The 115,343-nt window shown below is 45.7% G+C and carries 81 protein-coding genes, 1 tRNA gene, 1 other RNA gene and 4 pseudogenes (1 of these 87 running past the window's edge); 54 read left to right on the top strand and 33 right to left on the bottom strand.

Annotated elements, in window-relative coordinates:
- Nucleotides 1–94: 94 nt before the first annotated feature.
- A complete protein-coding gene (locus tag GJV44_RS03775; protein WP_226806402.1) occupies nucleotides 95–1,225 on the bottom strand; it encodes an AI-2E family transporter in 1,131 nt (376 codons plus the stop codon).
- A gap of 1,431 nt (nucleotides 1,226–2,656) precedes the next feature.
- Between GJV44_RS03775 and GJV44_RS03770 the strand changes: the two genes are divergently transcribed.
- Nucleotides 2,657–2,872 carry a hypothetical protein gene (locus tag GJV44_RS03770; protein WP_226806401.1) on the top strand — a complete coding sequence of 72 codons (216 nt, stop codon included), beginning with the start codon at nucleotides 2,657–2,659 and terminating at the stop codon, nucleotides 2,870–2,872.
- A gap of 977 nt (nucleotides 2,873–3,849) precedes the next feature.
- On the top strand, nucleotides 3,850–4,353 hold the full coding sequence (locus GJV44_RS03765) for a single-stranded DNA-binding protein (RefSeq protein ID WP_226806914.1): 504 nt from the start codon (nucleotides 3,850–3,852) through the stop codon (nucleotides 4,351–4,353).
- A 1,152-nt stretch (nucleotides 4,354–5,505) separates the two neighbouring features.
- Here the strand turns inward: GJV44_RS03765 and queF are convergent.
- The gene (gene queF, locus GJV44_RS03760; protein WP_226806400.1) at nucleotides 5,506–6,330 is read right to left on the bottom strand and encodes an NADPH-dependent 7-cyano-7-deazaguanine reductase QueF; all 825 of its coding nucleotides are present in this window, start codon (nucleotides 6,328–6,330) and stop codon (nucleotides 5,506–5,508) included.
- A 1,422-nt stretch (nucleotides 6,331–7,752) separates the two neighbouring features.
- On the opposite strand from queF, the pseudogene GJV44_RS04575 reads away from it, so the two are divergent.
- The 15 genes and pseudogenes from GJV44_RS04575 to tyrS form a co-directional block, all read left to right on the top strand.
- Nucleotides 7,753–7,857: pseudogene (locus GJV44_RS04575) on the top strand (class I SAM-dependent methyltransferase); the annotation flags it as partial.
- Between the two features lie 124 nt (nucleotides 7,858–7,981).
- Nucleotides 7,982–8,116, top strand: coding sequence for a hypothetical protein (locus GJV44_RS04570; protein ID WP_420885756.1), 135 nt, complete (start codon nucleotides 7,982–7,984; stop codon nucleotides 8,114–8,116).
- Nucleotides 8,113–8,433: pseudogene (locus GJV44_RS04565) on the top strand (class I SAM-dependent methyltransferase). The gene GJV44_RS04570 and the pseudogene GJV44_RS04565 overlap by 4 nt, the downstream one beginning before the upstream one ends.
- On the top strand, nucleotides 8,411–9,481 hold the full coding sequence (locus tag GJV44_RS03750; RefSeq protein ID WP_226806399.1) for a Tim44 domain-containing protein: 1,071 nt from the start codon (nucleotides 8,411–8,413) through the stop codon (nucleotides 9,479–9,481). Before GJV44_RS04565 ends, GJV44_RS03750 begins: the two are co-directional and overlap by 23 nt.
- 47 nt (nucleotides 9,482–9,528) lie before the next feature.
- Entirely contained in the window at nucleotides 9,529–10,299 is a 771-nt protein-coding gene (locus tag GJV44_RS03745; protein ID WP_226806398.1) for a sterol-binding protein, read from the top strand.
- 13 nt (nucleotides 10,300–10,312) lie between these two features.
- Nucleotides 10,313–11,911: a ubiquinone biosynthesis regulatory protein kinase UbiB gene (gene ubiB, locus GJV44_RS03740; protein ID WP_226806397.1), complete on the top strand. Its 1,599-nt coding sequence runs from the start codon at nucleotides 10,313–10,315 to the stop codon at nucleotides 11,909–11,911.
- Nucleotides 11,912–12,501: 590 nt separating this feature from the next.
- Nucleotides 12,502–12,711 carry an FmdB family zinc ribbon protein gene (locus tag GJV44_RS04560; RefSeq protein WP_420885743.1) on the top strand — a complete coding sequence of 70 codons (210 nt, stop codon included), beginning with the start codon at nucleotides 12,502–12,504 and terminating at the stop codon, nucleotides 12,709–12,711.
- A 541-nt stretch (nucleotides 12,712–13,252) separates the two neighbouring features.
- Nucleotides 13,253–15,049: an aspartate--tRNA ligase gene (aspS, locus tag GJV44_RS03730; protein WP_226806913.1), complete on the top strand. Its 1,797-nt coding sequence runs from the start codon at nucleotides 13,253–13,255 to the stop codon at nucleotides 15,047–15,049.
- Nucleotides 15,050–16,857: 1,808 nt separating this feature from the next.
- Nucleotides 16,858–18,177, top strand: a complete 1,320-nt coding sequence (locus GJV44_RS03725) for a Glu/Leu/Phe/Val family dehydrogenase (protein WP_226806396.1) — start codon at nucleotides 16,858–16,860, stop codon at nucleotides 18,175–18,177.
- A 648-nt stretch (nucleotides 18,178–18,825) separates the two neighbouring features.
- Nucleotides 18,826–19,923: a dihydroorotase gene (pyrC, locus tag GJV44_RS03720; protein ID WP_226806395.1), complete on the top strand. Its 1,098-nt coding sequence runs from the start codon at nucleotides 18,826–18,828 to the stop codon at nucleotides 19,921–19,923.
- 465 nt (nucleotides 19,924–20,388) lie between these two features.
- Nucleotides 20,389–20,803: RNase P RNA component class A (rnpB, locus tag GJV44_RS03715), an RNA gene on the top strand.
- 826 nt (nucleotides 20,804–21,629) lie between these two features.
- Entirely contained in the window at nucleotides 21,630–22,058 is a 429-nt protein-coding gene (rplM, locus tag GJV44_RS03710) for a 50S ribosomal protein L13 (protein WP_226806394.1), read from the top strand.
- Between the two features lie 12 nt (nucleotides 22,059–22,070).
- A complete protein-coding gene (gene rpsI, locus GJV44_RS03705) occupies nucleotides 22,071–22,463 on the top strand; it encodes a 30S ribosomal protein S9 (protein WP_226806393.1) in 393 nt (130 codons plus the stop codon).
- 192 nt (nucleotides 22,464–22,655) lie between these two features.
- Complete coding sequence (gene erpA, locus GJV44_RS03700) at nucleotides 22,656–23,021, top strand: iron-sulfur cluster insertion protein ErpA (protein ID WP_226806392.1); 366 nt, start codon at nucleotides 22,656–22,658, stop codon at nucleotides 23,019–23,021.
- Nucleotides 23,022–24,257: 1,236 nt separating this feature from the next.
- Nucleotides 24,258–25,502 (top strand): tyrosine--tRNA ligase, encoded by a 1,245-nt coding sequence (gene tyrS, locus GJV44_RS03695; RefSeq protein ID WP_226806391.1) that lies wholly within the window; start codon nucleotides 24,258–24,260, stop codon nucleotides 25,500–25,502.
- Between the two features lie 162 nt (nucleotides 25,503–25,664).
- On the opposite strand, the gene ruvB is transcribed toward tyrS, so the two are convergent.
- From ruvB to GJV44_RS03670, 5 genes are all read right to left on the bottom strand, one after another.
- On the bottom strand, nucleotides 25,665–26,708 hold the full coding sequence (gene ruvB / locus GJV44_RS03690) for a Holliday junction branch migration DNA helicase RuvB (RefSeq protein ID WP_226806390.1): 1,044 nt from the start codon (nucleotides 26,706–26,708) through the stop codon (nucleotides 25,665–25,667).
- A gap of 77 nt (nucleotides 26,709–26,785) precedes the next feature.
- The gene (gene ruvA, locus GJV44_RS03685) at nucleotides 26,786–27,358 is read right to left on the bottom strand and encodes a Holliday junction branch migration protein RuvA (RefSeq protein ID WP_226806389.1); all 573 of its coding nucleotides are present in this window, start codon (nucleotides 27,356–27,358) and stop codon (nucleotides 26,786–26,788) included.
- Nucleotides 27,359–27,419: 61 nt separating this feature from the next.
- Nucleotides 27,420–27,965 carry a crossover junction endodeoxyribonuclease RuvC gene (gene ruvC / locus GJV44_RS03680; protein WP_226806388.1) on the bottom strand — a complete coding sequence of 182 codons (546 nt, stop codon included), beginning with the start codon at nucleotides 27,963–27,965 and terminating at the stop codon, nucleotides 27,420–27,422.
- A gap of 58 nt (nucleotides 27,966–28,023) precedes the next feature.
- A complete protein-coding gene (gene purH / locus GJV44_RS03675; protein WP_226806387.1) occupies nucleotides 28,024–29,589 on the bottom strand; it encodes a bifunctional phosphoribosylaminoimidazolecarboxamide formyltransferase/IMP cyclohydrolase in 1,566 nt (521 codons plus the stop codon).
- A 67-nt stretch (nucleotides 29,590–29,656) separates the two neighbouring features.
- Nucleotides 29,657–29,890 (bottom strand): Fis family transcriptional regulator, encoded by a 234-nt coding sequence (locus tag GJV44_RS03670; RefSeq protein ID WP_226806386.1) that lies wholly within the window; start codon nucleotides 29,888–29,890, stop codon nucleotides 29,657–29,659.
- A 1,184-nt stretch (nucleotides 29,891–31,074) separates the two neighbouring features.
- On the opposite strand from GJV44_RS03670, the gene GJV44_RS04500 reads away from it, so the two are divergent.
- Complete coding sequence (locus tag GJV44_RS04500) at nucleotides 31,075–31,209, top strand: hypothetical protein (RefSeq protein WP_276310869.1); 135 nt, start codon at nucleotides 31,075–31,077, stop codon at nucleotides 31,207–31,209.
- A gap of 66 nt (nucleotides 31,210–31,275) precedes the next feature.
- On the opposite strand, the gene GJV44_RS04495 is transcribed toward GJV44_RS04500, so the two are convergent.
- Nucleotides 31,276–31,407: a hypothetical protein gene (locus GJV44_RS04495; protein ID WP_276310868.1), complete on the bottom strand. Its 132-nt coding sequence runs from the start codon at nucleotides 31,405–31,407 to the stop codon at nucleotides 31,276–31,278.
- Nucleotides 31,408–33,409: 2,002 nt separating this feature from the next.
- Between GJV44_RS04495 and GJV44_RS03665 the strand changes: the two genes are divergently transcribed.
- From GJV44_RS03665 to rsmA, 3 genes and pseudogenes are all read left to right on the top strand, one after another.
- Complete coding sequence (locus tag GJV44_RS03665; RefSeq protein WP_420885755.1) at nucleotides 33,410–35,788, top strand: LPS-assembly protein LptD; 2,379 nt, start codon at nucleotides 33,410–33,412, stop codon at nucleotides 35,786–35,788.
- A gap of 328 nt (nucleotides 35,789–36,116) precedes the next feature.
- Nucleotides 36,117–36,306: pseudogene (locus GJV44_RS03660) on the top strand (4-hydroxythreonine-4-phosphate dehydrogenase PdxA); the annotation flags it as partial.
- A complete protein-coding gene (rsmA, locus tag GJV44_RS03655; protein ID WP_226806384.1) occupies nucleotides 36,303–37,133 on the top strand; it encodes a 16S rRNA (adenine(1518)-N(6)/adenine(1519)-N(6))-dimethyltransferase RsmA in 831 nt (276 codons plus the stop codon). The pseudogene GJV44_RS03660 and the gene rsmA, both read left to right, overlap by 4 nt.
- 1,085 nt (nucleotides 37,134–38,218) lie before the next feature.
- On the opposite strand, the gene GJV44_RS03650 is transcribed toward rsmA, so the two are convergent.
- From GJV44_RS03650 to GJV44_RS03615, 8 genes are all read right to left on the bottom strand, one after another.
- Nucleotides 38,219–38,971 (bottom strand): lysophospholipid acyltransferase family protein, encoded by a 753-nt coding sequence (locus GJV44_RS03650; RefSeq protein WP_226806912.1) that lies wholly within the window; start codon nucleotides 38,969–38,971, stop codon nucleotides 38,219–38,221.
- Between the two features lie 42 nt (nucleotides 38,972–39,013).
- Nucleotides 39,014–39,610, bottom strand: a complete 597-nt coding sequence (gene gmhB / locus GJV44_RS03645; protein WP_226806383.1) for a D-glycero-beta-D-manno-heptose 1,7-bisphosphate 7-phosphatase — start codon at nucleotides 39,608–39,610, stop codon at nucleotides 39,014–39,016.
- Complete coding sequence (glyS, locus tag GJV44_RS03640; RefSeq protein ID WP_226806382.1) at nucleotides 39,607–41,709, bottom strand: glycine--tRNA ligase subunit beta; 2,103 nt, start codon at nucleotides 41,707–41,709, stop codon at nucleotides 39,607–39,609. Before glyS ends, gmhB begins: the two co-directional genes overlap by 4 nt.
- 129 nt (nucleotides 41,710–41,838) lie before the next feature.
- Nucleotides 41,839–42,765 carry a glycine--tRNA ligase subunit alpha gene (gene glyQ / locus GJV44_RS03635; protein WP_226806381.1) on the bottom strand — a complete coding sequence of 309 codons (927 nt, stop codon included), beginning with the start codon at nucleotides 42,763–42,765 and terminating at the stop codon, nucleotides 41,839–41,841.
- 1,779 nt (nucleotides 42,766–44,544) lie between these two features.
- Entirely contained in the window at nucleotides 44,545–46,119 is a 1,575-nt protein-coding gene (gene lnt, locus GJV44_RS03630) for an apolipoprotein N-acyltransferase (protein ID WP_226806380.1), read from the bottom strand.
- Nucleotides 46,120–46,275: 156 nt separating this feature from the next.
- Nucleotides 46,276–47,154, bottom strand: coding sequence for an HlyC/CorC family transporter (locus GJV44_RS03625; protein ID WP_226806379.1), 879 nt, complete (start codon nucleotides 47,152–47,154; stop codon nucleotides 46,276–46,278).
- A 471-nt stretch (nucleotides 47,155–47,625) separates the two neighbouring features.
- Complete coding sequence (gene ybeY / locus GJV44_RS03620) at nucleotides 47,626–48,093, bottom strand: rRNA maturation RNase YbeY (RefSeq protein WP_226806378.1); 468 nt, start codon at nucleotides 48,091–48,093, stop codon at nucleotides 47,626–47,628.
- 1,847 nt (nucleotides 48,094–49,940) lie between these two features.
- Nucleotides 49,941–50,090, bottom strand: a complete 150-nt coding sequence (locus tag GJV44_RS03615; RefSeq protein WP_226806377.1) for a hypothetical protein — start codon at nucleotides 50,088–50,090, stop codon at nucleotides 49,941–49,943.
- Nucleotides 50,091–51,062: 972 nt separating this feature from the next.
- Between GJV44_RS03615 and GJV44_RS03610 the strand changes: the two genes are divergently transcribed.
- Both GJV44_RS03610 and GJV44_RS03605 read left to right on the top strand, forming a co-directional pair.
- The gene (locus tag GJV44_RS03610; RefSeq protein WP_226806376.1) at nucleotides 51,063–51,890 is read left to right on the top strand and encodes a ferritin-like domain-containing protein; all 828 of its coding nucleotides are present in this window, start codon (nucleotides 51,063–51,065) and stop codon (nucleotides 51,888–51,890) included.
- A gap of 250 nt (nucleotides 51,891–52,140) precedes the next feature.
- A complete protein-coding gene (locus tag GJV44_RS03605) occupies nucleotides 52,141–52,317 on the top strand; it encodes a hypothetical protein (protein ID WP_226806375.1) in 177 nt (58 codons plus the stop codon).
- A gap of 494 nt (nucleotides 52,318–52,811) precedes the next feature.
- Here the strand turns inward: GJV44_RS03605 and GJV44_RS03600 are convergent.
- Nucleotides 52,812–54,002: pseudogene (locus GJV44_RS03600) on the bottom strand (DEAD/DEAH box helicase); the annotation flags it as partial.
- 2,975 nt (nucleotides 54,003–56,977) lie between these two features.
- A tRNA-Met gene (locus GJV44_RS03595) sits at nucleotides 56,978–57,054 on the bottom strand.
- 1,815 nt (nucleotides 57,055–58,869) lie between these two features.
- Here GJV44_RS03595 and recA point away from each other — a divergent pair.
- From recA to sucD, 3 genes are all read left to right on the top strand, one after another.
- Nucleotides 58,870–59,931, top strand: a complete 1,062-nt coding sequence (gene recA / locus GJV44_RS03590) for a recombinase RecA (RefSeq protein ID WP_226806911.1) — start codon at nucleotides 58,870–58,872, stop codon at nucleotides 59,929–59,931.
- Nucleotides 59,932–60,977: 1,046 nt separating this feature from the next.
- On the top strand, nucleotides 60,978–62,144 hold the full coding sequence (sucC, locus tag GJV44_RS03585; RefSeq protein ID WP_226806374.1) for an ADP-forming succinate--CoA ligase subunit beta: 1,167 nt from the start codon (nucleotides 60,978–60,980) through the stop codon (nucleotides 62,142–62,144).
- A gap of 87 nt (nucleotides 62,145–62,231) precedes the next feature.
- Nucleotides 62,232–63,113 (top strand): succinate--CoA ligase subunit alpha, encoded by an 882-nt coding sequence (gene sucD / locus GJV44_RS03580; protein ID WP_226806373.1) that lies wholly within the window; start codon nucleotides 62,232–62,234, stop codon nucleotides 63,111–63,113.
- 2,126 nt (nucleotides 63,114–65,239) lie between these two features.
- Here sucD and GJV44_RS03575 read toward each other — a convergent pair.
- The 4 genes from GJV44_RS03575 to GJV44_RS03560 form a co-directional block, all read right to left on the bottom strand.
- Nucleotides 65,240–65,686 (bottom strand): nuclear transport factor 2 family protein, encoded by a 447-nt coding sequence (locus tag GJV44_RS03575; protein ID WP_226806372.1) that lies wholly within the window; start codon nucleotides 65,684–65,686, stop codon nucleotides 65,240–65,242.
- 67 nt (nucleotides 65,687–65,753) lie between these two features.
- Nucleotides 65,754–66,779, bottom strand: coding sequence for a lipopolysaccharide heptosyltransferase II (gene waaF, locus GJV44_RS03570; protein ID WP_226806910.1), 1,026 nt, complete (start codon nucleotides 66,777–66,779; stop codon nucleotides 65,754–65,756).
- A gap of 125 nt (nucleotides 66,780–66,904) precedes the next feature.
- On the bottom strand, nucleotides 66,905–67,099 hold the full coding sequence (locus GJV44_RS03565) for a zinc-finger domain-containing protein (protein WP_226806371.1): 195 nt from the start codon (nucleotides 67,097–67,099) through the stop codon (nucleotides 66,905–66,907).
- 37 nt (nucleotides 67,100–67,136) lie between these two features.
- Complete coding sequence (locus tag GJV44_RS03560) at nucleotides 67,137–68,057, bottom strand: branched-chain amino acid transaminase (RefSeq protein ID WP_226806909.1); 921 nt, start codon at nucleotides 68,055–68,057, stop codon at nucleotides 67,137–67,139.
- Nucleotides 68,058–68,341: 284 nt separating this feature from the next.
- Between GJV44_RS03560 and GJV44_RS03555 the strand changes: the two genes are divergently transcribed.
- The 9 genes from GJV44_RS03555 to GJV44_RS03515 all read left to right on the top strand — a co-directional run bounded on the left by GJV44_RS03555 (nucleotide 68,342) and on the right by GJV44_RS03515 (nucleotide 77,659).
- A complete protein-coding gene (locus GJV44_RS03555; protein WP_226806370.1) occupies nucleotides 68,342–69,097 on the top strand; it encodes an AzlC family ABC transporter permease in 756 nt (251 codons plus the stop codon).
- On the top strand, nucleotides 69,094–69,414 hold the full coding sequence (locus tag GJV44_RS03550; protein WP_226806369.1) for an AzlD domain-containing protein: 321 nt from the start codon (nucleotides 69,094–69,096) through the stop codon (nucleotides 69,412–69,414). The genes GJV44_RS03555 and GJV44_RS03550 overlap by 4 nt, the downstream gene beginning before the upstream one ends.
- A 273-nt stretch (nucleotides 69,415–69,687) precedes the next feature.
- Nucleotides 69,688–70,899, top strand: coding sequence for a phosphoglycerate kinase (locus GJV44_RS03545; protein ID WP_226806368.1), 1,212 nt, complete (start codon nucleotides 69,688–69,690; stop codon nucleotides 70,897–70,899).
- A 165-nt stretch (nucleotides 70,900–71,064) separates the two neighbouring features.
- On the top strand, nucleotides 71,065–72,501 hold the full coding sequence (gene pyk / locus GJV44_RS03540; protein ID WP_226806367.1) for a pyruvate kinase: 1,437 nt from the start codon (nucleotides 71,065–71,067) through the stop codon (nucleotides 72,499–72,501).
- 144 nt (nucleotides 72,502–72,645) lie between these two features.
- Entirely contained in the window at nucleotides 72,646–73,710 is a 1,065-nt protein-coding gene (gene fba / locus GJV44_RS03535) for a class II fructose-bisphosphate aldolase (RefSeq protein ID WP_226806366.1), read from the top strand.
- Nucleotides 73,711–73,818: 108 nt separating this feature from the next.
- On the top strand, nucleotides 73,819–74,733 hold the full coding sequence (locus GJV44_RS03530; protein WP_226806365.1) for a phosphoribosylaminoimidazolesuccinocarboxamide synthase: 915 nt from the start codon (nucleotides 73,819–73,821) through the stop codon (nucleotides 74,731–74,733).
- A gap of 16 nt (nucleotides 74,734–74,749) precedes the next feature.
- Nucleotides 74,750–75,310, top strand: coding sequence for a 5-(carboxyamino)imidazole ribonucleotide mutase (gene purE, locus GJV44_RS03525; RefSeq protein ID WP_226806364.1), 561 nt, complete (start codon nucleotides 74,750–74,752; stop codon nucleotides 75,308–75,310).
- 145 nt (nucleotides 75,311–75,455) lie between these two features.
- Complete coding sequence (locus GJV44_RS03520; protein WP_226806363.1) at nucleotides 75,456–76,610, top strand: 5-(carboxyamino)imidazole ribonucleotide synthase; 1,155 nt, start codon at nucleotides 75,456–75,458, stop codon at nucleotides 76,608–76,610.
- Nucleotides 76,607–77,659, top strand: a complete 1,053-nt coding sequence (locus GJV44_RS03515) for an L-threonylcarbamoyladenylate synthase (RefSeq protein WP_226806362.1) — start codon at nucleotides 76,607–76,609, stop codon at nucleotides 77,657–77,659. The genes GJV44_RS03520 and GJV44_RS03515 overlap by 4 nt, the downstream gene beginning before the upstream one ends.
- A 193-nt stretch (nucleotides 77,660–77,852) precedes the next feature.
- Here the strand turns inward: GJV44_RS03515 and GJV44_RS03510 are convergent, their stop codons facing one another.
- The 5 genes from GJV44_RS03510 to GJV44_RS03490 form a co-directional block, all read right to left on the bottom strand.
- Nucleotides 77,853–78,059 carry a D-alanyl-D-alanine carboxypeptidase gene (locus tag GJV44_RS03510; RefSeq protein WP_239025379.1) on the bottom strand — a complete coding sequence of 69 codons (207 nt, stop codon included), beginning with the start codon at nucleotides 78,057–78,059 and terminating at the stop codon, nucleotides 77,853–77,855.
- A gap of 488 nt (nucleotides 78,060–78,547) precedes the next feature.
- On the bottom strand, nucleotides 78,548–78,853 hold the full coding sequence (locus GJV44_RS03505) for a D-alanyl-D-alanine carboxypeptidase (RefSeq protein WP_239025378.1): 306 nt from the start codon (nucleotides 78,851–78,853) through the stop codon (nucleotides 78,548–78,550).
- A 774-nt stretch (nucleotides 78,854–79,627) separates the two neighbouring features.
- Nucleotides 79,628–80,422 (bottom strand): metal ABC transporter permease, encoded by a 795-nt coding sequence (locus GJV44_RS03500; protein ID WP_226806361.1) that lies wholly within the window; start codon nucleotides 80,420–80,422, stop codon nucleotides 79,628–79,630.
- Between the two features lie 96 nt (nucleotides 80,423–80,518).
- Nucleotides 80,519–81,331: a metal ABC transporter ATP-binding protein gene (locus GJV44_RS03495; protein ID WP_226806360.1), complete on the bottom strand. Its 813-nt coding sequence runs from the start codon at nucleotides 81,329–81,331 to the stop codon at nucleotides 80,519–80,521.
- Nucleotides 81,328–82,227: a metal ABC transporter solute-binding protein, Zn/Mn family gene (locus GJV44_RS03490; RefSeq protein WP_226806359.1), complete on the bottom strand. Its 900-nt coding sequence runs from the start codon at nucleotides 82,225–82,227 to the stop codon at nucleotides 81,328–81,330. The genes GJV44_RS03495 and GJV44_RS03490 overlap by 4 nt, the downstream gene beginning before the upstream one ends.
- Nucleotides 82,228–82,438: 211 nt before the next feature.
- Between GJV44_RS03490 and GJV44_RS03485 the strand changes: the two genes are divergently transcribed.
- Together GJV44_RS03485 and GJV44_RS03480 are read left to right on the top strand one after the other, a co-directional pair.
- A complete protein-coding gene (locus GJV44_RS03485) occupies nucleotides 82,439–83,392 on the top strand; it encodes an ABC transporter ATP-binding protein (RefSeq protein ID WP_226806358.1) in 954 nt (317 codons plus the stop codon).
- A complete protein-coding gene (locus tag GJV44_RS03480; RefSeq protein WP_226806357.1) occupies nucleotides 83,389–84,150 on the top strand; it encodes an ABC transporter permease in 762 nt (253 codons plus the stop codon). Before GJV44_RS03485 ends, GJV44_RS03480 begins: the two co-directional genes overlap by 4 nt.
- A gap of 298 nt (nucleotides 84,151–84,448) precedes the next feature.
- Here GJV44_RS03480 and GJV44_RS03475 read toward each other — a convergent pair whose 3' ends face one another.
- Both GJV44_RS03475 and GJV44_RS03470 read right to left on the bottom strand, forming a co-directional pair.
- On the bottom strand, nucleotides 84,449–86,284 hold the full coding sequence (locus GJV44_RS03475; protein WP_226806356.1) for a glycoside hydrolase family 15 protein: 1,836 nt from the start codon (nucleotides 86,282–86,284) through the stop codon (nucleotides 84,449–84,451).
- 1,254 nt (nucleotides 86,285–87,538) lie between these two features.
- Entirely contained in the window at nucleotides 87,539–88,699 is a 1,161-nt protein-coding gene (locus GJV44_RS03470; protein ID WP_226806355.1) for an MFS transporter, read from the bottom strand.
- A 1,710-nt stretch (nucleotides 88,700–90,409) separates the two neighbouring features.
- Between GJV44_RS03470 and GJV44_RS03465 the strand changes: the two genes are divergently transcribed.
- The 8 genes from GJV44_RS03465 (at nucleotide 90,410) to GJV44_RS03430 (ending at nucleotide 98,416) form a co-directional block, all read left to right on the top strand.
- Nucleotides 90,410–90,700, top strand: a complete 291-nt coding sequence (locus tag GJV44_RS03465; RefSeq protein ID WP_226806354.1) for a co-chaperone GroES — start codon at nucleotides 90,410–90,412, stop codon at nucleotides 90,698–90,700.
- Nucleotides 90,701–90,746: 46 nt separating this feature from the next.
- Nucleotides 90,747–92,378, top strand: coding sequence for a chaperonin GroEL (groL, locus tag GJV44_RS03460; protein WP_226806353.1), 1,632 nt, complete (start codon nucleotides 90,747–90,749; stop codon nucleotides 92,376–92,378).
- Nucleotides 92,379–93,230: 852 nt separating this feature from the next.
- Entirely contained in the window at nucleotides 93,231–93,401 is a 171-nt protein-coding gene (locus GJV44_RS03455) for a rubredoxin (protein ID WP_226806352.1), read from the top strand.
- 1,017 nt (nucleotides 93,402–94,418) lie between these two features.
- Nucleotides 94,419–94,997: a YqgE/AlgH family protein gene (locus tag GJV44_RS03450; RefSeq protein ID WP_226806351.1), complete on the top strand. Its 579-nt coding sequence runs from the start codon at nucleotides 94,419–94,421 to the stop codon at nucleotides 94,995–94,997.
- Complete coding sequence (ruvX, locus tag GJV44_RS03445; RefSeq protein WP_226806350.1) at nucleotides 94,994–95,434, top strand: Holliday junction resolvase RuvX; 441 nt, start codon at nucleotides 94,994–94,996, stop codon at nucleotides 95,432–95,434. The genes GJV44_RS03450 and ruvX overlap by 4 nt, the downstream gene beginning before the upstream one ends.
- Nucleotides 95,421–95,933, top strand: a complete 513-nt coding sequence (gene pyrR / locus GJV44_RS03440; protein WP_226806906.1) for a bifunctional pyr operon transcriptional regulator/uracil phosphoribosyltransferase PyrR — start codon at nucleotides 95,421–95,423, stop codon at nucleotides 95,931–95,933. The genes ruvX and pyrR overlap by 14 nt, the downstream gene beginning before the upstream one ends.
- Before the next feature lie 111 nt (nucleotides 95,934–96,044).
- On the top strand, nucleotides 96,045–97,088 hold the full coding sequence (locus GJV44_RS03435; protein WP_226806349.1) for an aspartate carbamoyltransferase catalytic subunit: 1,044 nt from the start codon (nucleotides 96,045–96,047) through the stop codon (nucleotides 97,086–97,088).
- Between the two features lie 32 nt (nucleotides 97,089–97,120).
- Nucleotides 97,121–98,416: a dihydroorotase gene (locus GJV44_RS03430; RefSeq protein WP_226806348.1), complete on the top strand. Its 1,296-nt coding sequence runs from the start codon at nucleotides 97,121–97,123 to the stop codon at nucleotides 98,414–98,416.
- 419 nt (nucleotides 98,417–98,835) lie between these two features.
- On the opposite strand, the gene GJV44_RS03425 is transcribed toward GJV44_RS03430, so the two are convergent.
- A complete protein-coding gene (locus tag GJV44_RS03425) occupies nucleotides 98,836–99,720 on the bottom strand; it encodes a symmetrical bis(5'-nucleosyl)-tetraphosphatase (protein WP_226806347.1) in 885 nt (294 codons plus the stop codon).
- A gap of 930 nt (nucleotides 99,721–100,650) precedes the next feature.
- Between GJV44_RS03425 and rfbB the strand changes: the two genes are divergently transcribed.
- From rfbB to GJV44_RS03385, 8 genes are all read left to right on the top strand, one after another.
- Entirely contained in the window at nucleotides 100,651–101,712 is a 1,062-nt protein-coding gene (rfbB, locus tag GJV44_RS03420) for a dTDP-glucose 4,6-dehydratase (protein WP_226806346.1), read from the top strand.
- Nucleotides 101,713–101,742: 30 nt separating this feature from the next.
- The gene (gene rfbA, locus GJV44_RS03415; RefSeq protein ID WP_226806905.1) at nucleotides 101,743–102,627 is read left to right on the top strand and encodes a glucose-1-phosphate thymidylyltransferase RfbA; all 885 of its coding nucleotides are present in this window, start codon (nucleotides 101,743–101,745) and stop codon (nucleotides 102,625–102,627) included.
- Nucleotides 102,621–103,172: a dTDP-4-dehydrorhamnose 3,5-epimerase gene (gene rfbC, locus GJV44_RS03410; protein WP_226806345.1), complete on the top strand. Its 552-nt coding sequence runs from the start codon at nucleotides 102,621–102,623 to the stop codon at nucleotides 103,170–103,172. The genes rfbA and rfbC overlap by 7 nt, the downstream gene beginning before the upstream one ends.
- Complete coding sequence (gene rfbD, locus GJV44_RS03405) at nucleotides 103,169–104,080, top strand: dTDP-4-dehydrorhamnose reductase (protein WP_226806344.1); 912 nt, start codon at nucleotides 103,169–103,171, stop codon at nucleotides 104,078–104,080. The genes rfbC and rfbD overlap by 4 nt, the downstream gene beginning before the upstream one ends.
- A gap of 980 nt (nucleotides 104,081–105,060) precedes the next feature.
- On the top strand, nucleotides 105,061–105,885 hold the full coding sequence (locus tag GJV44_RS03400) for a glycosyltransferase family 2 protein (protein ID WP_226806343.1): 825 nt from the start codon (nucleotides 105,061–105,063) through the stop codon (nucleotides 105,883–105,885).
- The gene (locus tag GJV44_RS03395) at nucleotides 105,882–106,859 is read left to right on the top strand and encodes an NAD-dependent epimerase/dehydratase family protein (protein WP_226806342.1); all 978 of its coding nucleotides are present in this window, start codon (nucleotides 105,882–105,884) and stop codon (nucleotides 106,857–106,859) included. Before GJV44_RS03400 ends, GJV44_RS03395 begins: the two co-directional genes overlap by 4 nt.
- Nucleotides 106,853–107,866 (top strand): MraY family glycosyltransferase, encoded by a 1,014-nt coding sequence (locus GJV44_RS03390; RefSeq protein ID WP_226806341.1) that lies wholly within the window; start codon nucleotides 106,853–106,855, stop codon nucleotides 107,864–107,866. Before GJV44_RS03395 ends, GJV44_RS03390 begins: the two co-directional genes overlap by 7 nt.
- A 13-nt stretch (nucleotides 107,867–107,879) precedes the next feature.
- Nucleotides 107,880–109,766, top strand: coding sequence for a polysaccharide biosynthesis protein (locus GJV44_RS03385; RefSeq protein WP_226806340.1), 1,887 nt, complete (start codon nucleotides 107,880–107,882; stop codon nucleotides 109,764–109,766).
- Nucleotides 109,767–110,025: 259 nt separating this feature from the next.
- Here GJV44_RS03385 and GJV44_RS03380 read toward each other — a convergent pair whose 3' ends face one another.
- The 3 genes from GJV44_RS03380 to GJV44_RS03370 form a co-directional block, all read right to left on the bottom strand.
- Complete coding sequence (locus GJV44_RS03380; protein ID WP_226806339.1) at nucleotides 110,026–111,330, bottom strand: O-antigen ligase family protein; 1,305 nt, start codon at nucleotides 111,328–111,330, stop codon at nucleotides 110,026–110,028.
- A gap of 645 nt (nucleotides 111,331–111,975) precedes the next feature.
- Nucleotides 111,976–112,995: a UDP-glucose 4-epimerase GalE gene (gene galE, locus GJV44_RS03375; RefSeq protein ID WP_226806338.1), complete on the bottom strand. Its 1,020-nt coding sequence runs from the start codon at nucleotides 112,993–112,995 to the stop codon at nucleotides 111,976–111,978.
- A 671-nt stretch (nucleotides 112,996–113,666) separates the two neighbouring features.
- Nucleotides 113,667–114,956, bottom strand: coding sequence for an oligosaccharide flippase family protein (locus GJV44_RS03370; RefSeq protein WP_420885742.1), 1,290 nt, complete (start codon nucleotides 114,954–114,956; stop codon nucleotides 113,667–113,669).
- Nucleotides 114,957–115,157: 201 nt separating this feature from the next.
- On the opposite strand from GJV44_RS03370, the gene GJV44_RS03365 reads away from it, so the two are divergent.
- Nucleotides 115,158–115,343 carry the beginning of a phosphomannomutase/phosphoglucomutase gene (locus GJV44_RS03365; protein ID WP_226806337.1) on the top strand. It continues 1,206 nt past the right edge of the window, so only the first 186 of its 1,392 coding nucleotides appear in the window; the start codon lies at nucleotides 115,158–115,160; its stop codon lies beyond the right edge, outside the window.

Below are 115,343 nucleotides of genomic sequence, written 5' to 3'. Positions count from 1 at the left end.
TTGACTAACGGCTAAATCTGTCGAATGTGTATGCCTTTCGCATAGGTAGTGAGTAAAAGATAGTGTGTCTTTTTGCCAGCTGCACCCCCCGATCTTAGATTAATTTTGAAAGTGTTAACTCACGCTTGATGTAGGCATAAAAAATTGGCGCTGCGATGATACCAAGCAGCCCGAACGCTGCTTCCATAACTACCATTGCGATTATTGGTTCCCATGCTTGAGCGTCGATCTCGCTACCAACGATACGTGCGTTTAAGAGGTACTCCATCTTGTGGATTATTATTAAGAACGCGAGTGATGATATTGCAACGCCGATCCCAGAGGCCAGCGAGATCGTCACAATTATAGTATTTGAGACTAGATTTCCAATCACCGGCAACAGTCCGACTACAAATGTGAAAATTACCAGCGTCTTAGACAGCGGCAGCTGAAAATGGAAAATCGGCAGTGCGATCAGCAGATATATGCTAGTGAGGAGTGTATTGACTGCTGAAATCTTGACTTGGGCAAACACGATCCGTTGAAACGCTTCTGCAAATCTTGATATCCGAGTAGCTAGTGCTGCAGCTAGCGGCGCACGTTTCGAACAATGTTTCGCGCTGATAGTCACGACTGCGCCAAGGATGATGCCGAGTAGCACATGCGCGATGCTATGTATCACAGTCTTTCCACCTGCCCGAATCTGCGGCGCGTGAGAGTGCAGTAAGGCGGTTATCTTTGCCTCGATCTCAGCGGCGTTATTCGGAATATACGTTAATAACCAAGCTGGAATTCGAGCGTGCTCATGTTCGAAGCGCTGTATTATCTTCTCAAAAATCACTTGTATTCCAGAAATATTCTTTTTCAGATGGTATATGATGCTCATCGAGATACCAGTGAGAACGGCTACTGCTGTGCAGGAGAAGGATATAACTGCCAATAACCGAGCACGCTGGCTGGGTAGATAATTCTCCAGCAGTGGAAAAATCTGGCGAATAATCTGATGGACGAGCAGTCCTGTAAGAAGCGCACTCAGTAGTTTTAGCTTCATGACCAGTACCATCGCAATAATCATAAACAGATAACTCGCGATATCTACTGCCGAAAGCCGGAGTAACGACAGAGGTCCGGACGAATTATTGACGTGACTACATGCCGGAGTCGGCTGCGCTGAATGCTGTTTGTACACCGCATTGCTTTCTGAGTCGCCATTACTCTGGCGAACTACTTCGTATTCTGTTGCCATCACAATCCTTGTTACTTCTCTTGACTCACAAGCGTATAGGGCGCTGCGTAATGTATATATGAGTTCTATAGAACCTACCGTGCGTTGATCGGGGGGGCTCTAGGAACTGTCTACTAAAGTTTTGCTTAGATGATTGCCATATTTTCGGGCGCGTCCTGCGCAATAGCACGACCACTGCTAGTGCGTCTGACTATTCGGTACGAGAGTGACAAGATTATTACCCATCTTGACTACATCTAGATTGTCTTCGATAAGGACAATCGTATTTCTATAATCCAGCATGCGGTAAACACCTGCTAGTAGCAGTGCGATGTTGTGCAAGTACAGACTGGGTTATTGGCTTATCTAAGATATTAAGCGTGAGATCACGTTTACTCAGTTCCAGAGAAAGTTTAATTTGTTATGATTCTCCGAGAGATTATGAAGTCGCGGACTGGTTAATCTAGATATATCCAGTCCAATATTCAGCAGCATCTTAAGCTTGCGTGTTACTGCTACTACTAAGCGTTGCGAAGAGCTTACACGTATATTTTATAGCTTGTCGACACCGTGCTAATGCTGCAGCCCTTATACTAATTTCTAGCGTCTCCAGATTGTACCGCTTACTCTGATAATCATATAGAACATAAGCATCGGTTAAAAAGTGCATCTCTACTTTTAGTTCACCGTCGCCTTGACGCAAATGGTAGCGGTTTACTTGTGACCTGTAATGTCAAACAAAAACCGTCTCAGATTATAGACGCGTTTCTCGGCCACCGGTACACTAGTGAATCACTCGCGTATTAACGCAAACTAAGACGGTGGGTGTAGATAGCTGGGTTTGAGCGTGGCGTATGCCGATCGGCGACTAGCCAATGTCGCTCACATTTGATCCAAATGCTGCTTCCAGCGTGACACCACACATAGTGGCTTTAGTCACTACGCTATACAAATAGTATGCGGTCGCATAGTACATGCGTATCGTTAATTAGCATAGACTTTCCCAAACTTGACTTACTAGCTACGCAGGTGAGTACATCCATCAGAAAATCTATCTCACATACTTTAAATTGTTTCCGTAGTCTTATAGGATGTTCGGCTAATGTTGATCCAGTACATACTACTGCAGTAAAAATACTAGCCACAACAATGATTAAGTTACCTAGATCGCGCAGGCATTTCAATGCCTTGATTAATCTAGCGCATTGTTGCGCTAATACAGACTTGATCGACAGCTTATCTAGAAGATGAAGGCCACCGAGCAGCCTCAGCCAATCTATTCTGAAAGACGAATGCACTGTGTTTCGCTTCCCGACAGCGAATGTCTGTGCTGCGCTTTGGTAATAGGTAATCACGTCCGAGACGTTATTTAGGAAATAAGTGTACGACGATTTCTTTTCTAATCATGTCAGCTGTTTCTTGATTCGTGCCATCCAGTCTTAATGTTTAGAAGTGCAATCTAGCATTGCACAGCAGGCTTTTCGCTCACCTGAAGATCTCTTTCGCAAATATGCACGAGGCGGCTGTGTGCAACCGTCTCGCTTGCGTCAGTTTTCGTTATACATGCTCGATTTCGTGCTAGGTATCTGCGTTGTGATGCGGGCATTATTGTATATTTTTACGGGCAATGATGCGACTAATGCGACTGAATCGGGTGCAAAGCGTTAATCAACGTTAGGTTGGCAACCCTTTCAACTTAGGGCCTACGGTGCCGCGTTTGTGGATAATATTCACTAGATTATCGCCCGCTTTCTACACTGTAAGGCACAAATGCAATTTCCTCAGCCGTACTCGCACCGATCACTGACCTAATAAGCGATTACCGCTGTATAAAGACAGTAACATGAGTTATTGACGCGCCGGTGCTGTATGCGACAATTAGTATAAAAGACCTGTTTACAACAATATTCGTACTGTCTATGTTTTCGATGGTAGTAGTTCTGTAAATCGCGCCTGATCCAGCGTCACATCTGATTCCAGGTTATAAGCGTGCTACCTAAAAAGTGCTGCATCACAGTGCACTTCTAAGGAGACACTACAGCGTGTTTATAATACGCGCAGACAAGCCTGTACTGTTTGTCGCCATGCCGCAGATCCTAGTAGGATCCAGAAGCTGCCGGTTATGTGGCATTAGAAAGTGTATTTTTTCGATTGTGCCACTCTTTGTATAGTAAAAGTGCCCGCAGTTATCATAGCCAAGAGGCGCTGTTAGATGAAAGCCGAGATGCTTTCGGGAATCGTCACTTGTCTAATCAAAAACTTGCGCTTTCCAGGGCAGAACATATGTCGATAGCAATATCTACTATTTTATTTATCGACTTGACTGGGCTCAATATGATAAAGCATCGCAGTCGTCATTGTTAACTAGGCTCTGTACCTGAAATATATAAAAACACTACAATTGGTGTCTATAATATAATGCAGGCGTCTAGTCTTGCGGCGAGTAGCAACATTCAGTGAGTTTCTCGATCCGAATATCGATGCTTCAGTACGTGCAGCTTATTCTGTGCTAGTGTTCTCACATAGCTTATCATTGCCGAACCCGATGAAGGTGCTACCGCCCACCTAGATGCGGGAGTGACGCATTGACCATGCATCTGACTCTTCGTGTAACGCATATCGAAAAACTGGAGAACAGTACAAATATGGCATCGGTCAATAAAGTAATTCTCGTTGGAAATCTCGGCGCCGACCCTGAAACGCGCTATCTGCCAAGCGGAGATGCGGTAACTAATATTCGTCTGGCAACAACAGACCGGTATAAAGACAAAGCATCGGGTGCATTCAAGGAGCTAACTGAGTGGCACCGTGTTGTATTCTTCGGTCGTTTAGCGGAGATCGCTGCTGAATTTTTAAAGAAAGGCTCGCCTGTATACCTTGAGGGACGTCTTCGAACGAGGAAATGGCAAGATCAGAGCGGCCAGGACCGTTACTCGACTGAAATCGTTGTGGACAACATGCAGCTGTTAGGTGGACGGAGTGGCTCAGCTGGCAATGACCTTGGTAGCAGCAGTGCTCTCAGTGGGTCTCTGCAGGGCAAAGGCGGTGGTTCCGGGGGGGCTCGCCAGAGTACAGTTGCCAGCCCGAACGCTCCAGGAGCACCCACTAGTAGTGGATTCGACGATATGGATGATGATATTCCATTCTGAATAATGACTTTTCTCCTATATAAACAAAAAAACCTGAAACCCTGATGGTTTTAGGTTTTTGATTACTGGTGTGTAGCACAGCCTTGTTTTAATTGACTGATGATTAGTAACTTGATGCAATAGGGAATATCCATGATTCCTACCAATCATGGAGAGGTGATATAGGATCGTAGCTAATTGACCGGTTTCAATCATTCAAAAAATATAATAGCGCTACTTTTATAGGTGATACTGTTCCTCTCGGATAGATCTACATTTATAGTATTTGCCTTCGAAAAACAGGGCAGTTCTCGTGTATTTAGCGTCCGATTTTTAATAGATGTAGGAAAGAAATTGGTTTAAACCTTAATTTATATCGTATCGTTTTTCAGAGACCGTCACCAAAGATAGCTTTGCTCAGCGTTGCTGAGCTCTAATGTCGAGCATACTGATACTGTGATCTTTAGGGCGATCCTTAGAAATTAGTGAGGTATTGACGAAAACAGGGTAGGGATACGACATGCCCCGAAGGGCATGGGAGACCCCATCATGATTTCCAACATAGAATACCGATGACATTGACCTTTCGGATTTAGTGGCCTCCAGATCTTCTAGGGGATCTGTACGAGTCTAGTTAGAATCACAGCATATAGGTACTAATCGACAGCAATTCGCTAGCTAGCTCAATGTATAAGCATGCGGGGTGACAGACATTTAAATAATCGGATGGCTTATGTGTTTGAGTTGCATCTCAGTTTAGCATTGCCTCATAGCAAATCCTGCTAGCACCCTAAAACTACATATAGCTTATCAAGCAGAAATGAGTAGTAATAATATTGTGAACGGCGAACCGAGACTGTCGCAAAATCTGCTCGTGGAGCGGTTAAGCTCCAATCGATCTATGTTAGCTGGTAGCTAAAGTGTCTCGGAAATTTCACGCAGTTCGCCTGCCGTACAGACACAAGACAAGATGCGAGTACTTTAGTCATCTCATTAGTAAGGTTTGATTATAGGTTGATATGATACAATCACTTGACCTTTCTTAAGTGGCGCCTCGTATGCTGGTACGCCTATATTAGGCAGGCTATTTTTACAGGTCTAGTTAATGAATGAGTCCATTGCAACACGGTATGCATACGATAACTTGTTATATAAAGTAACTTCCATACAAGTTTATTGGCGCACGGTTCGCGTGTTGTCCGGAAAAGGTAGATGGAAATTAGTGCGGAATGGGTTAATATCCAGGCCACCGCGACGTGTATAGCGCGCATAAACAGCTAGTTTAATCGGTTTGCATACGCGCTGGATATCAATAAAGATATGTTCTACGCATTGCTCATGAAACGCGGTGTGATCGCGGTATGACACTATGTAGCGCAATAAGCTAGCGTGGTCGATCGGCGGGCCAACATACTGGATTTGTATACTGCCCCAGTCCGGTTGCCCGGTTACCGGGCAATTAGACTTCAATAGATCTGAGAACACTGTTTCATTAATAGGCGCCTGACAGGAATTCACACTTAGCAGTGATGGGTCAGGCATATAAATATCGGTATCTAGATCCAACCGGTCCAGCGACGTACGCGCCCGCTGGTTTATCACTGGCGTCACGAACTCGTCCGGCGGTATAATCTGTACTGACACGTTTGCATTCACGCTTGCGCAGACGTCACGGTGGATTGTCTCACGCAATACATCAATTGATGCAATACGTGTTTTAGCAAACGACCCTAGATATAACTTAAACGATTTAGATTCAATAATGTTGGGTGATTCTGCTGGTATGTGGAACGTCGCCAGAGCGATTTGTGGCTTACCGCGCTTGTTTAGCCAAGAAAGCTCGTACGCATTCCAGATATCTGTGCCAAAGAATGGCAGAATTACTGGAATGCCAATGGCGTTGCGACTATGTCGGCGCTCGATCGGGAACAACAGCTTGCGGTTATACGACTGGGAATAGCCTACTTTTTTTCCTAAAATGAATTGGTTGGATGTCATATTATTTCTTGGACTAAATTAAAGAACAGTTCTGCGCTGAATTGGTCATTTCATCTGAATCAGAATATCCTGAGCGCTGTAAGTAACCACTGAAATCGAGTCTCTTCAGTCACTGCTTGCTATTACAGCAATAGAATTGGCTATACTCTATCTAGTTTGTCGTCGTTAATAGTAGAACTACCGCAATACACCAACATGCTCCGGCAACTCGAATGAGTATAGGCAGAGGCGCTCATCACGAGCCAGCAGCGAACAGATGGCACCTCTACAATCGAGCGTAGTACCTTGCCAGTCCGTCGCTAGTGAGCGTGATAACAGGATAGCTGTGTTTAACAAAAATCTATGGATTTTCTATGACTCATCGCAATGTTAGGTCTGAATATCGATGAAGATGTGCGCTTGTTCGTCACGTGCTCACCATCAGCGATTCAAGAGTTAGCGATTCCAGGGTTGAACTTCAGTAATATTATGTGCCGTAGATCAACGACTCAGAATTGTCTAAAGGTGTTGCATGGCTGTATACTGTCTCGATATTAACACGTGCCGATTAGTGTGCTAGATATGTGACTAGAATGTTATATCAGATATTTAGCAACATCTAAGTTGAACTCCGCACTATAAAGATTATTAAAACGAGGTTTTGGTAGATTGTTGCACTGTAATACCACCTAATACGTAAGTGATGATACTAGAAAAAAAGATGTATCCGCTTTGATAAGCTTTTTCCGTATATTGTCCGTAACTGATATAACTAATTAGCGCGTTGTATGTCTGTTCGTCGTAGTGGCGTGACGCTTAGACGGGTATAAAATTAAGTACTGCATATCCCCGTGCGTCCGCTAAACTGAGCGTAGATTACAGAATCTATAGCGAATCTTTTAGTAAGCTCGAGCAGCTATAAGCCTCTGTAGGAAGCGCGTACCGTAGTGGTTCAGCCATGGCTACCGCTGAAGCGCAGCACTCAACAGTACAAAAGCTGAGAATATTGGCATGAACAACTATGTCTGTATATCAAAACAGCTCCCACCTTATGCGTGATCTACCATGAGTAGCTAGCTGATCATAGATCTAATTAGATATTTCTAAGCTACCGTATTATTGATATGTATAGGTTTTATTAGAGCAATACACCGCGGTATGGTGGACGTGCAAATCGTGTCTATTGTGCCAGTTTAACCACAATACGATACAACCCGATAACTTCAGTAGGGCTGCGTGTTTAAGTGGGCAACCATCTGATAAATGTCGGGATGAACCGCAAGGTGCTAATGGAGTAAAGTGGAATGCAATAATCATACCACCGGATACCCTTATATAAATGTATTACTGCGGCGTATGCCGCGCGCTTTCACGCAAGGAACTATCATCATGACATAAACTCACTTCAGGTATCGGACTGTTGATAAAGGCAAGAAGGCACATAAGGTCGCTGGAGTGTTCTATGCTGTAGCCTTACACTATGAACTGATGAATAATCTGATATCCGGCCAACTCTATCATATATGGAAAGCTTTTGCTATCGCCTAGGTTGGGGTGCGTCCTAGATACAGTATGTTAGATCTAGTTAGTGGTACAGGCAACTTAGCTAAAGCATTTGCCAAGTAGGAAGAAGGGTCTGGGGCAGGTATGGTACGCTGACATAAACGAGTCAATGCTCCAGATCGGACGTGACCGATTGCTCGATGAAGGTGTCATCACACCAACGCTATTCTGCAACGCAGAAAACATTCCGTTTACTGATGATTACTTTGATATAGAGAGTATCTATTCAGTTTGCATAACATGACGCATAAAGAGGGTGCGCTTGCGGAAATTCACAGTGTCCTTAAGTTTGGAGGCCAGCTACTAGCGCTAGAGTTCTCTAAAGTGTGGAAACCGCTGAAAAACTTCTACAGCCTATATTTATTCAAGTACTGCCGTGACTGGGCGAAAAGTGGCACGTAATCCAGACGGTTATCGATACTTAGCCGAGTCGATTCAGATGCACCCGGAAATCCGGACACGATAAAAATAATAATGGAAAAAGCCGGACTAGACGGAGTCAGATATTACAATCTAACAGATGGCGTTGTTACACTGCATGTCGCCACTAAATACTCGTGACCGTCCAGGAGATCCGATGTCTGCCCAGTCCTACTTTAGTTATCCCGCCAATTTTCTTGCTATGGTTGCACCGCGCAAGAGCATGCGAATCTGTCACTGTTTCTATGCAATAGTAACAGCTGGCTTATTGATGATTGGCTTATTCAGTGCATTTGATGCCAATGCAAAGCGCATAGCCGGAGGTCGCTCGATCGGTAGGCAGTCGCATATCACACAGCAGTTAACACAGCCCGTGAAAACGCATACTCCTCGGCTGGGTGCTCTGTTAGAGGGTGCGCAACCGAGCCACGGGCAAATTCCACCAACGGCAGCCCAGCCTAAGCGTAATTGGCTTGGGCCGCTTGTAGGATTAGCTTCTGGTCTTGGATTGGCAGCGTTATTATCCCATTTTGGATTTAGCGGTATATTAGCCAGCATGCTCAACGTGCTGCTAATTGCCGTGATTGCGCTTGTCGGTCTATGGCTGTTTCGCAAGTTTTCAAATCGCAACGCGCGTCCTATTACTCCTTATGCATATAAGGGTTTTGAGCTTTCTTCTAGGACGTTGCCACACCCATATAATTCGGGAGTGCGTTCGCCTACGACAGGCGAAATTGGCCAGGTCAGCATTGCGCCTGATAGTCAGGAGACTTGCATTTCCCCGAATCTTGGGGTGCTAAACGCTACTACGGTGCCAGCTGGCTTCGACGCTGATGCGTTTATGCACCAGACAAAGATAGCGTTTGTGCGGCTGCAGGCAGCCTGGGACGCTGGAAATATTGCCGATATTTGCGCGTTAACGACACCTGAAATGCTTGCTGAGATTAAGATAGATCTCGATTCTCGAAATGGTGAAAACCACACCGATATAGTGCACTTAAATGCTGATCTAGTCAGCGTTGAGAGTCGTGGCAGCAACGAGTATGTGGCGTCAGTGCGATTTCATGGTCTAATACGCGAGGCTCGAGGTGCTGCGGCCGAACCATTTGTGGAAATATGGAACTTGAGCCGAAACGTCCAAAGCGGTGAGGGTTGGATGCTGGCTGGCATCCAACAACCGTCTTGTTAATCCGGCTAAAAAACCTAGCAGAGCAGTTAAAGTACCGTAAGAGACTTATGATAACAGCCTGCACGAGCGTCGTTTACTCGGGCTTTTTTTCTGTGACAACAACCATTGTTGCTAAGTCTTTCATTGCTATCGTTAATTATTTATTGATCCACACATCGTGGGCACGTGAATTTTTACTTCCGTACGCGGAAAAAGTATGGATTTTGTTGCCTACAGCCGTCCTAGAGTGGGTTGTACAGGAAAATAGCACAGTCTCTGTGCTGCAGAGACTGCCTGCTGGGATGGCTACTGTGCTAGCATCAGCTTCATCCAGCGAATCGCGTGATGAGGAAGGGAGCGAAATGCCGAACGCACTTATCCTCTCAACAGCCCACACAACAATCACGATACCGTTGAAGGCATTGTCTGCGGTCGCTGCTGGTAAGCAGGCGGCGCTCTACGTGCAGAGTCATAGTGATGTGGAATTCATAGCGCTAATTGCGTTGTTCGCGAAGTATTTTCGCTGGGATTCGGAGGCAAATCTCGCACGTTTAGTGGGCGATATAATCGCATATCTCATATTGTCCGTAGTGCGGGTTTTCTCGGATCACACGTATCGCGATAGACGAAACTTAATCGGTTTGTTGTCAAAATACTTATTTGACGAGAATCTACAGCTAGTCTATCTCCAGAAATGCAAGAAATTTGGCAATGAACTAGTGTGCGATACGCTCTCTCAAATCGAGAGAGGCATTAAATGCGGTATTGCAATACATGTTAGCACTGCCCTGTTATTTACGGGGATACATTCTTCTTCGGCCGATGATCTGCAGCACTGATCTGTGCTTGCCCATGAGAATCCTGCGCTTATTTAAAATATTATTTACGGTGTATCACTTCGGACTTGACGAAGTGATACTGGGGCATATTACAGATTGGCGCGTAAAGTTTCTGGTACGTGTAATGATGCTTGGGCGTCCGATCCTGATTCCTCGAAATCAGCGGCTACGCTTAGCTCTGGAAAGCCTCGGCCCGATCTTCGTGAAGTTTGGGCAGGTTCTATCTACTCGGCGCGATCTATTGCCAATAGATATCACAACCGAACTCGCGAAGCTACAGAACCAAGTTCCACCATTCGATTCTGCGGTAGCTATTGCATTGATTGAGAAGGCGTTGGGCAAACCAATCGATGTACTATTCGATGCGTTTGAACTAGTGCCAGTAGCTAGCGCTTCGATTTCACAAGTGCACTTCGCGCGCTTAAAAAGCGGCATCCACGTTGGTAAACCTGTGGCGATCAAGGTGCTACGCCCCGGCATGCTGCCGATTATTGACTCCGATCTTGCGCTATTGCGTGACATTGCGCGTTGGACGGAGCGACTATGGGTTGATGGAAAGCGTCTACGGCCCCGTGAGGTTGTAGAGGAGTTTGACAAGTATCTACATGATGAGTTAGATCTAATGCGAGAAGCAGCGAACGCGAGCCAGCTACGCCGCAACTTTTCTGCACCAGATCTTCTGATGGTCCCAGAGATATACTGGGAGTATTGTACATCAACGGTGATGGTAATGGAGTGGATGACCGGTGTGCCAATCAACCAGGTAGATAGGTTACGCTCCGCCGGCATTGATATCACGAAACTTGCACGGCAAGGTGTAGAGATCTTCTTTACGCAGGTGTTTCGGGATGGGTTCTTTCATGCAGATATGCACCCCGGCAATATCCAGGTTAGCCTTGACCCGGACCACTTAGGCTATTATATTGCACTCGACTTCGGTATCATCGGCGTGCTGTCAGATTTCGATAAAAACTATCTAGCGCAGAATCTCCTTGCGTTTTTTAAGCGCGATTATCACCGGGTTGCGACATTGCACCTGGAATCTGGGTGGGTGCCTTCGCGAACACGGGTCGAAGAACTAGAGAGCGCGATTCGCTCAGTATGCGAACCCTATTTCGACCGGGCACTAAGAGATATTTCTCTTGGGCAAGTACTGATGCGCCTATTCTCGACATCAAGACGTTTTAACGTCGAGATCCAACCGCAATTAGTACTGCTACAAAAAACGATGCTCAACGTCGAGGGTCTGGGCCGTGATCTTGACCCAGAGCTCGATTTGTGGGGGACAGCTAAGCCGTATCTCGAACGTTGGATGAACGATCAAATAGGTTGGCGTGGCTGGGTAGAGCGGCTAAAGATCGAATCTCCCCAATGGAGCAAAACTCTGCCACAAGTACCACGCTTGATCCATCATGTGTTGTCCGCAGATTATAATCATCCTCCACGTACGATTGAGTATTTAATACGGCGGATATTAGCTGGGCAGCGACGAACAAACTATTTACTACAAGGTCTAATGATATTCGGGGGGGCAGTTGGCGCGGGCGCACTAATGGCTTATTTTGGGTTGTCTTCTCTGGGTAATATCAAATCTTGTATCGGAGTAGTCTAATAAAATTACTTAGCGGCAGTTCTTCATAAGAAGGTGGGCTTTTCCTAAAATAAGAAATGCCGAAGTGTTAAATTATTTATGTGATACGCCGAGTGCTAGATCAGAGCCTGACTGCATCGATTTCGACTTCTCAGTGATAGCAGTCTCCGATGCGCCTGACAAACTTGATCGTCCGGCGGCTGCAAGCATGTTTTGTGCAGCGGGGGACTACCTCGAGTTTTGCGCTTCATTTAAAGCCGTATTAAGTACATAAACGCTTTCTGCTGTGCTTAATATCAAACTAATTTTCGGTTAAATAGCAGCATGCATACGGCTTGGCGCATTATCTCGCTAATTTTTTCTATTGGTTTGACGCTCAAAGGGCTCCGCCGACGCGCTACTTGTGATATCGGCGTTCGCCAACATAAGTGTTGTATAAACCATACGATAGTGTATACAAACAAATATTCCTGCTTGTCATTTAAGGCTTTAAAAGATTTTTTATATACCGGCCGGTTTATACATATCGTTGTGAGTCCTTCGTTTTTTAGAAAGAGGGGGGGGTTGCAAAAACTCAGCGATGCACCGTTGAACCAGTGTTCTGAGTGCGGATGCGAGGCGTTGCGAAAGCAGCAGGGCATCGGCGAAAGCAGGTCATCGTAGCCCCGGGATTCCTGCTAAAAGGCTCTGGCTGGTACACGCTTGATTTCCGCGACAGTAACCCGGAACATAATAATAAGTCTGAGAATGACGAGAAGGAAGTAGGCGATGCTGGCGCATCTACTGTGCTGGACTTGTCCAGCGTAGGCGCGTCTACCTGAGCTGTGATCTAATAAAGCCACAGCAACGAAGAAGACAGAGAAGGTCGTATTCCTGATAGGGCTGCTAGTCCCAATATTTGTGCCGATAGAATTGTTTTATGAGTTAAGCATGCCGAAGTCGACATGATGAACTAATTACGCTCCTATTGCTGCTAGCAAGATGGCAGCTATGGCGCGTCTTCGGACTCTTCGGACTTTGCCTGATTGGCTTGTGGGTGTGCCTCTAATTGCTGGCGTTTGTATGTAATCTTTTTTAGCTCGGTACTTGATGAGACAGACCGTCTTTGACTACTGTTTAACTCTATTTTTAACGGGCGATGTTGCTAACTACTTGAACTGTGGGTAGTAAATGTCTAGATAGTAATCATACTGAACTTTAACCACACACTATCTTGGATATTACTACTCATAATACCAAGAAACAGGGATAGTGTAGCCTTGACGTGGCAGCAGACGCCGCTATTGAATTATATTGTGTTGATGGGCATAGTAATTCCGGTTGGATGCTGGTGCATATTTTGACTAATAAAAAATGAACATCATATCGATGAGATCTGAATATTGTGGTTTGGTGAGTGAGAAGCTGCTCAATCAATCAGTGTCCTTGTGTGGCTGGGTACATCAGCGTCGCGACCATGGAGGCATTATCTTTATCGATCTACGTGACCGAGAAGGATTGGTGCAAGTGGTATGTGATCCGGACCGGCCGGATATGTTTAAGACCGCTGAAGAGGTGCGGCATGAGTTCTGCGTACGTGTAGTTGGCATTGTACGGATGCGCCCGGAGGGCGCTTATAACGCACATATTACTAGTGGTTGGATTGAGGTATCATGTCATGAGCTGATAATACTTAATAAATCGATAACGCCGCCGTTTCAACTAGATGACGAAAACTTGTCTGAGACTACACGTCTGATACATCGTGTACTAGACCTGCGCCGACCACAGATGCAATACAATCTGCGTCTGCGCTACCATGTCGCCATGGAGTCTCGTAAGTACCTAGACAAGCAGGGGTTCATCGATATTGAGACGCCAGTACTCACGAAGAGTACGCCGGAAGGCGCACGCGATTATCTAGTACCGTCACGCATAAACGCAGAGATGTTTTTCGCGTTGCCGCAATCGCCGCAGCTATTTAAGCAGCTACTAATGGTGGCTAACTTTGATCGATATTATCAAATAACTAAGTGCTTTCGTGACGAGGATCTGCGCGCTGACCGGCAGCCAGAGTTTACGCAGATCGACTGCGAGACATCATTCCTAAATGAGCAGGAGATCCGAAACCTGTTCGAAGAGATGATTCGTCATGTGTTTAAGGCGACGATTAACGTCCAGCTTGTAAATCCATTTCCGATTATGCGGCATGCCGAAGTGATGCACCGATTCGGCTCAGACAAGCCCGATTTGCGCGTGAAGTTAGAGTTCACTGAACTAACCGACGTTATGAAGGGAGTGAATTTTAAGGTTTTTAGCGTGCCAGCGAATTCGAGAGACGGCCGTGTTGCCGCGCTGCGTGTGCCCGATGGAGCAAAGTTGACGCGTAACGATATCGATAATTATACACGCTTCGTACACATCTATGGCGCAAAAGGGCTTGCGTGGATTAAGGTTAACGAAGTCTCTAAAGGACGATCCGGCCTGCAAAGTCCTATCACAAAAAATTTAGATAATTCGTCTATTTCAGCGATCCTCGATCGTACTGGCGCACAGAATGGTGACATCATTTTTTTTGGCGCAGACCGTTCTAAAATAGTCAACGACAGCCTCGGAGCTCTCCGGCTAAAAATTGGCTACTCAGAACTCGGTCGTAGTGCCGGGGTATTCGAAGAAGGGTGGAAGCCGATATGGATTATTGATTTCCCAATGTTTGAGTACAATGACGAGGAAAATCGTTGGGTTTCCGCACATCATCCTTTTACTAGTCCAAAGGACGAACATCTTGAGTATCTAGAGGTTGATCCGGGTCGCTGTCTTGCTAAGGCGTACGACATGGTATGCAACGGCTGGGAAATCGGCGGAGGCTCAGTTCGCATCTATCGTGAAGATGTGCAGAGACGGGTGTTCCGTGTTATGAGGATTAGTTCTGAAGAGGTGCGCGCAAAGTTTGGTTTCCTACTTGATGCGTTGCAATATGGCGCGCCGCCACACGGTGGTATTGCCTTTGGCTTGGACCGGATTGTTACCATGATGGCTGGCTCGGATTCGATTCGTGATGTAATCGCGTTCCCGAAAACCCAACGTGCACAGTGTTTACTCACGAAAGCGCCTAGCGAGGTCGATCAGCGTCAATTGTGCGACCTGCACATTCGGGTTGCAAAACCCCGGACCGGGTAACATGTAGTACAACGTGTAGTGCAGGGGTTGTCCTTGTCTGGGTTATTTAAGACCGAAATCAGTTTTAGTATAGCGATTTATTCTAGTCATAAAACGTGCTGATCATCCCTATTGGTAGTAACCATTATTGGTTCGATAGATATTTTCGCTGAGCCGCTAGCGCTAACAGCGGGCACGTGAAGTGTGCGAGGAAACCGGTATTGCGGTCGGAACAGTGCAGATGCCGGCGCCGACGCGCTGTTGAATTAGTCACTATGCTGTCACATATAAGATCTATCCGCAATAGCGACATCATTATTACGTCCGGCGTGAAGCTCAATCTTCACTACTGGTTTAGCCTCTGCATACCAAAAATCATGCGTATCATTCAATCACTAGACAAGCATGTTGAACATACGTAGCTACCCTATCGAGACGCCGTATCGCTTTGTTTCTCATCATTCAATCGCGATGCGATCCGACAGTTGCCGGGGCGACTCGATGTCAACATAGCACGGTAATTATTGGCTCACACTATCGGAATTTAATGCAAGTCTATAACGATGCTGGCTAGTGGCCACTACAAGCTTAGTTGCGCGTTGCTATTAGAGATAATATACATAGAATCTATGGATCTGTTATCGCCCTATGAGGGCTGGTCAGGCCGAATGTGCAGTTCGCGCCTGAAACATATATATTCTGTGTCGATCACAGATCATGTGTGCTAGTGATATTACTTATCGCGTTAGCGCGTCGCGCAGAGAATGGTGATTTGTAGATAGCAAAATCTAGCCATCGCACCCTCAGCTGAGGGTAGGTAGCAATCAAGCATGAGAAATAGTGATTCTCAGTATAAAGCGACTCACCATGTTGTATGGTGCCGCTCAAGGGTCTTAGCTCGCTGTGCTTATGTGCGTCAGCGTTGCTGACGCACTACTCAGGGTGGTTAAATACTAACTTTAGTGATGACTGCAACGTCGATCGCAGTCCGTGCGGAGATAGTTTCTTACATTGGCACACTAACAGCATAAGAATTTTTCTATTAGTTTATAGATGACTGCACTGCATAAGAAGATAAAACCATCGAATGCATCTTCACAGGGAAGTGTAGATATTTGATGAGCACATTTAGTGCTATTGTATCTTCCAGCGCTATCTAACACCCAGCAGAGCGTGCTATAGACACCGCATGATACTTTCTGTTCTATTCTTCGGCGATGTAAATGGCAATGGCATCTTGATGAGTGGTAGGATTCAGCCTATTAATAGGATCTAATCGTATATTATTATATTGATATAATAGATCTTGTCTCATGAAGACGAAACTCTTTCAGTCAACTTTATGTTGACTGAAAGTCAAACCACGTTTTTCGGCGATGTGTATCATTACAGCATATAAAATCTCATGAAATATTAGAGCTACCGGTATTTCGTCAGCATTAATATGCTGACCTGCCCACGAGATCGCCTTCTACTATGAAGGTACCGTGAGGTATATTCAAGAAAGCCAATGACGCAGGGCAAGGCTGCGGATCGGTTGATACTTAAAATGGAGGTCCAATTGTATCGTGACAAACTAGCAGCATATAGAGATGAAGCACATGGCAAGCTAGTAGACACAGTGTGGCACCTGGCCACTAGGTTAACTGCCGGCGCTTAACTAGCACGAGGCCGATTCCGAAGACGGCGATGCCATAGCGAGTACTCAACTTGCCGCTTTCGCCGCGCGCACTTTATGCAAAAAAAGCATAAAGCATGATAATTCGGCATTGGATTTAGTTTTGCCGCTTTCTCACAATGGCGGCCTTCTTGACCGAAGAGGACCATTCATGTCCGCGCAGCAAACCGCTTTGAATGATACACCAATGCCTTCCCAACACGCCTTGCCTTCCTACTTACATGCCGATTTACTCGGTCCGTGGGACTCATACTTACAGCAAATCGATCGTGTTGCGCCGTACCTAGGCTCGCTTTCACGCTGGATCGAGACGCTTAAGCGCCCTAAGCGCATCTTGGTTGTCGACGTACCAATTGAGATGGACAACGGCACGACCGCTCATTTTGAGGGCTACCGGGTTCAGCACAACACATCGCGAGGACCTGGAAAGGGCGGTGTACGGTATCACCAAGACGTAACGCTCTCTGAGGTGATGGCGCTATCCGCATGGATGTCGATAAAAAATGCGGCGGTTAATGTGCCATATGGTGGAGCGAAAGGCGGAATTCGCGTTGACCCGCGCAAGCTATCGCACAGTGAGCTCGAGCGAATCACGCGCCGGTATACGAGCGAAATTAGTATTATTATTGGACCAAATACCGATATTCCAGCAACCGATGTTAACACGAATGAGCAGGTGATGGCATGGATGATGGACACGTACTCGATGAACATTGGTCACACAGCAACGGGCGTGGTAACAGGAAAGCCTATCTCACTAGGTGGCTCTCTAGGTCGACGTGAAGCAACTGGGCGCGGGGTGTTCACAGTCGGTTGCGAGGCGGCGCAGCGCATTCGATTAGATATCGCATCAGCCCGAGTCGCTGTTCAGGGTTTTGGCAACGTTGGAGGAGTTGCCGCGAGGTTGTTTGCCGAGGCGGGCGCGAAATTAATTGCGGTCCAAGACCATACTGGTACGATCTACAGGCCCTCTAGTATCGATGTGCATGCATTAATCGAGCATGTTGCAATACAGGGCGGTATAGCTGGTTTCGCCGGTGCGGAGCCGCTTAGAAACGATGATTTCTGGGATATCGAGAGCGACATTCTTATTCCTGCTGCCCTTGAAGGCCAAATTAACGAGCAGAACGCATCGCGAATTCAAACAAAGATTGTAGTTGAAGGGGCAAATGGTCCAACCACACCAATTGCTGATGATATTCTACGCGAAAACAACGTGCTAGTAATCCCCGACGTAGTCGCTAATGCTGGTGGTGTCACAGTGTCCTACTTTGAATGGGTGCAGGACTTTTCCAGCTTTTTCTGGACTGAAGACGAGATCAATCATCGGCTGGAGCGCGTAATGCGCGAAGCGTTTGCTAGCGTCTGGCAGGTTGCTCAAGAGAATAACCTGTCCGTACGCACCGCAGCTTATTGCATTGCATGCAAGCGCATCCTAATGGCGCGCGAGATGCGAGGCTTATATCCGTGATCCATGCCTACTCTTCGACTCACCTAGCAGTTATCAGCTACCAATGAGCTGAAGACAGTAGGCGGCATATATGTTAGCCGACATATTGTGTGCCAACGGTTGTTGCGCAAGAGCAGGACTGGAGAAATACGTATAAATATCTTCGGCAAAAAAATATAGCGAGCCATTCTTGATACGGTTAACCGGACTATGCTATCAAATTTATGATGGATGATGTTTCGCTTGCTGACTAACTAAGCTTGTATTTTTTAATACGAGCGCATCTATTCTTCAATAGCTTGGTCCATGAAAGAGTGGCTAGCGCTAGGTAATCAATGAACGCCGACAGGATTTATTATCGAGAAATACTATCCCAATTTTATTGATAGAGTAGTCAGTGATGCTCCACAAAAAATCCATACATTAGAGGTCGCATCCGTGATGCATCACATAATTTAGACTAGTAGTCTACAGATAATGTGAACGCGCAATGTTTCGCGAAATTACTTATAGTCTGTTGCAATGATGTCTCTAAAAAGTAGTCTCACTAAGCTCGAGGAGGAAATAAATCCCGAATCGCCGATACATATATTTACTACTGCACGTTCAATAATGTGGACGTGTGTAAGCCCCTAAACGCATGAGGTATGCGTTTAACCGTTGATCGATATGGATGCATTTCAGTCCCATTCTGCTGAATTCTGTGCTAATTCGTCGAGAACTGCACTGACTATAACCCGCCCTGATGATTGGCATTTGCACGTGCGTGACGGAGCGATACTTAAGGCTGTTCTGCCATATACTGCCCGGCAGTTCGGCCGAGCTATCATAATGCCGAATCTGAAGCTACCAGTTACCACAACCGCACAGGCCGGCACTTATCGGCATCGGATCCTTGCCGCACGCCCCGTGTGCGGTCCTGGCTCTGCGTTCGAGCCACTAATGACACTATACTTAACCGATAATATGTCACCAGACGAAGTCCTGCGGGCTCGAGAAAGCGGCTTTGTATATGGCGTGAAGCTTTATCTAACTGGTGTAACAACCCATTCAAAAGCCGGTGTGACAGATTTATATCACTGCACAGCTGCGCTAGAGGCAATGCAAAAAAATGGCTTACCGTTGCTGATGCACGGCGAAGTGACGGATCCGTCGATTGATATATTTGATCGGGAAAAAGTATTTATCGACCGCGTGCTCGAGCCATTAAGGCGCGATTTCCCCTCGCTTAAGGTAGTGTTCGAGCACATCACGACGCTCAGCGCGGCGCAGTATGTTCGGGATGCAGATGCGGCGCCAGGCACACTTGGTGCAACGATTACCGCTCATCATTTACTCCTAAATCGCAACGCGATTCTAGTGGGTGGTATCCGCCCACATTATTATTGTTTGCCAGTTCTTAAGCGTGAAGAGCATCGCTTGGCACTAGTCGAGGCAGCTACCTCGGGTCATCCGCGCTTTTTCCTCGGTACTGATAGCGCACCGCATCCGAAGAACCTCAAAGAGCACGCATGTGGCTGCGCCGGTTGTTATACGGCGCCGTATGCGCTGGAGTTATACGCGCAGGCTTTTGATCAGGCCGGTGCTCTAGGCAGGTTAGAAGGTTTTGCGAGCTTTCATGGTGCTGACTTTTATGAATTGCCACGCGCTACTGACACGGTGACGCTCGAGCGTGTGACTTGGGTGTCGCCCGAGGACATCGACGCAGACAGTACCACTATAGTGTCATTTAAGGTCGGTGAATTACTCCATTGGAAGCTGCATTGATAGCTATTAATACCCATGATATCGCTACATGGGGGCTGTATGTAGATCAATTTTTTCGTCACGACTGTGACTTGTGAGCTGCTCTATATCCACGGGATACGCTTACAATAGATGCTAGATATTCGTGCATCTAACGCCTGACCTAACAAAATGAGAATTGTCTAGTTGAGTTGAGCTGATGTAATGCACCCATAATACAGCGCTACACCGACATAGATATATGTCGTTGCCACAGCACTTATCGATCACAACATTAGCGATAGCCCACTATAGTTCGTACCATTGAAGCATATAAAAGAGTGTGGAACTTTCTAAGTTATATAGTTAATCCACCTTTTCAAGGTGAACTATATATGGCACACTAGCCTAGTAGGCTATCAACGTAGATCCGTATATTTTATTTATATTTTGGTCTCCCGAAGAGACCAGGGCGGATTAGCTAGTCATGATATAATAAAAGTCTACAAAGTAGACTAGACAGCCGCGAATTCCGCAGATAATGCGGGAAGCGAGGAAAGTCCGGACTCCACAGGGCAGGGTGATGGCTAACAGCCATCCGTGGCAACACGCGGAATAGGGCAACAGAAAAAAACCGCCGATGGCTCGGCAAAAAGCCGAGATCAGGTAAGGGTGAAACGGTGCGGTAAGAGCGCACCGCGGCTGCGGTGACGCAGACCTGGCACTGTAACCTCCACCTGGAGCAATTCCGAGTAGGCAAGCATGCGCTAGCAGCAAGGCGCAAGGACGGGCCCCGTCCTGACTTGCGGGTAGGAAGCTTGAGCGCGTCAGTAATGACGCGCCTAGAGGAATGGCTGTCACGCATGCAGGGCAAAACCCCCCGGTATGCGCACAGAATCCGGCTTATCAGCCTACTTTGTCTTACTTCTTGCTATGTGCTTTTATAAACTTATATAAATACCAATGCTCTACGGTGGCTTAGCTTAAATCTAAGCCACCCACCATGTAGTGTGATATTACAGGCGCTAATGCTCTGATAATTTTTGAGAACCCTACCACGTTGTACGTTGTAGGGTATCAGTTCCGCCACGCGGTATCATTCTGCTGAATATAATGCCAATTTTATTTGGGTCTTCTAAAGTGCTATACAGTCGATATCTATCTTAGTTAGAAGGCGACTGTATCTTTTCTGAGTAAGCGGGCTTTGCATGGTATTTGCATTTTCGAGTTTAAAACATGCTCCTACACTCTAACGAACACATGTATGAGTGCTATCGCTAAGCTTTGCATTAGACAATATAAAACAAACAGCATTCCGTTGGAATTAATTAGGCTAATCGTGAACCATCGTGAAATTATTACGGCTATCTAATGTTGTTAAGCAAAGCAATTTTTTAGGTCGCAGTGACTAATAAATAATAAAAGTCATTAACCTATTAATTTCTTCAGATACTATTTTTTATTTTTCTTGCAGCTTGTTAGCGAAAGTTGTATGGTATAATGACTTTTTTAGTCAGTTCATAATTTTTTCTCTTATTTGTATAAATAACACGCAAATATTACTCTGAGTAAGATGATAATGTGGCCTAAATTAAAGCCGGGTTAGCATTCTTCTTAAAACTTTCTTTATAATTTTAAGATTTTCCGAAAATGCTCGAAGAAAAAATTAGTAGAGGGCTTGCGCTGTGCCGTAATTCGCATATACCGGCAAGACCCCAGACAGGCCAAGCATCTCATTTGGATCAAGCATGAAAACGTTTTCCGCCAAAGCCCAAGAGGTACAGCGCAAATGGTACGTAATTGACGCAACGGACAAAATACTTGGCCGTGTTGCTAGCAAAGTAGCACAACGCCTTCGCGGTAAGCACAAGCCAGAATTCACTCCGCATGTCGATACCGGCGATTTCATCATCGTTGTTAATGCCGGCAAAATAAAGGTAACCGGCAGAAAGACAACTGATAAAAAGTATTATTATCATTCGGGATACCCTGGTGGGATATATAAAACTATCTTTGGCAAGATGCAGGAGCGTTTTCCGGGTCGTCCGCTTGAGAAAGCCGTTAAAGGCATGCTGCCAAAAGGTCCGCTCGGCTACGCGATGATCAAGAAGCTGAAGGTCTATGCGGATGCAACACATCCGCATACCGCGCAACAACCTAAAGCGCTTGAAATCTAAGGAGCTAGTCAGATGATAGGAAATTGGAACTACGGTACTGGCCGCCGCAAGAGTGCAGTTGCACGTGTATTTATTAAAGCCGGTAGTGGCAATATCATTGTCAACAACAAACCTATTGCTCATTACTTTGTGCGTGAGACGTCGCTAATGATTGTGCGTCAGTCATTAGATTTAGTAGATCACTCAAATACGTTTGATATCAAAGTTAATGTGATCGGCGGTGGCGAAACCGGCCAGGCTGGAGCCGTACGTCACGGTATAACCCGTGCGCTGATTGACTATGATAAAACCCTAAAACCAAGACTATCAAATGCGGGATTTGTGACACGCGATGCGCGTACAGTCGAACGTAAGAAGGTAGGTTTACACAAGGCACGTCGTCGTAAGCAATTCTCAAAGCGCTAAGCAAGCGGTGCGTAGTTCAGATCAACTAATTAAAAGCGCGTGCTGTTATACAAAAAACTGCAGGATTGTTTAGTCCACAGTTTTTTGTGCAAAACTTGCTTAGTTGCATAAATTTTATGATTTGAAGATATGCTGCAGTGTGATGTTCAGAAAAGTTCTTGAATAATATTTGAGGCATTCCTGGAAAACCAGATGAATTTTTTAGTCGATACTAATATAACTGAAATACCGACCTCGCTCATTTTCACGGACACAGCCGCTGATAAAGTCAAACAACTCATCGATGAAGAGGGAAATCTAAATCTGAAGCTACGAGTTTTTGTACAGGGTGGAGGTTGCTCTGGATTTCAGTATGGTTTTATGTTTGATGAGGTAATTAATGAAGATGACACTATAGTAGAAAAGAGCGGCGTCCAATTATTAATCGATCCAATGAGCTATCAGTATTTAGTAGGTGCAGAAATCGACTATAAAGACGATTTAAATGGTGCGCAATTCGTGATCAAGAACCCCAATGCAACTACTACCTGCGGTTGCGGCTCTTCATTTTCGGTGTAAATAAATAAACGTATTAAAATCAATTAATCAATGTAAATTAATCAACTCTATACCTCATGGCTTTTAAATTCGTTTTATATTAAGTCGATTTAATCATTAACTGCTACAGTTGTTCTAATAACATAAGTCAGCCGTAAATCCTACTCAAACAGGCATGGTTTTCTGTTGTAGATACGTTCGTTAAATATTTCGCAACTAACAGAACACGAGTAAAAAAGTAAGTTGTGCGATATATATTCGATAATTACATCACTAGCTATGTCAGTGTCAGCGATGCGATTTTTTTGGTAATGCTGAGTAAAAAGCTCGTAAAGATATCAACTTAAATCTAAGATCGTTTTTTTAAAAGAGATGATCATCCGTCGATAGTATCTATTCGTTTAAATTTGCTAAAATTATAGGCAGTATCAATAAATGTTCGCTTTCTGTTATGATAAAGTGTGCACTAGTGTTCTGCGTCGCAGAGTATGGTATAAGCAAATAAACTAAGATGGTCCCGCTAATATAATTGATTATGGCGCCGTGCACGATTTTCTTATCAGTCAGTCCTCAGTTTTGATATGTTTAATAGTATAAATAGTTTGATTTTGATGGCATGAGTGCATAAATAAAGATGCATCGAATTTCAAATAACTTCTCTCAGAAGAGACTGAGAGCATTACTTATGCAAAAGTTCCTGGTCGCGCGTGCATAATTAGAGGCGCATTAGATACTAATCGATCTAGCCACTTAACATGCTGGCGCACTGTATGGCTTTAGCAAACCGGCTCTCGAGTACGCCAGAGAATGCAAGCCCGCATGGGATCATCAGTACGGATACGGCTGTTCACTGTAGTACGGCACGGCTGCAGACGCGAAAGCTGCTAATAAGCCACTATATATTCGCTATACAAATCACGCGCTATACTATGAGTACGTAATTGTGCATCATGATTTTCTTTCCGATGAGCGCCATTGACTTGTATAGCGAATATACCGGTATTGTGAGCGCAGATATTGCTGCTGAAGTACACAAGATAATAGGTGAGATTATTATGTTCAAGCCTATAAATTTAGTATAAAAATAAATAATCACTGTATGCTACCAAGCAGTGATCACATAACATCTAGTTTTTTGCACAAGAAAAAGTAAATGTCTTGAACGTTATTAGAGGTGGGGTTGTGAGGTGCGGCGAGTCAAGAGCATGGACGTGCCGCTCGTCATTTGATAGTAATTTCGTAAAAAGTTTTTACCTAATGAGTACCAAGTCCAGCATTGCTGTGCCGTGCTTGCCTATTACCGATGAAGTCCACGCCGCGCTGACGATAGTACGTCATGGCTGCAGCGAGTTGCTAACCGAGCATGAATTTGCACAAAAACTGGCAAGAAGTGTGCGCACCGGAAAACCATTGCGCATTAAACTCGGACTTGACCCAACTGCGCCGGACATCCATATTGGACATACCGTAGTGCTCAACAAGATGCGCCAGCTGCAAAATCTAGGTCATACCGTTATTTTCCTGATTGGTGACTTTACATCGTTGATCGGCGATCCGTCCGGACGTAATCAGACGCGTCCACCGCTGACCCGCGAGCAAATTGAGGTAAATTCAAAAACGTACTTTGAACAAGCTGCACTAGTGCTTGATTGTGAAAAAACCGAGATTCGCTACAATAGCGAATGGTCTATACCGTTAGGCGCTGACGGTATTATCAAGCTCGCGTCTTGTCATACAGTAGCGAGGATGCTTGAGCGTGATGACTTCACCAAGCGGTTTAAGGGTGGCATTCCGATCTCTATTCATGAATTCTTATATCCACTGATACAAGGATATGACTCGGTCGCTCTTCAATCAGATCTTGAATTAGGTGGTACCGATCAGAAGTTTAATCTTTTAATGGGCCGCGAACTGCAGAAACAATATGGTCAAGAGCCACAGTGCATCTTAACGATGCCCCTACTTGAAGGGCTAAACGGCGTCGATAAGATGTCTAAGTCTAAAAACAACTATGTCGGTATTAGCGAAAAGACGTCCGATATGTTCGGCAAGCTAATGAGTATCTCGGACACGCTAATGTGGCATTACTTTGAGCTGCTTTCGTTCCGCAATATTGAGGAGATTGCAGATTTCAGGAGGAAGGTACAAGCCGGCCAAAACCCGCGCAAGTTCAAGGCCTTGCTCGCGCAAGAAATCGTCGCTCGTTTTCACTCGCAGGCTGATGCGCAGCGTGCGCTAGAGGATTTCAATCATCGTGCGAAGGGGGGGGTGCCTGACAATATTTTAGAGATTACGTTGAGTGGTGCGCCACTACTAATTGGACTATTACTAAAACAAACGGGCCTGGTTTCCTCCACCAGTGAGGCACTGCGTAATATCAAACAGTTTGGCGTAAAGATTGATGGAACGACGATTACCAACAAGGGATTAAAGCTCGAAGAAGGCGTATATATCGTTCAGGTTGGCAAGAGACGATTTGCGCGCGTAACTATAAGCGTTTAGTGGTACTAGCAACTCGGCAATAGCCGCGCTCTGAAAATTTTATGCTGCGATATTTTAAAAAAAGTATCCTCATTATGAATCACGATAGTTTATTGCGATATAGCCAGCTATAGATGCATGCTAAGGCTATGCTGAACTAGGGCAATGCTAACTTTTAACGCCTTACAGATCGCGGATAAGTCTTATATCTGGCGTTGCAAGGCCGAAGTGGCGGTAAGCGAGCAGTGTTGCAACGCGTCCGCGTGGTGTGCGATGAAGGTAGCCTTGCTGGATTAGATAAGGTTCAATCACGTCTTCAATTGTATCACGCTCCTCGCCGATCGCAGCAGCCAAGCTATCTAGCCCAACGGGACCGCCATCAAACTTATGCAGAATCGACTCCAGCAGCTTGCGATCTATCAAATCGAAACCAATCGGATCGACATCGAGCATCGCCAGCGCTGCATCTGCTGTTATCGATGTGATATAGCCGTCAGCCTTGACATCAGCATAATCTCGCACGCGCCGCATCAGCCTGTTCGCGATCCGTGGCGTGCCTCGCGAACGCTGTGCAATCTCTAATGCACCTCCTGAGTCGATCTTTGTACCGAGCAGGTGAGCTGAGCGCTCTATGATTTGCGCTAGCTCACGCACAGTATAGAATTCGAGGCGCGCAACAATGCCAAATCGATCCCGCAACGGGTTAGTAAGCATACCGGCACGAGTAGTAGCACCTATAAGTGTAAATGGATGTAGGTCTAGCTTGACGCTTCGCGCAGCCGGTCCCTCGCCGATCATGATATCGATCTGATAATCTTCGAGCGCCGGATAGAGAATTTCCTCGACGACCGGAGATAACCGATGAATCTCATCAATGAACAGTAAGTCGTTCACTTCAAGGTGAGTTAGCAGAGCAGCTAGGTCGCCGGGCCGCTCAAGAACAGGCCCAGACGTTTGACGTAAGTTAACGCCCATTTCCCGTGCGACGATGTGCGCAAGTGTGGTTTTACCTAAACCCGGGGGGGAAAATAGCAGAACATGATCGAGTGCTTCCGAGCGGCGCTTTGCGGCTGTAATAAAAATCTCAAGCTGCCCACGAATTTTTTCTTGGCCAATATATTCGGCTAAGAACCGTGGACGCAGTGCTCGTTCCAACGTTTCTTCATGAGGAGCTGCAGGAATTGCTGCAATGGCACGCTTCGATCCAAGTTTTTCTGTTTCGATCATATGCCAATTATACCGCGATACAGTGAGTTTCTAGTTGCTATGCTATGCCCCGTCTCGTTCAGGCTTGCCTTATACTTTTATACCTTTGACAAAGCTCTTAAGGCGCACTTGATTCCGTCCGAGATACTCATTCCGGACGGAACATTCTTGATTGCGGCAAGCGCTTCTTTTTCAGAATAGCCGAGTGAGAGCAGGGCGTGTAGAATATCTGAAGCACAGTCAGCCGATAATGCAGCCGTGCTAGTTTTTGAGTCTAATTTCCCTTTTAGCTCGAGCAACAAACGTTCAGCGATTTTCTGTCCAATACCCGGTACCCGTGTTAAGCGAGCTGTATTCTGCAACGTTACGGTCTGCGCAAGATCGCTCACACTCATCCCAGAGAGTATGGCAAGCGCTATGCGTGCCCCGATTCCACTTATCTTAAGTAGTTCGCGAAACGCTTGTTGTTCTAGTCTTGTGAGAAAGCCGTACAGGAGGTGCGCGTCTTCGCGCACAATCAGTTGGGTTAGCAATACAACTGTGTCGCCGGTGTGCGGCAAGTTGTAGAACGTACTCATTGGAACATTGATCTCATAGCCTATACCGTTGCAGTCAAGCAACAGATATGGTGGGTTTTTCTCGATCAAAATGCCCGTAATGCGGCCGATCATGGCGACTCAATGTAGAGCGAATGCGAAAGTATAGTGTATTACAGCTGAGTACTGTACTCGATTAACCAATTAGTCGGCCGCGTCGCAGGCGATAGCTTTTTTTGGACAATGCCAGCGCCGAGAGCAGGCCGAGTCTATCGATTGCCGCTCCGCTGTTTGCGTGGCAAATTGCCATGCCGAGCGCGTCGGCAGCATCGGTGCCAGGTAGACCATTCAAGTTTAGCAGTCGGACAACCATCTGCTGCATTTGGTTCTTGGTCGCGCGTCCATGGCCAACGACTGCTTTCTTGAGTTGCAGTGCAGCATATTCGGTTACCGGTACACGCTCTGATACAAGTCCGCAAATCGCTGCTCCACGCGCCTGCCCAAGCATCAGCGTCGATTGCGGATTGATACTAACAAATACCTTCTCGACCGCGGCTTGATCTGGGCAGTGCTTGCGGATCAGCATTGCTACGCCATCAAAAATCGTGCCTAAGCGGCTCGGCAAATTAGAATCTGCAGTACGGATTACTCCACTAGCTACATAAGTAAGCACATGTTTTTTCTTATCAATGACGCCAAAACCGGTGATGCGCAAACCTGGATCAATACCGAGTATTCTCATAGAATCGTCATAACCGACTCGCTTATCCTGGCGAGGCCAGCGTTTTTCACTTAGAACCTCAATGTCGAAAATGCCGCGTACCAGTAATGATCATCGCGATATTGCGCTCATCCGCTGCTGCGATCACCTCGTCGTCACGTATTGAGCCACCGGGCTGTATTATGCAGGTTGCACCAGCAGAGACCACTACATCTAGTCCATCTCGGAATGGGAAGAATGCATCGGAGGCCACTACTGAGTCAGTCAACGATAGTTTCGCGTTTTGCGCTTTGATACCGGCAATGCGAGCTGAATCAACGCGGCTCATCTGACCCGCACCGATGCCTAGTGTCATGCCGTGCGCGCAAAATACAACCGCGTTTGACTTGACAAACTTCGCGACACGGTAGGCAAATAAGAGATCGTCTATTTCTTTTGTCGTCGGATATCGTTTCGTTACTACGCACCACTCGTTAGGCTGTAGATTCTTCGTGTCTGGAGATTGTACCAGCAAGCCTCCACTGATACGTTTTAGGTCGTACATGTGAGCGGTGTTGCCCATTGGCACTTGCAAAACGCGCATGTTTTTCTTCGCAGCGAAGATCTGTTGCGCCGCGTTAGTTAACGATGGCGCCAGTAGCACTTCAGCAAATTGTGTGGCAACGGCACAAGCCGTTTCTGCGTCAACTTCGCAATTAAACGCGATGATACCGCCAAATGCAGAGGTCGGGTCGGTTTTTAGCGCTTTAGCGTACGCATTAGCCGGCGTTGTTGCTATGCCAACACCACACGGATTCGCATGTTTAATAATTACGCATGCCGGTACATCGAATGTTTTCACACATTCCCATGCTGGATCAGCATCAGAAATGTTGTTGTACGAAAGTTTCTTGCCCTGAAGTTGCCGATAGTTAGTTAGTGATCCTTCGGTAGATTGCGGGTCGCGGTATAACGCTGCAGTTTGGTGTGGGTTTTCCCCGTAGCGTAAGTCTTGCACCTTCGTAAGAGCTAGATTGAGTATAGCTGGGTAAGAGCTGCGTGTTATATGCCGCTTATCCTCGCTGAAGCCGGTCAGATAGTTTGCGATCGCACCGTCATATTGTGTAGTATAGGTAAATACCTTAATCGCAAGCTGGAAGTTAGTTGCATAGCTGACTATATTGTTGTGTGATCGCATTTCGTCGAGCACTTCTACATAATCAGCTGGATCAACAACCACCGTTACATCGCGGTAGTTTTTCGCAGCAGCGCGCAACATAGTTGGTCCACCAATATCGATATTCTCAATAGCCTCGTCGAGCTGACACTTCTCTTGTGCAATGGTTTGCACAAATGGATAAAGATTAACGACAAGAATATCGATTGTCGAGATTCCATACTTTTCTAGTGCTGCTGTGTGCGTAGGTATGTCGCGTCGTGCGAGAATGCCGCCGTGGATCTTCGGGTGTAGAGTTTTTACTCGGCCATCCAGTATTTCAGGAAAGCCAGTGTAATGAGCTACCTCGGTAACCGGCAAGCCCGCATTAGCGAGCAGCTTTGCGGTGCCTCCCGTGGATAATAGGGTGACGCCAAGCTCATGTAGGCTTTGAGCAAAATCGACAATGCCTGCTTTGTCAAAAACGGAAATAAGCGCTTGTTTGATCATAATCAGAAACTGAAAGTCGCGCATGCGCGCGAATAACAAATATGCACTGGGCGCAGGTACCCCCCCACTACAGCAAACCATACTCCTGCAGTTTCTTGCGCAGTGTGTTGCGGTTAATGCCGAGATATTCAGCTGCTAGCGACTGGTTGCCTAACGCCTGCTTGAGGACGATTTCCAGCAGCGGTTGCTCGACGTAGGACATCACCATTCTATAAACGTCGTGTGGGCGTGATCCGTCTAGATCACGGAAATACATACCGAGACTGTCGCGGACGGATTGCTCTATGTTATGCTTGCTCATCCTACTAAGCAGTCGATGTCTGGTGACGTTTTATTCATGCTAGATACATCATTAATAAGACACGGTGCTCTCATTTTGTCTTTTGGCGTCGAAGAAAGCGTTGATTGCCAAATGTTAGTCTCAGGCAAAATCCGGCATACTTGTGTGATGTCCGAAATATATAATGCGGGCAAAGGCCATTAGTGTATCAGTTGATGTGCTTACATACAGTGCGCACACCGATAAATTTTCATAAAATGCGTAATATTTTTGGGCGATATTTAGGGTGATATACACCTACTGTGAGATCTTATTGATCTATTGCGATGAGAATCCCCAATCAATCACTAAACAGTGTAATTGAACCAAAACAGCTTGAGCCTGGCCTCGGGACATGCATTTAATCATCACTGTATCCGTCGAGTGATATTGATGTTGGCGATTACTGGAGGGTACGCATTAATTCTTTAATCGAGAAGCTATCGAATTATACTCAGGCTAAGTATGACATAAGTCTACGCTCGCGAACCTGTTACACGGGTTTTAGCCTGAGAAATACTTACATAGTGTTCGTGAACTAGGTGCTTATTAACACATTATATCGTATAGATCTCCCGCTGGCGTGCATTATCATTCGTAAATCGTATCCGATTCAGTGCTGATAGCACTTATAACTGCCTGGAAATACGTTCTAGTGGAATTTTATGATGCGGTGGTATGAAGCGTTGGCAACGTGGAAGACTTTCTTGGCATAGCATCTTATGTTGATATTCGTGATTTATGCTTTATGTATAATTTCACATTTATGATCCGCGCTAGCATTGCTAGATTAATAGCGACAATCCGCACAGCAATCAAGTAACTCTAAGCATTGGCATTGTATATTATCTCCTTATTTTTGAGAGCCAAATGGTAAACACGATCACCTACAATATTGCGCCATCTTTACTAATTTATTTATCTCATTCATGAAATGCGTAGTTCGCCATATTGGCTGATGGAGACTCAATAGAGTATTGCGAAACATATATCTATCGATTCTATTCATTCAAAAACAGTACACTTTATCTAATGATAAAGTGACAAACTATGATACTTATGAAATTTATAGGTGCTATTTTCGATCAACTCTTAGCCTCGTTACCTAAACATCATCTGCCGCGTAAGCATTGTTTTGACCGGCGGCATCATATCTGGTGCGGAAAGTGCCGAGCCGCGTAGTACAGCACCGGCGCGCAGTTGATAAAAAAGCTTATGCCACTAATGTCGGTCAGGGCCGACAGTCATATCACGCGCCAGTCGCTCGCACGGTTTTCGGAAAAGGAGAGCCGCGCAGTTGAATTAGATCCGTAGTGTGCCAGTTCATCGACTAGCGCATGTGCGTCTCGGACACCTGAGTTTAATCCCTATCCAGCTACTAGATGCAGCGTTTGCGCTGCGTTATCGATCGATGCAATACGGTGATAATGCAACGTAGTAAGCGTATTTAGCGCAAGTGGAAAAGCTCTACGAGAGCCAACACTCTGAAAAAGGCTCATTCTATTTCCGCACACCTACCGATTGCAGTTTATCCATGATTAGAAAGTGGCATGTGCCTCACGGCTTGCTGGGATTACAGCACTAAACTAGCGCATAATCTGCCTGCCACAGGCAGCTAAACGGCAGCAGGCAGAGGTTCTTCTCGCATCTAAAGCGTTCCTACGCGACGCGTGGTTATAGGTTGCTCATACTACTCATAGCCACTAGTGCTGTTTGGCGGTAATCTCGTCAGATGTACTAGCTAGCAGCCAGAGCCGCATCGATGTAGCTTCGTGGCATACCTCCCGTATGTATTAATAACTAGGCACGCGCGTATGACGCATTGCGGTTTTTCGCCGCTATTGGCTATAGGAGGGGTTGACCCGCTGAGCTGAGAACGTTGATGCGCTCGATCGGTGTTTCTCTGACTGACTAGTCAAGTAGCTCGAGAAACATACGGTTGCCATATGATATGCAATTGCCTGCAGAGCCGAGCAATCATGTCTCTGTCGTGCGCGTGTCGATTAACATAATGTGCAATAGACGGTGCCGCTGCGGGCAGCTAAGCCAGCCGGCAAGGACTATCTCAGCCAGTCTGGCACCGATAATAGCTACATCATAGTCATATCGTACTTCGGCTGCGCTAGCATTCGGCGCTACACGTGTACTGGTTTAGAAGAATTCTAACCGATTATAGTGGGTGCGAATATCTGTCAAATTTTTATCACGCACGCGGATACTGTATTACTAGCATGCAGTGGGTATTCGCTCAGCTTGTATATTGGCTCTACTTTATCTGAATGCTATGCGCGCCCGCATAGCCTGTAAATGGGCTTGTGAGAGCGCTGGAAAATGCGCGCGCTGCCATCCTCCCCGGCAAACCCGCTTCTACTTGCCTCCGGCGAGCGCTGTACGGACCTCTCGTCTAGCTTCGGTTTGTGTTTCGTGCATGACAATCTGTATCAGATTCTGCAGCCGTTTTTTTGAAGAATACAATCTGCTCGAGAAGCTAGATGTGGTCGACTAATGGCGCATTGAGGCCTGTTTCGGTTTACTTCCCAATTACCGTTAGCCCGTCTTACTTGAATGATGGATCTCAGATGATCATTGGTTAGTAGCTATATCTGCTTCCGTGTCTAGTAAAAAAGATTACTACAGTATCCGACGTTACATCGATATTTTTTCTGCGAATTTTCGAATTATCTTTTTCGATTAGAGTCACTAACCTACTTACTCTGCTAGACATATCAAGTGCATCTAGTGTTATAAAAAATAGCGCAAACTCTTAGTGCTGCCAGGTTTTTACCTTACTAGTATAGCCGATACTAGCTCGGGCATGTCGTTGAGATAGAAAATCTAACTGTACTGATAGTGAGAACGCTAAACTTTACGATGCTTGTCATATATCCGCTGCAAGTCTATTTACTGAAGCTTCTAGTAAATTTCGTCAAAACTGTGTAAGCGAGATGAAGATACACTGCATCCGGAGAGTCCGAGCCTCTAGAGTGCAAGTCGGGACGCTATCAGATTACGAGGCATGCACACCCTTCATTAAGCATCACTAGCTTGATCTGAGAGTACTGCCTATTTCCACCTGATTGGCAATCGAGCACGTGGCGCATGAACCGTCATAATGTATGTTGATAGGCAGTCGTGCTCAGGTTAGTTAGACAAACGAAGCTTCTCGCGAAATCCCGCGCACATATCTTTTTCGTATGATATTTCTACAGTGGGAGTCTGCCTCTCACGATCAATCTATTGTATTCGTCGATAGGGCTTGCCGTAACTGAGCGATATCGGCTGCTGAAGCAATCCCTAATACTGTTGAATAAACAGAGCCAGTTATTCGGCAATGTTAGTAGGACATCGGAAACGACACAAAACAAGTTGTTGCTAGTTTTTATTAGAAAATTTTTTAAAAAACATTTTTTATACCATATGATAGTTTATCAACTATTTGATACGACTGGCGTCGGTGTGAGTCCCGAAGCTACGGTGGTGTCCGCTTTTTCTACTGTATTCATGCCGCTAACACACCTAGATCCAGCGACTTTGCAGCTCGTACCTAATTCGCTGCGCGTGCTTCGACTGATAGGCATCGCCACTACACTGTTTATGGTACTTGGATTATTGCCAACGCTTTCACGCGCGGAATTAACCGGTATAACCGAACAGCAGACTCGACCTAATGTTCTGTGGGGACTACGTGTCGCGTCGCAGCTCGAAAAGCATGCGTTGCCATCATCCGCACAACCGGCAATATTTGTAATGAGTGAGGTAGCTAGCGGTACTATCGATCACGACACGTCACTCGAGGGTAATGCCGAGTTGCGTCGCTACATGTCTGTAATCAAGGCTGACTCGATCCACTACAACTTAGATACCGATATAGCTGATGCGTCCGGCCATGTACATGTTCTTAACAATGGCAATGTATTTATAGGGTCAGATGCGCACTGGAAAGTTGGTTCGTCTGAGGGCTATATAACTCAGCCGAAGTACTACTTCCACTTAACTGGTGCTTCTGGCGATGCTGAGCGGATCGACATAATCGACGATACACTTTCGCTTGTGCGCCACGGCACGTACACGGGATGTCAGTGCGATATCAATCCTCCAGCTTGGTATGTGAGGGCTGCGCAGTTCGAGATAGATACTGATGCAAAGCTAGGCATTGCACGTAATAGTGTAGTATTTTTTCAAGGTGTGCCAATTTTTGGCAGTCCGTGGTTATCGTTTCTTCTTTCGGGTGGGTGCCAGAGTGGATTTTTACCACCAACTATTATGATGGGTTCGGTTTCTGGCTTAGAGATGTCGTTACCGTACTATTTTAATCTCGCACCGAACTATGATCTGACGCTTACGCCGCGGATTATTACGCGGCGAGGCATGCTAATTTCACCCAGCTTTCGCTACCTGTCATCGACATACTCTGGCAATATCACTGCCGAGTATCTGCCGTATGATCGTATTACGAATACCAAGCGCTATGCGGTATTTTTTAACCACAGCCAGAACTTTGGCAACGGGTTCAGTGGGTATGCGCTCTACAATAGAGTATCGGATAAGACATATTCGGAGGATCTTTCGTCAAGTAGTTCATTCCAGATGAATAGGCAAATGCTGTACCAGCAGGAAGCTGGGTTAACATATAATAACGGCCCATGGGCTGTACTGCTACGCGAGCAGCAGTGGCAAACTTTACCGTCGTCGACGGCGCTGTATAATCGAGAACCTCAATTGTATGTAAAATACAACCGCTATAGCGTTGATGGCCCAGATTTCGGTGCTGAGATTGACGCAACCCGATTTTCAATGTATAGAGCCGATGTAACCGAAGGCGCCCGCTTCGTTTTCAACTCGAATGTTGAGTATCCTATCTCATACCCTGGCTACTTTTTTACACCAAAAGCGCAGTGGCATTTCGCGTTATATAATCTCTTTTTAAGAGGCGTTGATATGCCCAGCGGGCAGATTAAACATTTCAATATCAGCGTTCCAACGCTGAGTTTCAACTCTGGATTAATATTTGACCGTAGTCTCCATATTTTCGGCCAAGACTATATTCAGACACTTGAACCACGTCTACAGTATGTATATACGCCGTACTTAAACCAGGAGTGCGCACCATTATTCGATACCGACGCAGTAGACTTTAGCTTAGCTGATATCTTTATGGAAAGCAGCTTTATTGGTAATGACCGCGTTGCCGACTTAAACCGGCTAACTGCAGCGATCGCGTCGCGTTTCATTGACTCGACTTCTGGCGACGAGCGGGCGCACTTCGTCATCGCAAGACAGTATTATTTCCGTAACCAGCGCGTGATGCTTATGCGATCACAATTATTGGCACAAGCCGCGCGCTCAGACGTGAGCATAGGTGTATCGCTTAAGATCGGAAATAGTTTTTCTTCTAAGCAAATGTTCCAGTATAGCCAGAATAAAAATCAGCTTATTCGCACAAACCTTGGATTTTCATGGAGCCCAGCCACGCATCGTGTGCTAAACATGGCCTACCGTTATACGCACTCGAATAAGATTCAATCTTACGAGCCAATTAACCAGTTAGTAGTTTCCGCACAGTGGCCGCTTACGCATCGCGTATACAGCGTAGGCCGGATAAATTATAACCTTATCTTGCATTACTTAACCGACGCATTAGTAGGATTTGAGTACGATACGCAATGTTGGTCATTCGGTATTGGATTGCAGAAATACGCAAACGGCGTCAATAGTTCGAACCAACCATCTACTGGTACACGAATGCTTGCTCAACTGCAACTCAAGGGTTTTGCAACAGTCGACAACGGACTGGTATCGCAATTCCGGTCTAGTATTCTAGGTTACCGACCCATATCGCAGTTATCCGTACCGCAGACCCAATTCACTGACTACCAGTAAAGCAATACCGATTGGTAGTATATGAACCATTTATATATCCGAGGATGGCAATCTTAGGGTTCCGTACGCAGCCAATGTTAACTAAAGCGATGACGCAAAGGGAATCGAATTCTTGTTCTATACAGATTAATCCAAATGTGATACCCCCAGAGCAAGACTGTGAGACTATACAGTTTGTCTATTGCCGTCCGCCTTCTCGAATTCGAGTCAGCAATACAACAACCTGAAGGATGAAAATTGATTGGTTGCTCCGGGAGCAAGTCAAGTTTGTCAACTTGATTTTAATAACTAGCCGCCCAAAAAATATAAGAATTAGCCAGTTCTCTAGTTCATCACGTTCGGTAGAGGCATCAACATCACACTAGGATTACCAATTGTACACACCTCTGTCGATCATGACACTACAGCGATTTTTGACCTTATCGGGGACTGGTAGCGCCGATTATGGTAGTTTGATCGCGGCACAGTATCGCGCTTGCGATTGCTCTGTATCTAATTCGCAACACACTCCCTCATGAGCTATCATCACTACCAAGGCCACTTCGCACGCAAGCGCTTTAGTCAGAATTTCCTTATAGATACAGACGTTATCAATAGAATCGTGGAGGAAATCCAGCCACAGTCTGCGGATCGGCTTGTAGAGATTGGACCGGGCCTAGGCGCATTGACTGCTCCACTGCTCAATCGGGTGCAGTGCTTGCACGCGATTGAGCTCGATCGCGACCTAATCGCGCGGCTACGGCAGCGTTTTGGTAAGAAGCTCGTGCTGTATGCGGGCGACACGCTGGCGTTCAATTTTGCTTCATTGGTTGATTCGGCACAGATAGGCGCTTCACTCCGGGTTATCGGAAACCTACCCTATAATATATCGAGTCCGCTGTTATTTCATCTCACGTCATTTGCCGATAACGTGATTGATCAACATTTTATGCTGCAAAACGAAGTAGTTGAGCGGATGATTGCCAATCCGGGTAGTAAAGATTACAGCCGCCTAACCGTAATGTTGCAGCAACGATATGCAATAGAAAAACTAATTAAAGTTCCCCTAGAGTCCTTTAAGCCGGCACCGAAGGTGGACTCAGCGGTAGTACGTATGATTCCACGCCCTGCCGCTGATGTGCAGATGGTTGATAGCACCCGCCTTAGCGAAGTTGTAACAGCTGCGTTTTCTCAGCGCCGTAAGATGTTACGCAACACACTCGCATGCTATCGTAGTCGAATTGATTTCGACGCACTGAGCTTTGATCTCTCGCGTCGTGCTGAGGATATACCAGTGCTCGAGTATGTCGCACTGGCTCAGCAGCTCGACGCCAGTAAACCGGATCTTCAAACATCGCGTTGCTAACATGTCGAACGTACTGTTTTATAGTGCACTCTGACGTCTGATCTCAAGATCTATGTTATATATTCAAATATGGGTGATCGAAGAACAACATATTACAATGCGGTTTATGTAAACCGTGACGTTTATACGAGCAATAATGGATAGTAACTTTATTTCAATTATGAGTTTTGCTATGCTTTCAAGCACTTCGCTCGCTTTAGTAATGATAGTATCTGTATAGGAACTCGCGTAGTGAACGATGTCATATACGACTATGCCGTCAAGTCATAGCAAGACGTCTTATCTGGTCTGAAGATCATCACTTGTTCTGTTACTAGTCACCGCCGAATTAGTAACCTAGCGGTATTATCATAGATTGACCACGAAAATAGATCATACTTTGGCTTGGCTAGATCGCGCTATTACTTGAATACCTCTCCCTCAACAAGGCATTGACTGCTTATCATCTCGTATTATTTGTCATAGAACATCGCAAATAAAACTGCGGTTGAGGCCAGTCTTATATGCAGATGGTTGATCTGCTGCGTACGTGTGTTTAGCGGAAAATCTAGTGCAAAGTCATGCTATAGGATGTGCTTCTTAACAATGTAACGGCAAAAGTCAACGATTTGCTGCTAGGTATAGCAAACTTGTTTTATCAGTCTAGACGATCCACAATAAGATCCGCTATTTCATGCAAGTGTACCGCGTAGCTAGTTCGGTAAAATTAAACACTGCTTGCTGTCGAATATCGCTGCTGATAACGGCTAGCATAGCTCAATAATCGATAGTCTACTGTCACCAATCATCTAATGATGTGCACTGCACGGCATGCTGGCCGATGATTAACCCAGGAATAGAGCTAGTATCGCACTTATTGGTCTGAGAAACGATGCAAAAGTGATTGAGGGTAGCCAAGGATAGAGTGATGATATAGATTTAGCGAGGGCAGCTATTGTTAGTGGGCATTTTAGTAGGAGAGATCCTACAGTCTATGTGCAGGGATTACAGCAAAGATACGCAGAAATTGCTCATGATAAATGGTTATGGCGTCGCTAACCATCGAGCTCTAATATGCTTAGAACACTTTAGACGATGAGGTGTGCTTAGTATTGTTCAAGTATATCGTCTTGAGGAGAATACGCATGTGGATCAATGCGGCGCATCTCGGTTTCTATCCATTCCTCGACGCGCGCCATGACTGTAGATGCGCTCAAGTTGCGAGTGTCGATGGGCTTGCCGATTGATACTATAACGGTACCAGGATATTTCAGAAAAGAATTTCTTGGCCACACATTCCCGGCGTTATGCGCAATTGGTACCACTGGAACTTCGGTAGCGACCGCAAAGAGTGTGCCGCCAGTCTTGTATTTTCCACGTTTTCCAACCGGAATTCGTGTGCCTTCTGGGAACAGAATTACCCATGATCCCTCAGCCATCCGTTCTTTGCCTTGACGAATTACTGACTTAAAAGCTTTACTTCCCTGGCTGCGGTCGATGTGCACCATCTTTAGCATTCCCAGAATCCAGCCAAAAAATGGTATATACAGGAGCTCACGCTTGAAGATATAGCATAACGGACGCGGCATAATTGCAGGAAATGCTAGTGTTTCCCATGCGGACTGGTGCTTTGATAACAGCACAGCTGGGCCATGCGGTAAATTATCTAAGCCCTCTACGCGCCAACTCGTACCAACCAAGTACTGCAGTGTCCACAATATAGAATGGCACCATCCGACAGCCATTTGATAGCGTTGGTTTGTGTTCAAGAACGGAAAAATAATGAGGCAGGTACATGCATACGGAATCGTATAAATAATTAGATAAATGAAGAATAGTGTGGAGCGAATCATGTGTATGATTATTTGATACAGGTCTGAGGTAGCGCGTGGCGCACAAAATCAGTTGTCTTTGGCGGCAAGAAAGTCGAGCGCAAATGCATGTAAGTTAGAGTAAACTATTGTGCCTTCTGGCAAATAGCCAGCGTCTAGCGTTTTCTGACCTTTTCCGGTCAGAACTAGATGACAGCTAAATCCAGCAGCTGCTCCAGCCTGTAGGTCGCGCAGCGAGTCACCGACTAGCGGTACGCTAGCAGGATTAATCTCGAAGCGCTGGATGATCTGCACAAGTAGGCCGGGTTTCGGTTTACGGCAATCGCAATAGTCAGATGGTATATGTGAACAGAAGAAGATAGCGTCAATTCGCCCGCCTAGCGCCGCTAGGTTATAGTGCATCTTTTCATGTATCTCGTTGAGCGTAGCCATGTTAAACAGGCCACGCCCGAGGCCAGACTGGTTGCTCACGATTACTGTGCGGTAGCCTGCTTGGTTTAAGCGTGCGATTGCCTCGAGACTTCCTGGTATTGGGATCCACTCATTAGGTGACTTAATAAACGAGTCAGATTCTTGATTAATAATGCCATCACGATCGAGGATCACGAGTTTCTTCTGCATCGTCAATTCACGTCGTTTTCCTAGCAAGGATCGAACATCATTCATATTGCTAGCTTTGAGATATCAGCTACACAGTTCATCTGCTTGTGTAGCTGCGTTAATAAGCTAAGCCGGTTCGCTCGCAATACAACATCGTTGGAATTGACCATTACATCGTTAAAAAACACATCGACCGCGTCACGTAATGAGGCGAGTATAGATAACGCACCTGTATAGTCGCATAAGCGTAGTCGACCCTGAACGGTGGGCGTAAGGGTATGCAACTGCTCGAACAGTATTTGTTCTGCCGGCTCTACCAATAGCTTCTTTTCGACGCGCTGGGTTGTGCTGCCCGATTTCTTTAAGATATTTGTAATTCGCTTATTGGCTGATGCTAGCGATATTGCCTCGGGCAATGTAGAAAAATACCGTACCGCATCAAGTCGGCTAATGATGTCGTCAATTCGTGTTGGATTCTGGCTCAGTACCGCGTCTACCTCGTTGGCGTTATAACCGCGATCTCGTAACAAACTGTGTAGCCGGTCGATGAAGAAGTTGTATAACGCGTTAGTGGGATCGACAATCCTCGGATGAGTCGCAAACTGGGCATATGCATACCTTAATAAGGCTATAAGATCTAATGGAAGTCGCTTTTCTAGCACGATACGTAGTACGCCGAGCGCGTATCGGCGTAGCGAGAACGGGTCTTTCTCGCCTGTCGGCCGTAATCCGATCCCCCAAATTCCTACCAGCGTCTCGAGCTTATCGGCAAGTGCAACTACGCTACTAATCATGGTGGATGGCAGCTTATCGCCAGAAAAACGCGGTCGGTAGTGCTCCGAGCAAACTAATATAATATCGGCAGGCTCGCCATCATGTCGAGCGTAGTAGGCGCCCATTGTACCTTGTAATTCCGGAAACTCGCCTACCATCTCTGTTAGTAGATCCGCCTTGGCTAGACGCGCAGCGTGCGACGCACGCTGCGCGTCTACACCAAGGCGGGGTGCGATTGTCGCCGCTAGTGCTGCAAGTCGCTCGACGCGCTGAAGTTGAGAGCCAAGCTTGTTGTGATATACAACATTAGCGAGCATCGGAATATGTTGCTCGAGCGTTTTTTTCTGGTCTTGTTCGAGGAAAAACTGTGCATCAGCTAGTCGTGCGCTTACGACTCGTTCGTTGCCTAACACAATTTGCTGAGGTGTTTCGGTCTGCAAGTTCGATACGACGAGAAAGCGTGATCGCAACTTGCCGCTGGCGTCAGTCAGTGCGAAATATTTCTGGTGCGTCTGCATTGTTAAGATGAGGCATTCCTGAGGCATATGTAAGAATGCCTCATCGAAATAGCATTCGTAGACAATCGGCCATTCAACTAACGCATTTACTTCGTCAAGCAGCGCTTCGGGCATCAAAACATAATCTACGCCAGCACACTTGAGTAATTGCGCGCGAATCAACTCCTTACGTGCCTGGATACTAGCAATAACTTTGCCACGTTGCTTCAACGTACGCGCATAGTCGTCTGCATGCAAGATTGCAATGTGACCCTGAGATAGAAACCGGTGGCCAATCGTGACTGCACCTGAATTCAATCCAAGTACCCTAACTGGCACGATACGGTGCGCGTGTAGTGCAATAAGCTGGTGCGCTGGCCGAACAAACCGCACACTCGTGCCGTCTGACCGCTGGTACGTCATGATCTTCGGGATCGGTAGCTTGGAGATAGTTTCTTCCAATGCGGCCTGCAGACCATCTTCCAGCGTTATACCTGGAACGGTGTAGTTTACGAAGAATGCCTCGGTCTTGCCGTCCATTGCACGTTCTAATTTCGTGAGTGACATCCCTGGAAAACCCACGGCGGCAAGTTTTTTTATTAGCGGCACGCTGGGCCGCCCATCGGTGTCCAATGCTATAGAAACTGGTAGTATTTTTTTATGAACTTGGCCTTGTGGTGCAACTGCACGAACTTTATGGATCATAACCGCCAGCCGACGCGGTGTGCCAAATGCTTCGAACGAGGGCGAGGCGCTGTTAGTAACGTTGATGAGGTTACGTGCAGCCAGTCGATCGACTAGACCATGAGCGAAAGCATTAGATAAACAGGTAAGAGTGGTTGGCGGTAGCTCTTCGGTTAGAAGTTCAACGAGAAGAGTAGATGATTGACTCATTGGGGTAGATTTTTTCTTATTGTCCGGCGGCTCTTGTTTCCAAGCTTACGCTACGATATTCAATCGTAGTACTTAATCGGGGGGGGCGTGTAGATTTTGGTCAGGAGGTGACGATGCTAGCTCCGCCAGCTAGTGCGGAGCTAGCTGAACCTTATCTAACATCGGAAAACCAAGTGCTTTTCGAGAATCGTAGTATGTCTGTGCAACTAGTCGCGCCAACGCGCGAATACGGCTGATATAGGTAGCGCGCTCAGTGACAGAGATGGCCCCGCGAGCATCCAGGAGGTTAAATATATGTGCCGCTTTTAAGATCAACTCGTAGGACGGCAGCGCGAGCCGTTTCTCGATGATGCGTCGCGCTTCGCTCTCGTATGCATTAAAAAACATAAATAGTAGCTCAGCGTTTGATTGCTCGAAGTTATATATTGACTGCTCTATCTCATTCTGGAGAAATACGTCTCTGTAGGTCACTTGGTGAAGTGCTGTGCCAGCTGATCCGTCTTTTTCCCATCTAGCCCATACCAAATCGAAAACGTTCTCAACCTGCTGCAGATGCATAGCCAGGCGCTCGATGCCATACGTGATTTCTCCCAGCACTAGCTCGCAGTCAAGCCCGCCGACTTGCTGGAAATACGTAAGCTGTGTAACCTCCATGCCGTTGAGCCATACCTCCCACCCCAAACCCCAAGCACCTAACGTTGGGTTTTCCCAGTCATCTTCGATAAATCGAACATCGTTTTGCTTCAGGTCTAGTCCGAGCGACTGTAGCGAGTTCAAGTATAGGTCTTGAATATTCTCCGGCGCTGGCTTAAGGACCACCTGGTACTGGTAATAGTGCTGCATTCGGTTTGGATTCTTACCGTAGCGCCCGTCTTTTGGGCGCCGAGATGGCTGCACATAGGTGGCGCGCCATGGTTCTGGGCCAATTGCGCGTAGAAACGTCGCAGTATGTGATGTTCCTGCTCCCACTTCTATATCATACGGTTGCAGAAGCGTGCAGCCTTGTCTATCCCAATAGGATTGCAGAGAAAGGATGATTTTCTGGAATGTGAGCATGAAGTGCTTTCCGGGCGAATCGTCTGGATGTGCACATAGACACTGCCTCTGATTCCAAGGAAAAAATTCTAAAGAAGATGGAGATTATAGCGGAAAAGTATGCAATCTTGGTCGCAGTCGCGTGTGACGTAGTTTGCCGTTAATGAACGTGCGTGTGCACATGTTGATCTTCGAGCATGCTTGTAACATAGCGTTTTAAATTGCTTAGACGGGAAGAAACCGGTCTTTCGAGACGTTTATAGTTATATCTATAGGATGAGAGAATAGCAGATCGTACGCATTACCCACGCCGAAGATCCTTATTAGATCGTAATATTTTATTGGCCTACTTACTAGGTAAGAGGTGCTCGGGGCTAAGAATAGGGAAGGGGGGCATTCTAGATTTTCTACTATCTAAATCTGGTACCATTCTTGAAATTCGGTAGGCTTTCCCATGTTCTCGATCTGTTCAGCTATAGCCGTTGTTCTGCTCGATGAGTCTTCTAGATGAAGACTCATTATAGTCGATCACGGTCTCGAAGATGCACGTGATAAAAAATCACTACTAACTCTGCGTGAGACGCAGACACTTGTATTTTCCGATCAGTAAAGAATCAGAAGGATCTTAACTCTTCTGGATTGTAATGGGTGGCGTTTGTTATATTCCTGCATAGCGCCAAGTAACTCATTGAAGCGAGCTGAAAAATAAGTATAAAAAATTACAGTATCTTATAGTTATTTTACCGCCTCTAAAAGTTGCTAGAAAAAAATTAATCGAATTCATAGTATATAGATTTTTATAATATAAATCTTGATTTATGTTTATTTATTACCACTGTATTTTAAATCTAGCCATATATTAAAGAACGGGTTTTATCTACGAAATTTATTCTGAGCCGGATGAAATAGCGAGTTCACGCCGATAAAAACTTATATAATAAAATACTCAGTATTAGCTGTAAAAAGACGATGGTTAATGTTTAAATATTTTGTCACTTTGTATTAAAAATAAATCATAGTTTCTTATTTTCTCAATACGCTGGCCCAGAGATCGCACGAGATATGATAAATCTTGCAGTTAGACTGCTTGAGATTGATTATATTGTCAGCCTTTATAAGGCATCTTTGCATTTTTTATGGCTATTATGTTTTTACTGAAACAATATTTTTTTCACAAGTACTTTCCATAAAATAATATTATTATTTAAATCTATAATACGTAAGATATTATATTAAAATAATTTAAATTAATCTCGAACTAGAATAATATATACCTCGTATTATTGCTAATCGAGAGCTTATTTAGTCGGAATTATTTATATATTAGATAGTTGATATGAGTTTGCGAAAGACAGCAAGTAGATTTATGTGAGCCTCTCGGTTTTCGAGCTACGACTATCTGCAAAATCTATTCTTTCAAAAGACAAAGATATCCCTGATCCTAATAATCTCTTTTTCTGATAAGCTCTATCGGAGTTCGTGCGCTATCAACTCGATGAAAGGCCGCTGGCATGGCATATCGCTTATTAGTCTCTGCTTAGGAGGTGATATGAGCTGAATTTATCAGTGTACCAATGCTACGATTCACTCTTCGACTGGGGAAGTAACAAAGGGGATTTTAAAGCAACTCGCTTAGAAGCAGTTCATCGATTACACGTGTAACTAAGCAGAATATCTAGTCGTAATTAATGCCACACAATTTGTTTAAAAACGATACGGCGAGCAAAGGAATAACTAACTATTAAGATTGGTTGATCTATATCATATTAGAAGAGCACTATACTGAATAGTCATTCTATTTTAGAAATTACTTACGGATAGATAAATATTAGTGCCTATTCGAATATATCTGCTAGGGCAGGTATGTCGTTCTATTCCGCGACCGATAGCTAACCCAACTATTGATATAATTAATACGGTTATATTGCCAGTGAGAATATAGGGAGTCATTCCGCTGCGCCCTTGTATATTGACATCGAGAGCGCCTACGGTAAAGCGGTGCAACTGGGCTTTGACCAAACCATCTGAATCGATTATCGCAGTCACACCGGTGTTAGTCGCGTGCAGCATAGGCCGCCCAGTTTCAAGCGAGCGCATCCTCGCAATCTGTAGATAATGGTCTAGTGCAATCGTATTTCCAAACCAGCCGAGGTTTGTTGAGTTGATCAGCATAGTGGCTGGATACAACTGGCTGCGCAGCATGTAGGCTATCTCTTCGCCAAAAGTATCTTCGTAGCAAATACTTGGTGCGATCGATTGTCCGCGTACAATGAATGGTGGTTGTATTGCTCGGCCACGTGCAAAGTTTCCTAATGGCATCCTCATTATGTCGACAAACCACTGGAAGCCCCACGGGATAAACTCGCCGAACGGAACTAAATGATGCTTGTCGTATCGATAAAGAATCGATGATTCAGGTGTGATTCCATACAGCGCGTTAGTAAAATTCTCGCCCCCGTTTTTGGTTATCGTGACACCGACTGCACCGAATAAAACAGAAGTGTGCGTGGCGTCTACAAAGCTTTGTACCGTTGTTCTAAACTCGGTCGGCGTCTCATATAGTGGCAATGGGATAGCGGTTTCGGGCGTCACGACCAGATCAGCTGGCTTTTCCGTAATAAGCCGCTGGTATGTCGCAAGGGCATGACGTATACCGATTTGGTCAAATTTTATACTCTGTTTGATGTTGCCTTGAAGCAAACGAACCGAAAGCGCTGGCCCGCTTGGTTGCGTCCATGTTACGCGAGAGAGCAGAATGCCACTGACTATTAGTCCTACCACAACGCTGGCAGGCATAAGCCATGCAACCACACCACGCTCGGTGCTAACATTCATGACTGTCTGTATTATTAGCGCACCGACGAGTGCAAGGACCCAGCTGACCCCGTAGACGCCGATGAGCGGAGCAAAGCCAGCTAGCGGCCCATCAACTTGTGCGTATCCACTAACAAGCCACGGGAAACCAGTGAAAATAGTCCCTCGCAACCATTCTCCTAATGCCCATGCACATGCGAATGCCATACTAGCATGCCAACTGGGAAACATCGTGCGTTGTCCGAATGGCGCACAGCACACATGCCATAGCCCAACTGAAAGCGCCGGATACAAAGCTAGATAGAGGGAGAACAATATAACAGCAGCACCGGCGATAAGAGCGGGCATGTGGCCATAGAAGTGCATACTTACGTATAGCCACCATATCCCACTAACGAACTGACCAAAACCGAATATGCCACCAGCTAGCAACGCGGCGCGCAGTGTTGGGGCGTGTGATATGACCCAAAAAGTACCAGCAAAGATAGCTAACTCAAGCCATCCGCCGTGTAGCGAAGGCGCAAATGAAAGCGTATTGAGTCCGCCGAGCGTAATTGCCAATATTAAGTTGGCCCTCCTTGTACAGAGGCTACCTGAAATATATTTCGATAGCGGTACCCTAGACAAGAGGGTGCGGACCGTAGAATTAACGATCGGTTTATTAACCATCTCTCAGTGCAGGAAAACGGTAGGTAGACGCTGCCCTGAATTCAATCATCAGCGCGGCGCGCAAACCACATCAGCTGGTACATTCTTGGCAAGCAGCATATGCACCTGTCGTGCATCACTTCGCAGCACCTCGAACACAAAATCATCGATGCGTATTTTTTCACCACGGTGAGGCACGCGGCCGAAGCGGTGTATTACTAAACCACCGATTGTATCGACTTCATCATCGGAGTGGTTTGTGCCGAACGTTTCATTGAACTGCTCAATCTCGGTCAGCGCTCGTACGCGATATCCGCCGTCTGATGTCGCAATGATATTACCCTCTTCTTCATCGAAGTCATATTCATCCTCAATATCGCCGACGATCTGCTCAAGAACATCCTCGATAGTAATCAATCCGGCGACACCGCCATATTCATCAACAACGATAGCAATATGGTTGTGGTTGGCGCGGAAGTCGTGCAACAGCACGTTCAGTCGCTTTGATTCAGGAATGAATACAGAGGGGCGCAACATGCCGCGAACATCGAACTCTTCTTCCGCATAGTAGCGCAGCAGATCTTTCGCAAGTAGGATACCAATTACGTTATCTCGGTTACCGTCGTACACTGGATATCGCGAGTGCGCCTTCTCTAGAACAAATGGAATAAACTGATCTGGATCATCGGCGATGTTGATTGCATCCATCTGTGCACGAGGTACCATAATGTCGCGCGTGCATAGGTCAGCCACCTGGAATACTCCCTCGATCATCGAGAGAGAGTCGGCATCGATCAGGTTGCGTGCATGCGCATCCTGCAGGATTTCAAGTAACTCTCCGCGGGATTCCGGCTCTGGTGAGATAAGATCTGTAAAACGTTCTAGCAGCGAACGCGGTTTTTCTGAATATTTCGAGTAACTTTTCCGAATAGGATAGGAGTCATTCATTTTCAAGCGTCCCGCGAGACTAGACGCGCGATGGAGATAATCAAAGCATACACCTAACCGGAATATATGTTTTCGCACCGCGACAGATCCGGGTCATTTAAGAATACCCGATTCATCAACAACAGGTACAGACTCGAGATCATTGGCTTCTTATCGAGTAAGATTCTAAATTAACAATTCATAGATGAATAGCGGTGTATCGCTCATGAACTCCGCATAGATCAGCGTATGCTATAAATGAATCTTACTAGCGTTGAATCCGCCTATAGCGTAAATTCCAATCCAAGCGCGAGCCGAGGATAGTCAAGCACTACCCAGTACTATCCTGCTGCGTGACGTGGGTAGTGTGCCAAGCTGGCTTATGTCTGTAGAGCACACTTATTATGCAGTTCGTCTATGTTCATAAGATTCCGTGTAGTTTTCCTCTTCGCCTTATATTGTTTTTTAGTAGACTAGGAGAAGATTACCAAACTATTCTACATACGGGTCTGGATAACCGAGTTGTGCCAAAATATTGATTTCCATCAACTCCATTGTCCGTGCCTGCTCGTCGTCTTGATGAGCATAGCCCTGTGCATGTAGCAAGCCGTGCACAATCAGATGTGCATAGTGAGCATCCAGCGGTTTTTTCTGTTCACGCGCTTCATGTTCCACTACAGGACAACAAAGCACAAGGTCGATGCCTATCAGATGATTGCGTAATCTTCCGTATGCAAACGTCAGCACGTTAGTTGAGTAGTTTTTGCCACGGTATCTGCGGTTCAGCTCACAGCTTTCCTGTTCGTCCACGAAACGGATCGTTAAATCAGCATTCGCGAAAAGCGCAGCACGGACCCAGCCGGCGATCCTAGATCGTGTGAATAACGGCTGATAGGTGGTGAGCACCTTAGCAGAAAACTGAATGTTGAGCGTAAGTTTTAGGGAACAAGGCGTATTCATATTAGATCTACGTCGTCCAGACAGCGCTATGTTAAGTCACGACAATGTTGTGCGACTAGCGCAGATGATGCGCCGCGTCGGCGGATATGAAATATATTAGCGAAATGCCGCTGCTTATTCGGGTACCGATGTACTTCCGCCGGCCTATTCTTGCCGCCCTACCTATGCAAATTAATCTGTGTAATAACGTTGGTAATCGTCGTCTTAAACCGACAGTCAGTGCGTATAAGACTATCTATATCTACTTAGATATGATCTTGACTCTTTATTCGGGATGACAGGCATATCATTTATTTTGGCGCATGCACACACAAGCAGCTTGATCTCAATCATCTTGAGCCCAGAGCGTTATATCGAGCTTAATTTGTATGTGCCATAAATTAGCAAGGGTTGGAAGTACCAGCATTAGTAGCTAATGTTGTGCTGCAAAACACGCGACATCGTTGCTGATTGCGATTATGTCTATTTGATATTAATCAGCTTATACACAAGTTATCTATGCTCCAATATTTATATTGGAATGAATTTCTATTGTGGAATGTCTTTCTTGTCCACATCGATTAGTTCCGCGGCGCCTACAGCCTATACTTGATATGTTCCGGGAGAGTGTAGCAAACAAAATACTAGTCTATTTATCAGCGCTATTTAAGTTCAGCAGTATCGTTCCAGCAACTAACAGGAGAGTCTGTTTAGATAGACGGGTAAAACGCGTTGTTGCCTCTAATTTAGGATGGATGTATATGTACACCGTAAATTGGCTGTAATCTACATTGAAGAGTCGTTTTCTGCTTTATTCCCCCGTTTATGTAGAGCTTGCTGATGCGCAGTCGTGCCGTCCGAATAAGGGGAGATCGATTCTATAGTTACTAATCTGCACATGCGACTGTTGTTTATGGGTTACTGGGCTGTTATAGGCCATTAGATTGTCTGTTCGACTAATGTTTATTAGCAAAATCAGACGGTGCTATTGGTGTTTTTAACACATGCTAGCGCCTGTGCTCTTCTAGAGCTGTAGCAAAAATCTTTACCTACGCTAATTTAGTAAGCACGCTATTATATAACTTAAGATTTATTTTAGCTTAATGCTAAAGCAACAAACGTCAATTATACTTCCGATCTTCTCATTTATCGATGTTATTCAAGCACTTTTGATGTCTTACACAAATCAGTGATATAGAGATTCTGCTATATCTTCTACAAGATCACTTTGTAGGCCAGGCGGGGTAGATATTGTGCCCTCCAGGCGATCGGGGGTTTTACGTTGACCTACGATATTGATTAATCGATTAATATAATCTTGTTCCTGACTCAGATCAAAAAGTTCGGGTAATACCGAATTGACTATATTTTGGCGAGAGTACATCTCGTCTGAATTGAGCCTCAAAAAATCGAGTGTAAAATAAAGTGATTAATTATTTAGGTCTTCTTAATTATTTGAAGTCCTTGACTCACACAGCAGATTACTAGTCATACTAGGTCTGAATTACGAAAGCAAGGCGTTGGTTAGGTTCGGCGGCGGGCGAATATCGCTGCTGCATTGCTCAAATCAAGACTGCACGTTAAAACTTCTTGGGTATCTAGGTGAAGGCCAATCTTAGAGCGCCGCCATAACACATCGTCTGCGCTTTATGCCCATTCCTTAGCACGTAAATAGCATAGTGCGGCTTCATAAAGCCCAGGCGCAACTCTGAACCCCAAGTCGGACAGAGAGCTTTGCACGCTGTGTAGCAACTGCTTGACTCGCGTGCTATACGCATGCGCGTAGCGCAATGCGCGCGTGCTGGGTGGCTAACCAATGATGCACTGCGAATTGCTCGACGAACGATGAAAAAGTTTGAGTCGAAATATTACCGCCAGGCAGCAGTGTATTGTGAGTCCAGGCCATGAGTGATTGATAGCGGATCGCTGAGGCCATTTAATGCTTTTTTGGCGAGCTTGCGAAATGTTGTAATCTTACCGCCGAATACCGACAGAGTGGGCGGTTTTCCTAAAGGCATATTTAAATCTAATCGGTAGTCGCGCGTGACTAAAGACGTCTAGCGAATATATTCAAAAATATCAAGGTGCTTAAGTGTATTCTAGAATAGCGAGAGCCGGAGAAATAACCCAGTAATAAGATTGCTATTATCACCTAGCCGGATGTTGATCGTCTATCAGACTATCTTATAGCGGAAAAGCGACTGCTGTATAGCATCTGACCATATCGCAGCGCAGTATTGCCCTTCTAAGTCATACGAGGTTATTGATGCATAGCTGTCAATTTGTTAGCTGAAGTATTTGGCAATGGATCGGTACGTCTCGCTTTTTTTAGTTTATGCCAGCACATAGTCGCTCGTGACTGCTAGAATTTTAGGCTATTGGTAATCACGCGAAAACCGTAATAGCGAATTGTCGATCGTCTTACCTAGATTGATAATCGGTGGACGACTAGTCTGGAACAACATAGCCTGGCTAATACATGGATATGCCGATTTTTTTCCGAAATATGCGGCAATATACTCATATACACCAACTTTTCTAAGTTGATGGTCAGCGTGATTCCCCCCATGGGAATCACAGCAGCACATTTATTCTAGCGAGCTTGCTTACGGCGTGCCGGAGTGCCGTAGTATAGTGCGAAATTTTTTGGAAAGGTCGTAAACAGTGATGAGCTTTTCCTGATGCATATAATTCAACAAATTCTGCTAGCATATATCAAATATGATTGGCAAGTTTTTGTTCATATTTTGGTTAATATGGATCGCAAAGCAGTCTAAGTCAGCGTATTGTAAAGTATGCGCATGCTGTGCAAAGAGTGTTCTTTTTATGCGGAATGTCGGAACTGCTTAGGTGAATACCTAGTCTTATAAGCATAAGCATAGTAGGACACAGCATATTAAACTGCAACCGATATCACGTAGGTTACGCAGAAGTCGCGAACCCATACTCAGATTCAGTACTGTGCGTAGGGCGCAGACTTCGGAGGAAAAATGCAAACCGACACTCAAGCTGTGCTGTCGTGGCGTATCGAGGATATCGATTTATCGCGGATCGATCGTTCGTGTGCCGCTATAAACGAAGATTTGCTGCTGCTGTTGTGCGCGGCATCGTTTATTGAAAGTGGCTCAGATTTGTATACGAGTAACCTCAGCACATTCTTTGATGGCGATCAAGAAGTGTTTGGATGGTTAAACCAACATTGGGAGCACGAGGAATTACAGCACGGACGTGCGCTGAAGGCATATATTAACTATGTCTGGCCGGAGTTCGATTGGAACCTAGCATTCGAGCGTTTTTTTGATGAGTACTCGAAAACGTGTTCGATAGAGGGGCTTGAAAAGACCCGGGCTCTTGAAATGGTTGCGCGCTGTGTAGTAGAGACTGGTACAGCCACGCTATATCGCGCAATCAACGAGTTCTCAGATGAGCTAGTGCTCAGGGAAATTACCAATAATATTTGTACGGATGAAGTCCGACATTATAAGTATTTCTTCAGATTTTTTAAGAAGTACAACCAGATAGAAGACAATAGCCGCTTTACGGTCTTAGGCGCTCTAATTCGCCGTATGAAGGAAATCAAGAACGAAGACTCGGAGATTGCGCTGCGACATGTGCTATCGGTTAGATATTCTCCAAAGGCTTGTAATAGTACATATATGCAGGAAAAGGCGGCGCGCGTGAACGGACTGGTGCGCACGCATATGTCAGCTGATATGTTCGTGAAGATGCTACTCAAACCACTGAATCTACCTTCGAAAATTCAACGCGGTGTACACCATTCACTGATTAAGATTACACAGCATGTATTCTTTCGCTAGTCCGTATAAAACGGCACTTAATCTGAGTATAGACAGATATCGCAGAGCGCGGTTGTCGTTTATGAGCAGGAAAAGAAAATTCTAGATCGGGAAACTATGCTAATACGGGAACTATTTTATGAGTAGCCATATACCATAAAATTATGGTGCATAGTTGCATCCGCATGACAAAGTTCTTCTTTGTCTCATTGATTGTTACCGACTTGCTCGGTTAGCCCTTCGGCCCGCTAGTTAATATAGGCAAATTATTGTGCCTAATTCTAAAAGAGTACGATTTGTGCTATGGCCGAAATCCCGAATCGGGCGCGCCATGTCTATGGGTGGAAATGCACTGCTTGAGTTTGTTTTCGAGCATGTATCCTATCAAGTTCGCCTAAACGTGATAGCACATCGCCAACAGGACGCAACAACATTGACCGTTGTTTGACGTCGTGCTAGGGGCGTCATAGTGACAGCGTGGCAACTCTACTACGCAGAAGCTTGAGCCGACATGACGTTTGCGCTGCTTCAGCCCAAGCGCTCGGTAGTGCTTTCTCGCTAAAACGTACACATCCAGGCGATGCTTATATGTGAGACTAAATTGAGGCGTTGTTTTTTGTTAGGCAGTTTCTGATAAAGATTCGGATACGTAAGAATAATGTGCATGGTAGACCGATGCGTGTGTGGAATTTTACGGCCGCGCATGCTGCGGATAGGTAGATTACTGCTTCGTGATGCCGATCTAATACGGGCTGGAAAGCAGATAATCTGATCCGTACTCCCAGAGAGTACGGCTCTCGGTTTTTCTAGGTATGCAGATGATATGAGGTGTAGATTTTCCAATCCCGCTCAGTGCGGGATTTAACGATTGTCACTACTAGTGATTCTGTTATTTCACTAGCATGTGGGTTAGCGACGCCCCGCGGAGGATCGAGTAGCCGTTGAGCGCCGCGTGTTTGCTTTAATGTGTCGCTTGATTGGCTCCGGTTTGACATTAGGATCCTCCTCAAAACCGGCAATAACCTCATGATGTAGTACACTCTTGATTAAGCGTTGAATGTCTACTAGTAATTGACGCTCATCGACGCAGACCAGCGATATAGCCTCACCTGCTGCACCTGCTCGTCCGGTGCGGCCGATACGGTGTATATAATCTTCCGGAATATTCGGCAGGTCGAAATTTACCACGCGTGGCAATTGATCAATATCGATACCTCGTGCCGCGATGTCTGTAGCAACTAATACCTGTAGTACGCCACCTTTGAATTCTGATAATGCCCGAGTCCGGGCTGCCTGGCTTTTATTGCCGTGGATCGCTAGGGAAATAATGCCATCCTGTGTTAATTGTTCAGCAAGCCGATTTGCGCCGTGCTTCGTGCGCGTGAACACAAGTACCTGAGACCAATTATAGGTCCTAATTAAGTACGTGAGTAGCTCGCGCTTGCGTTCGCGATCTACTGGATAGATTGTTTGAGTAACTGTTTCAGCAGTAGTATTGTGACGGGCCATCTCGATGAGCAGTGGCGAATCAAGTAGGTTATCCGCGAGCGCCTTAATCTCGTCAGAGAACGTCGCCGAAAATAATAAATTCTGGCGCTGCGACGGCAGATGCTTGAGCACTCGTTTGATATCGTAGATGAACCCCATATCCAGCATCTTGTCAGCCTCGTCAAGTACTAGAATTTTTAAAACACTCAGGTTAATTGTTCGTTGCTGAATGTGATCGAGCAATCGTCCAGGCGTAGCCACGACGATGTCGGCGCCGCACCGCAATGCCTCGATTTGGGGGTTGATGCTGACACCGCCGAATATAACCGTCGAACGTGGCTTTAAATACTTACCATATTCGCGCGTGCTCTGCTCGACCTGTGCCGCTAGTTCGCGTGTCGGTGTTAGAATTAACGCGTGCACTGATGCTTTTCCTGATACTACACGCATGCGGGATAGTTTTTCCAGGATTGGTAACATAAAAGCAGCAGTTTTTCCAGTGCCGGTTTGTGCGCCAGCAAGCAGATCACCTCCGCTAAGCACAACCGGAATAGCTTGCTGCTGTATCGGTGTGGGTATCGTGTAACCTAGTTCATGGATAGCACGAACTAGGGGTGCAGACAGTCCAAGAGAATAAAATTGCATATTGAATAGTATTGCCACTCATCCGACGCGCAACGCGCATCAGTCGAAAATTAGTGCAGTAAGAACCTAGGAGACGCGCAGGCAGTTTGCCTGTTGCTCTGCTCTAGCACAAATACATAGCATCATAACAAAGCGAGATAGCTTAGCTCGTGGTTTCGTAAGCGCTATATCACTAGATATTTACTTAAGCTCAGCAAAGCGGCACAAAGCGCGGTTTTTTGACTTACTATAGTAACTTCCTGATCTAATATTAGGTACATGAGCGATGTTATACGTGTACGCTCCATCCTGGAGCGTACACGTATTGTATAAACAGCTAGCTGATTTTTCAGCGATGTAATCGCCTCTGAGATTCGTTGCAAGGGTATTCAGACAGTTCAGCATTTTTCATTCAACGCACACCCAAGTGTTACTTGCTAATATAGTTTATACGCAAACCGCCTAACTAGGATTATCAACTTTATATATTCAGATTCTAGTCGTAACTGAGTCGGCGCTAGATATATCACTTTTTTCTTGAAGAAAATGTGAAAATCTTGTGCAGATTTTTGTTAAAATATTTTGTAATAATTTTGTTTATTAGTAACGTGTAGTATTTTGAGAATAAAATAATTATATAAATATATGGCAGATTTTTATGCCATATATTAGAACTAGTCTTATATAAACTATTATTAGTATAGAATATATCGTCGTAAGATTCAATCAAGTTTATAGACTAGTAAGTCTACTTAAACAATATATATCGTGTGAAGTAAGCCGATTTCATCGGAGGAACAGAACGAGCAAACGAATTTGAATTGAACTAGCTTGTAGCGGCATAGGTTATTCACGTGCTACTACGCTGGCTGCCACTACTTGATGGCTGTGGGTAAGCCTAGTTTCGCATTAAATTTTAGTGCTCTCACAATCAACTCGATTCTTTCGCTATCGATTATTTTCGTAAAATAGACATAATACAGACTCATACTCGGATCAATTGCATGGTGCGACATATAGGGTTTTCTTCCATCATCAGTATTTTATTTAAGACTTGTTTTTATCTTTCCTGCGGTAACCACGACGTCAACAACGACGATCATCCTACGGTGCTCGAGGCACAACATAGAAATATTCTCGTTATTCAAGTTTAATTTTATAAATTTATTATTAAGCTTGTGTGAGGTAGCGTAGTTATCCATTTGGATGATATTATCGAGTTAATGTCTGCGTCTATGCTAGAGATAAGAAAGTCGTGTTCTATGCGGTACGTTGAAACAACGTACTATGCACATAAATTATGTGCTGCAACTTATAACAGATCCCTGACTATTTAACTTCTAATTCATTGTGCTTAGCTAGCACCCTTATCTGACTACAGTGTAAAAGTAGAGATTTTGTCATATTATTAACCTGACAAAAAGAAAAGGTATTAAGCAAGTTTTAAGTCGATGACTTTACTATACTAATAAATTTTTATATAGCTAATCGATCTGCTATTATTTATAGCAATAATTAATATAATATTAGGATAAGTAGTTATGCGGTACTTTATTTATTTCTATATATTAATAATATAGCACTTTTAACTATTATACTACTTATATTCGTAATTTTTCTTCGAAATAAACGCAACATACGGGCTGATTATTGGTTATGTGATATTGTATTTTACGGTATAATTGTTTATATGTAATACTAGATATGCATTTATATTACATATTGTAATATAAATGCATATCTTTGCAGATTCGATGGTTAGTTATCTCGTTACTCAAAGTAAAGAAAATCGGTATTCTAACATAGAAAACTGCATAGTCCTATATAGGATAGATATATTGGTAATTAAATATTGATTGATTTATTATTATTTTCGTGATATAATTTACTAGTTATATATTTTCAGATATTGAGTGCTAAACCGCATGTAAGCCAGTCTATTCGTCGATTGCTATAGTATCTTACGGAGATGTACAGATATTTCCATATTACATCTACAATACATTATTAATATGTATTCTTCCGTTATATCTAATGAGTAAGATCTCTAAATTGTTAGAGAACTATATATTATCTTTATCGGGAATCTTTCCATGATTCATGGCTATACTTTAAATATAGTTAAATATTCATTAAGGCCCTTCCAGTCAGTGAAATTGACGTACAAAATTGAAATTCGTCCACTTTCTATCCATTTAACTCTTTCCTATCTATTTTAAATAGATATTAATAATTATATGAAAAAATATTCAATAAATTAGAAAACTGTGCTCATCGTGTAATATACTCTGCGCTATTAGCGCTGTTGCTCGTTTTTAAATTATCTGTTACTTGTACTTACGGCTGACTTTTGAGATGAAATTATTAATACTAAAATTAACTAGTAATTTTAGTATTAATATTATATATTTCAGATAAAAAATCTGATATATATCTCATAAAAATATTAAATTTTATTAAAATTTTGAATAAATATCAGTATTGAGATTAAGCCGAAGTTCTGGGACATGACGTGTACAGACGTATATATTTTTTATAAAAAATCGGAATAGGATAGAAAGCAATAATTTTTTCCTACTTAGTACAAGTGAGCTGTGACAGGTCGCAGGGGGATAACCCTGATGAACAATATTAGAGTGCGTCACTCAATAATAAGAATTATTAAAAATTTGTTACAGGAAATCTCGATAATTATAGGGTAAATTTTTATTTTTAATAAATTTTATTCAAAATAAATTTTTTCGAAGCGCTTTGCAATGAGCATTTTTATATATTTAATAGAGAAAGTTATGAGTAATAGTTAATCGTTGTATTCGAGGAGGTTATAGTTTTTCTGCCGTGGCAGGTTAGTAAAACATTGATCATCCTGTAATATTTAGAGATGTAGAGTATCTCTCATGGTAAATAAAAAAGTATCGCTTGAATTTTTTCTGAACTAGACTAGCTTTAGATAAGCTTGACTGTTAACAGAAATCTACTGTGAGTTTTTTAAGATATGGTGGCGAATCAGGGACTCGAACCCTGGACCTGCGGATTATGATTCCGTCGCTCTAACCAACTGAGCTAATTCGCCACATTGAGTCAATATTATTGACATGTGTGGATGGCTTGTCAACTACTTCTACATTTTATTATAGCTACTAACTCATATTCGTTAATTTGGTGTATAGCTATCTACATCAAAGTCTTATTTATTCGGTGATGAGCGAATTATAAATAAATAATAAATATCGCTGTTATATGCCACAATAGAAAATTGTATATTGAAAGTAAGATTCTGAATCGGTGATTTCCGATATAATAAAAAATTAATATTGATATATATTAGATATTCATAAGAAATATCGCAACCATCGTCTCTGCGATTTTGGAAAAAATCATCACTTATATACTAATACTATAAAAATCAAAACACGCATAGTTGGTTAATATATATCGGATATTATATTAATAAATAAATTATGATTTTCATCATAGAGAAAAATACTTTGTCGATTTTTTTCCATGATTTTAAGTATCCCATCATACGAAATCATGAAGGTGTTACTAATTTTCCTTAGTCATGCAATGTGAGCGAGCTGATAAAAATTTTAGATTGTTCTATCGTCCGCATACTTTTCCCGATTCGATGTCGCTCGCTTAAGATTACATGACTCTAGTCTGGATTCCCATAGATTATATGCATCATTTTTCCGGCATATATTAATAATATGCCGAGTAACATACTCGCGTATTTTTTCTTAGATTGCGCTGTATCAATATAAATAGCGCTAACGACATGCTGTTAATTAGCGCATACTATAAAAAAGTAAAGAAATCATGGCAACCTCAAATACTGAAGTGTCTATAGAAGACTTTTACTAAGAAAGTAGTAATTTATTTTATTATTAATTCAGTTTATATATAGTATTTTATTTAAATACAGTATCTGTGGAAAATCCATATATAACCTCGCTGATCATTGCTTATTATCGAAAATCTGCATGCAGTGATAAGTATCATCTTAGATGATACGTCTGCCATTTTGGCAAATGACAGGCGTTATTCCGCATCCTAGTGCTTCTGGAGAGAAGACACTATCCCATGCGATGCACAACTTGACGATTTTTCCGGTAGCATCTTTGCTACTCTTCCTAATATCGAAATCGACAGCGGATATGTTCATTAGCTAATTTTCCGGCGATAGTAGCTTCCCAACTAGGAATCGGGCTAATCCGAGTAGCGCCGTGCCCGATTCACCTATTTACATAGGCAGCTAAAAAATGCGTTATGGACGCTAAGCTGGTCTACAGATGCTCTGGACACCTCTGAAAAGGGCTATATCGAGCTAGGTTGCTCTAATGCGTTGGGTAGCACACAAATTTCTGATTTAAAGTGCGACAGGCTTATGATGGTAGTTGTCTGTACTAAAATGCCACCCCTAAACTAGGGTACTTAGCGCTATTTGTCGGTAGTCTTGGATCGGAGGACTAGCATGTTAAGCGATTACAGCGACGGCGTAATATGCTCTTAAAAGATTGTCTGTAAGTATGCTGTCATCTTGAGTAACTAGAATGTGCATAAGCATGTTTCAGTGCTGGTGGCACAAACTTATCCCCTCTTTTGTTTTCTAAAGCCGTTAATTGTAATGACACCTCGTAGTCTGCTGAGACAGTATTTGCTGATAATGTTATACAAGACCGCAGGACGCACAGCAGAAGTAGGCATGGCGGTTGTAAGAGATGTTCGTATATTTTACGCTTACAAATAGCGCGGTTCTTTTATACGGTATCCTCAAGTAAGTGAGAGCGAAAGCATCAGTGTCATAAAGAGGGATAGCTCGAATGGCTACGATACAAGTATGCCGCATGGGCAATGGGCTGTCGCTGATTATGGCAAAGGACGATTCATGGAAGAAAGCAAGAAAAGCTTAGCCGGACTAACTGCCGAGAAGAGTAAGGCGCTGGCTGTTGCGCTGTCGCAGATAGAGAGGCAGTTTGGTAAAGGGTCGATCATGCGACTTGGTGATGGCGAGGTAGTCGAAGATATTCAGGTGGTATCAACAGGCTCACTAGGACTAGATATCGCACTAGGTGTCGGCGGGCTGCCGCGTGGCCGTGTTGTCGAGATCTATGGACCGGAATCCTCCGGCAAGACGACACTCACACTGCAAGCAATCGCCGAGATGCAGAAAATTAGCGGAACTTGCGCATTTATTGATGCGGAGCACGCTCTCGACGTTCAGTACGCCTCAAAACTAGGTGTCAAGGTATCAGAGCTGCTGATTTCTCAACCCGATACCGGCGAACAGGCACTAGAAATTGCCGATGCATTAGTACGTTCAGGCTCGATCGATATGATCGTCATCGACTCAGTAGCTGCGCTTGTGCCAAAAGCTGAAATCGAAGGTGAAATGGGCAATACGCTGCCTGGTCTGCAAGCACGGTTAATGTCGCAAGCGCTGCGCAAACTAACTGGTATAATCAAGCGAACTAATTGTCTAGTCATCTTTATCAATCAGATCCGTATAAAGATTGGTGTAATGTTTGGCAATCCAGAAACAACCACCGGTGGAAATGCGCTGAAGTTCTATGCGTCGATTCGGCTAGATATTCGCCGGATTGGCTCGATAAAGAAAAACGACGAAGTGATAGGTAACGAAACTCGAGTCAAAGTAGTCAAAAATAAAGTTGCGCCACCGTTCCGCGAAGCGGTTTTTGACATTTTATATAGTGAGGGGATTTCCCGACAGGGTGAAGCTATCGATCTTGGTGTACAGGCAAAGATTGTTGAAAAAGCGGGTGCGTGGTATAGCTACAATAATCAAAAAATTGGCCAAGGCAAAGATAATGCTCGGGAGTTTCTGCGTGAGAATCCGATTCTTGCATGCGAGATTGAAAATCGTGTCCGCAAGTCGCTCGGTATTTTAGTGACGCCGACTGCAGAAGTCGCTGAGGATAAAAAAAAGTAAAAAATGCACATATTAATAAGCGTATTGATTGTGATTGTGCTAGATAAAGCTGTGCTGGACTAGCCGTGTATCTCAATTGCTAGATTAAGAAAAGCGACAGGTAATATTGAGCCTATTTCAATGTGCCCAAATCAGGGTAATTAGTTATTCGACAGACGATTTTCCGAAATTCCGAAAGTATTATGACTTGTATTCTGATTTGTCGGGCCATAGGCCGTTATCGAGTGAGTAGATGTATAGCACGTGGGGTGTAACATTTTATTAGATGTCAATTGGAACTGATGAAAAAAGTATAGCAGAAAACAGTGGGAGTAATTTTTCACAAAATATGACCCCCCCAGTCAGAAGGGGTTTCCTAGTTTATCACAAATCTACCGCGAAGTTAGTGATGAGCGGCGGTTCGCTCAGACAATGTCCATCCCACTCAGTGTGTTGGGTGCGCTTTACTTATGTGCTTCTGCTAGTTAGCATATTTTCAGGATAAACACATATGCATTTTTAGGATATCGGTCTAGTATGCTAAAATTTCGAGATTCCTGATATAGATTGCCTATCTTTCTACATCACCCTCCTTCTTTTTCGATGTCTTGTCTTGTTGAATATTGACTTAACCCAACCAACTACAGCACGTCTAATATATAACTTACAACTGGCGCTAAGCGCCGGACTACCTATCTACAAATTTTGGCAGCACATCGCGATTAATTATTCAGATCAATGCCGTCGACGCCAAATCGACGAAAAAATCAGTTTTGTATTTATTGGGTACTGCAAAAGCGTCTATCCGAGCTATTCACCATTCTTATGTGGAACGTCCCGCGTCGCAGGCCTAGCTTACTCTCACTAAATGTGAGAGTAAGCTAGGCCTGCGACGCGATGCTATCTCAATTTAATTGCTGTCACTTATTGCAGCTTAATGGGTTTCATATTCACGAAAATTTATCGGTGCTGGTATAGCCACGTACCGTGCGAAGATCTGTGCCACTGTGCGAAAAGTTCCGCACAAGTAATATGCATTTCAACGTTCAGAATGAAGGAAATCACGCATGAAGATTCACGAGTACCAGTGTAAAGAGATCCTGCGGAAATGCGGAGTCACGGTGCCACGCGGCAACCCCGCATTTTCAGTGGATGAAGCGGTTAGAGTGGCTGAGAAGCTCGGTAGCCTGGTCTTCGTAGTAAAAGCCCAGATTCATGCTGGTGGCCGCGGTAAGGGCGGTGGTATTAAAATTGCGCAATCGCTAGAGCAAGTTCGCGAGTATTCGAGTCAGATTCTTGGTATGCAACTAAAAACGCATCAGACTAGCCCTGAAGGGAAAAAAGTCAACCGTTTGCTGATCGAAGAGGGTGCAGATATCAAAAAAGAACTATATGTTGCTCTCGTCATCGACCGTATCTCGCAAAAAGTTGTACTAATGGCCTCCAGTGAAGGAGGCATAGATATTGAGGAAGTAGCCGAGAAAACACCTGGGTTAATCTATAGGGTTACAGTCAATCCACTCACAGGTTTGACAGATGCTGATATAGACGAGATCGCTAAGAAAATCGGCTTGCCGGATATATCGCTTATACAGGCCCGTGCAAACCTGCATGGCCTCTATAGAGCATTTTGGGAAACAGATGCATCAATAGCTGAAATCAATCCGTTAATCTTAACTGCTGACGAAAAAGTGATGGCTCTCGACGCGAAGTTTAACTTCGATGCAAACGCACTTTTTCGTCAGCCGGAGATTGTAGCGTATCGCGATCTCGATGAAGAAGATACGTCCGAAATTGAGGCATCTAAGTTCGATCTTGCATACATTTCCCTTGATGGCAATATTGGTTGTCTTGTTAATGGCGCTGGTTTAGCAATGGCGACGATGGATACAATTAAGTTGTTCGGTGGTGAACCAGCAAACTTCCTTGATGTTGGTGGCGGTGCGACGACCGAGCAGGTAACCGAAGCATTCAAGCTGATGCTCAAGAACCCGAACCTAAGGACTATTCTTGTGAATATTTTTGGCGGCATCATGCGTTGCGATGTGATTGCCGAGGGCATAATTTCAGCATCTAAAGCCGTGCACTTGCAGGTCCCACTGGTTGTTCGGATGAAGGGCACCAACGAAACTCTTGGTCAGCAGATGCTTACTCACTCGGGGTTACCGATTATCTCTGCAGATAGTATGGAAGAAGCCGCTCAGAAAGCTGTTGCTGCAGCCGCAGGTAAATAAGTCGCTTCTTACTTACATCTGAAATACGTATGGTGTCATTGCTAACGTGTTTTCACGAGCTAAGATACTAAATACAGGAGTTATTGCATGTCAATTCTAATCAATAGAGATACGAAGATTATTACGCAGGGTATTACCGGCAAGACTGGCCAGTTCCACACGCGCGCTTGCCGCGACTACAAGAATGGCCGTGCTGCTTATGTTGCTGGTGTGAATCCGAAGAGGGCAGGCGAAGATTTTGAGGGCATTCCGATTTTCGGCAGTGTTAAAGAAGCTAGGGAAGAAACTAGTGCGACTGTATCAGTGATCTACGTACCACCAACTACTGCCGTTTCAGCAATCTGGGAGGCAGTTGAAGCCAATCTAGACTTAGTGATCTGCATCACTGAAGGTATCCCAGTTCGGGATATGATCGAGCTGCGCGATCGAATGCGCCGTAAAAACTGCAAAACATTATTGCTTGGACCGAACTGCCCAGGTGTGATTACACCAGACGAGTTAAAGATCGGTATTATGCCGGGTCATATCCATAGAAAAGGTCGCATCGGCGTTGTTTCTCGTTCAGGTACGCTAACGTATGAAGCGGTTGCCCAGCTGACTGCGCTTGGCTTAGGCCAATCGTCGGCTATTGGGATTGGTGGTGACCCGATCAACGGTTTAAAGCACATTGATGTGATGAAGATGTTCAACGAGGATCTGGATACAGATGCCATCATTATGATCGGTGAAATTGGCGGTCCAGATGAGGCAAATGCCGCGTACTGGATTAAAAACAACATGAATAAGCCAGTTGTAGGCTTCATCGCTGGAGTGACAGCACCCCCAGGCAAGCGGATGGGTCATGCGGGGGCATTGATCTCAGGCGGTTCGGATACCGCTGAAGCAAAGCTCGAGATCATGGAATCATGTGGTATCAGCGTAACAAAAAATCCATCTGAGATGGGTCGCCTATTAAAGTCAGTTCTATAGTTGCCGTCGATATAAGTATCTCTTATTGCCGGCTAGACCTCTTTTTGGCACTGTGAAGTGCAAATTGAATTTTGGTAAGCATTTTAGTTTGACAGACTAATTAACGACTAAGCTGAGAAAATTTTTTCTTTCTTTTGTCTGTCCTGGCTAGTATTGCAATTGTCTTTCTCCTCGAGCTGGAGGGAGCAGTGCAATTGTTATTGTACTGCTATCCATGCAAACCTTTAATCAGCATGACAAGCGGTAAAGTGTACTTAGTACCGGTTGGTTGGTAGTATTTCGCTAATTTTTTTGCCATTTCGGTCCTAAAACTCTGAACGGGGGTCTATCGCTTTTGTGGTTTGGAATTGTATTCTGTCTTCATAGCTAATTGCATATTCTAGGTAAGGTTGACAACCAGCTTTTAGCTGTTTATAAAATCACCATCGTTTCTAGTTTCGTCATAAACAAAACGATGTAATCATGATAATCAATTCAGCTACTGTGTGGAAAGCTGTGGGAAAGTAGTCTTCCGCGTATTCCGTATATCTTTGACTTATATGAAGTCGCACATTAATTCTAATTTTTTCGCTCGTTTCGTGGCACTCTTCACAGTTACAACAGTGTTTCACACGTATAAACGTGCATCAGTTTTTAAAACGTGCATACTTTGAATAACAAGTCAATGTAGTTATCGGAGCCTTCTTTATAAAGAGGGTGAAACTTTAAAAAAAATGCAGTCTAAGGAATTCTAAGCAATAAATTCAGCTGAATGTAATGAGCTAAACAAGAAATATATTGTCATAGCAGTATGAAATATTTGTATAATACTTAAAATTTCTTAGCATCCTATTTGATATGAAACTTTCTTTAATGCAATTGCTAGTGTCTTTCTTTTTTATTCTTGCCTAGAATATTACCGTACACAGTTTTCTAGTATAAATTTAGACTATTTACACTGAGAAAATGACTAGAAATGTTGTTTGAGGTAGTGAGTACTTTGAGTTGTGTTTAGTTTTTTTGCACACTCAGTCTAAGATAAGCAGCGAAACGCTGGGGTTACTGTTTTGCGTTAGTATTTATTATGAATGATGAGCATTCTAAGTTGAATTTCAAGATGCATTTAGGCATAACATTTCAGTTATGTGTAAAAAAGTGCTGATTAATTAACTGGTGACGCGGATTATAATACCCGAAATTGTGTTTCCGCTAATGCATACGGCCGGTCAGTATCAATAGTTATATAGTTTTCTAGCTTCAAATTAGCGTAATCGTACTAGCGTAGATATGGATAGCGTCCGAAATATTTCGTTATCATGCATCTTCTTATAGAAATCTAGAGTTTGCTATACCACTGGGTAATACCGGCTCGCTGCTAGTTAATGTTGTCATTATACGACAGTACTGAAAAAATACGTCTTTCGACCTAAATTTAGGAGGGCGGCCCACTTCCAAGCAGTGCGAGATACTAGGCTACATTACGATACGGTTACCGCTATAGAAATATAAGTTTTCAGTGTGCAAGTGTATATATGATTTCAGGATTAAACTCCTCCAAATTTAATATATACACGTCGACAGTAATATACAAGCATTGTGATAGAGAAGTGTAGAAGCAATCCTTTTCGTTCTACATGGCATATCCGCGCGATTCGAGCGGATATGCGAAAATTCTGCAATGTGCTCGTATATCACGTATCTGATGCAGATATAGGGGTGGATTCCGTTGTTGCAGTTGCACCTATCTCTTTTCCATCGACCAAGAGCTAAGCCTGCCCTCCGTGCTAATCAAGCAGATATATATCGGTAGCTATCATACGAATATCTATACACTTACACACAGAGGGAGCAGCGTATCGTACTGTCCGAGCTATGCTCGGAACGTAAGCGCGCTAGCAATATTGATTGCTTTGATGTGTTTCAAGTATCGACTATCATCGGCCAGCTCTAGATATATTCTGCTCTTTGTTAGAGCTGCGCTACTTCAGAGTGCGAGCGCTAGTTATCTTGTAGAGTCATGGCTTAGCTAGTAGACAACCTGTGGCACATGCGTAAGCAGCTTGAATATAATCGTTGAGATATAAATATGATAACTACGAAGTAGAAGGTAAAATTAAACTGGATATGAGCCTGCGGTCTGAAGGCGTTTAGTGCAGCGAACCCTGTCCATGTCGCATTTTCGTAGCAAACTGGCTGGCAGTCCTATCTGGCATCGGGGTAGCGTGGATATGGGCAATGCGCCATTCTCCGCGTTCATGTATCAGCACATAGGTCGAGAATACCATCATTGCGCGCTCGCTCTGATCGATTGGACGATGTGCCTCAGCAACTGTGTAGGCCACGGTACTCAGACTATCATGTACGCGAATGTCAACTGGCTCAATTGTCACACGTGATACTGTGAATTGTTTCGCTAGTCCATCTCGGATTTCGCTAAGGCCGTGCATGTGCGCACCATCCGCACAAATGTAGCTAGCAGATTCCTCGTCGATCCACAGGCTCATCGCATGATCCAGGTTCGCATCGGCAATAGCTTGGTAGTATGCATTGAGCACATCAGCTGCGGCATCGAAAATCCGGGCGAAACGTGGCATAGCGCGTCCGATGATGAGTTAGTTTTAGTGGTCTTTTCGTGAAAAGCGGAGCGAATCCTGGCATATTTTAAGTATTAGCGATTAGTATATGATGCAGGTCGCCGAATACCTGTTTAGCAGATAACTCTCGTAGGCAATTCATGTGGCCGAGTGGGCACTCGCGCGCGAAGCATGGACTACACTTAAGATGTAGCCATTGTACTTTCGCCAGTCCAGATAAGGGGGGGGTATGTCGCGGATCAGTTGACCCGTAGAGTGCAACAACTGGCCGGCGCAGTGCCGCGGCCACATGCATCAAGCCGGAGTCGTTGCTTACTACTGCGCTCGCGCTCATGACCAGCGCACAAGCTTCACCAAGTGACGTCTGGCCGCATAGGTTACGTACATTTGGCGCATGTTTCACGATAATCTGAGCAACTACTTGGTCCTGGGGTGACCCTAGCACAATAATCTGTATATATGGAAATGACTGGCTGATCATCCTAGCTAGTGCCGCAAAGTGCTCCGGCGGCCAGCGCTTTGCCGGCCCATATTCAGCGCCAGGACAGAACGCAATTAAGGGTACCCGCGTGTCGAGATTAAACCGGTTCGACACGCGGACCAGCTCGTTCAAATCAATATCTAAGTGAGGTTCCGGTAAATTGGCCGGCAGCTTTGCGCCCGGTGCGAAGGCGAGAGCTGCGTAATGCGGAACCATGAGGGTTCGCTCATCTCTAGGTGGATTTTGGTGTAGCACATTTAGCAGCATATAGCGTTTTTCGCCGGTATAGCCAATACGCAGTGGGATTCCAGAAAACCATAGAATCAGCGCTGATTTTAGTGAGTTTGGTAATACATAAGCTGCTTCATAGCCAGCTCCACGCAAAGTTCTTCCTAATTGACAGCGCTGCCACAGTTGCAGCTTGCCGTGTTTAAGGTTTGTCGAATAAATTGTGCGTATTTCTGGCATTCGCGCAAGTACCGGTGCCACCCATGCAGGTGCGACAGCATCGAGGACAACTTTGTGGTGTAGCTGCTTGAGCAGCATAAAGAATGGTTGAGCCATTAACACATCACCAATCCAATTGGGCGTGATTATTAGCGCACGGCGCATTGAGTTAAGAGTTCCAGTCAAAACGCTTCATCTGACCTTCAACTAGAGTCACTGGAAACGGGTCGATTATGGGAGAAACAATACAGAAGACGGCCTGTGCCAGTACCTTGCGGGCCTAGCACAATCTAATAGACTTTGTGCGCCTTGCTGTCGTTTAGCTTGTAACGCGTGCCGCAGTAAGGGCATCGAGCCACGCCATGCGTGACATCGATGAAAATACGTGGATGCGTGCTCCAGCGAGGCATCGTTCCATTCGGGCAACGAGCGGGGAGGTCTTTCGCACTCAGTTCAATCAGTGGCATTTCCTTCAGTTCGCTCATAGAAAAGACTTGATCTTAGATTAGAAAAAGGATGAATTTAGACTCGGGTCAGCAAGTACTCGTACTGTCTGTTATTGCCAGATACAATATCAAAGAACGTAGACTGAAGATTTTGAGTAACCGGTCCACGGCGACCAGAACCAATCTTACGATTATCAAGTTCGCGTATTGGCGTGACTTCGGCTGCAGTGCCTGTAAAGAACGCCTCATCCGCCGTATATACTTCGTCCCTCGTAATTCGCTTTTCAATGACTTCGATACCGGAGTCTTTCGCAAGCATAATAATTGTGTCACGTGTTATTCCATTTAGGCATGATGATAGGTCCGGCGTATAGAGCCTGCTATTATTAACGAGGAAGAAGTTCTCACCAGAGCCCTCAGACACGTAGCCGTCTACATCCAGAAGCAGCGCCTCGTCATATCCGTCAGCGACAGCCTCCTGGTTGGCGAGGATTGAGTTTACATACCATCCGGTAGCTTTAGCACGCACCATCGAAACATTAACGTGGTGGCGAGTGAATGATGAAGTTTTCACACGAATGCCGTTAGACTGTCCTTCATCACCAAGGTAGGCGCCCCACGGCCATGCTGCGATTGCGATATGAATTATATTACCCGTCGCCGAAATTCCGAGTTTACCAGAGCCGATCCAGATGATCGGGCGCAGGTAACACGACTGGAATCTGTTTTCTCGTACGACGTCTCGTTGTGCAGCAATAATCGTTTCTAGATCGAATGGCACATCCATCTGGAATATTTTCGCCGAGTTAAATAAACGCCTTGTATGCTCTTTTAATCGGAAGATCGCAGTACCCTGACTAGTTTGGTATGCACGTACTCCTTCGAATACACCCATACCATAGTGCAATGTGTGTGTCAGCACATGAATCTTCGCGTCGCACCAGTCGATAAGCTTGCCGTCCATCCAAATCTTGCCATCACGGTTGGCCATTGACATAGAGATTCTCCTCGCGGTACCTAGCGTTATACCGCCCGCACAAAACGTGCAACGGATCAGCCAAAGCATGTTATTTTAGCGCTAATTCTAGCCCTGACGCTCATACATCATAGCTCTCATAGATCTTATAGGGACTGCCGGTGTTTAATAGAGCGATTACTGATCATAAATGCGTGGATGAGAGGTCAAGCCAGTCATATAATCAGTGTTTTTACCTAAAGAGAGTCGCGCTGTAATAGCCGATCTTCAGCGCATTCTATTCCACTTAATTCACTGTTACCGCTATGTTCCAGCGTTTGTCCGATGTCGACCGCCGTGCTTTTATTGATGGCGTACGCACTTATGCACCAACTTTTACTGCAATGTTCTCCTGGGGGCTAGTGACCGGAATCGCGATGAGCAAGTCTGTTCTTACAGTAACGCAAGCATTAGGGATGTCTCTACTCGTGTATGCTGGTTCCTCGCAACTGGCTGTATTACCTTTGCTTGCTGCAAAGTTACCAACATGGACTGTTCTGCTAACTGCAGCAATGGTTAATACGCGCTTTATCGTATTTAGTGCTGGTCTGGCGCCTCATTTTTCTTACCTATCAATGCCGCGTCGTCTACTACTAGGCTACTTTAATGTAGACGTGCTCTACCTATTATTCCAGACACGCGATTTCGGTACCGGGTATAGGCCCGGTAAAGAGGCGTTTTTCTGGGGTATGGCGGTGCCAAGCTGGATTGTATGGCAAATATCTTCGATCATCGGTATTTTACTTGCAAGATTTTTTCCAGACAACTGGGGCTTAAGCTTAGCAGGCACACTCGCATTAATCCCAATTATGGTTTCAGCAATTATTAGTCGTTCTACGCTAGTAGCCGTTGTTATTGCAGCGATCGTCGCACTCGCCAGCAGCAGTATGCCATATCGCTTATCACTGCCTTTAGCAATTCTGGCCGCGTTACTCGCCGGGATCATCAGCGACATCTATGTTCACAATAGATCGGCGAAAACATTGAGGTGCAATAGGCGGAGGGAAGGAGCACCGCAATGAGCTCAACTGATATTTGGTTTGCGATCGTCGGCATGATGATCGTTACCGGACTAACTCGTACCGCTTTCCTCTTGGGTGGCAAGCGTACTGTATTACCAGAGCGCGTGCTACGTGTGTTGCGCTATGCGCCTGCGGCAGCGCTAATTGCAGTTGTCGTTCCAGATGTTGTTATGACGCCGAAAGGGCTATCGTTTGGGTTTGATAATTATGCGTGGTATGGCACTGTCGCAGGCATGCTGTGGTTTCTATGGCGCCGAAGTATGGTTCAAACAATTATTATCGGGATGCTGGTTTTTACCGCGCTGCGGTTAGGATAGTCCTGATTGGCTAACTTGCTATCTGATTTAGGCTGGGGTGATATTTTTTAGGGATTAGGTCATCCAGTACTATTAATAATTTTGCCGCAACTTCGAAAACTTCGATTGTGTTATGCAGCGCTATAGTATGACCTACTTTAGTGAGCCTCACGGGTATGGTATTTTTCTTGCCTAGCGAGTTTACCGAATTCACATCACATAATAGTAAGAAGCGGGCGTTTTACTGTTTGTGTGTTGTATTTTATGTCTCCTTAATTTCGCCAAGCTAACCTCATGACTCAAGTGCTGCGTTTAACCGACCTCATTGTAGACGGAAAGCTCTACGGCCAGCGTGTGTTCATCCGCGCCGATCTAAACGTGCCAAAAAATGATGCAGGCAGCATCACCGAGGACACCCGAATTCGCTTATCAGTTCCAGCGGTCCGCCAGACGCTCGATGCCGGAGCAGCAGTAATGGTGACATCGCATCTAGGCCGACCCATGGAGGGTCAATTCAAGCCGGAAGATTCTCTCGCACCCGTAGCAAAGCGCATGGGCGAGTTGCTCGGCTGCAATATACCGCTAGTGACGAACTGGGTTGAGCGTGGTGTGAGCGTGTCGCCTGGCAATGTCGTGCTACTCGAAAATTGTCGCGTCAACCCGGGCGAAAAGAAGAATTCCGACGAGCTTGCTAAAAAGATGGCTGCACTGTGCGAAGTCTATGTTAATGATGCGTTTGGTGCCGCACATCGTGTAGAGGCAACCACATGCGGAATTGCAAAGTACGCGAAGCTTGCATGCGCTGGTCCGCTTCTTATGGCGGAACTGAGTGCGCTAGGCAAGGCGCTTAGCAATCCGAAACATCCATTAGTAGCAATTGTAGCAGGCTCAAAAGTTTCGACGAAACTAATCATTCTCAAGTCTCTTGTTGAAAAGGTCGACCAACTCATCGTTGGTGGAGGCATTGCGAATACGTTTATGCGAGCTGCTGGCCTGCCGATCGGAAAATCGCTAGCTGAATTAGATTTAGTTGCTGAGAGCAAAGCGATCATCAGCTCGGCAAATTCCCGAGGAGCATCGGTGTTGATTCCAAGTGATGTAGTAACTGCAAAGACCTGCGCGTTGAGTTCTAAGGCAAGGATCAAGGCGTCAGGCGAGATAGACGACGACGATATGATTTTGGACATTGGTCCGAAGACCGTAGCGACGATGACCGCGCAGCTAGAAAAAGCCAGAACTATCGTGTGGAATGGGCCTGTTGGCGTATTTGAATTCGATCAGTTTGGAAACGGCACGAAGATGATTGCGCAGGCCATCGCGCAATCGGAGGCATTCTCTATTGCTGGAGGTGGCGATACACTTGCGGCAATTGTAAAGTATGGTATTTATGACAAAGTTAGTTATATCTCAAGCGGTGGAGGAGCTTTCCTTAAGTTTCTCGAGGGACAGACACTGCCTGCAGTCCAAGTACTGCAAAGTCACGCACAGGCTCGAACAGCTAGTTAGTAAACAGTTTCGCGCCTATCTTTGCAAAACTCACCGACAATACACAGTATAGCGGTAAGACTCTCCTAGCTTGAGAAGCGACACATAGCGACGTTGCACCGATATTCCGTCTACTCCAGTTAATCGCCTCCGTAGAGCAGTACTTTCATTCAGTCGAGGAGACTTATGCATCGCGCCACCAAGATTGTTGCCACTATCGGCCCCGCTTCGAGTTCACCAGATATCTTGTCTCAAATGATTGCAGCAGGGCTAGATGTTGTACGGCTGAATTTCTCTCACGGCGTTGCTGCTGATCATCGCCAGAGTGCTGATTTTGTTCGGGAAGCTGCGCGCCAAGCAGGTCGTGAACTAGCGATCATGGCAGATCTACAAGGTCCGAAAATTCGCGTGGGTAAGTTTAAGAATGGCCGCGTAATGCTCGGCTCTGGTGCAACGTTCGTACTTGATTCCGCCTGTGAATTGGGTAACGAGGAGCGCGTAGGCCTGGACTATAAAGATCTGCTGCGCGATTTGCGGGTCGGCGATATCTTACGGTTGAACGATGGGCTAATTGTATTGATCGTGCAACGAGTGATCGGCACTGAAATCCACACAATCGTGAAAGTTGGCGGCGAATTATCGAATAACAAAGGCATTAACCGTCAGGGCGGTGGCCTGTCCGCGCCTGCGCTGACGGCGAAAGACATGGAAGATATACATACTGCCATGGCTATTAGGGCGGATCTAATTGCCGTGTCATTCCCAAAAAATGCGGCAGATATGGAGATGGCGCGACAGCTTGCGAATATCGCTGGTGCACCGTATGGGCACAAGCCAAAGATGATTGCTAAAATCGAGCGTGCTGAGGCAATCCCATTATTACAGGAGATTCTCGAGGCATCGGATGGCATTATGGTAGCGCGCGGCGATCTAGCGGTAGAAGTTGGTAACGCAGTAGTGCCAGCGCTGCAAAAACGCATGATTCGGATGGCTCGGGAGGCGAATAAAACCGTGATTACCGCGACGCAGATGATGGAGTCGATGATACAAAATCCAATCCCGACGCGGGCAGAAGTTTCGGACGTAGCTAACGCGGTGTTAGATGGTACTGATGCGGTGATGTTATCCGCGGAGACCGCGGCTGGTCGGTATCCGGTCGAGACAATCAAGACAATGGCGACCATCTGCCTGGAAGCAGAGAAGTCTGAGCATATCGAGTTAGATAAAAACTTTCTAGATCGTACGTTTTCCCGCATCGACCAGTCAATTGCGATGGGGGCGTTATTTACCGCGTTCCACCTTGACGCTAAGGCCATTATTGTGCTAACCGAGTCAGGTGCAACCGCGTTATGGATGAGCCGATATTGGTCGCATGTGCCGATCTATGCACTGACGCCGTGTGTAGCGAGCGAGCGGATGATGGCGCTCTATCGAAACGTGGTGCCACTACATTTGAAATCGAGCCTCGATCGCGATACAGCCCTACAGCAGTCGATTGAGGTTCTAGTGAAGAATGGCTATGTAGTGCACGGCGATATTGTTGTGCTAACTATAGGGGGACCGATAGGACAGGCTGGCGGTACTAATACGCTTAAAATCGTTAAGATCGGCGATGTTATATAAAGTTTCTACAGCTGAACGTCTTCTGACGATATACATAATAAAATCGACAACCGGCCGCTACAGCGCTCGCTCTTAGGTGAGACCATGCGACGTTCGGGCTAACATTGTCAGTTGCGAGAAGAATGCTAATTAAAGGAGTGAAATATGCCTCTTGTATCGATGCGCCAACTGTTAGATCACGCAGCTGAAAATTGTTATGGATTGCCCGCGTTTAACGTCAATAATCTTGAGCAGGTGCAGGCAATCATGATGGCCGCGGATGAAGCGAATGCGCCAGTGATTATGCAGGCGTCAGCAGGTGCGCGCGAATATGCGGGTGAAGCGTTTTTGCGTCACTTAGTTATGGCAGCAGTTGAGTGTTATCCGCATCTACCGATCGCGATGCATCGGGACCATGCGCAGTCGCCAGCAGATTGTATAACTGCAATCTGTAGCGGCTTTACTAGCGTAATGATGGACGGTTCGCTGCAGGCAGATGGTAAAACTATCGCTACTTATGAATATAACGTCGAGGTGTCGCGACAGGTGATCGAATTTTCGCACGCGATCGGCGTAACGGTTGAGGCTGAACTCGGCATACTTGGTTCTCTTGAAACGATGAGAGGAGACCAAGAAGATGGACACGGTGCAGAAAAGATAATGACCCGTGAGCAACTGCTAACCAACGTCGAGCAGGCGGCTGAATTTGTTCGCGCGACGCAGTGCGATGCGCTAGCTATCGCAATCGGTACCTCCCATGGAGCCTATAAGTTTACGAAGAAACCAACCGGCGATATTCTAGCCATCGATCGCATTAGGGAAATCCATGCACGGATTCCGAACACGCATCTAGTAATGCACGGCTCGTCGTCAGTGCCGCAGGAGCTGCTAGCAGAGATCCGAAGGTTTGGCGGAAATATAAAAGAAACATATGGAGTGCCGGTCGAGGAAATCCAAGAGGGCATCAAGCATGGTGTTCGCAAGATTAATATTGATACAGACCTACGACTAGCGATTACTAGTGCAATACGCTCATATCTCGCCGAGAACCCAAGTAAGTTCGACCCACGCGACTACCTAAAGTTAGCCCGTACAGCGGCTAAGAAGATGTGCTTGGAGCGCTATAAACAGTTCGGTTGCGAAGGGCAAGCCGGCAAGATTAAACCATTGCCACTTAGCAAGGTTGCTGAGCAATATAGGTCTGGCGTTCTCGCTCAAGTGGTGTACTAATTTATTAGCGCCTTAGTAGGCACATATAGACGTTCCGCACACTGTAGATAATACAAGCCGTTCCTAGATTGCCGTGGAATAGATTTTCCCGATTTATGGTACTTAACGATGCCTTCTGTTCTCTATCAGTCGACACTAAAATCGCTACCGCTGTTAGGTCGCGGTAAAGTTCGCGATAGTTACGTGCTCGATGATAACAGGTTATTAATTGTAACAACAGATCGTATATCAGCATTCGATGTCATCATGGGTGAGCCAATTCCAGGAAAGGGCCACGTGTTGAACAAAATGGCCAATTTCTGGTTTGATAGGCTTGCTCACGTAGTACCGAACCACTTGATCGATATGGCTCCAGAAAATATTGTTACCCTTGACGAGGTGTCTCAAGTTGCAGGCCGTTCAGTAGTAGTACGGCGCTTACGGCCGATCCTAGTAGAGGCGGTTGTGCGTGGCTACCTTGCTGGCGGTAGCTGGAAAGCTTATCAGGCTAGCGGCTCAGTGTGCGGTATTTTGTTACCGGAAGGCTTACAAAACGCGCAACGGCTTCCAGAGGCAATCTTTACGCCAGCAATAAAAGCAAGCATCGGTTATCACGATGAAAACATCACATTTTCTGAGCTTGAGCGGCATATTGGCACTAAGCTAGCTGCGCGCATTCGCGATATTAGCATCTTGCTATACAAAGTGGCATCAGACTACGCGGCTACCCATGGAATCATTATTGCTGATACTAAATTTGAGTTCGGGCTTGATAGAGACGGGAACCTATACGTGATCGATGAGATATTAACTGCCGATTCGTCACGATTTTGGCCTATAGAGGAATACCAAGTCGGTATTAATCCGCCGTCATTCGATAAACAGTTTGTCCGCGATTGGCTGGAAGCACAGTCGTGGAATAAGTCACCACCGGCACCTAAGCTCCCACATGAGGTGGTTGAAAAAACCGCGCTGAAATATCTTGAAGCTCTTCGGCGGCTTACAGGTAGCTCTTCAGCGGCTCACAGGTCAGCCACTGCATAGATAATAGAAGTGCGTAATGAGTAAAGTTGAGCAGCAAGAAAAACAACTAGCACAGCCTGGCGATCCGCATAGTCACCCGAATCCACTGGTAAGTGTAGTTATGGGGTCGTTATCGGATTGGGACACAATGCGGCATGCCGTAGCGATACTACAAGAGTTCGATGTGCCCTATGAAGCACGCGTAGTATCCGCGCACCGAATGCCAGATGAGATGTTCGATTATGCGCAGGCCGCGTGTACACGCGGCCTGCGGGCCATTATTGCGGGTGCAGGTGCTGCTGCCCACCTACCCGGGATGCTTGCAGCTAAGACGATAGTGCCCATACTTGGAGTACCAGTGGCTGGTAAGTACCTGCAGGGAGTAGATTCATTGCACTCAATTGTGCAGATGCCAAAAGGTGTGCCGGTCGCAACGTTCGCAATCGGTAGTGCTGGCGCGGCCAATGCTGCATTATTCGCTGTTGCATTGTTTGCGAGCGCAGGCAACGTTGGCGCGGATGACTTTGCGTCTAAACTCGCAATGTTTCGCATACGGCAGAATGACGCCGCACGTAAGATAGTGCTGCCAGTAGATTAGCAGCTCATTTCAGAGGCTATATTTCTGCCCTCATTGTTTAAATAACATGATAGATGTTTTCGTTCCCGTAGAAACAAGTGTACCCGCGACAGCGAATACCTATTCGCTCAAATTCAGTAAACCGGCGTATCCGCGATCGCCGATTATGCCAGGTTCATGGTTAGGTATGCTTGGCGGTGGTCAACTAGGTCGGATGTTCTGTTTTTCTGCGCAGTCGATGGGTTACCGTGTCGCCGTGTTAGATCCGGAGATTACTTGTCCGGCAAGCGGCGTTGCAGATCGCTATCTTTGCGCGGAGTATCATGATCGTGAGGCGCTTGCTGAAATGGCGAGTCTGTGCGCAGCAGTGTCGACTGAGTTCGAGAATGTACCAGCTGACAGCCTAGATTGGCTAGCGCGTACAACCTGTGTGAGCCCGTCCGCACAGTGTGTTGCTATTGCGCAGGACCGTATCGCTGAGAAGCGTTGGATCGCGCAAGCTGGTGTTCCTGTTACACCACATATAGTAATCGAGTCGTCAGTCGTGCTACAGACTATCTCTAATGCCGTGCTAGCAGCGGTTCTACCGGGCATTCTGAAGACCGCACGTTTCGGCTACGATGGCAAACGGCAAATAAGCGTGTGCAATCTTGACGAGTTGCGCGCTGCCCATATAGCACTAGGTAGCGTTGCATGCGTACTCGAGCGGCGGCTGCTGTTTGCGTATGAAGTTTCGACTGTTGTCGCACGCGGCGTGGATCGAACAACAGTATTATTTCCGGTCACGCAGAATATTCATTCTGATAGAATTCTGTTGCAGACAATCTCACCGGCGCCAATTGCGGATTCAGCACTTATCGAACGAGTGCGATCTGCAGCGCTGTCAATTGCAGCAAAACTAGATTATGTTGGCGTACTTTGTGTAGAGTTTTTTGTATTACAAGATGGCTCGCTGGTGGCTAATGAAATAGCGCCTCGGCCGCACAATTCAGGCCACTATACAATCGATGCATGCGTGTCGAACCAATTCGAGCAGCAAGTGTTTGCAATGAGCGGAATGCCATTAGGCTGCCCACGCCAGCATTCTCCTGCAGTTATGCTAAATTTACTTGGCGATGTATGGTTTGTAAACAAGAGACTGTGCGTTCCACCCTGGCACAAGGTGGCTGCGATACCTGGCGCACATCTACACCTGTATGCAAAGGAAGAAGCCCGTGCCGGGCGTAAGATGGGCCATCTAACGCTAACTGCACCAACATTGCAGGAAGCCTGGTTATCTGCGCGTGATTGCGCACGCCTTTTACATATCTTACTCGAATGAGTGCTGGGAAACGCAACAACGAGCACAGTACTCCACCGTCTCCAACGGCCATCAATGCTGCTGTGCGTCACTTACTTGCCGGTGAACTAGTTGCATTCCCGACTGAGACGGTGTATGGGTTGGGTGCAGATGCCCGTAATTCACAGGCTGTAGCACGCATCTATGCAACCAAAGGTCGACCTGATACTCATCCTGTTATCATCCATTTAGCACCGGGTGATGATCCTAGTATCTGGGTCCGCACGCTAGACCGGGATGCGCGCCGCCTGATCGATACGTTTTGGCCGGGGCCATTAACGTTGATCTTGAAGCGGGCTAATACGATTTCGGATTTGGTGAGCGGTGGACAAGATTCGATCGGATTGCGATGTCCAGCGCATCCAGTAGCTCAGGCGTTGCTACGCACATTCTCCGACCTGCAAAACGGGTATGGTATCGTGGCGGCACCGTCTGCGAACAAGTTTGGTTATGTGAGCCCGACAACCGCGCAGCATGTGCGCGATGAGTTTCACAACAGTGTACATGTACTAGATGGCGGAACATGTGATATTGGCATCGAGTCAACGATTATTGATTTGTCGCGTGGTTTTCCGGTATTGCTACGCCCCGGGCGGATCACATTGCAACAAATCGCATCTGTACTAGGTACAGTACCACAGCTTCCTAATAATATTGGTATGATGACGCCTCGTACATCGGGGATGCTAAAATCTCATTATGCACCACGCACGCCGCTTGTGTTGCTGTCGGGCGAGGAAATTCCATACGAGGTAGCCTCCCATGCATCACATGAACGACTAGCGGTTATTGCTCGATCTGGCACGCTACCAACTGAGATATTACGTGTGCGACCCAACTTGCAGTTCGTCGCTGCACCTCATAATCCACTTGAATATGCGCGAGAACTATATCGAATATTACGCCAACTTGACGGCGCGGACTTACTGCTAATTCTTATTGAGCTATTGCCAGCCAGCGCTGAATGGGTGGCAGTTAACGACCGCCTGCAGCATGCGGCAGCGGCATTCAAGGTGGGGTGTCTAATATAATTAGACACGATCCATCGATTTAAACATGTAGTTTACAACTATCTATGATATTGCTTCTTGATACTGCAGTAGAGCTAATTTAGCGGACAGCACTTTCCCGCATGCGGAAGGCAACGCAAATGCGTTGCCACATATTTTTTTTGATCCTTCCTTGCATATCTTTTTTATATACCCCATAGTATATAACGCCAGATTAGCTACGAGCAGCAGAATAATGTCGGATAGTATCCAAACCCTCTGATGATTCTGTGCCGTCGACGCCAGCAATAGGTAATGACGCGATAAAAGCTTTCGCGACAGGGCTAGCGCTAGCTGCCACGAGTAGCTTAGCCATCGACGCCGCGCTGATGTGCTCGTTGCGCGATAAACCGGAACCATTATTTAATTGTAGCTCAGGCATTGCAATACCGTTCTTAGCTAGAAATTAGCGAATTACTTGTGCACTGCGTATTGGCATAGATAGTACCGGTTGAATAGGTATGAGCAGAATATTCGATATAATCGGATACGATCCGACTGCGCCAATCGAGAGAAATAGATTGCGAGCTATTGTGTTATTTGGCAGCTTATTAATATCGTTCACGATTGTCGAGAGTTTTATTCCGTAATAAGTAGCTACTGAATCCGCGTTAGTGGGCGTTACACCCTCTGCACTTTACCGCTGAAGGTGCCTCCAGTTTTTTCCATAGTATTAAGAAACTACTGGAAAAAGCTTGAGTGATCCAGCACAGCTATATTGACAGTGCACTCGCCACAGCGCATTGAATAATTACTGCTAAATACTGCTGGCACCACACCTTGTGAAATCGGCTTGATAGTTGGAATAGCACTTTTTGGCATAGCGATACACGTACCGCGTGTCTTGTGCAACTAGTTAACAATCTTCAGTTATGCAAGTTTTGGTGTCATATTGATAGTTATCTTATTGTTCAGAGACGGGTGTAGCCTAAATGAGAGTGACTTGAACACATACAACAGAGGATCAGGGCCGACGTTATACGGCGAGTCAGTATTGTTGTCAAAATCTGGAAAGTCGATTGTAAATTTATCAAACCATTGCTTATTTAGAACAAGATCGCCGTGGAGTGCAGTTATGCCTTGTTGTTTATGAATTTTATTGACTAGGTCGATCAATTCTTCTGATATAAGCTTTGGATCACCGGTTCCTTGGATGTACAGGTTACCGTGCAGCACACCGGAGGTGTCAATGGTACTATCTCGATAAGTGCTTGTACGCTACCGATAAATTTGCTATATGTTATACAGCGTTATATGAACTGCATTATCAGTGTTACTCTGCAAAGTATTATATTGGCTGCTTACGTTCGGGGGTGAACTAGCTCGCCCGGCGAATACCGGGCAATGATGTACATGCGGTTATTACACGGGAAGTAGGTAAGACTGCTCTCGATACAATCTCGTGGGCCCACATTAACTGAGCTATCGCTTGAGTCTAGGCATATATGACGCACTTGTATATCTATATAATGCTCGAGCTCTCTTAATCGCCGCCGAATAATAGAATGAAGGCACTATAATAATTATATTATAGTAGTGCTTTAATAGAGAATATAGTATATATGTTTCTATAAAACACTTTATCACAATCGTTAGAAGCATCATACTCCTCGCTATAATGCCAAGACAACGTAATTTATCCTTACTTAGAGGAAATTAAAACAGTGTTATTAGGAGGAGGTAGTATCCACAATTATTCGATACACCTCGTTGCATAGCTGACTACATTTCTTTTTAGGTCGACTAAATGAGAAGATTTAAGCAGATATTGGTACGTACTGAATGTGTAACTAGGTGCATTGAGCGTTGCCACATAGATTGCGCAGCTCGGATACAGATGATAAGTGTGTTTAGTACGAGATCAAACACATCGATGGCTACCCAGTGTGGTATTACAAATAACGGAAGCGTACGCTAATAGACAAAAAGTTGAGGGCTGACTTTAGTTTATCATAGAGAGCGACACCACCGAACTAACAAGCTCACTCCGTAGACAATAGAGGATAACGTAGTAATCCAGAAACTCGTCGGAAAATCGGTATAGAACGCTAGTGTGATGCCGATCCATGCTTGTGTAAGTGCGAGTAGGGCTGCGCTTGCAATTCCGGTGCTAATTCGTGTGGTGAGATTCTGAGCAGCAGCGGCAGGTCCTACCATTAGCGTAGATACGAGCAAAACCCCGACGATTTGTGTGCATTGTGCGATCGCGATGCCGACTATTGCTAGAAACAGAACGGATATAGTTCGTAAAGATACGCCTTTGGCTTCAGCTAACTCAGGCTGCAAGCTTGAGAAAATTAATGGTCGGGCGATTGCCGTCAATGCAGAAAAGACTAGCAATGCTAGCCAGGCGAGTGACATGAGTACGCTGCTACTAACGCCTAGCACATTACCAAATAGCAGCATAGTAACCTGCGTTGCATAGGCGGTGAAGAAATGCAAAAACAGCAAGCCAGCGCCAAGCGATAATGATAACGTCATACCGATAGCGACATCTCGCCCAGATAGGCGATCACCGAGTGCGCCCATCACAATACCAGCTACCACGGTAAAACCGATCATGCCCCAGAGCGGTGAAATGCCGAGTAGTGCTGCGCCAGTGGCACCGGTGAAGCCGACATGTGATAGAGCATGTCCCGCAAAGGTTTGTTGACGCATTACCAAAAAAAAACCGACAATACCGGAAACAATCGCGACGATGCCAGATGCAGCAAATGCGTTAATCATGAACTCATATTCAAACATTGTATGTTCCGTGGCACGTGGAGGCGGCAGTTCTTAGGCTGGCGTCCCATCAAAAGATAATTATGGTTTAGGTCTGGAGCAGAACTATGCTAATGACTATAGTTGATGGTCAGCTTCGTGCGCGTGATCATGCTTTTCGACTTCTATACTTCCAGACATCACAAAGATCCGTTTACCTAGTTGCATAACGTCGATCGGCGAGCCATATAGTCGTGACAGTATTGATGGTGTGATAACTTCATCGACGGTGCCGAGCGCGGCATAACCGTTTCCTAAGTAGAGTACACGGTCGATTGCGTTTAGCAGTGGATTAAGTTCATGAGCGCTAAACAGCACGGTGATTCCTAATTGGCGTTGTACTCGACGAACCAACTCAACGACGCTGGCTTGGTGGTTTGGATCTAAGCTGATTAGTGGTTCATCCAGCAACAGTAGTTGAGGCTGGCCAAGCAGGCATTGCGCAAGGAGCAAGCGCTGGCGTTCACCGCCAGACAATTCAGTGAGCGGTCGATTGGCTAGATCCGACGCATCAACGATTGCCAGCGCATGGTCCATCGCTCGGCGTATACGACTTCGGGCTAGCGTAACTCCCCAGCGGTGCCCATCAACTGCACATGTGACAAAGTTTCGGCCGGACAGACGGTGCGCTGTCGATATGCTACGCCCCTGCGGCATGTAGCCGATCAGGGCATTACCGTGTGTGACGGGACGACCAAGTACACGTAGTGTACCGCGAACATTAGGAACTAGCCCGAGAAGTGCACGCATGAGCGTAGTTTTTCCAGCACCGTTTGGGCCTAGTACGCCAATGAACTCACCATTGTTTACCGTGAAGCTAGCAGTGTCGAGTAAGCGGCGTGGGCCCAATTCGAGGGTGACACCATCTAGCTCAATTGCTGGGTTAGTCATTTCACCTGTCCGCGTAATGCTTTCTCCAAGGCATTGAGTTGTTCTAGCATCCATTGCTGGTACGTTTTACCGTCTGGCTCCGTTTCAGTGACACGCACTGTCGGCACATGTAACTGATGAGCAATCTTTAGCATCTGTTGGGTCGACGTGTCGCTAGCCTGGCTATTATAAATCAGCACTTTTACTTTCCTCATTCTTAAGTCGCGCTCGAAAGAGGCAACATCAGCAGCGCTGGGCTCCGTCTCATTCATTGTCGACATTTGAAAACGCTTATTGCGCATTTCTAAGCCAATAGCCTCAGCCATGTAGGTAAATACCGGTTCCGTCGCAGTTACCGGCGTGCCTTGATAATATTGTTTTAATACTGAAATTTTCTCATTAATTGGTTTTAGTGAGTCAATAAATTGAGTTAACCGAATAACATAGTCGGCTTTATGTACCGGATCCGCTTGTATGAGGAACCCACTAATTGCACGCGCCATTGCTAGCATAGTTGTAGGCAGATACCACAGATGCGGATTATCGCCTGGTTTCTTGCCGACCAGCTCGGCAGCGACGATTTCTGTGCGAGGATGGCAGTTTGTATGTGAACTGGTGAGTAGTTTGGGTAACCATGCGTTATAGTTCGCACCATTATAGACGACTAGCTGTGCGGAAGCGCGCGCTCGCGCAGCCTTGGCACTAGGCTCAAACAGGTGCGGATCTTGGTTCGGGTTACTCAGTATGCTGGTAACCGATACATACGGGCCGCCGAGCGCTCGAACTAGTTCGCCATAAAAGTTCTCGGCCGCGACAACTTGGATTATCTTGTAGGGTTGAATGTATTCTGACGTAGCGGCGCGTATCGGAATATAGAGAGCGATCAATGCAGTAATGATCGCGATAAGGCTTTTCATCAAACAGCTCCGGATAACACCGCACCGCGGCTAACCGCGAGCATAATTGTCACACGACAGTAAATAATATAACATAACATCGAATACGATTATGTCGTATAAGATAACATTCAACGTATGCTATTTATCCTTGCATTAGAAGTGTGGCCTGCATCTTTTTGCAGGGACGTTGAGGATGAATAAAATGATAGCTTCTACTATCGTCTAATGCATGCAAACGATTCTTTCTATATCCCATCTCTCGAAAATCTATGCTTCTGGATTTCGAGCATTACACGATATCAACCTCGATATCTGGCGTGGCGAAATCTTCGCACTACTTGGACCAAACGGCGCAGGCAAAACAACGCTTATTAGTATCATCTGTGGTATCGTTAATCCAACTTCGGGTTGCGTGACAGTCGACGGCTATGACATCATTGCTGATTATCGTGCCGCGCGTTCAACCATTGGGTTATTGCCGCAGGAGTTAACTACCGATACATTCGAATCAGTATGGGGTACGGTTTCATTCAGCCGCGGCTTGTTCGGCAAGCCGGCTAATCCTGTGCACATCGAAAAAGTACTCAAGGCACTATCGCTCTGGGATAAAAAAGATAACGAGATACGGACACTGTCCGGCGGCATGAAGCGGCGCGTAATGATTGCTAAAGCATTGTCGCACGAGCCGCGTATATTATTCTTAGATGAGCCGACCGCTGGCGTAGACGTCGAATTACGGCGCGATATGTGGCGACTCGTTCGCTCGTTGCGAGACAGCGGCGTGACAATTATCCTGACTACGCACTATATTGATGAGGCCGAGGAAATGGCTGATCGTATTGGTGTAATTCGCAACGGAGAGATCATCCTGGTCGATCAGAAAACCGAGTTAATGCGTAAGCTTGGCAAAAAGCAACTCACGCTGCAGCTATACGCGCCGCTTCATTGTATTCCGCAGAAGCTTATTGCATATCGGCTTGAGCTAGTACGCGGTGGAAATGAGCTAATCTACACCTATGACAAACGTGCCGAGCACGCTGGCATCATTGAGTTACTGCGTGCACTGGATGACGCAAATATTGCCTTTAAAGACTTGCAGACGACGCAAAGTTCACTAGAAGATATCTTTGTGAACCTCATGAAAGAGCGCCGAGAACCGTCACTACAGGAAGCGCTCCGATGAATATGTATGCAATCCGTGCGATCTACCGTTTCGAAATGGCGCGTACTCGGCGTACGCTGATGCAAAGTATCGTATCGCCGGTAATTTCAACGTCGCTGTATTTTATTGTATTCGGCGCAGCTATTGGCTCGCGCATTCAAAATGTCAATGGCGTGAGCTACGGTACATTCATTGTGCCCGGACTTATCATGCTATCGTTGCTCACGCAAAGCATCTCGAATGCTTCATTCGGCATCTATTTTCCCCGCTTCACGGGGACGATCTATGAGCTATTATCCGCGCCGGTCTCATATATTGAGATCGTAATTGGCTATGTCGGCGCAGCTACAACAAAATCGGTCATGCTAGGTCTGATTATTTTTGCGACGGCCCACTTTTTTGTGCCGGTCCAGATTAATCATCCGGGTTTTATGCTGTTATTTCTGCTGCTAACCGCATTTACGTTCGCGCTGTTAGGTTTTATTATCGGCGTGTGGGCCGATAATTTCGAGAAGTTACAGATTGTGCCGTTGCTAATCATTACACCGTTAACGTTTCTTGGTGGCAGCTTTTATTCAATTGACATGCTACCGCCATTTTGGCGAATGGTAGCATTATTTAATCCAATCGTGTATCTGGTCAGTGGATTTCGGTGGAGTTTCCAGGCTGAGGCCGAGGTAAATATTGGAGTCTGCCTTGGGGTAACAGTTTCATGCTTAGCGCTATTTATAGTAACAGTCGCATGGATTTTTAGAACTGGATACCGCTTGAAGGGATAAATGTATTAAGATAAACCTTGCATGTTTCATAATAGTAATTAGCGGCTATAAATATGTATTACCCCAGAAATGAAAAGTAGCTAGATCAACTGTATGTTGCGATGCTTATACGCTACGCTACTAGCGCTAGGTTAAGCCTTACGCACAACACCAAGTTTGTGTTATAGAGATTTCGGTAGCTCCCAACATAGTTGAACATAATAAAGGAAGCTACCACTGAGACAGTCAACGATTTAACCAAAAAAATCTGAGAATCTGTTTCTTAAACGCTGCGTACCGCGCATGCGGCAAAACCTTCTTAGATAACTGAATCCCAGGGCGCAGAAAGCCGCATCGCACAGTTAATAATTCCGACCATTGAGTAGGTCTGCGGAAAGTTTCCCCACATCTCGCCTGTGACTGGATGTGTGTCCTCTGATAGTAATCCGAGATGGTTGCGTGCCGCTAACATTGCTTCGAAGATTGCACGCGCTTCTTCACGACGATCGATTCTAGCTAGTGCGTCGATGCGCCAAAATGTGCAAATGTTGAAGGCAGTTTCTGGCTTGCCAAAGTCGTCTGGTGCCTCATATCGCCGCATATAGGGCCCATCACATAGCGAGTGCTCGAGTGCCTCGACAGTAGATACGAAGCGTGGATCTTTCGGGTGAATTATGTTGACTTCGGCCATCAACAGCACGCTCGCGTCTAGATCTTGACCGCCGACACTTTCAGCAAATGCGCCCCGCGCCTCGTTCCAGGAGTTATTAAGCAGGTATTCCCGGATTTCGTCAGCACGTCTCCGCCATAGCATCCCGCGATCAGGCAGACCAAGCGTATATGCAATCTTTGCAAGCCGGTCACAAGCAGCCCAGTTCATTAGTACTGACGAGGTATGGATACGAGCACGTGAGCGTAGCTCCCACATGCCAGCATCCGGTTTTGTATAAATGCGGTAGGCATTCTCGCCGACAGCCTCCAAGCTTTCGAACTCGAAGAAACCAGCTGGACGTATTAGACGTCGGTCATGGAAAGCCTGTGTGGCACCCAGGATGATATTGCCATACACATCGTGCTGGAAATGCTCGTGTGCCTGGTTTCCTACGCGCACCGGCCCTTGGTCTCGGTATCCGCCCAGATGCTCAATGATTGACTCTGGTAGGGATTCTTCTAAGCCAATGCCATACAGTGGTTTAATATGTCCGCCCTGAGAGCGCAATACAATGTTACGCAGCCAGCATAGATAGTCCTCCATAGTTCCGACTTCAGATAGGCTGTTCAGCGCACGTACAACAAAAAATGCATCACGCAGCCAACAATAGCGGTAGTCCCAATTACGGCTGCTGCTCGGTGCTTCTGGAATGCTAGTAGTCATTGCGGCGATAATCGCACCAGTATCCTCGAACAATGACAGCTTAAGTGTAATCGCTGCGCGTATCACTGCATCTTGCCACTCTAGTGGTATTGCAAGCCGGCCAGTCCACGTGCGCCAGTACTGAATTGTATCCTGCTCGAAGTCGCGCGCGTTGGTCTCAATACCCGCAGAAAGCGTTTCATCTGGCCCAAGGATGAAATTAGCCTCGCGATCAAGAAGGAACTGCTGTTCCGCAACGATGTAAGATAATGGCGCATCAGTTGTGAGACGAAGCGTCTGTGCGGGTCCAACATAGCGGATGTGATGACTGCCGTGTGTAATCCCCGGCGGGAGCCGGCCCCAGTCAAAACGCGGTCGTAGTCGTAGTGTGATGCGAACTGCGCTTTGCAGTGGCTTCACACGGCGCACGATTGTCGTGGGGCGAAAATAACGCCCGCGTGCGTGGAAACGCGGAGCGAAGTCAGTGATCTCGATACCTTGTCCGTTCGTATCATATAGACGTGTTCGCAGTACGGCGGTGTTTGGCTCATAGAATTGTTCACTACGTGCATAGTTTTCTAGTTCAAGGCTCCACAGGCCGGCATGGTCTGAAGTGTCAATTAGTGCGTTGAAAATTGGATCGCCATCAAAACGCGGCAGGCAGCTCCAGACAATAGAGCCCATCTTATCAATCAGCGCACTGAATGCACAATTACCGATAACGCCGACATCCAGTGAACGATGGAAAGCAGGATAAGGTGGGGGTGTCGTCTTGGATGACTCAGTGGGAAACAAGATCATCGTGAAATATCTCGGCGTTCTAAGTTGGAATTAAGTAGGGTGCATCTACAGCGCATAACATGCAGTCTGCACCAGCTTCCCGGTGTCTCGCAAGACTGATATAGCTAGTCGATTTTGCAATCAATATTAGCAATCGCAATATAGACCGTGATATGCAGATTATGAAAGCGTTGCTAACCATAAGTGATGGGGCGCGCTGATCATGCAGCACGCCGAGTGTGCTGTTTCCATATTCCTTGCTGACTATCATGGCCAGGTCATCCGGAAAAATTCGTATTTGTGTAGATAGATCATCTCCGGTATAACTAGCTATCCTGGTTGTCTCGATGAATCGAGAGGTTGAGGCCGTGCTTGGCGCGGTATGCATATATCTAGCTGTTACTAACGCTGTATCAGTCGGTCACTAAAAAAAGAAGGGATGTTTTGACTTTGCGACATCGGATACGGACCGCTTGCGCGGTCTTCCAGATTAGGTCGACCGAGTCAAGGACCAGACTTTTGACGCACTGCACATCATATGACTGCAGCAATTGGAGCTGAGCTTTTTCCACAATTATAATCCACCAGCGGCTTGATCACTGCATCATGAAACGCTCATGAATTCTGAATGAAGTTTACGCATACTATGTCCAACACTACCAGATTCTGGTAGTGTTGGACATAGTATGCGTTGTTGAACGCTATAACTTTGCCATATCTTAGTTAAATAACCAAAAATATCCGTACGTGACGACTATCTACTCCGGCAGATCGATGATTATATAAGCCGGATTTAAGCTAAGCAAAACGAGCCAATAATATTCGAAATAGCACTAAAAGATTTTTTAATAGCCATAATGTATATGTAAGAGCAGCTAGCGATTTGCAATATGCGTAGTAAAGAACGACAATGCAGAAAGATCCCTTGTTAAGCTTATGCCCGAAGATAAGTGCTTGTACAGGACCGTCCACCTAATTTCATTAGGGCGGCGGCGAGTGTTTGAGGGGATTAGTAAGAAGAGCTGTTTCATCGATCAAGCAATATTATTCAAATTAGTAAAATTGGTCATTTCTGTGCTAGATCAATGCTAGTAAAATTTTTGAGGGCACTATAGTAATAGATAGCCCGCGCAGGCGGGGGGCTGGTTGCATGTCAGCATATCTACTGACATTAAAGCTAGTTAGTTACTGACTAAACTAAGCGGTATACTTGAACTGTACTATTAGTTAGTATTTTTCAGTTCGAGCCAATAAATTGGTCGATGCTCCTATTTTTTAGCCGTGCGTTGAACTTTTCGCAGCATGCTGTTCCCAGAGGTGCGCAAAGATAAACATGATAACGCCAGTGAGTAGCACACCGACTAGTGCATCAGGGCCGAACACACGCATTAATGTGCCAGTAATGATTGGTCCACAGCAGCTTGCCATCCCCCATGATGCACCGATCAACGAGCTGGCAGTCACAAGAGCTGCTCCACAAAAACGTTCGCCGATTGCAGCTAGTGATAATGTGTAGACTCCACCTGCAGCTGCGCCGAGCACGATCAAAACGGGCCAGCATAGCCATGGCTGCGCGGCGATCACTGGTAATGTCGGCAGTAGAAGTGTTACCACAATAGCAGCGCCTAAGTGCACTCGCTTTCGACCAATGCGATCGGCTAGCCATCCAAGAGAAAACGCACACAGTGTATCGCCAAGCAGAATCGCTGAGCCGAAGAGAACCGCTAGTTCCGTTGCCACTCCGTGGTGGATCGCGAACAACGGTAGCAACGACAGAGCTAGTGTATCAAACAGCGCAAAAAAACCTGCACCGACGACTAGTGACGGCATACATGGCAATACAGTTTTCCAAGCACTGTAGAGCTCTTGGTCAGCTGGGCCCATATCTCGAGTAATGCGTATGATCCACAGGCCCGGCAGTGCTAGAAGAAAGATCGCGCCGCACAATGCAAAACGCCACTCCGGATAGTCGGCGATCACGCTGACGAGCAGCGGGCCGGTCATTTGAAATAGCGTGAAGTTAGTTGTGTACAGCGCAACAATTCGCCCACGAGATCGATCGTTTGCAAGCTGGTGCATCCAGGTTTCTGTAATCGTAAATAGCAGCATTAAAGCAGCGCCAGCAATTGCTCTTAAGAGGGCCCAGACCACGAGATTAACTGTCAATTGCATCGCAAGCGTCGAGATCGACGTTATACACACCATACTAATAATGATATGACGTGCCCCAATACGCGACACAATGCGCGCTGCGAATGGTACGATCGCAATCCCGCCAATCGCCTGCGCACCGGTCAGCATGCCGACTACGTGTGAGCCATAGCCAGCTTGCATTAATGCTAAGGCAGTCAGCGGCAATGTTGCGCCGATTCCTAGCCCTAAGACAGCAACAATAGCAATTAACGCGAAAAAATCGCGTGTGAAAATAACTTTCATTCGAAGTATGATAAGTTCAGCGCGTTCATGGGTAATTTCAGTTAGCTGTACTGGTTATTCAAGCGCTCAGCAGGAGGTGCTGCCACGCATACGGGATCGCTTCCTATTTATCCTTGACTGTAGACAAAGTCACTAGCTCGGGTGTACGAAGAGATATTGCAATGTCTATTCTGGGTAAATAACACAATAACCGATCTTAGCCAATTATTCTGGCGCTTAGTCATGCCATACTAAAGAATTGCCCTCTCCTGGTTTAGCATAAAAACATAAATAGAGTTTCAGGACATCGTTCACTCACGCTACGATGAGTAGCATTTTGATGTCGGTTGGCATAACACCAGCGAGCTGGATATTTCAAACAAACGTAGCGACCGACTAGGCCCTACATTATGTGAGATATATAATCGAGACTCGCCTCATGCATTGCGACTTTTCTGACATATACGGGTGCAGAAACGGCGCTGGCAATACCTAGAACAATGTTACTAATGCACAGCATATCTCATGTTGCCGTGTGTTGTTCAGCTACTACGTGTTCGAGTTCAAAGCCCGGTAGCATACTAAATGTGTTTACCTAGAATTAGGCTCTATGAAAAACTAGATCTTCTATATTCGGAGGTTCGGCAAGGCTGACTGAGTAGTGATGAACAGTCTAATACAGAAAAAGGTACTATAGTATATTATAGGGATAATATAAGCTTATTCCTGCATTATAGTTTAGTACAATTGTACGTCAGGCTTATTAACACGCTTTATAGCGTAAGTCTTCAGGTAATCACGAGGCTATGATCGATGGTCCGATCCCAGATACACCTAAGGTGTATCTGGGATCGGCAGCATGATATTCTAAATCGATGCGTAAAGACTACGAGCTCTCTAGGGTAGTTATCTCATAATGAATAACCTAGTAATACTGATAAAAATAGCTATGGTATAAGCGGGATGCTAGGTAGATAGGTAGAGGCCAGCCGCTGTTTTGAATATATGATTCTCGCGCGGTTAATATTATATAGCTTATTTATTTAGCTAGTCTTTCCCTAACTGATTACAGCGATATCCAGATTAACTGGAGTATGTTTGCAAGTTCAATCATGCAGTACCGCTTTAACACAGCAACACATATTCCTCAGATATCTCAGTCTATTCAATGCTTGACAAGCAAGCATTGAATTTAAAACTTGTTTTTCTCCAGAAAAAGCATACCCCAGTGTGGTCTCCTGTCTACGCCAATTAGATGTATTTCAATGACATAATCAATCGATAGAAATCAATCTGACCGCTAACCTAAAGCATAATATCCTTTCCTGGTGCAGGCTGCGCCAGACCTCGACTGCTAGGGCGTCCCTAAGGACGCATGCTATAAATCTTCCATAGATTCATTCCCATGGTTTCTTATTTACTGTTGTGAAATTTTGCTATTATGAAAAATAAATTTAATTCTTTCGCTAGATAACGTCTTTAGGCATTATGACCTCATCTCAGTATGTCAATATATTCTAACGTAATTAGCAATTCCTGTACCCCGACAGCCATCAGAATCTAGAAACAGCAACTTCTGTAAGCGCGATCGGGTTCTTGAAATAGTCTTCACTCGTCCATATAATTAATACTCGCCGCACGTAAGTGCTAACAACCCGTGCTACTAAGGCGCTTGGTTTGCCAAGCGCTAACGTTAAAAAGCGTTGCAGCCTGAAATATAAAGGAGTGTGTATGAACCTTCGTCCTTTGCACGATCGCGTTATCGTCAAGCGTCTGGACCAAGAAACTAAGACGTCATCAGGTATTGTGATCCCTGATTCAGCGGCCGAAAAGCCCGATCAGGGCGAAGTCCTGGCCATTGGCCCGGGCAAGCGTGATGACAAGGGTGCGCAGGTTGCGCTCGATGTCAAGGTAGGCGACCGTGTATTGTTCGGAAAATATGCCGGCCAGACAGTCAAGGTCGATGGGCAAGAGTTGCTCGTTATGCGCGAAGAAGACATTATGGCGGCCGTCCAAAAGTAACGGTTGCAGTTTGTTCGGCTTTCCAAAGATTCTAAGGAGTTAAAAGATGGCAGCTAAAGACGTCGTGTTTGGCGATTCCGCCCGTGCGAAGATGGTCGAGGGTGTGAATATTCTTGCTAACGCAGTGAAGGTGACACTTGGTCCGAAAGGCCGAAACGTAGTTCTTGAACGTAGCTTCGGTGGACCAACGATGACCAAAGACGGTGTATCAGTCGCGAAGGAAATCGAGCTGAAAGACAAGCTTCAAAACATGGGTGCGCAGATGGTCAAGGAAGTAGCTTCCAAGACTAGCGATAACGCTGGTGACGGTACGACGACAGCAACCGTGCTAGCGCAATCAATCGTGCGCGAAGGTATGAAGTATGTCGCGTCAGGTATGAATCCAATGGATTTAAAGCGTGGCATCGATAAAGCAGTTTCTGCAGCAGTCGACGAGCTGCGCAAAATCAGCAAACCCTGCACAACCAACAAAGAAATTGCGCAAGTCGGCTCAATCTCTGCTAATAGTGATGCATCAATCGGCGATCGCATTGCTGAGGCGATGAACAAAGTTGGAAAGGAAGGTGTAATTACAGTTGAAGATGGAAAGTCACTTGCTGATGAACTTGAGGTAGTCGAAGGTATGCAGTTTGACCGCGGCTATTTATCACCGTACTTCATCAATAACCCGGATAGGCAGGTCGCTGTTCTCGAGAACCCGTACGTGCTACTGCACGACAAAAAAATCTCGAACATTCGTGATTTGCTGCCGGTCCTTGAGCAAGTAGCTAAAGCCAGCCGTCCATTGCTCATTATTGCGGAAGACGTTGAAGGTGAAGCTCTCGCGACGCTAGTGGTAAATAACATCCGAGGCGTTCTAAAAACCGTCTCAGTCAAGGCGCCAGGCTTTGGCGATCGTCGAAAAGCGATGCTTGAAGATATTGCGATCTTAACCGGTGGACAGGTGATTGCCGAGGAAACTGGCCTTTCGCTAGAAAAAGCGACGCTTCAAGAGTTGGGCCAAGCCAAGCGCATAGAAGTCGCAAAAGAAAACACAACAATTATCGATGGTGCTGGAGAAGCTAAGAACATTGAAGGGCGTGTAAAGCAGATCCGCACACAAATCGAAGAAGCAACATCGGACTACGATCGTGAAAAGCTTCAAGAGCGTGTCGCGAAGCTCGCGGGCGGCGTAGCAGTAATCAAAGTTGGTGCAGCTACTGAAATAGAAATGAAGGAAAAGAAAGCGCGTGTTGAAGATGCGCTGCACGCCACACGTGCTGCTGTTGAAGAAGGGATCGTGCCGGGTGGCGGTGTCGCGCTAATCCGTGCTCATGCTGCAATCGCCAGTGTTAAGGGTGAAAACGCTGACCAAGAAGCTGGCGTTAAGATTGTTCTGCGTGCGATGGAAGAACCTCTTCGCCAAATTGTGACGAACGGCGGCGAAGAGGCTAGTGTCGTGGTCGCAGCTGTAGCAGCTGGAAAAGGCAACTATGGCTATAACGCAGCAAGTGGTGAATACGGTGATCTAGTCGAGGCCGGCGTACTTGATCCAACTAAAGTCACGCGAACCGCTCTGCAAAATGCAGCTTCTGTTGCCGGTCTGCTATTGACGACTGATGCAGCAGTATGTGAGTTGCCAAAAGACGATGTACCAGCACCAGCTGGTATGCCATCTGGCATGGGCATGGATATGTAGTTTAGCTCGTTCTGATAGAGCCTGAACAGCACCTCTTAAGAAGTGCTGTTCATCAGGATCTAAAATCCTGAAACAATTTGGGTTAAACCACTGACCAACCTCATGTTTTTCGGAACATGAGGTTTTTTACATGTATCCGAGCTGTTTTTAGAATAAAAAACCTCAAGAGTAACTTTTCATGTAAACAAACTACGTTAAAATAGTGTAATTCGACATGCTAGCTAATGTTACTTAGCCCTGCAGGCGGCGATTTTTGACCCTTGTCCCTTGGACTATAGTACTGGACTAGAAATCCAATAAGAGTGCTGAACCACTTGGTACGCATCTTCTGCTCTTACGCACCACTTTAGCTTGGGTCTTAGTATTTAGCGAAGCAGTATCGTGGATTACAGTACCTAGCGTATTAAGCAATCTACATCAGTCGCTTGCCGACAATGGTCTTCCAGTATTTGACGAATCTGGCTTTTATTGCTAAACAGCGTATTAGACAGTTAAGACGCCCCGTGTGTTAATGCACAACATTTATTTCTATCTCTGTCTAGGTAGATAAGCGATAACACCCGACTATAGCAACGGTTTAAAGTAAGTGGTTTTACTTTAAGAGTTAATACGTGAGTCGGGCGGGGGTCCGACAATCTAAAGATTAGAACGATCGCAATCGTATCTCTGAATATAGAGATTGTAACGCATCAAACAGGGGGGGGTAGTGACAGCTACGTCACGAGTAACATGACGGCGTATATCCTCGAATAAACTGATCGTACTCTAGTTATTACTAGGCAGTAACGTTATGACAAAGCACTATCTCGTACTTTTCAGTGCAAAAGATTACTCGTTCGATATGGCAATAAGATGAAATATAAGAGTTGGATGTGCCTGATTTGCGGTTGGATCTATGATGAAGAAGCCGGTCTTCCAGAAGAGGGGATTACACCAAGCACGCGTTGGGAGGATGTTCCAATTAACTGGACGTGCCCAGAGTGCGGTGCACGAAAGGAGGATTTTGAGATGCTCCAAATCTGAACAATTAAATTCTCCATTTAGTAAGCCTGTAAATTCCTAGCTATTATACGATAATGGCAGCCCGGGATAAGCCGACAGAACTGTAGTTGCCGAGATGCTCATCTCTGGGGGTTGCTACAATTTGGCGGTGCTGCGAAACAGATAAACAATCTTATAAAGGTTTAGTTAAATGCCTCGTTTTAGCTGTGCGATTAGTATTAGCGGCTATCTCATATCCAATTAGTGGTCTAGATATGTAGTAATGAGTTATATTTTTATCTCATAGGGGTGTGATTCTAGAGATTTATATATCGTCTTTTACCACTAGCGTATTGCAAATACTACGCATTTTTTCTACGTATTTATTTGAAGCAGATGCTTATCATGCTAGCAGCGTTGTGAATATTGTATATGCGGGACTATGTATAGATCGGGTGATGCGCCGATAAGGTAGTTGATATGACCTAAAATAACACACTGCATAACTAAGGCATACAGCCATCAGGTGTAGTGGGACTCCTTACTAGTACACGGTTAACCCTATAACAAGTAGTTGTGTACCCATGCCGACGATTTCCTGTAAGTAGTTATGCCATATGATGGCTAGATTAGGGAAAGACGGCATCACGCTGTTGTCTCCCTACAGGAAAACATGTACATATCTTACTGGGTATAGTCCTATATATTGACTTAGCGCAATGGCGTCAGTAGTTAGCTTAAAAAGTGTAGTGAGCTTGACTAATACGATAGGATGCAATAATGGGTGCGCTAGCTGTATCGACCAGCTATAGTTCTCTGTGTGGTTACTAAGACTGCGGAAAGCATGTTGCAAATCGTACCGAAAAGATACTGAACCAGCTATTTTAGCTCATTGCAATCAATATTTCTAATGACTAATACCGATGCGGCTGCTACTCTGTTCCGATCTTGCTAGTTCCATCGAAGGTAGTTAGCCGCGTAGCTTGACTATCGTGGAGCTAGAAAAGTGCTATCACCAAAATTGTTAGAGACTACTAAGTCTTTGCTAGAATACAGAATATGTCAAAGACTACTGATCGCATCAACTTGACCAACCAGTTCCTGATCGCCATGCCGAGCATGGCTGATTCTATTTTCTCCGGAACAGTGGTATACCTCTGCGATCACAGCGAGCGCGGTGCATTTGGATTGGTGATTAACAGGCCGACCGATATCGATCTACAGGCGCTGTTTTCTCGTATCGATCTGAAGTTAGAAATTGAGCCATTGTTACATGTGCCAGTCTATTTTGGGGGGCCGGTACAGACTGAACGGGGCTTTGTTTTGCATGACCCGGTTGATAGTATCAACTATACATCGTCGATATCAGTGCCTAGTGGATTAGAAATGACCACATCAAAGGATGTGCTTGAAGCGGTTGCGAGTGGTAATGGACCCAAACGATTCCTGCTGACGCTCGGCCATGCTGGCTGGGGCCCAGGGCGGCTTGAGGATGAGATTGCAAAGAATGGCTGGCTAACTGTCGAAGCAGATCCAAAAATCGTGTTTGACGTGCCGGCTGAGCAATGTTTTGACGCAGCACTCTCGCTACTGGGTATCTCGTTGACGATGCTTTCCGGAGAAGCAGGCCACGCATGAGTATAGTGGTGACTACGTTATGTGCGTTCGATTACGGACATAAACGTATTGGTGTAGCAATTAGCAATACGCTAACCCGTTTCACTCAGGCGCTTACAACTATTGAGAACCGAAATCGTAAATACCGTTTTGCTGCAGTGGGTGAGCTGATTAACCAATGGCAGCCGACACAGCTAGTTGTTGGGCTGCCAGTACATCTTGATGATACACCGCATTGGATGACGCAGCAGGCGCTGCGGTTCGGTAACCAACTTAATGGGCGTTTTAACTTACCTGTGACCTGGGTCGACGAGCGCTATTCGTCGGTTGAGGCTAAAGCGGCAGGAGCACGCGGTGTCGCTGTAGATGCACGGGCGGCATGTATTATTCTTCAGCAGTATTTTGATGAACGGGGATATCCAAGAGGCGATAATGAGTACTGCTATCGCATCAATTGATGCGGAACAGCTATATTGCGCGATGCGCGATTCCTTGCGGGCTACGCTGGAAGATGAGATACGCTTAGGTACGACCGCACTAGCGGGGATCTATAGAGGTGGTGCGTGGATTGCTGAGCGTCTAGCCCAGGATCTAGATGTAGCTTTATTTGGCGTGGTTAATATTGCGCTGCACCGCGATGACTATGCGAAAAAAGGTCTACACAGCCAAGCGCAGCCTACTTCGTTGCCGTTTAGTGTCCACGGCATGCATATCGTGTTAGTAGATGACGTATTGTTCACCGGGCGAACCATGCGTGCGGCAATTAACGAGCTATATGACTACGGCCGTCCTGCATGCGTTGAGTTAGCCGTGCTAATTGACCGCGGATGCCGAGAGATGCCAATTGCTGCGAGCTTCGTTGGCACGAAAATGCTCAACGTGCCAGCGACCGAGATACTAGTGCTGCAACGTGATAGCTGCGGTGCATTGGTATTTGTCACTGAAGAGCAAGTATGACAACGCCTTTGTGCCAATAGATGCTATTTCTTGGTCCGACGTTTTATTACTTGATTTATCCGTTGACGGCTTAGTAGCTTTTACTATGTTCATGACTGAGCCAGTGTATCCATGAATACCGCCCCCCTAAAGTCTAACGAACCAGCTAATGAACAACACCGAGACACACCCATATCTATTGCATGTCGACCCGGTTTTCTGCGTGGTCACCCACAATTAAACCGTCATGGCGAACTCAAGCATCTACTAACGATCGAAGGACTGCCTCTTGCAGTCGTTATGCATATTCTCGACACCGCGACTCAGTTCGTTAGTGTAACTAACCGCGGCACTAAGAAAGTTCCGTTATTACGCGGAAAATCCGTATTCAACCTGTTCTTCGAGAATTCAACGCGCACGCGAACGACGTTCGAGATTGCCGCGAAACGGCTATCCGCGGACGTATTAAATTTAAATATCAATGCGTCATCCACAAGTAAAGGGGAGTCTCTATTAGATACCATCAATAATTTATCGGCGATGCATGCGGATATATTTATCGTCCGACATGGGCAAAGTGGTGCACCCTATCTTATTGGACGGCATTGCGCGCCGCACGTGCATGTAATTAATGCCGGAGACGGTCGCCATGCGCACCCAACACAGGGGTTGCTAGATATGTACACAGTTCGCCACTACAAGCGTGACTTCACGCAGCTACGGGTAGCTATCGTCGGCGACATTCGCCATTCGCGCGTTGCGCGCTCTGATATCCATGCCTTAACTATGCTGGGTGTCCCCGAGATTCGTGCAATCGGGCCACGCACGCTACTGCCTAGTGGGTTAGAGCACCTTGGAGTACGTATTTTCCACGACATGCGGCAAGGTTTACATAACGTCGACGTAATCATTATGCTGCGCCTACAGAATGAGCGGATGAGTGGTGCATTTATGCCATCCGCACAGGAATACTTTAAGACTTGGGGGTTGACATCGGAGCGGCTAGCCTACGCTAAATCCGATGCAATCGTTATGCATCCAGGACCCATGAATCGTGGTGTTGAGATCGCATCAAGTGTCGCAGATGGACCGCAAGCCGTGATTCTAAATCAGGTTACTTTTGGTATCGCAGTACGTATGGCAGTAATGAGTATCGTCGCGGGCAATAACGACTGAAATGCATCAACAAGAATTGAAAAATTTCTAGAATGATGATTCACATCAAGGGTGGTCGTGTTATCGACCCGGTAGCAGGCACTGATCAGCAAGCGGATATCTGGATTGCCGATGGCCGAATCCTATCAATCGGCGATGCTGTGGCAGCACCGTTACATGATGCGCGAACCTTTGATGCTACAGGGCTGACGATCGCGCCAGGGCTAGTCGATTTGTGCGCCCGACTACGCGAGCCGGGGTTTGAGTATCGTGCAACACTAGAGTCCGAAATGGCTGCTGCACTGGCAGGGGGTGTGACGAGCCTTGTATGTCCGCCCGATACAGATCCACCGCTCGATGAGCCAGGGCTGGTCGAGATGCTGAAGTTCCGTGCTCGCAACTTAGACCAAGTCCACGTTTATCCACTCGGGGCATTAACCGTGCATCTTAGAGGGGAGGTTATCACCGAAATGGCTGAGTTAACTGAAGCGGGGTGCGTCGGCTTTACACAGGCGGACCAGCCAATCATCGACACTACAGTACTGCTGCGAGCACTACAATACGCGAATACATTCGACTACACAGTTTGGTTGCGGCCCCAAGACCCCTATCTAGGTCGTAGCGGTATTGCTGCCAGCGGACCAGTCGCGTCGCGGCTCGGGTTGCCAGGAGTGCCAGTGGCTGCCGAGACGATCGCACTGCATAGAATCCTAGAACTAATACGCGCAACAGGTGCGCGGGTTCATCTACAACACTTGTCATCAGCAGCAGGCCTTGCGCTCGTGCGTGCGGCCAGATGCGAAGGACTTCCGGTTACATGCGACGTTACAATCAATCATGTGCACTTAATAGATCTAGATATTGGCTATTTCGATGCTCAGTTTCGGGTCGATCCGCCGCTGCGATCACCGTGCGACCGCGATGCAATCCGCGCTGCGCTTGCTGATGGCACTATCGATGCAATCTGCTCCGATCATACGCCCGTAGACGACGATGAAAAGCTGCGGCCCTTCGGTGAAGCGTCGCCCGGTGCGACTGGGCTTGAGCTGCTGCTATCATTAACGCTGAAGTGGGCTCTCGAAGAGAGGCAGTCGTTAGCACATGCGCTGTCTAAGATTACTTATGCACCAGCTAGATTACTCAGGTTACCAGTTGGTAGGATCGAGCCTGGGTCTATTGCAGACTTATGCGTGTTCGATCTCGCTACGCATTGGCGCGTCGAGCCACAGGCGCTGAAAAGTCAGGGGCACAATACGCCGTTTCTAGGCCATGAATTGCCGGTTCGGGTACGTGCCACGATTGTAGCTGGGCGCGTTGTGTACGATAGCCGTGACCGAATAAAAGTATAAATTAGCTTCCTTAGTGATATAGAGAAAATCTCAGCTTATTCCGCCCTCAATGAGTATTGCATCGATATCAGCGCAATAGCGGACGATACTTACATCTTATAGGGGGTAGTATCATCTACTTAATTAATCACTAGCCTTCAACATTATTTGTGGCTAAAAGGCGTGCCTAGCTAGTCGTTGGTTAGCTAGGCACTTAATACTGCGATTATGCAGTATGCTAAGTGGAGCGGATTATCTATGAACTAGTAGAGATATATCTAGGCAAGCGTGTATATGATGGCGGATATTATGCTTAGGCAAGCTGGCCTGCCATGCTAGTTTGATATTGCCGCAGGTAGTAAAAGAGATAGGAGTGACAAGACGCGAATGTGCAATTCAACACTGAACTAAGGGTTGAAGTTTTCATTTCCCGGAGCACATCAGCGTTGTTTACTACAGTCAACCTGGACTACAGTCCGGCGCCGTGGATCAGTGTCTAGTTGTACAGCGGATAGTTTCTTCCCCCAGACACAGCCGGAGTCTAACGCGATCATGTTTTTGTGCATCACTAGCCCAAGTGCTGCCCAATGGCCAAATACCACTAGCGTATCACTGCTAAGGCGATTCGGGACATCGAACCATGGCATAAATCCAGTTGGCGCTGTACTCGGCGGCCCGCTTTCACTGAACTCCATCCGCCCGCGTGTATCGCAGAAGCGCATACGCGTCATAGCATTAACAATTACTCGGGAGCGCGATTTTCCTTTCAATGTATTGTGCCAAGTATCTGGATCGTTGCCCCATATTGACTGTAGAAATTCTTTCCAGTCATTGCCTCGCAGCTGCACTTCAATCTCATGCGCTAGCTTAAGCGCAATGCTAATATTCCATTGTGGCAGGATGCCTGCATGCACAAGCAGTCGTTTCCCGTCGTAGTGCATGAGCGGTCGATGGCGCAGCCAGTAGATCAAGTCAGCGGCGTCTGGTGCAGCGAGGATGTCATTCAGCGTATCGCCGTGTTTGGGATAATGCGCGCCGGCTGCAATTGCTAGTAAATGAAAGTCGTGATTACCGAGGACGGTTACAGCACGTTCTCCGAGCTCGATTATACGACGTAGCACTGCAAGTGAGGCGGGGCCGCGATTGACTAGATCGCCAGCAAACCACAGTGCTGTATTAACCGTTGACCCTAGTTTTTCGAGTAGCCGATTCAATGCATTACAGCAACCCTGGATATCACCGATACCGATTGGTGTTGAGACATTGGTATCAGGGCTAAGTCTAGCTAAAGCGTTTGGTTCAGGGGCAGGGGTGCGGCTTATCATCAGCGCTCTATATCACGTTTCGGTTATTAACGGAACTTTCTGTTTTTAGAACTTGACATTTATGTCAATGAAGAAATTTATTATGTTTGTATTTTACGAGTTATTAACGCAATCGCTGAAATCAATGTTATGTCATATGCAATATCTAGCAATCCACTATGCTTGCCGCTAAGTAGCCGACCTAAGGCCCGATTGCGTATCAAGGGGAACGGCTCAGCTCTATTGGGGTGGGTAGAGTAAATAACTGTGCCAGTATATAGCATGTTCTATACGGCCATGCCTCTATTCTCTGCTCAATTTCCTTGAGGAGAATGGCTATCACTCCTTCGAGACCTAATCGGATATACACGAATAAGTTTTAAAGATCTGCGGGCGATTAATAAATATATATGAGGGTGTAAGATGTTTAGAAATTAATATCATTTAGAAATTAATATCAACATGAGTTTTACGTGTAGAGCGCAGTTCTTATCACGATCACTATGGCTAACAACTATGTGGATAAACTATCGTTTATCCAGTCGGATGATGGTACGGTATTAACCTCCTCTTAAGTTATCTATTGGTTATATGACATATAACCTAAGCCGGTTGTCATCACATCTAGTGATTTATAAAAACAGTTGCGCGGAACTTTAATAGCAAACTGAACGGCAAATAAGCATGAATGCTGCTTCAGCTATGAGCATAGATTAGGTGCCAATAAGCCCCCCCTTTTTTTCACTCAGACTGAGCTGGAGCCTGATAAATATCACATGTAACTTCATGTGACTAATTGGCTATAAAATCTTACAGATAGAAAAAAGCCTGCCAGCTCATTCTATTATCGTTCATATGTAGAATATTGATTTCCGTGCATGAATTTAACTCGAGCTGCGATAAAAGTGTCGGACTCATGTACGTCTATTGGCATTCAGAAAAGGTAGCTTAATGATCCTTGTAACGGGAGGCGCTGGTTTTATTGGCGGTAATTTTATTCGCGACTGGCTGAAAAATAGCACAGAGTCGGTACTCAATGTTGATAAACTGACGTATGCCGGTAATTTTCGCACACTACAGTCGCTTGAAGATAACCCGTTGTATCGGTTCGCGCGCGTCGACATTATTGATCGGCCTGAGCTAGATATATTATTTGAGCGCTACGCGCCACGTGCAGTGATTCATCTGGCTGCAGAAAGCCATGTGGACCGCTCAATCTATAGTCCAGCAGTATTTGTACAAACTAACGTGGTGGGTACATTTACGCTACTTGAAGCTGTGCGCTCGTATTGGAGCCACCTCGACAACGTTGCAAAAACTACATTTCGCTTTCTTCATATATCGACCGATGAGGTTTTCGGGTCATTGTCGCCAGGAGATCCACAATGTTGCGAAATGACGCCGTATGCTCCAAACAGTCCATATTCAGCAACTAAGGCCGCATCTGATCATATTGTTCGCTCATATCATCACACATATGGTTTGCCCATTGTAACAATACACTGCTCAAACAATTACGGACCCTATCATTTTCCAGAAAAACTCATTCCATTGACGATTGCCAGAGCATTAGCAGGCGAACCGCTTCCTGTTTATGGTGATGGACAAAATGTGCGTACCTGGCTCTACGTGCTTGACCACTGCTCGGCAATACGAACGGTGCTTTCCAGCGGAATACCTGGCCAAACATACAATGTAGGCGGCTTAAATGAAAAAACGAACATTGAAGTTGTACAAGCAATATGCGATCTACTCGATGTACTCAACCCAAGAGCCAGTGGTTCATATCGAAAGCTGATTGTTTTCGTTAGGGATCGTCCCGGTCACGACCGCAGATACGCAATTAACACCCGTAAGATTCAGAAAGAACTTGGCTGGAAGCCTGCAGAGACATTTGAGAGTGGTTTGCAAAAAACAGTCCAGTGGTATCTGGATAACCAGGATTGGATCAATGAAGTACAGTCTAGCGAGTACAGAAAGTGGGTCGAATTTAACTACATGCAACGCGCATAAGAGTCTAGGTCGCTAACAAGTATGACGAAAATTAAACGTAAGGGGATCATTCTTGCCGGTGGATCCGGCACGCGACTGTATCCTATTACGCTCGCGGTTTCTAAGCAATTGCTACCAGTATATGATAAACCAATGATTTACTATCCGCTGTCGATACTAATGATGGCCAGAATCCGAGATGTACTTTTAATCTCAACGCCTCATGATATACCTCATTTCGAAGTTCTTCTAGGCGATGGTAAGCAATGGGGGATGAATATACAGTATGCAGTACAGCCCTATCCAGACGGCCTAGCCCAGGCATTCACTATCGGGCGCCACTTCATTGGAAATAATGCTTCAACGCTTATTTTAGGTGATAACATTTTTTATGGTCACAACTTGATGAAAAAATTGGCGTATGCCAATGCGCAGCAGGAAGGAGCCACGCTATTTGCGTACCATGTACATGATCCAGAGCGCTATGGTGTTGTAGATTTTGATAGTGACTTTCGTGCGTTATCTATCGAAGAAAAGCCGGTTCAGCCTCGCTCCCACTATGCCGTCACAGGATTATATTTCTATGATAACAATGTATGTGATATTGCTACTTCGATCAGGCCTTCTGCGCGTGGCGAGCTTGAAATTACTGATGTGAATTGTATCTATCTTAACTCTGGAAAGTTGAATGTTGAAGTGATGGGGCGCGGCTTCGCGTGGCTTGATACTGGGACGCACGAGTCGCTTATTGAAGCAACAACGCTTATCGCAACTCTGCAAAAGCGTCAGGGGCTTATTGTAGCATGTCCGGAAGAGATTGCATATCGGCTAGGCTGGATTAAAGCGGATAAGTTATGCAAGCTTGCAGAACCCCTTAAGCACAGCCAGTATGGCCAATATCTAAAAACAATACTGACAGACCAAATGCCATGGTAATCCAAGCAATTTCCACTGCGTTGCCTGCGGTAAAACTTATTAAGCCACAAGTTTTTAATGACGCGAGGGGGTTTCTATTTGAAAGCTTCAATGCATTTGATTTCGCACGACTAGTTGACTCTCATGCAGTTTTCGTGCAGGAAAATCACTCAAGTTCAGTGAAAAGCGTCTTGCGTGGACTGCATTATCAGATTGAGCACGCACAAGGCAAACTGGTGCGCGTTGTGCGTGGTAAAGTATTCGATGTTGCGGTGGATATTCGGCAAGGCTCTCCTACTTTTGGCCAATGGGTTGGCGTCTATTTATCTGCTGCATGTCGGCAGCAGTTATGGGTGCCACCTGGATTTGCTCATGGTTTCCTGACATTGTCAGACCGTGCTGAGTTTTTATATAAAACTACAGATTACTGGTATCCAAAATTTGAGCGCAGCATCTTATGGAATGACCCAGAACTTCGGATTGAATGGCCACTACATGGTAGTCCCATTCTAGCTGGAAAAGACATGCATGGTAAGCGATTAAGTGAAGCGGAGCTATATGAATGAAGCGCGATCAGCGAAAGCAGCGCATGGTGGCAACGATTTTAGTGACAGGCGCCACCGGTCAAATCGGCTTTGAATTAGTCCGAGCAATGCAAGGCTTAGGGAAAGTGATTGCTATTGACCGAGCCGATTTTGACTTATGCAAACCAGATCAGATGCGTACCGTTATACGTGCTATTAGACCTGCGGTGATTATAAATTCAGCTGCCTATACAGCAGTTGATGCAGCACAGAATAATCTTAGCTATGCAATGCAAGTCAATGCAAAAGCTCCCGGTATTTTAGCCGACGAGGCGAAGCGGGCAGAGGCTGCAATCATCCACTATTCGACAGACTATGTGTTCAACGGAGAAAAACACTCACCGTATATTGAGGAGGATAAAACTGACCCCAGGAATTTTTATGGCGTTAGCAAACTGGCTGGTGAGAGAGCGATTACAAGTACCGGTGCGCACTACCTTATCCTGCGTACGAGTTGGGTCTATGGGATGCGTGGAAAAAATTTCTTACTAACGATACTCCATCTCCAAAAAGAACAAGATGAAATAAAGGTTGTAGCTAATCAATTTGGCTCGCCAACATGGAGCAACACTGTCGCAACTCTGACTGCACATATTGTATCCCAGTCATTAGCTGCCCAGGATACTCGGCAATGGTGGCAGGAGCGGTCAGGTCTCTATCACCTGACTTCGGGCGGCTCGACATCGTGGCATGGTTTTGCACAAGCCATTTTTGAGTTAATAGCGCGGAAGCGTACGCCGACTGTTATACCGATACCTGCATCCGAATTTTTTACACACACGGAGCGACCCGAGAATTCTTGTTTATCTAATGATAAGTTAGAGCGTGTGTTTAGTTTGCAGCCACCGCAGTGGGATCAGGCATTAAAGCTATGTCTCCAATTATATTGACAGTAGAGAATAAATTTCTCAAGTAAATTTAGTATACAGGCGCCTTCGTGTGAGTGCTTTTGATGGACCTGTAATGGATGCTGTGGTGCTATCACTAAAGATAGCGAAAGTCTATCCGCCTATAGTGTGACTACTAGTAGAAACATTAAAAACGCTAGATAACTTTGTGATATGTCTCATTCGTATTATCTGAACTAAATGAGTGGTAGTGGTTAGGGAAACTAGATCAATAGTTATGAAGCGCTGCACACGGGGGTTCAAGTGCTTCCAGCATATTTGGAACCGAATGGCCTGATTATTGCCTGCATCTGATTAACTGAGGATAGGGCCGGTAGCGATTTTGTGACCTGCTAACCAAGCGTTAGCATGGATTGATTCTTAGAGATCAGCTTAACTTACGATAGTTTTAACAAACGCACCTGAGATTCCGAACAAAGTCTTGCATATGACGCGGGTATACGAAGCGTAGGCTGATATTTTAATATCAGTGATTATTAACTAGCTACAGTATACAGTAGCTAGTTAATAATCTCAGTTTTCTTAATATTACATAGCTTACCAGCTCAGTAGCGAGCTTAGCCAGACAAGAGTCTTCTTATATATCCGCTAAATGGATCATCTTAGAAAATTACTTACATGGTTCTCTCGCTCTGGAAAAGATGACCCTATTTTCTTGCTTGCAACCCCGTTATGAATTTAGACTTAATTTTTTCCTCGACGTATATCTTTTATATTCAGGCATGATTTATTTGATCAGCGATGACACGTTTATACCACCGTAATTAAAGCGCCATCTAAAAACTGCACCATGCAGGATATCCCGTTCCTGGCTTACATAACTAACCTCGACTTTGCGTCCTGAGGTTTATCTGAATGATTCACATTTAATGTAATCAACTATAGTATAAAATTTATTTATAACATAAATCGAACAATTTATAGAATACTTAATAGTCAACTAAAGTCTGTTTAGAACATAAATGATTATCTCTATTTCAATTGTTACTTACTTACCTCAGAAGAAGCAATTTTACGAAACTTTGAGGACTCTAGGTGTTGCGCTAAAGTTTTTAAAAGATTTTGTTGAGAGTAAGGGAGAACAGCATTATCAAACCTTGATACTTGTCGACAATAGCTCGGATTTGAGTACATTCGATTATCGGGCAGCGCTCGCAAATGCAGATATCGAAATTTTAGTTATATCTGGCCAAGGTAATGTAGGTTACGGACGGGGCCATAATCTCGCGATTGCTATGACGAAATCTCAGTATCACTTAGTATTGAATTCCGATGTCGCGATTGAGCAAAATGCATTACGGCGAGCAATCTATTTTTTTGACAATCATGCGGATGTTGGTCTTATAGCACCTCTTATCCGTAGCGAGGAAGGGAAATTGCAGTATCTGTATCGTAGATACCCTACCGTTTTGGATCTTATGCTACGTGGTTTTACTCCCCATGTGCTCAAGAAATATTTCTATATTCGGCTTGCGCACTATGAAATGCGAGACACTATCAACGAGCATGATATTGTCTGGGACCCGCCGATTGTCAGTGGTTGTTTCATGCTATTCCGCACGGATGTTCTTCAAAAGGTCAACGGTTTTGACTCACGTTATTTTTTATATTTCGAGGACTACGACCTAAGTTTGCGTACTCACGCTATTGCACGCATAGCGTGTGTTCCATCAGTCTCTATTATACACTGCGGTGGGGGAGCATCGCATAAAGGTTTGAAGCACATTAGAATGTTTTCTGCATCGGCCTTTAAGTTCTTTAACCGCTTTGGCTGGAAGTGGCTATGACTCGATTTGTTGTCACCGGCGCAAAAGGTTTTATTGGTCAACGATTATGTCGAATTCTAGCCCTACGCAGTGCGTTTGTTATCGGTGTGGCGCGGCGGAGGCAGACTCCTTGCATGAGTGTGCATCAATGGGTGAACGCTTGTGCAGATTTTGTTGGTATTGAGCATGAGTGGCCACGTGATGTGCATGGCGACTGTGTTATTCATTTAGCAGCGCGTGTTCATATGATTCAAGATAAGAGAATCAATTCGTTAGACATCTATCGAAAAACTAATGTCGAGGGTACACTGCGCATTGCTAAGATTGCTCGTAATATTGGCGCACGTCGCTTTATTTTTGTGAGTAGTATTAAAGCGATAGCAGACACTGACGGCGGTATTCCATTAAAAGAAACAGATCCAGCGTTGCCGCGTGATCCTTATGGTGCATCTAAGCTCGATGCTGAATATGCCCTTCTCCAATTTGGCCGTGATACCGGCATGGAAATTGTTATTGTACGGCCACCATTGGTTTATGGGCCCGCAGTTCGGGCTAATTTTCTGAAACTAATGCATGCTGTCGCTCGAGGTATTCCATTGCCACTAGGTGCGATCAATGCTCGTCGTAGTATGATATTTGTAGATAATCTTGTAGATGTGCTGGTGTGCTGCGCTGTTCATCCGCTTGCGGCTAGCCAGACGTTTCACGTGAGCGATGGCCACGATTTGACGATAGCAGAACTAATCCAAATACTCTCGCGGCAATTAAACGTGTCTATTCGACTTATTTCTGTTCCAGTACTACTGCTTAGAGCTGCTGGCCAGCTGACAGGATGTTCTGCATCAATAGACCGTCTAGTAAATAGCTTGCAGCTAGATACATCACACCTCACTAGCACGCTGGGTTGGCACGCTCCATACTCGATTGAAGAGGCGTTGCAAAAAACCGCTTCATGGTATTACAAAACCCACCGAGCACAGAATAAACCATGTTGATTCTGGATCTACATCCAGCTGGTGTATGTTTATTACTTGCAGTAATAGCGCTAGTTGCCGTTGCCGCGGTGCTAGCTGTTCTTCTTAAAACTGGGTTGTCATGGCACCTAGCAATTGATCTGCCGAACGAACGTTCGTTACATATTCAACCCACGCCACGCGTCGGCGGCTGGGGAATTATTCCAGTAGTAGTGCTCATCATTTGGTTGGTCGTACCTACGTTGCGGCTGATAATGCTAACTGCTTTACTGCTTGCAGCTTTATCTCAAATCGATGATTATCGGGGCCTATCCGCACGCATACGATTTATAGGGCATCTAGCTGCTGTCGCTACGCTAGTCATCATTTGCCGAGCGAACGTGCCAAAATGGGCGATAGTGATTATGGTGTTTCTATTCGCATGGATAGTCAATGTATACAATTTTATGGATGGAGCTGATGGGCTGGCAGGAGGTATGGCATTGCTAGGTTTCAGCGGTTATGCCATCGCAGCACTTATTAGTAAACATCCCGATGTGCAGCTTGCGATGGCCTGTAGCGCAGTTGCTGGAGGGTCAGCGGGATTTCTACTTTTCAATTTTTACCCAGCCAGAGTTTTCCTTGGCGATGTCGGGTCTATCCCATTGGGTTTTCTTGTAGGAGCATTTGGCTACTGTGGCTGGAAAGAAGATGTATGGCCCGTGTGGTTTCCGATGCTTACGTTTTCGCCCTTTATTAGTGATGCCTCCATTACGTTACTGAAGCGTGTTATACGGAAAGAGCGATTCTGGAAGGCGCACAGAGAGCACTACTATCAGCGTATGATACGCTCCGGACTCGGACATGCTATGACTGCATTAATTTGGTATTTAGTAATAATAGTTTGCATAATATTTTCTTTAATTGCTTTACGATTTGACCCTATTTATCAGTGGATATTGGTAATAGGTTGGATATTGGTTCTGATGTTAATCGGGGTCTCGATTGATAGGCGCTGGCAGCGCTATACATCTGAATGTGACCACTAAGGCGTGGACGCTCATGATTAAGTTTCCGGCAAGATGGCTTTCTTTTACTGCTTGCATATTTGATATATGCGCAGTAGCGCTTGCTTGGATCTGCGCATATATTATACGATTTAATGGCGAGGTGCCCTTTGACTTTATGGCCGGTGGGCTGTGTGCTTTAATCTGGATTGTGCCAATTTACAGCATTATGTTCCATCTTTTTGGGCTGTATCGTGGCATGTGGATCTTTGCTAGCTTACCGGATTTAGTGCGTATTGCGAAGGCGATTGTGACTGGAGCGCTGATTGCTATGATTAGTTCCGTGATCATTCAACCGTTGCCAATTATTCCACGTTCGGTACTGTTGGTTTCACCTATGTTGCTTTTTCTGAGCATGGGCGGTGCTCGGGCCATCTATCGTGCAGCAAAAGAGTTGTATCTATATGGCGGTCTAGTTAGCCAAGGAAAGCCTGTCTTAGTACTGGGTGCCGGCAATGCCGGTGCCAGCATTGTGCGCGAGTTGCAGCGCTCTGGAGAATGGCGTCTTATTGGTTTGCTGGATGACGATCCCGATAAGCGCGGCCGTGAACTATACGGTTATCAGATCTTCGGTTCTATTAGTGATCTGCAATTTCTTGCTAACGAGTTGAGGGTTGAGCACGTCATTATTGCAATTCCGTCTGCATCCTCACAGTCTCATCGGCGCATTGTAACAATCTGTGTACGCGCTGGCGTCCGTGCGCTTGTGCTACCTAAGCTTACTACATTGACCCAAGGCCAGGCGTGGCTATCTATGGTACGGCAAATTAACCTTGAAGACTTGCTCGGACGAGAGCCAGTATTCATTGATGCTCTACATATAGAGTCGCTGCTAAAAAAGCGAGTTGTAATGGTGACCGGCGCTGGCGGTTCAATCGGCTCGGAGCTATGTCGTCAAATCCTGAGATTTAAGCCTATGCAATTAGTGGCCGTAGATATATCAGAATATGCAACGTATCGACTCGGCGAAGAGTTGCACGCTAAGTATGCCGAAGTGCCCTTGATCGTACTAGTCGGCGATATAAAAGATTCCCTATTCATCGACCAAGTGATGTCTCGCTATATGCCTCACATTGTATTCCATGCGGCTGCATATAAACATGTTCCCCTGATGGAGGAGCTCAATACATGGCAGGCTGTTCGAAACAACGCGTTAGGCACATATTGCGTTGCACGTGCGGCGATTCAATATGGTGTGCATCGCTTTGTACTTATTTCGACAGATAAAGCGGTAAACTCTACAAGTGTGATGGGAGCAAGCAAAAGAATAGCAGAGATGGTTTGCCAGGCGCTACAGCAGGAGACCAAAATCACGAAGCTTGAAACAGTTCGGTTTGGAAATGTTCTTGGCAGCGCTGGCAGCGTTATTCCAAAATTTCAGAATCAGATAGCAAGTGGCGGTCCAGTAACAGTCACGCATCCAGAAATAACACGCTTCTTTATGACTATTTCAGAGGCGTCACAACTTGTACTTCAAGCCTCTATTATGGGGCAAGGTGGGGAAATTTTCTTACTTGATATGGGTCAACCGGTGCGAATCGTGGATCTAGCACGTGATCTAATTCACTTGTATGGTTTCAGTGAGGAACAGATTAAAATTGTTTTTACCGGTCTGAGGCCAGGAGAAAAACTGTATGAGGAACTACTAGCTGATGAAGAAACCACGACTCTCACACCTCACTTAAAGCTGAAGATTGCTAAGGCACGCGAAGTTCCTGAAAACCTTTTAGACACGCTAGTACCATGGCTGATGCAGCATCGCGTACCTCCTGATGACGAGGTGCGTCGAGATTTATACCGTTGGGTACCCGAATATCGCCCGATGCTACGCATTCAGTTAAATAGCTTGCAGATTGATCATACTAACAAGGTTTCTTCCTAGATTTGCTTGATGACCTTATCAAGTGATGGAGGAAATAATCTATGTTGCTTACGCAGTAAAATGCTGCGCCATTATCTGCAAACTTGTATTGCCAATCTACACCTATATTTACTCTTTTGTTTGAGTGATATTAGCGGTGCCTATCTCAGAAATGTAGTGATCAAACTCACTATCAATGAAAATATGATAGATTACATGACTTAGCTGTACTTATGAACCAGCTAACCCGGCACACTACCTAGTATTATGATTTATGTAGTCACTTTTGAGTCAATTCCCTCTTCCGACTGGCGATCGTTGCCAGCAAAGTAGCGGACGTCAGCGCAAAGAATGCCGAATTCATAACAATCGGTAATATGTCAATCGTTAACCCAAAAATCATAGTACTACCGACTAAGGCTAGCCCGAGATAAGCAGCGGTAGAAATTGTCGTGTCTTCGTTCTTTCGCTCACGCCAGAAAGATAAAAATGTGCCAATGTAGAGTAGTATCAGCGACATCATGCCGATAATTCCTACTTCTGCTAGCATTGAGAAAAACTCATTATGCGCATGTTCATTGGTAATGAGGCGAGATATCTTACCGCGATCAGCTAGTTCGATCAGCGCCAGTTTGAGGTGGCCTTTTCCGACGCCTAGTACTGGATGCTCGACGAGCAGCCGCAGCGAAGCGCGCCACAGCTCAAGTCGCTGCCCTGTAGAGGTCATGACTTCGCCCTGTTCGAATTTTCGCAGATCAGTGCTAATTGCGTTCAAGCGTTCACTTACTATTGACGTTGTACCAGCTATAGTTAAGCAGCCAACTAGAACGGCCCCGACTGCTATACGCGAATATATCGACAACATCCAGTGCCGACCGCTGAAATACGACCAAATAAGCCATGGTAGTGCGATCCATCCACCCCGTGAGCCAGAAAGGTACGATGCTAAACAGCCTGCTAGCAGAGCTATAATCTTAATAGCCAACTCTATGCCACTAACATGGTTTCCTCGGTCAAGCGACGCAAATGCAAGGAATCCGATTAGTAGTGCCATATCGCCAAAAGGAATCGGGTTTATGAACGAGTTACCAAGGCGACCGGGTCCATACCACGCACTGGGATGAACTATCGCGTATAGCGCCCATGCACCAGTGAGCAGTGCGCCGGCTACGAAACCCCATTCGACACGACAGAGCCAGTACGACGGCAACGATGCAAGAAGCAAGAAGCTCGGAATAACGAGAACAAGCCGCAACATTGGATCGAGCGCGGCAAGCCTGCCATCGTGGAGGACTAGCACCTGGAACGCAATGACAACCGGTAAGGTAGACATGCTAATAGCATACAGGCGATATGTGCGCAGAATTTCTATCGCGTGGCGCCGATTTTCTAATATAGCTAAATGGAGAAACGCCAGGGCGAGAATAGTAAAAAAACAATAGCCTGTTCCTCCTTTCACCGAAAGTATCAATGTCGGTGAAAGAATGATTGCGGCTGTAGTTACTCCTGTGACAAATTGGTTTAGGTACATTAACACGAAGGTTTTGCCTATAGAGATTCTCTTATAGCCACCACTTCTAGACATCTCGGATATCCTTCGGATTATTGTCCAATACAAGAATATAGATCAGCAGATCAGCTGTTCTTTCAATAAAAATTGCTGTGTCTAGATGCTTAGCTGCTATATCACAACGATAACGTACAGGAAAGTGTAGCGCTATATATATCGAACTACTATAGGCTTATAACGCATACATGGTTGAACTGTTCCGTAGCTAGCACTATGCATTGCTTGGCGCAGATATCACATGATATCTTGTCATTCGATACGAAGGTATATATAGATTTTTTGGAAAATACCTCGAGCGCGCTATATGCCGTGCATTATTACCACAGCATGTATACTATTTTATGTAGATCGAGTACAGTCGGTTACTGTAGATCGTCTAATAACTTATTAATATCATAGACATCGATTCGCGTGTTTAACTTATCTACTAATAGTGAAACCCAGAAAACTATTTAGTAGACAGCCGAAAAATTCTATTATATGGTAATAAATAACGTACTACGCATCCAGCTGAATCCTGAATATTAGTTGCGATTGATAGCCTCTAGTGACAAGCGTTGATGTATATTTTTTTAAATAGAGACAATAAGCGGCTGCTATCAGCGAGATCAAAAAGTAATAGCAAAGCTGAGTATAAATGTCAGGTTTGCTTAAAAGTGCTTAAACGTAGTTGTGCAGGTTGTTTTCCTGCCAACGCCAATAATCCACGCACATTCTTTCAATGCTATGCTTAGCGCGCCAGCCAATAATCCGCTCGGCTGCTGCTGGATCTGCGTAGCAGGCGGCTACGTCACCAATACGTCGTCCGACTATCTCATAAGGAACCTTGCGACTACTAGCGCATTCAAAAGCGCGCACTACATCTAGAACACTATAACCTTTTCCAGTGCCTAGGTTCACCGTAAAGCTACGTCCCTGGTCGAACATCGTATCGAGTGCGGCAAGGTGTCCACGAGCGAGGTCAACGACATGAATGTAATCGCGTATGCCAGTGCCGTCGGGTGTATCATAGTCCCCACCAAAAACGCGCAGACACGGCAGCTTGCCAATAGCTACCTGCGCAACGAATGGCATCAGGTTATTCGGGATACCGTTCGGCTCCTCGCCGATCAGCCCGCTTTTATGTGCGCCAACCGGATTGAAGTAGCGCAGCGTAGCGACCTTCCAGTCGGCATCGGCACATACCAGGTCTCGCAGAATCTGCTCAGCTATTAGCTTCGTCTGGCCATAAGGATTAGTGGCGGATAATGGGAATGACTCGTCGATCGGTACGCTTTTTGGCACGCCATATACGGTAGCTGACGAACTGAACACAACATGCTTGACACCATACTTATTCATCACGCGCAGCAACGCTAGCAAACTATCTAAGTTGTTTGCATAGTACTTGAGCGGCTTTTGAACTGACTCACCAACAGCCTTGAGCGCAGCAATATGAATCGCTGCGCAGATCGGATATTGTTCAAACACTTGTCGAAGTGCTTGTTCATCGCGCGAGTCTACCTGGTAGAACTGTACTGTTTTGCCAGTAATTCTCTCGACACGGCGCACCGCGTCGACTGTACTGTTAACTAGGTTGTCAACTACGACGACGTCGTATCCTGCGTTGAGTAACTCGACGCAGGTATGCGAGCCAATGAAGCCGGCACCGCCGGTGACCAAGATCATACGTTGATTCATTATTGTTGACCCCATACATAGTTTAACTCGTACGCGTGAGAAACGGTGCGCGCGGGATGGTTACAAAGCTAGTTGTAGCATCACATAATGCGACAAATTCTTATCTATACCGAGCCGCTAGAGTAAGTGTTTTTTGCTTCAGGGTGGGCAAGCTATAGTTTCAGTATCGAAATGGTCTGAGTACATCACGTTGTGGTATTAATACCGCTTATATTTAGTTGGTCAATCAATAGAAATTCGGCCGGACGGCGTATATGTGCTATATAACAGCTGGATAGCTCTATCTTGTACGAAATAAGCGCTTTCACCGTTATCCGTCAGTTCGCTCGATGGGGACCCCCCCGTCTAAACAACGCCGTACCATTGCCTATAACAAGGCATGCCTAATGACACTCTTGGCTATGCTTGAATGCGCATCTAGATAGAGCTGCTGATTACACAGCCGCCGCATATGCAAAAGATAGACAACATCACCATAGGTTGTGTAGCGTATTGTCAAGCGTTTTGATCCTAGTAGTTAATATCAAGTCGGTCCTACTATTCTGCGCTAGGCACAGGGCTTTGACGGACAAACTATTAGATAACGTAGCACAGTAATCGCCAGCATACTGTCATTGTTAATACTTCAGCAGAAACACTCCCTTCCCCGTATGCATAATGATTAACATCGTTCATAACTTCAGCTTATGCTGAATATAGTAAAAATTCACCATGGCCGCTGTAATATAGCCTGCGGCTAGTCCGCCTAACGCGCCGCATGTGCCGAATGCAGGGATTAGCAAAAAATCTAGTGCGAGTGCGACAGCTAGAGCCAGCAACCATTTAGCTAGTAAGACAAATTTAGCCTGGTATTTAAGCATAACTAGATTACCGATTGCCTCGACGCCAGCTGGCACTGATAGCCAGACCGCGACCCGGAGAATATGCACGACACCGTTGAAGCCTGGTCCGAATACGGTCTGCACTATCCAGACTGCCGCGAGATCTAACAGAATCGCGCCCATACTCATCAGCGCCGCTGTCATCCACAGCAATCGCCCAATATTACGTCGCAGGCGCGAGATATCGGTGACACGATAAACAAACGCTGGTGCGAGTGTTTGAGCAAGCATCAATGGGAGTGCAATCCAATTCTCGTTTAGTTGCTGTGCGGCTGCATAGCGACCTAGCTCTGAAAATGATACATAGCGTTCGAGCACTAGTCGGTCTAGTTTTAAGAACAAGCACATGCAAGAAAGTCCAAGCCAGAAAACTGTTCCAGAACTACTGAATGTGCGCAATAGAGTGCGCTCCACACACCAATCTAAGTGGCCATGACGTATGCGGTAATAGATAAGCAAGACAGCAGCAATGATTGCTGCTTCTGCTGTCCATAACCACGCAAAACCAACTGCCGACGCAGCAACGCGTACAAGAAGCCAGGCTCCGCCAGCTTTAGCTAGTGCGGTGACTATGCTTGTGATTAACTGCGGCTTAGCATAAGTGATGCTTTGTAGCCATGAATTAACTACACCGATCAGCGGCTCGCGAAACAGCATTGTTACAGCTAATGCGGCGAGTATTGTGCCGACAGTCGGCTCAGTTAGCCCAAAAGCGATGCCAGCCCACGTCAGTGGAATAGCGAGTGCCGATACGGCGAAGCGCAATGCAAACGCACTGCCGAGGATTGTGCCTAGTTGTTGTTCGCTACTATTCACAATCGTAGGAACTAGGATCTCAGCACCGCACACCCACGTCAATGGTGCTAGTACAAGTAGCAATGTATTTGCATACTGCCATTTGCCAAATAAGTCCGCGCCGAAATAGCGGGCCAGCACACCGCTAATTAGGATCGCGACCCCTATTTGGGTAAACCGCTCTAGGCCCAGCCAACAGAGGTTGGAGAGAACGCGAGCGACATCTGGATTGTTCTTGATTCGATTCAGCATGCGCCGGGGGGCGAAAAGTATGCGTCCTAACATAGTACAGACCGCTATTTTGGCGATCGCGGCCCTTAGCCACGTTAAAATGACTAGATTAAAGAGTCTGAGTAAGTTGCAATTATAGATTGATCCGCTATCGAATCAGCGAGCTATAAGCAGAACTGTAAACAAACTTCATGGATTTGTTTTCGTTATGCGCTTTCGGCGGCCCCTCAAATTTTTTTCTAATAGGCATTCCTCATGATTTCTCAATCGATTTTCAAGGCTTACGACATTCGTGGCGTGATGGGAAAAACGCTTAATGCTGATGTCGCGCGGCAGATCGGCTGCGCGTTCGGGAGCCAAGTACGCGTGCAGGGTAGCAATGCAGTGGTGATCGGTCGCGACGGTCGTTTATCGAGCCTACAGTTATCTACTGCGCTGGCC

It is taken from the genome of Candidatus Vallotiella adelgis, from assembly GCF_020541305.1.
GTDB lineage: Bacteria > Pseudomonadota > Gammaproteobacteria > Burkholderiales > Burkholderiaceae > Mycetohabitans > Mycetohabitans adelgis.
Note: the sequence above shows the minus strand (reverse complement) of the source record. Positions and strands in the feature narration are given on the sequence as shown.

What these genes read in the sequence shown, in the direction of transcription:
- purH (WP_226806387.1), bottom strand. Translation starts at nt 29,589, where the DNA reads ATGATCAAACAAGCGCTTATTTCCGTTTTTGACAAAGCAGGCATTGTC.
- GJV44_RS03725 (WP_226806396.1), top strand. Translation starts at nt 16,858, where the DNA reads ATGTCCGCGCAGCAAACCGCTTTGAATGATACACCAATGCCTTCCCAA.
- GJV44_RS03610 (WP_226806376.1), top strand. Translation starts at nt 51,063, where the DNA reads ATGCAAACCGACACTCAAGCTGTGCTGTCGTGGCGTATCGAGGATATC.
- GJV44_RS03480 (WP_226806357.1), top strand. Translation starts at nt 83,389, where the DNA reads ATGAATATGTATGCAATCCGTGCGATCTACCGTTTCGAAATGGCGCGT.
- GJV44_RS03490 (WP_226806359.1), bottom strand. Translation starts at nt 82,227, where the DNA reads ATGAAAAGCCTTATCGCGATCATTACTGCATTGATCGCTCTCTATATT.
- waaF (WP_226806910.1), bottom strand. Translation starts at nt 66,779, where the DNA reads ATGCGCCGTGCGCTAATAATCACGCCCAATTGGATTGGTGATGTGTTA.
- rplM (WP_226806394.1), top strand. Translation starts at nt 21,630, where the DNA reads ATGAAAACGTTTTCCGCCAAAGCCCAAGAGGTACAGCGCAAATGGTAC.
- GJV44_RS03390 (WP_226806341.1), top strand. Translation starts at nt 106,853, where the DNA reads ATGTTGATTCTGGATCTACATCCAGCTGGTGTATGTTTATTACTTGCA.
- GJV44_RS03565 (WP_226806371.1), bottom strand. Translation starts at nt 67,099, where the DNA reads ATGAGCGAACTGAAGGAAATGCCACTGATTGAACTGAGTGCGAAAGAC.
- GJV44_RS03670 (WP_226806386.1), bottom strand. Translation starts at nt 29,890, where the DNA reads ATGAGCAAGCATAACATAGAGCAATCCGTCCGCGACAGTCTCGGTATG.
- GJV44_RS03560 (WP_226806909.1), bottom strand. Translation starts at nt 68,057, where the DNA reads ATGTCAATGGCCAACCGTGATGGCAAGATTTGGATGGACGGCAAGCTT.
- GJV44_RS03500 (WP_226806361.1), bottom strand. Translation starts at nt 80,422, where the DNA reads ATGTTTGAATATGAGTTCATGATTAACGCATTTGCTGCATCTGGCATC.
- GJV44_RS03435 (WP_226806349.1), top strand. Translation starts at nt 96,045, where the DNA reads ATGAATACCGCCCCCCTAAAGTCTAACGAACCAGCTAATGAACAACAC.
- GJV44_RS03385 (WP_226806340.1), top strand. Translation starts at nt 107,880, where the DNA reads ATGATTAAGTTTCCGGCAAGATGGCTTTCTTTTACTGCTTGCATATTT.
- gmhB (WP_226806383.1), bottom strand. Translation starts at nt 39,610, where the DNA reads ATGAATGATGTTCGATCCTTGCTAGGAAAACGACGTGAATTGACGATG.
- rsmA (WP_226806384.1), top strand. Translation starts at nt 36,303, where the DNA reads ATGAGCTATCATCACTACCAAGGCCACTTCGCACGCAAGCGCTTTAGT.
- GJV44_RS03615 (WP_226806377.1), bottom strand. Translation starts at nt 50,090, where the DNA reads ATGCCTTTAGGAAAACCGCCCACTCTGTCGGTATTCGGCGGTAAGATT.
- GJV44_RS04560 (WP_420885743.1), top strand. Translation starts at nt 12,502, where the DNA reads ATGCGAGGCGTTGCGAAAGCAGCAGGGCATCGGCGAAAGCAGGTCATC.
- glyQ (WP_226806381.1), bottom strand. Translation starts at nt 42,765, where the DNA reads ATGCTCACATTCCAGAAAATCATCCTTTCTCTGCAATCCTATTGGGAT.
- tyrS (WP_226806391.1), top strand. Translation starts at nt 24,258, where the DNA reads ATGAGTACCAAGTCCAGCATTGCTGTGCCGTGCTTGCCTATTACCGAT.
- ybeY (WP_226806378.1), bottom strand. Translation starts at nt 48,093, where the DNA reads ATGAATACGCCTTGTTCCCTAAAACTTACGCTCAACATTCAGTTTTCT.
- rfbB (WP_226806346.1), top strand. Translation starts at nt 100,651, where the DNA reads ATGATCCTTGTAACGGGAGGCGCTGGTTTTATTGGCGGTAATTTTATT.
- ruvC (WP_226806388.1), bottom strand. Translation starts at nt 27,965, where the DNA reads ATGAGAATACTCGGTATTGATCCAGGTTTGCGCATCACCGGTTTTGGC.
- GJV44_RS03555 (WP_226806370.1), top strand. Translation starts at nt 68,342, where the DNA reads ATGTTCCAGCGTTTGTCCGATGTCGACCGCCGTGCTTTTATTGATGGC.
- GJV44_RS03380 (WP_226806339.1), bottom strand. Translation starts at nt 111,330, where the DNA reads ATGTCTAGAAGTGGTGGCTATAAGAGAATCTCTATAGGCAAAACCTTC.
- ruvX (WP_226806350.1), top strand. Translation starts at nt 94,994, where the DNA reads ATGAGTATAGTGGTGACTACGTTATGTGCGTTCGATTACGGACATAAA.
- GJV44_RS03575 (WP_226806372.1), bottom strand. Translation starts at nt 65,686, where the DNA reads ATGCCACGTTTCGCCCGGATTTTCGATGCCGCAGCTGATGTGCTCAAT.
- ubiB (WP_226806397.1), top strand. Translation starts at nt 10,313, where the DNA reads ATGAGAATCCTGCGCTTATTTAAAATATTATTTACGGTGTATCACTTC.
- GJV44_RS03485 (WP_226806358.1), top strand. Translation starts at nt 82,439, where the DNA reads ATGCAAACGATTCTTTCTATATCCCATCTCTCGAAAATCTATGCTTCT.
- pyrC (WP_226806395.1), top strand. Translation starts at nt 18,826, where the DNA reads ATGGATGCATTTCAGTCCCATTCTGCTGAATTCTGTGCTAATTCGTCG.
- GJV44_RS03395 (WP_226806342.1), top strand. Translation starts at nt 105,882, where the DNA reads ATGACTCGATTTGTTGTCACCGGCGCAAAAGGTTTTATTGGTCAACGA.
- rfbC (WP_226806345.1), top strand. Translation starts at nt 102,621, where the DNA reads ATGGTAATCCAAGCAATTTCCACTGCGTTGCCTGCGGTAAAACTTATT.
- GJV44_RS04495 (WP_276310868.1), bottom strand. Translation starts at nt 31,407, where the DNA reads ATGAGCCTTTTTCAGAGTGTTGGCTCTCGTAGAGCTTTTCCACTTGCG.
- GJV44_RS03430 (WP_226806348.1), top strand. Translation starts at nt 97,121, where the DNA reads ATGATGATTCACATCAAGGGTGGTCGTGTTATCGACCCGGTAGCAGGC.
- GJV44_RS03370 (WP_420885742.1), bottom strand. Translation starts at nt 114,956, where the DNA reads ATGTTAGGACGCATACTTTTCGCCCCCCGGCGCATGCTGAATCGAATC.
- GJV44_RS03470 (WP_226806355.1), bottom strand. Translation starts at nt 88,699, where the DNA reads ATGAAAGTTATTTTCACACGCGATTTTTTCGCGTTAATTGCTATTGTT.
- ruvB (WP_226806390.1), bottom strand. Translation starts at nt 26,708, where the DNA reads ATGATCGAAACAGAAAAACTTGGATCGAAGCGTGCCATTGCAGCAATT.
- rfbD (WP_226806344.1), top strand. Translation starts at nt 103,169, where the DNA reads ATGAAGCGCGATCAGCGAAAGCAGCGCATGGTGGCAACGATTTTAGTG.
- GJV44_RS03455 (WP_226806352.1), top strand. Translation starts at nt 93,231, where the DNA reads ATGAAATATAAGAGTTGGATGTGCCTGATTTGCGGTTGGATCTATGAT.
- GJV44_RS03775 (WP_226806402.1), bottom strand. Translation starts at nt 1,225, where the DNA reads ATGGCAACAGAATACGAAGTAGTTCGCCAGAGTAATGGCGACTCAGAA.
- GJV44_RS03425 (WP_226806347.1), bottom strand. Translation starts at nt 99,720, where the DNA reads ATGATAAGCCGCACCCCTGCCCCTGAACCAAACGCTTTAGCTAGACTT.
- GJV44_RS03625 (WP_226806379.1), bottom strand. Translation starts at nt 47,154, where the DNA reads ATGAATGACTCCTATCCTATTCGGAAAAGTTACTCGAAATATTCAGAA.
- GJV44_RS03475 (WP_226806356.1), bottom strand. Translation starts at nt 86,284, where the DNA reads ATGATCTTGTTTCCCACTGAGTCATCCAAGACGACACCCCCACCTTAT.
- ruvA (WP_226806389.1), bottom strand. Translation starts at nt 27,358, where the DNA reads ATGATCGGCCGCATTACGGGCATTTTGATCGAGAAAAACCCACCATAT.
- purE (WP_226806364.1), top strand. Translation starts at nt 74,750, where the DNA reads ATGAGTAAAGTTGAGCAGCAAGAAAAACAACTAGCACAGCCTGGCGAT.
- GJV44_RS03750 (WP_226806399.1), top strand. Translation starts at nt 8,411, where the DNA reads ATGTCGCCACTAAATACTCGTGACCGTCCAGGAGATCCGATGTCTGCC.
- erpA (WP_226806392.1), top strand. Translation starts at nt 22,656, where the DNA reads ATGAATTTTTTAGTCGATACTAATATAACTGAAATACCGACCTCGCTC.
- sucC (WP_226806374.1), top strand. Translation starts at nt 60,978, where the DNA reads ATGAAGATTCACGAGTACCAGTGTAAAGAGATCCTGCGGAAATGCGGA.
- groL (WP_226806353.1), top strand. Translation starts at nt 90,747, where the DNA reads ATGGCAGCTAAAGACGTCGTGTTTGGCGATTCCGCCCGTGCGAAGATG.
- GJV44_RS03510 (WP_239025379.1), bottom strand. Translation starts at nt 78,059, where the DNA reads ATGCCTGAGCTACAATTAAATAATGGTTCCGGTTTATCGCGCAACGAG.
- queF (WP_226806400.1), bottom strand. Translation starts at nt 6,330, where the DNA reads ATGACATCCAACCAATTCATTTTAGGAAAAAAAGTAGGCTATTCCCAG.
- GJV44_RS03450 (WP_226806351.1), top strand. Translation starts at nt 94,419, where the DNA reads ATGTCAAAGACTACTGATCGCATCAACTTGACCAACCAGTTCCTGATC.
- fba (WP_226806366.1), top strand. Translation starts at nt 72,646, where the DNA reads ATGCCTCTTGTATCGATGCGCCAACTGTTAGATCACGCAGCTGAAAAT.
- GJV44_RS03530 (WP_226806365.1), top strand. Translation starts at nt 73,819, where the DNA reads ATGCCTTCTGTTCTCTATCAGTCGACACTAAAATCGCTACCGCTGTTA.
- GJV44_RS03765 (WP_226806914.1), top strand. Translation starts at nt 3,850, where the DNA reads ATGGCATCGGTCAATAAAGTAATTCTCGTTGGAAATCTCGGCGCCGAC.
- GJV44_RS03550 (WP_226806369.1), top strand. Translation starts at nt 69,094, where the DNA reads ATGAGCTCAACTGATATTTGGTTTGCGATCGTCGGCATGATGATCGTT.
- GJV44_RS03520 (WP_226806363.1), top strand. Translation starts at nt 75,456, where the DNA reads ATGCCAGGTTCATGGTTAGGTATGCTTGGCGGTGGTCAACTAGGTCGG.
- pyk (WP_226806367.1), top strand. Translation starts at nt 71,065, where the DNA reads ATGCATCGCGCCACCAAGATTGTTGCCACTATCGGCCCCGCTTCGAGT.
- GJV44_RS03745 (WP_226806398.1), top strand. Translation starts at nt 9,529, where the DNA reads ATGATAACAGCCTGCACGAGCGTCGTTTACTCGGGCTTTTTTTCTGTG.
- GJV44_RS03515 (WP_226806362.1), top strand. Translation starts at nt 76,607, where the DNA reads ATGAGTGCTGGGAAACGCAACAACGAGCACAGTACTCCACCGTCTCCA.
- recA (WP_226806911.1), top strand. Translation starts at nt 58,870, where the DNA reads ATGGAAGAAAGCAAGAAAAGCTTAGCCGGACTAACTGCCGAGAAGAGT.
- GJV44_RS03545 (WP_226806368.1), top strand. Translation starts at nt 69,688, where the DNA reads ATGACTCAAGTGCTGCGTTTAACCGACCTCATTGTAGACGGAAAGCTC.
- GJV44_RS03400 (WP_226806343.1), top strand. Translation starts at nt 105,061, where the DNA reads ATGATTATCTCTATTTCAATTGTTACTTACTTACCTCAGAAGAAGCAA.
- GJV44_RS03495 (WP_226806360.1), bottom strand. Translation starts at nt 81,331, where the DNA reads ATGACTAACCCAGCAATTGAGCTAGATGGTGTCACCCTCGAATTGGGC.
- sucD (WP_226806373.1), top strand. Translation starts at nt 62,232, where the DNA reads ATGTCAATTCTAATCAATAGAGATACGAAGATTATTACGCAGGGTATT.
- GJV44_RS04570 (WP_420885756.1), top strand. Translation starts at nt 7,982, where the DNA reads ATGCTCCAGATCGGACGTGACCGATTGCTCGATGAAGGTGTCATCACA.
- GJV44_RS03465 (WP_226806354.1), top strand. Translation starts at nt 90,410, where the DNA reads ATGAACCTTCGTCCTTTGCACGATCGCGTTATCGTCAAGCGTCTGGAC.
- glyS (WP_226806382.1), bottom strand. Translation starts at nt 41,709, where the DNA reads ATGAGTCAATCATCTACTCTTCTCGTTGAACTTCTAACCGAAGAGCTA.
- rpsI (WP_226806393.1), top strand. Translation starts at nt 22,071, where the DNA reads ATGATAGGAAATTGGAACTACGGTACTGGCCGCCGCAAGAGTGCAGTT.
- GJV44_RS03665 (WP_420885755.1), top strand. Translation starts at nt 33,410, where the DNA reads ATGCCGCTAACACACCTAGATCCAGCGACTTTGCAGCTCGTACCTAAT.
- galE (WP_226806338.1), bottom strand. Translation starts at nt 112,995, where the DNA reads ATGAATCAACGTATGATCTTGGTCACCGGCGGTGCCGGCTTCATTGGC.